Origin of the sequence: Sungkyunkwania multivorans (assembly GCF_042675645.1) — a bacterium.
GTDB classification, from domain to species: domain Bacteria; phylum Bacteroidota; class Bacteroidia; order Flavobacteriales; family Flavobacteriaceae; genus Sungkyunkwania; species Sungkyunkwania multivorans.
This window is the reverse complement of record NZ_JBHTJH010000001.1, coordinates 1-115,343: the sequence shown is the minus strand read 5'-3', so window position 1 is coordinate 115,343 and position 115,343 is coordinate 1. Positions and strand designations below refer to the sequence as shown.

Here is a 115,343-nt window from a genome sequence, read left to right as displayed (position 1 = left end):
GTTGTAAATTTTCCTTTTTAAAGGCGCGCATTACCTTGTCGCGTTCTTTTTGTAAGAGGTCTCCATGAATTGCATCAGCGGCAATATTTTTGGCCTGTAATTGCTTGGCTAGTTTTTTGGTCGCCGCTTTGGTGCGACAAAAGACAATGCCGCGTTTTTCCTTCTGTGTTCGAAGGAACTGCATCAAGATGTGAAATTTATCTTGCTCTTCACAGATCAAATATTGGTGGTCAATGTTCTTGTTCACTACATCGCTACTCACCTGTATTTTGTGAGCCTCAGGAGAGAGATGCTGATTTACTATTTGTTTGATGCCATGTGGCATGGTGGCAGAGAACAGCCATGTATTCTCCGCAGACGTCAAAAAACCAAGGATCTCATCCAACTCTTTCTTAAAACCCATGCTCAACATTTCATCTGCTTCATCTAAAATGATGGTTTTAACATGACTAAGATCGACCGCTTTTCGCTTCACTAGATCGATAAGTCTTCCCGGCGTGGCAACTACAATATGTGTAGGTCTCCTTAGTGCGTTTATTTGACGGTCGATCTGTGGGCCACCAAAGACCGCCTCTGCAAATATTTTTTCCGTGTATTTAGTATACCTAAATAACTGTTTGGCCACCTGCTGACTTAGCTCTCGGGTAGGGCAAAGGATAAGTCCTTGAACAACCTTCTGGCTAGGGTCTATACGATGTAATAATGGCAAACCATATGCGGCAGTCTTTCCTGTGCCGGTCTGTGCTTGCCCAACTAGGTCTGTGTCGGTAGTCAACAGCAAGGGAATCACCTCTTTTTGAATCGCTGTTGGGGTAATGATATTCAATTCTTTTAAACCCTTGACAAGGTCTTTGTGTACGCCTAATTCTTTGAAATTTTCCAAACTTGACATGTATAGATTTCAGGCAAAGGTACTCAATAAAATTCCAGGCCTTCCAAGAAACTGTGAATCTTATCTTTAACTATTTTCAAAAGTGTAAATTGCTTCTAAGAGATTATTTTTTAAATATAATGCTGTATCTCAAAATAATAACACTATCTTCGCAGCCTTATATTAAACAACAATGAGTAAAGGAACAGTAAAATTTTTCAATGAGACCAAAGGATTTGGTTTCATTACAGAAGAAGGTTCTAACCAAGAGCACTTCGTACACGTAACAGGTTTGATCGACCAAATCCAAGAAGGAGATGAGGTTGAATTCGAATTAACTGAAGGAAAAAAAGGATTGAACGCAGTAAACGTTAAAGTTATTTAACGAATATTCACGATATACTTTTTAATGTAAGCCTGTCTGGAGAGACAGGCTTTTTTTTTGTTCTGGTGACTTAACATCTCTAACATAGAAAAGGATCGGTTAACAAAGCCATCTAAAGGTGGCGGGCATCTTGCCTGAGGTGCATACCATGGTGTAGCTTTACGATAAGCTCTAATTCCTTCTTTCAATTCTTCTGGAAGTTTCATTGTCTGGTCGTTTTATGGGTTGGTATCACGAAAATAAATGGAGAGCACTAGTTTTTAGCGGGTGTCTTTCCTTGTTTTATCCGGGGTATGGGCCCATTTGCACCACGTTTTACCATGACCGCATTGAAATGCCAAGAAATTGCCTTTTTAAGGTTTGTGAGGGCGGTCGATCGACATAAATATTCCGCATTTTAATCACTTGATATTCAGCGAGCTGAAAAAGGTAGGTTTTGCCTTAAAATGGACATGTAATTTTGAGCTCAGATTCCTCAAAAAACCGTTAACTAATTGTTGATAACTTGACGCCATTAAAAGCTTCAAAACCCCTTATTTCACTAGGGAATTGTTATATTTGTGGGATTTGCAAAATTTAAAATTTAACCTATCTATATATGAGCGAAGAAGTTAATAAAAATAACTATTCAGCAGATAGTATTCAGGCCCTTGAAGGAATGGAACATGTTCGCATGCGTCCATCGATGTATATTGGCGATGTTGGAACTCGTGGTCTTCACCATTTGGTGTATGAAGTAGTGGATAATTCGATAGATGAGGCCCTAGCGGGGCATTGCGACACTATCAGTGTTATTATCGAAGAAGATAACTCGATCACAGTGCACGATAATGGTCGTGGTATCCCAGTGGACATGCACCAAAAAGAAGGGGTTTCAGCACTAGAGGTGGTAATGACCAAGATCGGTGCAGGGGGTAAATTCGATAAGGATTCTTATAAGGTCTCCGGTGGTCTACACGGTGTGGGGGTTTCTTGTGTGAATGCACTTTCATCTCATCTCAAAGCGACCGTCTACAGAGATGGAAAAGTTTGGGAACAAGAATATGAACGCGGAAAGACCATGTACCCTGTTAAGCCAGTCGGCGAGTCCGACAAAACTGGGACATCCGTCACCTTTACGCCCGACGATCAGATCTTTCAACAGACCCGGGAATATAATTATGATACCCTTGCTAGCCGTATGCGCGAACTTTCGTATCTAAATAAGGGGATAACGATAACGCTTACCGACAAACGTCATAAAGATGACAATGGAGAATTCGTGGAAGACACCTTTCACTCAACAGAGGGTTTAAAGGAATTTGTTCGTTTTTTGGACGGAACACGAAGCGCCATCATCAATGATGTAATTTCCATAGAAGGTGAGAAGAACGATATTCCTGTAGAGGTGGCCATGGTCTACAACGATAGCTATTCTGAAAACTTGCACTCCTATGTGAACAATATCAATACGCATGAAGGAGGGACGCATCTTTCCGGATTTAGAAGAGGTCTAACGGGTTCTTTAAAGAAATATGCCGATGCCTCTGGGATGCTAGATAAGTTGAAGTTCGAGATATCTGGTGATGATTTCCGTGAAGGCCTAACGGCCATAATATCGGTAAAAGTTGCAGAGCCACAATTTGAGGGGCAAACCAAGACCAAATTGGGTAACCGCGAGGTGACAGCTGCCGTATCCCAAGCGGTTTCTGAGATGTTAGAGAACTATCTCGAAGAACATCCCAATGACGCAAAGACCATCGTTCAAAAGGTGATCTTAGCTGCGCAAGCTAGGCATGCCGCTAAGAAGGCACGGGAAATGGTACAGCGTAAGACGGTGATGAGCATTGGTGGTCTTCCTGGGAAGCTTTCAGATTGTTCCGAGACCGATCCTGCATTGTGCGAGGTATTTCTGGTCGAGGGAGATTCTGCAGGCGGAACTGCTAAACAGGGCCGTGACCGTAATTTCCAAGCTATTCTACCGCTTAGAGGTAAGATATTGAATGTGGAGAAGGCCATGCAACACAAGGTCTTTGAAAATGAGGAGATCAAGAATATTTTTACAGCTTTAGGTGTCACCATAGGTACCGAAGAGGATAGCAAAGCACTGAATCTCGAAAAACTTCGATATCATAAGATAGTTATCATGTGTGATGCGGATGTAGATGGTAGTCACATCTCTACGCTTATCCTTACCTTCTTCTTCAGGTATATGAGAGAGCTGATCGAGCATGGTCACGTGTATATAGCGACCCCACCACTGTACTTGGTGAAGAAAGGCACAAAGAAAGAATATGCATGGGATGACAACCAGCGCGATCAATTACTTCAAAAGTTTGGTCAGGGAGCATCCGTGCAGCGTTATAAAGGTCTTGGAGAGATGAACGCAGATCAGCTGTGGGACACGACAATGAATCCAGAGTTTAGAACGCTACGTCAAGTGAATATTGATAATGGTAGCGAGGCCGACCGTATCTTCTCTATGTTAATGGGCGATGAGGTGCCACCACGTAGAGAGTTCATTGAGAAAAATGCGGTTTACGCAAATATAGACGCTTAGAAAGTATTTTCAATGCTTTTAGAATATGGAAGGAAGGAGTTCGTTAGTTACGAGCTCCTTTTTTTTGTTTTCAAAACAAAAGGTTTCTTTAGTATCTCGATAGCTTTTGGACAAAAAAAAAGACAACCGTCACGGTTGTCTTTTTAATTTTAGTGTCAATTTAATTTTCGTCCTATTTCTTCTTGCTAATTTCAGTTTTCACGGCAGATGTTGATCGATCATTTGGTTGGATCATCGCTCTGAGCTGTGCTATTTCTTCCTTGATCGACTTGAGTTCGTTCAGTTCCTTTTTCAAAGCTTCGATCTCTTCTTGTTGTTCTTGCACCGCTTTTACCAATGGTACCACGAATTGCGCATAGGAAAGCGTGTAATTCTGCTTGTCACTGTCCTTTGGGACATCGATAGCGCTAAAATCATAGCCCAATTTCTTGGCCGCTTCTTCCACTTCCTGAGCTATAAATCCTGTTTCTATCTTGCCTGTATTTTGCGCGATGGAAGGTTCATTTCTAAACATGCTCAACTTCTTCAGGTCAAACTTATAAGTGACTGGCCTAAGCGCGTTGATAAAACTAAGACCAGGAACGTTTTCCTCGATATCGTATTTAAATCGTCCGTCTGATGTTACAGAGATGCCTACCTGGGCTTCGATCGTATTTACGGTAGTATTTCCAAATCGCATTCTGTTACTTCCAGTAGCTACGGCGCCATTACCAATAGCGGTAGAGTTAAAGTTTGGTGCAGACGATTGGAATCCCAAAGCTAAAGAGCCCGAGCCTGCTGAGGAGGCTTGTGAACCTATAGCCACGGAATTATTGGCACTTGCAGAAGCACTTATTCCTATGCTTACAGTGTTATTTCCAGCAGAGTCGGTGTCGTATCCCAGAGCGGTAGAATTATTTCCTGTTGCCCTAGCATCGAAGCCCAGCGCAGTAGCATTTACGTTGCTTGCAAAGGTTTGATAGCCTACCGCCGTAGATTGATTGCCTCCCGAACTAGCTTCGTTTCCTAGGGCCGTGCTATTCAATCCAGGTGCTGATGCATCCAAACCTAGGGCTATGGCAAATCGTTCTCCTGTGGATGCACGTCTACCAATGGCAATGGCATCGTCGAAATCTGCGGTCGCCAATTCTCCAATGGCTATTGCAAAGTCCCCAGATGCCGAGGTCGAATTACCGATAAGGGTGCTCGATGTAGCGTTTACAGGGATGATCTGCCCAGCATCGGTGAATGAAAAGCGTTGGTTGTTATTTACATGAATATTCAAAGGGAAATTGTTGGTGGTTCCAATAAAATCCGAGGCCGTCACGGCATTTCCGTCCAGTTCCCATCCAGCCGAGCCATCATTAAAGCGTTGCCAGCTACCATTCCAATAGTAAAAGCCAGGTGTTACGGCAGTGGCTCCTGCTCCAGCTGTTGCGGTATTATAAATCACTAAAGCCGTAGCTGGGGATGTAATTGGGCCAGCGCTCGCTGTTGAGGTAAGCGCAACTCTTGGAATTAACAATCCACTATCTGTCGATGTGATGTCGAGTGCACTAGATGTATCTGGTGTTGTAGTTCCGATACCTACTTGGCCAAAGGAAGTTGCAAAAATCAATAGTGCTATCGCACTGCTAGCAAAGGTTTTTCTCATCATAACTTCGGGGTCTTTTTAAAGGGAGCCAAAATAGATAATAAAGAATGATTTTCAAAGGGTTACGATAAGGTTTGTACAAATTTTAGACAAAATGTGAATTTTTTTCGACAATCGATGAATTCGACTAAGTTTACTTTTCTTACACGTTGACTCCGATAAAAGTCATATTCAATCGATGAAAGGCAATTCTTGTCCTTTTTGAAAGGATTATACCTTATTTCTAGCTTATTTTTAAAGAAGTGCATCGATTTTTACAGGTTTTTATATATTAGAGTGCTCTCAAACCTATTAGTCATGAAAAAAACACTTTTCTCAATTATTCTTTTCACAGTTTTTTGCCAGACAAAGGCGCAAAACATCAATGAACTATTAGCAGCAGGAATTGCAGATGCACAACGATACACCACCGACTATATCGCACCTGCCAATGAAGGGCTTATGTATGGCATGAGTAACGGCTGGTTTAACAGCGCGGAATCAAAGCCATTGGCTGGATTTGAAGTCTCTATTGTTGGGAATTACAGTCCAATCAAGGATGAAAAAAAAGGGTTTGTCCTCAACACCGCGAGCTATCAAAACTTACAATTCGTAGATGGCAGCACTGGCAAGTCGGTCTCTACGGCCCTTGGTGATATCGATGGTATTCGAGTGTTTGCGGAGTCCGAAGTTGCACCGGGTGTCACGGAGCGTGTAGAATTTGACCTCCCTTCTGGGCTGGCCTCCGAAAATATCAATTTTATACCGACAGCATTCCTACAGGTAAGTGTTGGTGTTATCAAAGGGACCGAACTCAAAGCGCGTTTCTTCCCTAAGGTAAATTCAAATGATGTGAAGGTGGGCTTTTATGGTGTTGGGTTACAGCACGAACTTACACAATGGCTGCCGGCCGAGAAGTTGTGGCCTGTAGCTGTTTCGGGATTGATCGGTTATACAAGATTGGATGGTAGCTATGACTTTACTAGCACGAATATTGTCGATGGTGCTAACCAACGTTTTGAGACCACTGCGAGCACATGGTCATTTCAGCTGATCGCATCTACAAAGTTGCCAGTGATCAATTTCTATGGAAGTATTGGATACCTTTCAGGAAAATCTGACACCGATATTTTAGGGACCTATGTTGTTAGACAGGGGCCATTTCAACAGACTTTTGAAGATCCTTTTTCAGTATCTAATGATGCCTCGGGGACACGCCTCACTGTGGGTACCAAATTGAAGCTCGCCTTCTTCAGGTTGAACCTTGATTACACCGTAGCCGAATTCAATAATCTTTCTATTGGTTTGAACTTCGGTTTTAGGTGATTTCATACGATAATTAGTGGCATAATTCTTAAATTTGCACTAGTTTTTAATCAACAAAAATCATCATACATGAAAATTACCGTAGTAGGTGCAGGAGCCGTTGGTGCTAGTTGCGCAGAGTACATTGCAATCAAAGATTTTGCTTCAGAAGTGGTATTGTTAGATATCAAAGAGGGATTTGCCGAAGGGAAGGCGATGGATTTGATGCAAACAGCCTCATTAAATGGTTTCGATACCAAGATCACTGGGACCACCGGTGATTACTCAAAGACCGCCAATAGCGATATTGCCGTGATCACTTCTGGTATTCCACGTAAGCCTGGAATGACCCGCGAAGAGTTGATAGGCATTAACGCTGGAATCGTAAAATCTGTTGCAGGCGAACTGATCAAGCACTCTCCAGATGTAATTCTCATTGTTGTAAGTAACCCTATGGATACCATGACCTATTTGGCGCATAAGGTTACGGGCCTACCAAAACATAGGATCATTGGTATGGGGGGAGCACTGGATAGCGCACGATTCAAGTACCGATTGGCCGAGGCCTTAGGTGCACCTATTTCTGATGTAGACGGTATGGTCATCGGAGGTCACAGTGATAAAGGAATGGTTCCTCTTACGCGTTTGGCTACTAGAAATAGCGTTCCTGTATCTGAGTTTATTTCGGAAGAAAGATTGAACCAAGTGATGGAAGATACCAAAGTGGGAGGTGCTACCTTGACCAAACTACTTGGTACTTCGGCATGGTACGCCCCGGGAGCAGCGGTTTCTGGTCTGGTGCAGGCAATCGCCTGCGACCAAAAGAAGATCTTCCCTTGTTCGACATTGTTGGACGGAGAATATGGGCTAAAGGACCTCTGTATTGGTGTTCCTGTGGTCTTAGGTAAAAATGGAATTGAAAAAGTTGTTGATATCCAGCTGTCCGATGCCGAAAAATCGAAGTTGGCCGAAAGTGCAGAAGGTGTTAAGAAGACCAACGGACTGTTGGATGTATAATGAATGATATACACACATATTATAAAGGTTGCTTCGGCAACCTTTTTTTATTTTTTGAAAATGTTAAACAAACAATTATGAGGGTGTCTTTTATTGAAAGTCTTCTTTTTATACTCGTAGCCTTCTTAGCGAGCTGTAATTCAGAACCTACGCATGGCTTAAAACTTCGCCTTCAAATTGAAGAAGGTCAAGAATTTGATATGAGAGTCACCGAGGAGGTCTTAGCCAAGCGTCTTAAGGATTTTGGAGTTGAGGTACTGAAAATTGACCCGATGAATGGCAATACGATCGATTTAGAGATTGCTGCCTCAAAACCGATTCCTCAAGAGCGATTGGTCGATCTTCTTCAAACCCAAGGCAAATTGGAATTCTATCATACTTTTAATGCAGATAAACTATTTGGTTTCTTATTAGAAGCTAACAATATTTTGAAAGACAGTTTAGCAGATGTCGAACCTATTTCGAGTTTGTTTGTCAAGGATAACTTTAGGGCGCGAAACGTACTTTGTAAGGTCAGGCAAGAAAACAAAGAAAAAATGATGCAATACCTTGAACAAAAACAGGTGAGAGCCCTATTGCCGACAGATCTTCGTTTTGTTAAGTTCTTGTGGGGTACACCTGATGAAAATGGGAATGTTCCCTTATATGCGATAAAAGGGAATAGAGCCAACAGAGCAGTACTTGATGGGAATACGATAATAGAAGCCTCCCAAGACTTTGATATGATGGGGAACCCAACGATCAATTTGCAAATGAATGAACAAGGTGCGATGAAGTGGGAGGATATAACGGGCAGAGCTTCTAGAGAGCAGACAAATATAGCTATGGTCGTTGACCATACAGTATTATCTGCACCAGGGGTACTCAACGGTGCGATTGTGGGTGGCCGCTCACAAATTACGGGAGAATTCACTGTAGAAGAGGCTTATGATCTGGCTGCCATTATTGAGGCTGGTGCTTTGCCAAAATTAAAGGTGTCTTCGATGACGGTAATCAAACTTCAGTAATACGGATGAAAACCTTAAAATATATTGGCATTTCCTTGGCGAAATGATATATTTGCTCGTTTTTAAAATTATCACCTAAATTAATTACAATGCAGAACAAGGGATTAGTAAAATTGTTTGCCTTTTTGTTCGGTTTGGTAAGTATTTACCAACTTTCATTTACATTCTTCACCAATAGTGTAGAAAATGAAGCAGAAGAGTACGCCATCAACAAAGTGGATAACACAGTGGCAAACTACGTGCAAGAGAGGGCAGAGGTAGAGGCTAAGTATTTAGACTCTGTTGCAAATGCAAAGAAATTCATCGGATTTACTTATGCAGAAGCTAAAAAGAAAGAGCTTAACAAAGGGCTCGACTTAAAAGGAGGTATTAACGTAATTCTTCAGATCTCGGTAAAAGATATTTTGAAGGGGTTGGCAGAAAAATCAAAGGATCCCACCTTTAACACTGCATTGGAAAACGCCGACCAATTACAGAAGAATGCCGACGAACCTTACGTAGAATCTTTCTTTGAGGCTTTTGATGCTATCAAGGGAGATAAGAAATTGGCATCACCAGATATTTTTGCCAATCGTACCTTGGATGACGATATAGATATTACCATGGACGATGAGACCGTTAAAAAGGTGATTCGTGAAAAGGTGGATGACGCCATCGTATCGGCTTTTGAAGTATTGCGCAAGCGTATCGATGAGTTCGGAGTTACCCAACCCAATATCCAACGTTTAGGAAACTCTGGAAGGATTCTGGTAGAATTACCAGGTGCCAAAGATGTCCAACGCGCCAGAGAATTGGTCTCTCAAACAGCCCAATTGGAGTTTTGGGAGACATATAATACCGATAAATTGGTCAACTTTTTAACGCAGGCCAACAATCTTATTAGGGAAGAGCAAGCACCAAAGGCCGAGAAGGAAACTACCGAAGCTGTACAAGATACCACGGCCACGGCGGAAGAAGACACTTCTTCAAAGATCGATGCGCTATTGGACACTGTAGATACCGATTCTACAGCCGTTGAAGTGGTCGCTAATCCAATATTTGATCTGGATGTTAGAGAAGCTTCTAGAGGAAGGAATGTATTGGGCGTATACTCTAAGGAAGATGGAGAAAAAGTAGTAGCATATCTCAATCGTCCGGATATAAGAGCATTGCTTCCAGCAGAAATGCGCTATACCAAATTCCTATTGGGAAGAGAAGTGGACCTGAAGGCGTATGAAGGACGAAACGTGCGCTTACTTGGACAAAAAGGAGTAGAGCTATATGCTATCAATGCTAATAGAGATAACACACCGCCTTTAAGTGGAGATGTGATCACAGATGCCCAAGGTTCATTTAGCCAAAATGGAGAACCTTCGGTAGATATGCAAATGAACACAAGAGGGTCTAAGATATGGGAAGATATGACCGGGAAGGCCTCTAAAGAGAACACCAACATCGCCATCGTCTTGGATGATATCGTCTATTCAGCACCAGGAGTCTCAAAAGGAGCTATCGTTGGGGGTCGTTCAGAGATCTCAGGAGATTTCACCATATTAGAGACCAAAGATCTTGCCAACGTATTAAGAGCTGGTAAACTGCCGGCTTCAGCAGATATCATTCAGTCAGAGATCGTGGGTCCATCGTTAGGACAAGAGGCGATCGATAGCGGTATCATGTCATTCCTTATCGCACTTTCTTTAGTGTTGATATGGATGGTCTTCTATTATGGGAAGGCAGGTATTTTTGCCGATATCGCCCTAGCCTTGAATATCCTATTGATCTTTGGGGTATTGGCCGGTCTCGGTGCAGTATTGACACTGCCTGGTATTGCTGGTATCGTATTGACCATTGGTATGTCGGTGGATGCGAACGTACTTATCTTTGAACGTGTAAGAGAGGAGCTTACCAAAGGAAAAGGGATGAAACAAGCCGTTGCCGATGGATTTAATAATGCCTTGTCTTCGATCTTGGATGCGAATATCACTACGGGACTAACCGCCTTGATCCTTTTCATCTTTGGTACAGGTCCAATCAAAGGATTTGCGACCACCTTATTGGTCGGTATCGTTACCTCCTTATTCACGGCTATCTTTATTACTCGCTTATTTGTTGATTGGCAAGTTGAAAAAGGAAACAAATTGGATTTTGCTACCGCGATGACCAAGAATTTGTTCAGAAATATGACGGTCGATTTCTTAGGGAAGCGCAAAGTGGCCTATATCATATCTTTCTTGATCGTTGCAGGAGGCTTGGCTTCTTTAGCAACACAAGGACTAAACCCGGGGGTTGATTTTTCAGGAGGGCGTTCCTATGTGGTTCGTTTCGAGAAGTCGATGAATGCCTCAGAGGTTTCAAACACCTTGGCGGATGTTTTTGTTGAAGATGGGGTAAAGCTCCCTCCAAATGTGAAGACCTTCGGTGAGGATAACCAATTGAAGATCACTACAAAATATAAGATCGATGTTTCTGGTACCGAGGTAGATGAAGAAGTTGAGCAGAAGTTATTCGAAGGTTTAAAATCCTATTTGCCAGCAGACTTTACCTTGGAGCAATTTGTAGATAGTGCAGAGGACAAGGAAATAGGCCGTATGTCTTCGGTAAAGGTTGGGCCAACAATTGCCGATGATATCTTCAAAGCTTCATTGTGGTCGATATTCGGGTCATTGATCGTTGTTTTCCTATATATCCTATTGCGTTTCCGCAGATGGCAATTCTCTTTGGGAGCGGTAGCGGCAGTATTCCACGATGTTCTGATCGTCTTAGGGGTATTCTCTATCTTCTGGAAGATCATGCCTTTTAATATGGAGATCGATCAAGCGTTCATCGCTGCGATACTTACGGTAATTGGATACTCCTTGAACGATACGGTGGTAGTTTTTGACCGTATCCGTGAATTTATGAATGATCATCCAACCTGGGAATTTAGCAAAACAGTAAATAGCGCCTTGAATAGTACGTTGAGTCGTACCTTGAATACCTCGTTGACCACCTTAGTGGTATTATTGGCCATCTTTATTTTTGGTGGAGAATCCATCCGAGGGTTTATGTTCGCGTTGATCGTGGGAGTATTGGTGGGAACCTACTCTTCACTATTCATTGCAACACCGGTAATGTATGATACGACCAAAAAGGCAGATAAAGAGAAAACATAAACGTTTTTCTTAGTTATTTACCTGTTCAATTTATAGAAGAGCCGCCTGTTAAGGGCGGCTTTTTGATTTCAAAGGGCTTCGCGAGTCTCGATATGTCGAGACGAAGCGATCCGTTAGATGGGATCTCCAAGGGCAGACTGCTTCGTCATTCCATTCCTCGCAGTGACGTTTTGGGATGGCGCTGAGAGATACGGTTATTTTTTTTTGATTAGCGTCTTCGCGAGTATCGATATATCGAGACGAAGCGATCCGTCCGATGGGATCTCCAAGGGCAAACTACTTCGTCATTCCATTCCTCGTAGTAAGCTCAATCTGAGAATACATACTTCATCGGTGTATAGATCACTCCATTATTTTGTTGTTGATCTGCCGTTTCTACGAACCCCATTCTTTTATAAATATGTAACGAATTTGGTGAAGCATTGAGCGTTAGTCGCTTCATATCGGGATAGACATTCTTGCACCGCTTTATGGCGCTTTCTAGCAATGAGAAGGCAACTCCTTTTCCTCTATAGTCGTCTTTGACAAATAATAATGTAATATGCGAATGCTGTCTTAACTCTAATACTCCGATGATAACATTATGATGCCTTGCCGTAATGAAAAGGGAGGTGTTTTCTTCCGCTCTTTCCTTCAAATTATCTTCTTGGATCAGTGCTAGAAATGTGTCGATTCCTTCTTTGGAATATTGGGGCGCCACATGCAGCAAAAAGCTTTCCTGCACCAATTGATGCATCTCATCAAAGTTGGTATTATTTTTCTGAACGACAAACATTTATTTCCATAAGGTACAGAAATAAATCCATTAGAATGCTCATGCGGCCATTCTTGTTCCTAGTATTGAAGGGACTATTTAAGAATGGCTTCGAGATCGATAGGTGTTTTGAGAACAGGGATTTCTTTTTCCTTTCCCTTGACCTTTTCGTATTTTGCCAAACCTTCAACGATGACGTCGGCAAACTTCTCTTGTCCTATTGCCAATTCTTCCGGAGTGAAAGTGATGAGTTTGGCGCGCTTCTCAAAATACTTTTTGAAACGTTTCAATTGTCCTTCGGTGAAGTTGGTATCCAGTTCCTCAAGTTTTACACTTGCTCTGAATCCACCCATCTTTGGAATGGCATTGATCACGTAGGTCTTTCCTGCTTCGACCTCGGCTTCGATAAATGACCTATTTTCTGACTTAGACCATATAAGGTGTTTTCCAGGAGTTAAATACACCTTGAAATACTTTCCATAATTACATTTTCCGATATAGGTTTCACCGATAAAATATCGAAAATTGATCAAGGCTCCAAGTTTAGGGGTCCTGATGATATACACCGTTGCTTTTTCTTCGGATTCATTGAAATATTCTTCAGCTTGACCAAAAGAAAAGCTTAGCGAAAAAATGCCTATTGCCAATGTTAATGCGAAAGTTCTAAATTTTGTCATCATCATGTGTACTTTTTGTTAGATTATAATTCTAGTTTTAATCAGCTAAAATATCCTTTTTTTATCAAAGTGCTTTTGAAGTTTTCATACTCATCAAATAAAGGTCCAGATCCTTTGCCCAAAAATCCTTTTCGACCTTTTCCAGTTCGAAACCAAATTTTTCATAGAATTTATAGGTGAGTTGTGAAGTTCTTACTACGATACTGTCAATGCCTTTATTTTTTCTGATCTGCGCTATGCGATGCTCGACCAATTGTTTTCCGATTCCTTTTCCTTGTACATTGGGAGCCACCACATCCCACGAAATTCGTGCTGTCCTTTCTTCAGGGAAATAATTGATGCCACCAGCGCCTAGTATATTCGAGTTTTCTTCATAGACAAAATAGTCTTCAACCTCCGTCTCCAGGTAATTGATGTAATCCTCCTCTTCCGATGGATCAAAAAAGGCTGGGGTATTCGCTCTCAGTAGTTCAACCACTTTTTCTTTATCATTTTTTGTGTAATTTCTGATCATTCTCAATCGCTGATATCAGTCAAAGATATGTGCTTCGTAATTCTTCCACATCAATGGAATATCTATTTTTGGCTTTCTACAAATATAAAGCGGAATACCATTCTCTTCACCAATAGCATATTTATGCACGATGATCTTCACCAATTCCACCTCTTCAAATACATATTCTACGGCGGCTTGTTCATTACCTAAGCTTATCCAAACCGCTGCATCCTCGTTTCCATAGCCCCATGTCCAGAAACTTCCATGTCTGCTGATCGGATTCGGCAACCCATACTTTTTTCCTAATATTTTGAGTGCACCTGCTTCCCCATAATTCTCTGCCCATAGCATGCAATGGTCCTTTTCCTGTGGAGGTAATGAACGATACACACTGTCCACTAATTTCACCTGTTCTTCCCAACCAAACATGTCGGCATAATCTCCTGTCAGTTCAACTCTACCATCCTTTTCTTCTATATCACGGTATTCTACAAACTCCTCAATGGGCAGAAGGGGTGTTGCCTGCGGTATAAAATAGATAGAAGGCAGCAATACAAGACTTGCAACGACATAGACCCAGACAGGTCTTCTATGAAGCAGTGATGTGATCTTTACAGCTCCCGCAGCAAATAAGACAGGATATATGGCGAATAGATAATAGGCCTTCGCGTTGAGCATCCACATCGTAAAGAAGATCACTAATACCGAAACTCCGATAGCTCGATATTTTCTTAAATTGTTTCCGAATAGTAATACCGTAAGTCCAAAAAGGCTGACCATTAGCGTGCCTGGAAAATTCAGCTGTTCTGCCACAAATTCGAAACGGTCGAGATCATTTAACTGATTTTCATTAAGCGCTTGCATATGTCCGAGCAAGGGAAAGTCGTGCTGTATTTGCCAAATGATGTTGGGCAAGAAGATAAATAATGCTACCGCTGCCGACAGGTAGGTCCATTTATTATTGAACAAACTGCCTTTCTGGTAGAAAAATAGTCCGACGAATACTCCAAAGGCCCATACTAGCATGGTGTACTTGTTCATCAAGCCGAGGCCCAAGGTAATTCCCAAAAGAATGAGATATTTTTTATTTTCAGAATTGATAAACTTGATGATGTAATAAAATCCCAATGTCCAAAAAAGTTGATCAAAGGCAACAGGTTGAAACAGCGTGTGATTACGGTAGAATGGAAGAAAAGCCAAGACACAGAAGCCAGCGAGCAGTATCGTAAGGAATTTACCACCAAGTTCTTTGGCCATCAGACAACAGAGTATGAGTATGGCAACACCAGCCATGGTAGGGAAGAGCCGAACACCGAGCAGCGAGTAATCAAATAGCCAATAGGAGATCTTGCCTATAAGAGCGATAAATGGAGGGAATTCCATGTAACCCCAATCCAAATGTTCACTGACAGATAAATGAAGTAGTTCGTCGCGATGGAAACCGTAATTTCGATTCCCAAAACACTGAATGATGAATTTCGCAGCTGCGAGGACTGCAATTAGCAAGATGCTTTTTTTCATTGGCAAATGGACTTATGGTGCCGATTTCATTCGGAATTACCGAATAAATCTTTTGGCTGTATCACATCCACACGTATCACTTTACCATTCTCAAAAGTAAAGATCTCAACGATGTCGCTACCGATGGTATCCGCATTGTTGAGCCACACTTTATCATGAAGGATCACCTTGTTATCGATCTCCACCAGATGCTGTATTTCTGAACGAACGTTGGGATGGTTCTTAAAATGTTCGGCTCTATTGGCCTTTAAGGCACTTTTCCCGTCAACCTTCTTTTCATATTCGACGAAGACCTCGACTCCTTCTGCGAAGCCATTTACATATTTTTGGGCATCCTTTTCGTTGACGGCGGCAATCATATTGATAATTACCTGGCTTTGTTTTCCATTAAAATCCGTGGATGGAGTCTTTTTCTTCTCACATCCAAGCAAGGTGACCAATGCCATTAATGAGCATACGAATGTTTTTTTCATGATGCAGATGTTGATAATATCTTTTTTATGAAGGAGATCTGCCCTAAATGATAATAGCTGTGCTCTATCATTCCCTCAATGTTTCGGCGGTAGGTTCCGTATTTTTTGTCGACAAAAAAATCTTCTAATTTGGATTCAGGAAGATTTTCTATGTGGTCGGCGAATTGTGCTGCATTGCGCCACATAGCTCCCAATAACCTTTGCCATTCCTCTTCCGACTCGATCTGTGGGTGGTCAAAACTATATTTATCCCTAATTTCTAGCGCACCTCCTTCAAAGACGTTCAAGACACCGGCGATATAATAATTGATATGAAAGGTAAGTGCAGCAATCGTATTCAAAGCACCAACTTTGGTCGTCGCCTCCTCCCACGTTAGACCAGCTAACTGATGTTTGAAATTGGTATTGGCGATCCATGTACCATCCAAGATCACTTCTCTAAACCGATTTGCCAATTGTTTCGAACTTTCCATCGTTCACGATTTCTATTAATAGTACTCAGTTTTTGTAAATTTAGAACAAGAAGCCATGCCATTGATGATAGTTAAGGTTCAGAAAGATAGGCCTTGTCAACTCTTTTCAAAATACAGGTCGTTCTAAAGATATAAATATTCATGATAATGGATAGCTTCGAAACATAGTAACAGGAAATAAGACACTTGGCTAAGAGAATAACCCGATGACGATGTTAAGACGATAAGAACAAATATGATACATATCGACAACCATTTTTAACATACTTCTTTCAAAAATTAACGGAAAGGCCAATTCCGTTAGCATTTGCGACAATTTTGAATTCTGGTCTAAAGCTGATGTTGGATGCCGAATCCAAAGACGAATTATACAATTCAACGGCTTGCTTTGCCTTCTTATTACCGCCGGATGCAATTGGGATGGATACAGCCACAAATCCTGCGCCTACGCCTGCTAAGGTCCAGTTGGGGTCGCCACCACCGATAGAAGCTCCTATTGGCCAGCCGATCAGTGCACCTCCCACAAGACTCATAAGCGAGGCCGTAGTTTTCTTGGATTGTGCTTTTTTTATTAGATTATATGCCTCCGGATTAGATTGAACCGCAGCAACAACCTGGCCCATCGTTAAGCGTGTGCCATTTTGAGTGTATTTATATCCACCGAATCCTTTTTCCATTTCAATTTTTTGGGCGTTGCAGAGCGTTATCGTGGCTATGGCAAACGTCAAGGTCATCAATAGTCTTTTCATTTTGATATAGTTATTGAGGTATCGAATGCTAAAGATGGTAAAAAAAAGGCGATTTTCAAATTACTTGATGGTAGCCCAATTTTGCAAGCGCCGCAAATTACTTTGTAAGCGCAATTTTTACGATCTGATAGGTGTGGAGTAATAATTATCTGTTATTTGGAGACTAATTCTAATCCCTAGTAAACAAAATTTTGTCACCAGCCTCTATTCCCCATCGTTCAGACATTCCTGCATTGACCTCTAACACATATTGGGCAGGGCCATTGGATGGGACGGAAGATTCGTCCTGCGGATTGGTATTCTTGGCAATATTCACAACCGTATGGTCTGCTGCGATGTAGATGATGTCCAAAGGGATCTTGGTGTTCTTCATATAAAAGCTGCGTGGCTGTTCATCCTTAAAAACAAATAACATACCGCGGTCTTCACGCATGTTCTTGCGATACATCAATCCGGTTTGGCGTTCATATTCGTTGTCGGCGATCTCAATTTCCAATTGCTTGATGGTGTCACCTGTCGCTTTAAGTAGCGTTAAGCTGCCTTCCTTCTTAAAGACCATCTCTACTTTTTTTACTGGAGCCTTTTTCTTGTCTTTTCCACAGGCCGTCATCAAGATCGCCAGAGAAAGAATTGCTATGGTGAAGTTGTAAACTCTCATTTTTAAGCCGTTGCGGGTTGTTTTCTAAACATTAGATAAAGCCCAATGATGATAAAGGGGATACTCAACCATTGTCCGGTGGTAAAGACACCGAGTGCCGATTCGAATCCGCCTTGACTTCTTTTGAAGAATTCTGCGAAAAAGCGCACGGTCATCAACAGCACAAAGAAAAGCCCAAAAAGATACCACGGCTTTTGCCCTTTATCGGTCTTATAATAGATGAAGTATAGGATGAGAAATACGAAAACGTATCCGATCGCCTCGTACAATTGGGCAGGATGTCTTGGAAAGTTTTCTCCCAATTGCTTAAAGATCACGCCGTAATCGCTGTTGGTGGGTTCGCCAACAATCTCGGAGTTCATAAAGTTGCCAAAACGCACAAAGACCGCACCTAAGGCAGATGGGATCACCAAACGGTCCAGGATCCACGATAGTTTCAGATCTGGATATTTTCTCTTATATAGATACATGCCTATGACTGCACCGATAGCTGCGCCATGACTTGCAAGACCTCTAAATCCTGTAAATCTAAATGGGTTAAGTTTTATGGGTAAAAATACTTCGAGTGGGCTTTGCCAGATAAGTTCTGTCTGATAGAACAGTACATGCCCCAACCGAGCACCGATCATGATCGAAAGCACTGTGTACATAAATAAGGGGTCCAAGCGCTCTAATGGTTGGCCTTCTTTTTTAAAGATGTTTTTTATGATCAAAAAGCCTAATACAAAGGCTAACATCCACATGAGGCCGTAATACTTTATCGGGAAATTTCCAATTTCAAAAAGAGTGTCGTTCGGATCCCAAACGATGCTTAGGAATGTCATATTCGTCAATTTGGTTTGTTTGGGTAAATATAGGTAATGCTATAAAAATAGCTACTAAGGAAATGTGAATTGTTACCAGCGGATGAGTGCAATAGAAATCAAAAATAACACAAAGTGCTATGAAATTAGTATGGTTACCCAAAACCCAAAACCCAAAACCCAACAATCAAGAGCGTCTAGAGAATGTGCAGTGCGCATTTTCAGCAAACTGGCGAGACTGCCGCGCTGGCCTAGTTAGCATCCTTATCAGGTACAGGGTCGTATCCGCTACCGCCCCAAGGCGCAGGAGCGTTTAGAGAATGTGCAGTGCACATTTTCAGCAAACTGGCGAGACTGCCGCGCTGGCCTAGTTGGCATCCTTGTCAGGGACAGGGTCGTAACCACTACCGCCCCAAGGCGCAGGAGCGTTTAGAGAATGTGCAGTGCACATTTTCAGCGAACTGGCGAGACTGCCGCGCTGGCCTAGTTGGCATCCTTGTCAGGAACAGGGTCGTAACCGCTACCGCCCCAAGGATGACAACTACCGATCCTTTTCAAAGCCAACCATCCTCCTCTAAGGAGCCCATGCTTTTGCAGGGCCTCAACCGTATAATGCGAGCATGTGGGCTGGTATCTGCAGGTCGATGGTGTCCAAGAGGAGATATATCGCTGATAGAAGCGAATAAGGAACAAAAAAGGCGCTATAAGCAGTTTTTTCACTCTGAGAAACGTTTTTTACAATTGCTTGGGCGATACCAAGCACTGAGAATGATGATCAAAATACCAAAGCGAGCGATGTGGATAGCTATTAATTTAGTGAAAAGGTTGTTCCGGCCTTGCCATCTTTCAAGACAATGCCTAGAGCAGCCAATTGATCTCTTATCTCGTCAGACTTTGCCCAGTCTTTATTGGCACGAGCCTCGTTTCGCATGCTGATGAGTAGCTCTACCACCCCTGAGAGCTTATCACTATCTGCTTGTACTTCCTGCTGATCCACCAATCCCAATACCTCAAAGACAAAATCTTGTATGGTTCGTTTTAATAGTGATAGATCGTCAGCAACAAGGCTCGCCTTATCATCTTTCATCAGATTGATCTGTTTCACGGCCTCAAACAGTTCTGCGATCAAGATCGGAGTGTTGAAGTCGTCATTCATCGCAGCATAGCATTTGGCTTTCCATGCTTTTACGTCAAAGGAGGAAGCGCTTCCTTCACTGATATCTTCCAGCGAATGTATGGCATCCATGAGTTTGGTGAATCCTTTTTCCGAAGCGACCAAGGCATCATTGCTAAAATCTAGAATACTGCGATAATGCGCTTGCATCATAAAGAAACGCACTACCGAGGGTGAAAAGGCTTTGCTTAGGATATCATTGTTGCCACTAAGGATCTCGCTTGGTAAAATATTGTTGCCAGTAGATTTGGCCATCTTTTTACCATTCAAGGTCAGCATATTGGCGTGCATCCAAAAGTTCACTGGCGAATGACCGTTGCAGGCCTCCGCCTGTGCGATCTCACATTCGTGATGAGGGAATTTGAGGTCCATACCACCACCGTGAATATCAAATTGCTCGCCCAAATACTTGGTGCTCATCGCGGTGCATTCTAAGTGCCATCCCGGAAAACCATCGCTCCAAGGACTCGGCCAACGCATAATATGCTGAGGTTCGGCTTTTTTCCAAAGGGCAAAGTCTTGCGGATTTTTCTTATCGCTTTGCCCATCCAGCTCACGAGTGTTGTGAATAAGGTCCTCAACATTGCGCTTGCTCAACTTTCCATAGTCATTAGTCTCGTTAAATTTGAGTACATCAAAATAGACAGAACCATTGACCTCATAGGCCAACCCTTTTTCCATGATCTCTTTGACGATCTCTATCTGCTCGATGATATGTCCGGTGGCCGTAGGTTCTATACTTGGTGGCAAGAAATTGAATTTATTCAATATATTATGGAAGTCAACTGTATAGCGCTGAACCACTTCCATCGGCTCGATCTGCTCTAAACGTGCCTTTTTTGCGATTCTATCTTCCCCCACGTCTGCATCGTTCTCCAAATGGCCAGCATCGGTAATGTTTCGAACATATCTTACCTTATATCCAAGATGCTTGAAATACCTAAACACCATGTCAAAAGACATAAATGTGCGCACATTTCCCAAGTGAACATTGCTGTAAACGGTAGGGCCGCAGACATACATGCCAATATAGCCTTCGTTGATGGGATTGAACGTTTCTTTTTTTGCAGTGAGTGAGTTGTATATTTTTAATTCGCCGGTTTGCATTGTTTTTTGTTCAGTTGATTGTTGTTAAGTTGTGGTCTTTAGATAGTGGTTGCGAAGCGCATTTAGCTTATTGGTGATTGATTCGATTTCTAACCACAGTTTTGCATATTGTTCTTCATCAATAAATTCGAGATTCTTTGAAATGATCAATTGATTAAGCAACTCCAATGCAGAACTGTACGATATAGTAATAAACTTTGCCTTGTCCTTGTATGTTGATCGAGCAGTGCCTTCTGCTATGTTTGAGGAAACTGAGACCGAAGCCCTGCGCATTTGTGATATAAGTCCAAATTTTTCCGCGGAAGGTAATGCCCCAGTGGTTTGATATGTTGAAACAGCTAGCTGAATAGCTTCTTTCCAGACGTCTAATTTTTCAAAGGAATATACATGCATGATGCGAGCAGTTTTTGTTTCATATCCAAAATAACGAAATTCAGCTTAACAACAATCAACTGAACAACAAACATTAAAACTGCGTATCCATTTTGATATAATCCAGAAATTCTCTTCGGGTCTCCTTTTCCTTGAATTTGCCACCAAACTCGGCCGTGACCGTACTGCTTTCGATATCGCTGATTCCCCTCGAATTAACGCAGAGATGCTTGGCGTCTATGACACAAGCCACATCTTCGGTGCCCAAAACCCTTTGAAGTTCTTGTACGATCTGCATGGTCATACGCTCTTGTACTTGGGGGCGCTTCGCAAAATATTCTACAATACGATTCATCTTGGATAATCCTACGACCGTACCATTAGATATGTAGGCCACATGTGCTCGACCCACGATAGGCAATAAATGATGTTCGCAGGTAGAATAAACGGTAATATTCTTCTCTACGAGCATTTCCCCATATTTATATTTGTTTTCGAAGGTCGATGCTTTTGGTTTTCTATCAGGGTGAAGCCCTCCAAAGATCTCTTTCACATACATTTTGGCAACGCGGTTTGGTGTGCCTCTCAGGCTGTCATCTGTCATGTCGAGACCAAGCGTTTCCATGATGTTGGCCACGTCTTTCTTAATGCGTGCAATCTTTTCATCATCACTTAGATCAAATGCATCATCTCTTAGTGGTGTGCTGGCAGAAGCGCTGATATGATCGTCGCCTAGGGCCTCTAACTGTTCTTCCAATGTCTTATCTATTTTCATATGAATTGCAATAGTTTGCAAAGATAGGTATTTAGCGATAATTAGGTGCCGTAAATACAAGTTGCTGTAATAAGCATTAAATGGTCGCTCAGCGATTATTCCTTTTAAAATGTTAAAATATCCTAAAGTATAATTCCGTTACCGAAAAAAAACAACATCTGAACAAGTATTTAATTTTTTAACAAAGGGATCGTTAAAAAAATACTAATTTTCCGACTCACTTGTTGAAATTATAACCAATAACCATGAAAAGTCTAGTGTCTTTAGGGCTACTCTTTCTGTCCTCAGTGCTTTTTGCACAAAAACAAACTGATTTCCATAAAATTTTCAATCTAGAGTCGAAAAAAGTTCAAAAAACCCTTGTTTATACACTTAAGAAGGAAGTTGCCTTTACATTTAGTATTAAAGATGTCAATGGTGAGGAAATCCTTTCTCGGTTACATCCACTGGGGTCTACCAGATACGTTAAGATAAGTCTTAAAAAGCTTGTTCCAGGAAAGTATTATGTTGTTCTTACCGATGGGGATGGTGCTGAATTGTATAAAGAGAAATTTGAAAAGTTATGATTATGGGGCATCGAATCATCATATGTGCAATCAGCTTTTTTCTGCTTTTTCTCTATCAAAGTTTTGCCCAGGATTGTGAGAACTCTATTCCCTTTTGTGCAAGTTCGATGGCGCCACAACCATTTGCCAATGTTGTCAATACTCCAGGTGAAGGGACAATAGGTTGTTTAAATACTACACCCAACCCAACCTATTATTTTCTTCGAATCGAACAGGCGGGTGATCTGTCCTACAGTATCATACAAAATACCGATATTACAGATGATGGGGTGATTCAAGGAACCGGAATCGATGTAGACTTTATCGCTTGGGGCCCTTTTACAATGCCAGATGGCCAATGCGGTATATTGGCAGATGGATGTGATACCAATGGTGATGGTATTACAAGTCCTGGTGATTGCCCAAACAATGTTGACAATCCCAGATACTATTTAGGGAATCAAGATAATACCAACATCATCGATTGTAGTTATTCTCCCGCACCTGTGGAAACCTTGACAATTCCCAATGCCCAAGTTGGAGAGTACTACTTGGTATTGATCACGAATTTTGATAATCAAATAGGTGAGATCCTTTTACAGCCTACTAACGGAGCGCCAGATACAGATTGTAGTATCGTTGCAGGAAACTTAGGTCAGGATCAAGATGTCTGCGAAGGCGACACCATAACATTAGACGGTACCACCGATAATGCTGTAAATTATACATGGTCCGTTGATGAAGCTCCTCAAGATGGCACTTTTGTAGACTTAGCATCTGGACCGACCTTGACAACATATGATATTACCACCAATGTTTCTGGAACCTATCGCGTATTTGTGGAGGACGGCAGCGGTAATTCTGATGAGGATACCGTAGAGATCACCTTTTTTACTGTACCTACAGCAAACTCGGTAACTAGTATCGTTCTTTGCGATGGCTTTCCAAATAACAATACTGCTGAGTTCGATTCTAGCATGGTCGAATCACAGCTTGTGGGTGCCCAAACCGGTGTTGTGGTCAGCTATTTCGATGGCATGGGAAATCCGCTACCCAGCCCGCTACCCAACCCTTTTACATCCATTACCCAGACTATTACAGCCAGAGTTGCAAATGCTGGCAATTTGAATTGCTTTAATGAGACCACCTTTGATCTTACTGTCGAGCCTTCACCAAATGTGACAACGGTAGCGGATCTACAAGAATGCGATAGCGATAATGATGGCTTTGCCAATACTTTCGATACCTCTAATGTTGAAGCTACGGTTTTGGGAAGTCAGACAGGCCTCACCATAGAATACTTTGACGGTGCCATGAACTCATTGGGCAGTACATTGCCAAATCCAATGACCAATTGGATGTCAGACCCCACAGGTCCAGGTGGTCCTGAAACTATCACCATCGTTTTGACCGACCCTACAACATCTCTGAATTGCAGTACTACAACGAGCTTTCAATTGATTCCAAATCCATATCCTGTGGCCAATGTGCCACCACCGTTCATCCAATGTGACGATACATCAAATGATGGCGAAGCGATCTTTGTGATGAGTGACCATGATCCCTTTGTGCTAGGAACGCAGGACCCGAATGAATTTACAGTGACCTATCACTTGGATGCTACCGATGCGATAAATGACGTCAATCCGTTACCTGACAACTATAATTATACGGGCGGCGGAGATACCTCTCAGACGATATACGTGCGAATGGAGAACACAAATAATCCAACATGTTTTGATGCTTCGGCAAGCTTTACACTACGTTTAACTTCGACGGGAGTAGTGAATGAGCCCGACGATATCGAGCAATGTGACGATGGTTCTTTTAATGGACTGGAAGGGGACGGCATTGGCCAAATAGATTTCTCTACCTTGAATGCGGAAGTGCTCAATGGTTTGGATCCAACGGAATACACCGTGAGTTATCACACTAGCGAGCCAGATGCCGATGACAATATCAATCCGATCATCGGAATCTATAACAATCCAGTGGCTTACCAAACAGAGACCATTTGGGTGCGAGTGCAAAATATAGACGATTTAGATCCTTCCTTGGTCTGTTATGACATTGGCTCCTTTGATTTTAACGTCTATAGGATGCCTGTGGCCAATACCCCTATGACCTATCAATTATGTGATGATGAGGCTTTTCCGGACGGAGATGGTATTGTCACCTTTGAATTGGGTACACGGGAGGCCGAAATCCTACTTGCACAAGACCCTGCCTTTTTTGATATAAGTTTTCATGATTCTCAAGAAGATGCGGATTTGGACAGAGACCCGCTTAATGAGACGGCCTATGATAATACGGTCGCAAACTCTCAAAGGATCTATGTCCGTATAGAGAATGTGAACAATACCAGCTGTTATCGAACCACATCGTTTCTATTACAAGTAGATGTACAACCAACGGCATTCGAAGTTGATGACGTTGATTCTTGTGATGATACTAGTGATGTTTACAGCAATGGTGTGCAAAATGATGGAATAGCTACCTTAGATTTTGGAACGATCACTCCTTTGGTGCTCAATGGGCAATCAGCTACCGATTTTAATGTTAGCTATCACTTGTCTCCAGTGGATGCGCAAATGAATACTGCACCCTTGACGAATCCGTATTCGAATGATGTGGCGACTGCTTCAACTGAAATTTTCGTGCGAATAGAGAATAGTGTGAATACCAATTGTTTCGATATTAATTCTTTCAACTTTACGGTGTATCCCACACCATTAGATCTAAGACCAGAGGATACGGAAGCGCTTTTGGCGTGTGATGCAGATAATCCCAATTGGAATGATGGGTTTGCAGATTTTGATCTGACACAACGAAGGACACAGATACTTTCGGTATATACAGGAGGACCTTTGGATGGAATATTCAGAGTCAACTTTTACCCACGCGAAGACCAGGCGATCGATGGGGACATTTCTTTTGCCTTGCCTGATATTTTTACAAATGGAATGCCTAATGGACAACCTTTATGGGTAAGAGTCGACAATCCAAATTTTCAGGATTGTTTCATCGTAGAACGGATCGAGGCTGTAGTGGTTGAAAGTCCAATAGAACCTGAGGATCTTGGCGTGGAGCAGCAAGCCATATTATGTTTGAATGATGGTACGGTAGAGATTGGTGTGCCAACACTTTTCAATCCAAATTATTCATATACTTGGTTCAATCCTGATGGATCACAAAGACCGGAAACTACTTCTTCCATCACATTGTCGAATACCGATGCGCAGGGCGATTATATTTGGAGAATTACCTACAACGATCCCAGTCTGCCAGCTTCTTTTTCTGGATGCCCAAGGGATTACGTGATCAGCGTTCGCTATTCTAATGCGCCGGTTTTTGTCCCGGGAAATGAGGTGACCATCGCTTTGGAAATTGAGGGAGCGGCCAGCAATACCATTACCGCCAATATTCAAGATGCCGATCTTTACACGTACGAATACCGATTGGACGATGGCCCATGGCAAAGTAGTGCCACTTTTGAGAATGTTCGTGGCGGAGAGCACCTTGTAACGGTAAGAGATGTCGATGGTTGCCTGCCCAATGCCATTTGGGGGAATATATTCATCATTGATTATCCTCGCTATTTTACACCCAATGGTGATGGATATCACGATGTCTGGAATTTCGATGCGATAAGCCAACGACCCACGGCAAAAATATATCTCTTTGATCGTTATGGAAAACTTTTGAAACAATTGAGTCCACTTAGTGGGGGTTGGGACGGAACGATCAATGGGCAGCCTTTACCGGCCAATGATTATTGGTTTAAGGTGATGTACCCAAAAGAAGACGGTACCATTCAAGAGGTGAAAGGGCATTTTACCCTAAAGAGATAAATCAAGACAAATGAAAACCGAGTATGAACGTGCAGAACATACTCGGTTTTGAAGAAAATAATAGTGGTGTCTTCGATACGATACTATAATTTCAAGGTCAAGGTTAATGTGACATTACTGTTGATATTGTCTACAAAGGCAGTATCAGTTAGGCCAACATTGAATAATTGCTGATTTCGTTCTTGTTGCGCCTGATCGTAGGCAAGGTCCAATTTCCAGCCGCCAAAGCTATATCCTGCTCCAACGGAAAACCCTGTTAGATCTCCAATCGTACTGCCATTTTCATAGGGGCTTTCTTCAAATCGATATCCACCGCGCAAACTAAAGGCCTCTATACGATATTCTGCCCCCAATCTATAATTGTTGGTGGCTTTAAGACTATTGGAGATGAGTGTATTTTCGGCATTAAATCCTGTATTTTGTTTAAATTCGGCACTTCCGAAATCCTTTCTTGTATAGTCAAAACTTATCAGGCCTTGCTTTCCGAAGATGTAGGCAAAACTACCTGTGAGCTCTCCCGGAGTTCGCAGACGATAGTCATCGAAAAGAGTGATCACATTGGGTGCTACTACATCTTCAAAATCTAGACTTGGATCATTGATGTCAACTGGGTCTACTGTAAATACTCTTACCGCCTGAGATAGTTCGTCGTTCAATCGATACCAAGTTGGAGATTGATAGGAAACCCCGAGACGTACATCATCGTTTACCTTAGCAATGGCACCCGCCTGAAACGAAAAACCTGTTCCGTAGGTATATAGCTCGTTGGCAAACTCGATCTCTGTGACCGAAAAGTCATTAACTCTATCAAATCCTATCTCAGAAATAAAGGTGCTTCGTCTATAATCAACAACATGCGAGTTAAGATTTAGCCCTAAATATAGATTCTCCTTATACTGTGCTGCTAGGTTGAAGGTAAATTTTCTATTATAATCGCTCGTAGCGTATGAGTATTCTTGATCTACTCCACTGGCATACGATGCATTGGAAATATATTCGTCAATGCCATTACCACTCGGGTCTAGGTCTAGTATGAATGATTCGTAACCTAGAAAGGCCTGTTGATGCCCAAAACCAAATGCACGTCCAATATCGATATATGCCTCTGTGAGTGATTCTCCGGGCTGGGCCGAAATATTGGCAATGTCCAATCCTTGAGCATAGGTCAAAAAGTACTGGTCTACACTCGTCGTGCCGATTCCAGCAACAAAAAGATTGTCATTGAAGTTGTTGACGTTTTGATAGTTGAAACCTAGAGAAAACTTTGTCCAATCAGAGTTTCCAGTATTATCGAATACGAAAACCGCTCCTGCTTGACCAATATCGAAGGCCGAATCACTGGCATTAGTTGCGGTCCCAAAGTAGGACGCATCATTATCATTATTATAGCTTGTTAGAGATATGGCGATTTCACCAGTGCTAAAGACTGCAGACCCTGCTGGATTGGTAGCCATTGCTGAGAGGTCGCCACCGAGCGCTCCGAAGGCGCCGCTCATCGCTCTATAACGAGCTGTTCCCGAAAGTTGATTTGTCGAATATCGCAAGGCGTCCGTTATATCTTGTGCATTCGAAAAGGACACAGCAAGCACCGATAGGATAAATAGACCTATTTTTTTCATAATGTTTTTAATTTAAGGTTGTAGTGTACTTAGGGTGAATGTGTTTTTAGTTTCCTCTACGGCCACCGCCACCTCTAGATCCGCCAGAGCTTCTGCCTCCGCTAGATCCTCGGGAGAAGCTCCCGCTGCTTCTAGAAGACGACGACCTTGGCGAGTAGCTCCTATTGTTTGAGCTACCTCTTCTTGTAGAGCTGCTTCTGGTGCGAGTTCCAGAATTTCCAGAACGCACGCGAGTGCCTGAGTTGCCAGAGCGCACTCTTGTTCCAGAATTTCCAGAGCGCACTCTCGTTCCAGAGTTGCCGCTATCCACTCTAGTTCCCGTGCTGCCGCGTCGGCGAACCGTATTTCCGTTGTTACTATTTCTAATTCTCGTGCGTGTATTATTTCTTACATCGCCATCAACGCCGACACCATTTCTTCTGATCGTTGACCTTCGGCTTACACCCGTTCTTCGACTATTAGAAACATTTCCGCGTCTATTATAATTCGTGTTTCCTCTTCTACTGACATTGCTGTTCCTGGAGGCGACGCCACTTCTTCTTGATCCAATAGTATTGTTAAGGGCATAACCGCCTCGACGACCTCTTGCAAAGGCTACATTGTTATATCTACCATAGAAGCCTCCATAGTAAGGACCGTAGAAGCCACCATAGAAGCCTCCCCAGAAAGGGTCATAAAAGCCTCCGTAGAACGGTCCGCCCCAGGCCCAATTGTTCCAGCCCCAGCCAAAATTCCAGCGGTTCCAGCCCCAACCCCAGTTGTTCCAACCCCAGTTGTTCCAGCCCCAGTTATTCCAGCCCCAACCCCAGTTGTTCCAACCCCAGTTGTTGCTGTATATGTTGATGCTGACATCTGTGGCATTATCGCCCCAAGATCCAAAACCTTGAGAAGTATATTCGCCATCATCGAAATCCTGCGCCATATCATCTTCGTCGATGTCTTCTGTGCTAGAGTAGTCATCAATATCTGTAAATATTTCTCCTTCTTGGATCTGCGCGGCCTGTTCTGCTTTCTTATCGAAGTAATTCTTGTAGACTGAAGAAGACGCTTCCTCTGCTTTTGGAGCTTCAGTTCTATCTTCTCTATCTTCGGTAGTGGTGGTAACTTGGTAATTGTCCACATTATCTCCGTAGATTCCATCATTGTCATAGTAGGACGCCTGCTGGTAGGTACCACAGGATACTAGCAATATCGCCGAGCCCATTATCAAAGTAATGCGCTCCAATTGCTTTTTAAGTTTGTAAAGAGGTTGCATATCGCCTATTTTTTTATTGTTGGACATATCAAAAATAGTTAGTTTTGCCTAAACTATTTTTCTTTAATATAGTCACAATATTTGTGCCAAACTACTGCTGATGAGTAAGAAATTGACTAAAAGAAGTGAAGATTATTCAAAATGGTATAATGAATTGGTCGTAAAGGCTGATCTGGCCGAAAATTCAGCGGTAAGAGGTTGTATGGTAATAAAGCCTTACGGCTATGCGATATGGGAAAAGATGCAGGCCGAATTGGACCGAATGTTCAAGGAAACGGGGCACCAAAACGCCTATTTCCCATTATTTGTTCCTAAAAGTTTGTTTGAGGCCGAAGAGAAAAATGCCGAAGGGTTTGCCAAGGAATGTGCGGTAGTAACACATTATCGACTTCAAAATGACCCCGAAAGACCTGGGAAGTTACGGGTAGACCCGCAGGCCAAGTTGGAGGAGGAGTTGGTGGTGCGACCAACCTCCGAAGCGATCATTTGGAGTACTTATAAGAACTGGATCCAATCTTACAGGGACCTTCCTATACTCGTTAATCAGTGGGCCAATGTAGTTCGTTGGGAAATGCGTACTCGACTTTTCTTGCGCACCGCAGAGTTTCTATGGCAAGAGGGGCATACCGCACATGCGACGAAAGAAGAGGCACTTGCCGAGGCCGAACAGATGAATGATGTGTATGCCGAGTTTGCAGAGAATTTTATGGCGATTCCGGTTGTAAAGGGGGTAAAGACCGAGAGCGAGCGTTTTGCCGGTGCTGAGGAGACCTATTGCATCGAAGCGCTCATGCAAGATGGGAAAGCGCTTCAGGCCGGAACATCGCATTTCCTTGGGCAGAATTTTGCCAAGGCCTTTGATGTGAAATTTGCAACCAAAGAAGGAAAGCAAGAATATGTATGGGCCACTTCTTGGGGTGTTTCTACGCGCCTCATGGGGGCATTGGTCATGACGCATAGCGATGACAACGGATTGGTACTGCCACCAAATCTGGCTCCGATACAAGTGGTCATCGTTCCAATATATAAGGGCGATGAGCAATTGGCGCAGATATCGGAAGTGGCCAATGAGATCGTAAGAGACTTACGGGCTAAAGGAATTTCCGTAAAATTTGACGATAGAGATACTCATAAACCAGGTTTTAAATTCAATGAGTACGAGCTTAAAGGTGTGCCCGTTCGTATCGCCATTGGACCAAAGGACCTTGAGAAGGGTACGGTAGAGATCGCCCGGCGGGATACTTTGGAAAAACAGTTTGTCGCTAAGACAGAAATTGTAGAGACCATAGTGCAGCTGATGTCTGATATCCAATCGAATTTACACAAAAAAGCATTTGACTTTAGAAATGCTCACATCACTGAGGTGAATGACTTCGACGAATTCAAAGAGGTCTTGGAGGCCAAGGGAGGTTTTCTTTTGGCGCATTGGGATGGCACTGTAGAAACCGAAGATAAAATAAAGGAATTGACCAAGGCTACGATACGTTGTATACCCTTAGATGCAAAGGAGGAAGAAGGTGTTTGTGTATATAGTGGTAAGCCTTCCAACAAGCGGGTATTATTCGCAAAGGCATACTAAAGATAAAAAAGCTCAAAAAAGTTTAGAGCACTATTGCAACATTTAAAAATAGTTGTATTTTTGCACCCGCCTGCGATACATAAATTTAATTTTGATGTCTGGCAGGTCCGCAATTAGGCAAAAATGCGGCCCATTCGTCTAGTGGTTAGGACGCCAGGTTTTCATCCTGGAAACAGGAGTTCGATTCTCCTATGGGCTACGATCTTTGAAATTATGAGTTATGAAAGTTTTTAATTATGAATAAGCGTTCATAATTCTAAAAATCGTAATTCGTAATTCATTTGGCCCATTCGTCTAGTGGTTAGGACGCCAGGTTTTCATCCTGGAAACAGGAGTTCGATTCTCCTATGGGCTACGACAAATAATTCAGAATATCTTTATTCTGAATTCTGAATTAGATTGAAAAATATTAATACGAAAGAAGATGGCAAATCACAAGTCGGCATTAAAAAGAATTAGAAGAAACGAGTCAGCTCGTCTCAGAAACAAATATCAGCATAAAACTACGCGTAATGCGATCAAAAAACTACGTGCGTTGACTGATAAGAAAGAGGCGGAAAGCTTATTGCCAACAGTAGCATCGATGCTAGATCGATTGGCAAAGAGAAATATCATTCATAGCAATAAGGCGGCCAATTTAAAGTCTAGCCTTACAAAGCATGTGAATGCACTTTAACTAATGGCTACTTTTTGTGGCATGAAGCTCCCATTTCGGGGGCTTTTTTTGTTTGGTGAAAGTTCTAAAAGAGTGGAGAGGTGCCGATATTCACTCTTTATTGAAGCGAATAGTGTAAAACAAGTTACTTGCTGGATTGGACAATACTTTTTTGAAGGCCTTCTTCTTATTGTAGAGATAAAAAATGAAAACACTTCCTACGTCCTTCTTTTGGAACGTGGTCAGCGTGCAATATTTGTAACCTTCGCCAAATTCACAGTCCAATTTCACCGTTGCGGTAGCTCCCCAGTCTGCACCAATTATATTTTTGCGCCTTTAAAAATAGTAGTAGCTAACATAGTGGCATTAACATTGGGATAAAAGAAATCCCCTCAGATGATAAGCCAAGGGGATCAAATACTATGATTTTTTAAAAGGATCTTATTGATTCATCGTCATCAAGAACTCTTCGTTGCTTCGAGTGCGTTTCATGCGGTCTTCAATGAATTCCATAGCTTCCACTGGATTCATGTCAGCCAAATATTTGCGTAAGATCCAGATGCGTTGAATTTCTTTCTCATCTAACAATAGGTCATCTCTACGTGTACTAGAAGAAATAAGGTCGATGGCAGGGAATATTCGGCGGTTAGAGATACGTCTGTCTAACTGAAGCTCCATATTACCTGTTCCTTTGAATTCTTCAAAGATCACCTCATCCATTTTAGATCCTGTCTCCGTCAATGCCGTTGCAATGATCGATAGCGATCCACCACCTTCAATATTACGGGCAGCACCAAAGAATCGTTTAGGTTTGTGTAATGCATTGGCATCTACACCACCGCTTAAAACTTTACCAGAAGCTGGTTGTACGGTGTTATAAGCACGCGCCAATCGCGTTATAGAATCGAGTAAGATGACGACATCATGCCCGCATTCTACCAAACGCTTTGCCTTCTCTAATACAATATTGGCTACTCTAACATGTTCAGAGGCTTCTTTGTCAAAAGTGGAAGCGATCACCTCACCGCGAACGTTTCGTTGCATGTCTGTGACTTCCTCTGGTCGCTCGTCTATTAATAGGATGATCTGGTATACTTCTGGATGGCTTGCTGCAATCGCGTTGGCAATATCCTTTAGCAACATTGTCTTACCGGTCTTTGGTTGCGAAACGATCATTCCGCGTTGCCCTTTTCCGATAGGGGCGAATAAGTCTAAGATTCTGGTTGAGAGCGTGCTGCGCTTATCTGCCAGATTGAATTTTTCTTCTGGGAATAAAGGCGTCAAATGCTCAAATGATACACGGTCCCTTACTACTTGGGGATCCATACCGTTGATCTTGCTTACCTTGATCAGTGGAAAGTATTTTTCACCTTCTTTAGGCGGACGTACATGGCCCAGTACCGTGTCTCCTGTCTTTAATCCAAATAATCGAATTTGCGACTGCGATACATAAATGTCATCTGGTGAGGAAAGGTAGTTATAGTCGCTAGAGCGCAAGAAACCATATCCGTCCTGCATGATATCCAGTACACCCTCGCTTTCGATGATGCCATCAAATTCATAATCTGGCTCTCTATAGCGATTGCGCTTGTCCTTATTGAAGTTTTGATCCTTCTGTTGATCTCTGTTCTGCTGTTGATTGCGATGTTTGTTGTGACCATCTTTTTTGTGGTCGCGTTGTTTGTTTTGACGCTGCTGATTCTGTCCTTGATGCTTGTTGTCTTGAGGCTTGCTTTCGCGCTTATGACTTTTCTGCTCATTGCTTTTTTGATGCGCAGGCTCAGGCTTTTTCTCAGGAGATTTATCCTGTTGTGCGGCGGTGCCGCCAGCCTTGTCGTCTAAAGGTAGTTTTTCTTGAGTGCTCGCTTTTCTAGGCTTGCGCTCTTTTCTTGGAGGATTTGCTCGCTTCGGAGCTTCCTCTTTGGTATCTGTTTTCTCAATAGGATTGGCTGCTATGTGATCGATGATCTTATAGACAAGATCGAGCTTTTTGAGTCCGGTGATTCTTTTAACACCAATTTCTTTGGCTATTTCCTGTAACTCAGGAAGCTTTTTTTCTTTTAGTTCTGAAATCTCAAACATGAAATGAGGTTAATTGTGAATTCTATTTAAAATAGAAAATGTGGTGAATATTACGAATAAATAGAAAAGTGTCTTTTGTGGGGAATGCAAATGAAGATAAACAACTTGCGCATTCTCCTTGCAATAATACAAATTAATTTTAACAAACAAATGGTATTTTAACAAAAGAACTGCTATTTTTGCCATTCGACAATAAAAATAATGCTACAACGTATTCAAACATTATATTTGTTGCTGGCGGCCAATGTAAATAGTACGCTGGTTTTCTTGCTTTCTTTTGGAGTGTATGCCAATGGAAAGGTGTTCATCATCAAAGAAGAGAACTTGCTTCTAGGGGTCTTTCTGATGTCGGCATTTTTGGCTGTAGTGGCCATATTTATGTATAAGAATAGAAAAAATCAATTTGTGATCAACAGATTGAATATGATATTAAATCTTTTTTTACTAGGAGTTTTCGTGTATCGTTCCCTAAGTGTATCCGGAGAGGCTCATGTCTCGGAGAAGGGTGTTGGGATGCTTCTTCCTGTGATTTCTATCGTTTTATTAGTGTTGGCCAATAAGGCTATTAAAAAGGATGAAGAGCTCGTAAAATCTGTGGACCGATTGCGTTAAAACCTATCATCTTAGTAGTATTAGTGCGAGAAAGGCCCGACTGTAAAGTTGGGCCTTTTGTTTTTGACAGGACGTCTATAGGTTCCGACCTCAATACCATGCCATCATTCTTAGGTAACGATTCACTTTTTTTGGAAGATTCCAAATAATTCATTCCTGGATCGCTCTGGAATCGAATTATAGCACCTTTCAAAGGAATTAACCTTAAAATAAGGGGAGAGGTATTTTAGATATAACGCCCTATGACCACCGAATGGTCGTTTTTTCATATCGTTCGTAAGGGGAATGTCGAACCATAGCCCTACCAATTTTCCTTTGTCTTTGAGTAGGGCATGCATTTTTTGAGCATAACGATTTCGATTCTCATCGGTGGGAACGAAAGAACAGAAGAAGGTTTGTTCTATGATCAGATCGTATGCTCCTTCATGAGAAAAGAAATCCTTATGGATCAGCTGCTCATTAGCCATGTTCGGATTTCTGTCTTTGAAATCCTTTAGCGGCACTTCGGAAATGTCCAGGATATGTATATTCTTAAAACCTTGTTGAAGTAGGTATTCTGCTTCATAAGCGTTGCCAGCTCCGGGAATTAATATGCTGATATCCTTATTGGTAAGTTGATCGATATATCTTTTTATCGGGGTGGAGGGATAACCTATATCCCAACCCATACGTGATTCCTTATATCGGTCGGTCCAATATTGCTCTTCTTTGGAGTGCTTCATGATGTAAAAATAGCGCAACTTGTCCTCATGGCAGCAATATAACGTGCCAACAAAACTTTATTTTTCCACTGGTCTTTTAAAAATGTATCGGGTGATGAATATTCCTTGACCATCGGTCTCGCCGGCATCACTTTCAACAGCACTGACCACAAATATCAGGTCCCAGCCTTCTGCGAGCATGGCCGTAAGTTTTGAGGAGATCACTGCGTCATTGGCAGCGATGTTCTGAAAACGAATTCCAGCCACATTGTAAAAGTTAAGCAACTTGGTCTCTTCGAAGTCTTTTACACGAATCTTTTTTCGTTTTGACTTGTTTCGCGTGTTGTCTTCCTCGGTCTGCTGAGAAGAGAACTCTTCATAGTCACGAACCGCATCTGTAGAGATGAGTCTAGAACGCCCTAGGCCTAGCGGAACGATGGATTCTACGCTGGTAATGACTTTGACCTCATATTTAGGGCTTTGGTCTACAGTAGCATTTTGCGCGGAGGAGCAAAAGATAGTACCGATAATAGTAATCGTAATTAGTATATGCTTTTTCATTTCAACATATTTAGATGGTAAGTAAAATAGTAAAGGTTGTATTCTCGGCGTCAAAAGTAGTCTTGGATATGCACTAAAACCATGATATTTGTCAAATGGATGAACACAGTGCGCATAAAAAACTCCAAGCTTCTATAGCATGGAGTATGTAGATTTTGTCAGGTATTATATAAATGTTTTCTTCCTTATAAATAGAAAGATACTTACTTCTAAAAATATTCGAAATAGATGCCTGTAGCGATGACTGTAATGATCAAAAATATCAATGCGGCAGTAATGAATCTAGCACCAAAAATAGTCTTGGTGTTCTTTTGAAAAATATAATCTCTTCGTTCATTTTCAGGATCTTTAACAAGTTTCATGTTTTACTAGTTTATATTATTTTGTTAGTTAATAATTAGATAAATAAGGTTGTAATGATCATGGATAACTTCACGGCCTTCCTTTGTTGGAACTACTGTAAAATTCTTTTAGTGCATGCGTAATCTTTTTATTTTCATGCTGATTGCGTGACATCATTAATAATCGTTAAGATAACTATATGAGTTTAGATAATTTGACCGAAATGAATTAGGTATTGACTGATATCATGTAGCTATTTATTTATTAGGTTCAGTAATGTAAGCTAATTTCTTATAGTAGAGGCGAAGACCTGCATATTAGAACACTGCTACCATGGCGGACTGCATTTTAGGGACACCATTCTTTTGAGAAATTCTTAATAACGATTCTTTACGCTGTTTCTGATAATCGCTTGGACTGATATTATATTTTTCCTTAAAGATCTTAGAGAAATAACTTCGACTGCTGAAACCTATAGAATACACAATTTGTGAGATATTGAGTTCAGTGGTGTTGATCAAATCTCTTGCGGCCTCCAAGCGGACATGTCGTATGTATTCGGTCACGGTCTTTGCATACAACAGCTTAAATCCCTCTTGAAGTTTTGCCTGTGAAAGACCGGACTGTAAGGAAAGCTCTTCGAGGGAGTATTCCTTAGAAACATGCTCTACAATTTGTTTTGCTAGGTTGCGAATAATTCTAAGTTCGTTTTTCAATAGACTCGTTGGTATTACTTCGCTCTTTTGGGCCTTGTCGTGCTCTTGAATATGCCCAGACAATATTTGATATACCAGGCCTTCAATTTGAAGCACCCGTATCATACCATCACCTTCGATCTCTCTCAAACCGGCAATCTTTTCGCCTAGTTTCAGATTATAAGTTCCGAAATAAGCGAAATGATCATGATGGTCGGTGTCGACAAAGACCTCATATAATTTCTTGTTCAGTGAGGACAAATGATTGGTTCGTTTGTTCATGAACTGCTTTCTAACTATTTGGATGACATTGATCTCCAATTTTTCTCCTTTGGGAAAATATCCATAATTGTAGCCACCGTCTTTGCTGGTGATGATCACCGACTGAAATTGCTCTAGTCGCTTCGACTCGTTCTGAAACCCAAATCGATGGGCACAATGGCCTTTAAGACAATACGCGAAATGGATAGGATTGAATTTAGATGCATCCATCTTAAGTTCTACCTCATCATGGAAAATGATATCATATTCTAGCATATTCACTCCCCAATCGAAATTTATAAAGCGTATAGCTCCCTTTGCGAACTTGGAGTCGACCTCGAGGGTATACTCCCCCCATTCCTCAATGATTTTCCCTCCTATTACTTCTTGGATCTGTCTTACGGTGCCTTCGGTATTTTCTGAGGTAATATTAATGTGTAGCATGGTGGTGGTTATTATTTTGTTTAACGCAAGATATAAAAAGCTAAACAAAATAATGTTAAGGAAAAGACAAAAAGCTTCGACCTAAGCCAAAGCTTTCCTTTACTCACCTCGTAATTCTTTTAAATTATTGCTTGTAGTCTGTGTTGTGATCACAACATCGTCTGCAATAGTTTTTCAATGTTCAAGAAACATTATAAAGTATTCTTTATAACCTCCGTTTTTAACTGGTCTTGTGTGTTTTTACTCCAAGCATCCAGCATCCAGCTTGATTTTTCCAATTGAGCAATGTAACTTCCCATCATATCAATGGAACCCTCATCCCCAGCTTTTTCTGCATGTGAGATCACAATGCGCATTTGCATGAGGATCTGCTTATGATCCTTCAATATTTCTGAGACCATTTCCCTATCGGTAATTAAACCAGACGTCTCTTTGAGGCTTGAAATATTGAGATATTCGGCAAATCGACTTACTGGGTGAAAACGCAACGTTAAAATACGTTCTGCTATTTCATCTATCTTCATCTTTGCATCGTCATAGAGTGCTTCGAACTGATTATGAAGGTCGAAAAAGTTTTTGCCCAAAATATTCCAATGAAAGTTACGCAGCTTTTGATAATAGATATGATAGTCGGCCAAGAGCGTATTCAATTCTGTGGCGACCGGTAATAATTTTTGATCATTCATGTTTAAGTAATCCATATTCCAATTTTTTTAATGTTAGCAATTTTTTTGTAGGTCAATCTGACCATTTTGACAAAAGTAGTATCGTAAATCACGGATCCTTTGCTCGTTTACCATAATTCTTAATGCGAATTATAAGTGTTGTGATTTGCAATATTTCTGCTGGCTATTCTAAGATTCTTTGTACTTTGTTGGCTAGTTGCGATTTGACCTTTTAAGTCAATCAAACTGTCAAATGGGCACGACTTTGCCTGCCTCAGAAAGTACATTTGTGGTGATTGGAATAAATTTTTTTGTCATGATGAATCATTGAACGGATGCGTTCATGATCAATGATCAAACTAAATCGAAAAATATGAGTATACAGTTAGCTGAAAAAGCGAAAAATGCTTGGGACAAAATGATCACGCGATTAGAAGGTTGGTTGGACGCATTGATAGTCAATCTCCCCAATCTTATCATTGCAATTGTGGTCTTCAGCCTGTCCTTGATACTTTCAAAATACATAAGCAGATTGGTTCTGAAGGTGCTGAAGAAAAGCAAATTGCAGCCATCGATGCGAAATCTGATCAGCAAGATCGTATCCATCATGATCGTACTTCTTGGTTTGTTTCTCATTTTAGGGATACTTAATCTAAGCAAGACCTTGAACACCGTTCTTGCTGGTGCGGGAGTAGCTGGTCTGGCAGTAGGTCTGGCCTTACAAGGAGCGCTGGCCAACACCTATTCGGGAATCGTGCTATCGTACATTAAAAATATAAAATTTGGCGATTGGGTAACTACAAATGGCTATGAAGGCGAGGTTGTGGATATCGACCTGCGCGCTGTTACCCTGAAGGAGGTCGATAATAACTTGGTGTATATACCTAACAAATTGGTTGTTGAAAAACCTATTAAAAACCATTCCATTACCGATCAGTCGAGAGTTATTGTAAATTGCGGCGTGGGTTATGGTTCGGATCTTAGGAAAGTAAGAGATATTGTAGTGCAAGTCATTGTGGACAACTTTGATTATGTAAATAAGGCCGAAGATGTCATTTTCTTGTACAGAGAATTTGGAGATAGTTCTATAAACTTTGAAACGCGCTTTTGGATCAATTCTAAATCAGGTTTAGAGGTAGCCAAAGCGAAGACCGAAGCGATCATACTTATCAAAGACGCGTTTGATGAGAATGGCATCAATATCCCATTCCCGATACGCACGATGAACTTTCCAGAAGTGCTGAAGATCGAGCAAAAGTGAAATTAGATGGCCAAAGTAGCGGTGCCCATTCCGTCTCCCACCTCGGCATTATGACGTTGTCGATACTCTCTGGGAGAATAGGCATATCGTTTTTTGAAGATCTTACAGAAATAACTTCTACTCGTTAAGCCTACGGTGTAGACAATTTCGGAAATGGTGAGGTCGGTGGTTTTGATCAGCTGCTCTGCTTTTTCTACCCGTACATTTCTTACATAATCCGAAAGCGTTCTATTGTGCAAAGATTTCAGACCTTCCTGTAATTTGGATGGTGCAATCCCGAAAGCGCGACAAAGAAAATTAACAGAGTAGGGCGTTTCAGGTGCTTTTAGAATTTGCTTGCTGATCGCGCTAACCTGTTCCAACTCTCTCTCTGTAAGGCTAGTTTGATTATTTTTCTTATTCAATTTATCGTTGATATTACCAATAATTCCAGCCAACATCAATTGCCCGAAACCATGAATCTTTATCGTATTCAACGTTCTAAGGTCATTATGTATTTCTACAAGTGTCTGGGCAAGCGCCATCAATTTAAGGTCCATACTACCTACAAAAAATCGATAAGGAAGCTGTTGCGAGAACCCTACTTTTTCTTTGGCAGGGGATAGTACAAAAATAAAGAACTGATAATGCACTTCACGGAAAAGGGATAAGACCGCTTGGTTCTTTTGGTCGCACAGATACACCCCAGGGCGATGTTTTTGTAGATCAAAGTGCTTTTCTTGCCTTATCTCAACATGAAGAGGGTTGCTGATGGCGTATAGAAAGAAGGTACTTCCTTTGATTGCCGTGTTCAAGCTATAGCAGAAATCTTTTGTGGTCTTAAAATCGAAAAAATAAAGCTCGAGTGATTCGTTGATCCTGCTCTTTTCAATTTTTCCGACCGCTTGATGCATCGGCAATTCCTTCTGTTCTCTGTAATAGCAATTAGCATTTACACGATCTTCCTCAAAGAGGTCAATGAACGAATTGATGTTTTGAGGTGGTTGCATGGCTAAAGTTATTGGTGGAAGATAAAAGTAAAAGGTTTCGATAAAATTGTTTGATGTTTTAAGATAAATAGTTAACAAAATAAGGCTAAGCTAAACTTTCTAAGCATGTATGATGCATTCGAGTCACAATTACGAGTATTCCAGATAAAGCAACATGCCTTTTTTTATTTACTTGCATGTGGAAAATCATGCTAAGGAAAATTTCAAATACGACAAGGAAGGAACAAATTGAGGACGGTCTAGGGGTCAGATTTAAATATCCAAACCTATATCAGCCAAAGCTGATGATAGATGGGAGCAATGAGGAGAATATTCATATTATTACCTCAGAAGATCCATTTTCCGTAGATAACGCTATTTGGGGACTCTTGCCAGCACGATTCGAGGATGATTGGCAAGTCTTTCAACAAGCGCATCAGACATTGACGGTAAATGTAAATCAGTCCCATCCCAATGTGCTCTTTAAAAATGCGTTGGACCATAGGCGCTGTCTAATTTTGGTCTCAGGATTTTTTTCGAAGCGATTACACGAGGATAATCTTTATCCGTTTTTTGCAAGCAATGGCAGTAATATGCCGCTCCTCTTGGCTGGGGTATATAACCGACTCGACGATGGTTTTATCACCGCCACGATTCTAATGGTAGATGCTGTAGACCCCCTAAAAAAAGTGCAGAACCTAAGTGCCGACATGCCTTTGGTCATCGACCCGAAGGACAAAGATGCTTGGTTAAGTCAAGACTTGATCAGAGAGGATGTAGAACATCTATTAAATAACAATGATTTGCAGATCAACGTACATCCCATTGCCAAGGAGTTCTACAATCAGAACATCATGTTCCACTCTATGTTAGAGCCTGTGAGCTATAATGGCATTTTTGATAATCTAATTAGCTAGGTGATTTCTTTTTTCTAAAGGAGGTGGGCAGCATTGAATATCTTTCAAAAAAGATCCTCGAAAAATAACTTCGGCTCTTCAGCCCTATTTGATATACGATCTCTGAAACGGTCAAGTCGGTATTTTGAAGAAGGTCCCTTGCTTGTTCAAGCCGTATTTGACGAATATATTCGTTTACCGTCTGGTCAAATAACATTTTGAACGCCAGCTGTAGTTTTTTAGGGCTAAGACCGGACCGCATCGAAAGCGTTTTGATCGTAGTATGTTCGGCCAAATGATTTTTTATGTAATTGGTGAGTTCATGGATTTTTTCGATATCTGCGGCCGTCAGCGATTCGGGAATATCTATCTTATTTTCAAAGTTGTGATGCTCTAGGATCTGCAACGCAAGTATCATATTCAATCTTCCTTCAATCGATAACATTTTGACCATTCCCTTTGGGTGGGAATCCTTCAATAGCTTGATCTGGTCTGCAATCCTAAGATTATAATTTCCCAAATGCTTATAATTTTCATTTTGGGCAGCAGCTTCAAAAACCTTGTTCAAGGTGTTGGACAAGTATCCAAGGTCATACCCTTTTTTATTTTTGAACTTATTTCTATCTATTACAATGAGATTCACTTTCAGTGATTCGCCTTTTGGAAATGCAAAGTGGGTCTTGGTATCATTGTTTGTCGCTATGATGATGTTTTGGAAACGTTCAAGTTTTGTGCTCATCTCAGATTGCACACACGAATGATAACTGAGGGATCCTTCAGTAATAAAAATGAACCAAATGGGGCTTTGATCCACTTGTTGAAATATAAATTCGACATCTTCTTCGAGCGCTAACTCCAGGTCCAACAAGGTCAGGCCCCAATCAAAATCAATGGTTCTGATCTTACCCTTTCCCAACGCGTTGTCCAATGAGATGACACATTCTCCATCGTCGGCAGTAAGATTTCCTTGTAGCTGTTCATTGATTTGATTAGAGATATGCTTTGGGCTAATATCAGTTACGGTTATTGTTTGCATAGATCACTAAACTCCTTGAAGCACAAAGAAACTTGATATTGAAAAAACCGTTTAACAATTTTGAAACATAAATTGACACTTTTGAACTCCTTAGCGTCTGTTTTTAAGAAATTATTTGGTTAAATACTAAAAGAAATTCTAAAAAGAATCAAGATACTTGGCGATTGTTCTTGATCTGCTCCTTATAAAGTTTAGGGCTAACTCCATACTTTTGCTTGAAGATCTTGGAAAAGTAACTTCTCGAATTGATACCTATCTTATAAGTGATCTCGGTGATGTTCAGTGAAGTGGTCTCCATAAGTTGTCGTGCCTTTTCTATTCGGTAGTTTCGAATATATTCCTTCACCGATACAGCATATAAAAGTTTAAAACCTTTTTGAAGATTGTTTTGGTTGAGTCCGACGCGTTTGGCCAGCTGGCTCACGCTATCCATGCTGTCTATTTCCTGTTCGATGATCTCCACGGCCTTTTCGATCTTCTCGATGGTCGCTTTCCTTAAGATCTTTCGTTTTTCAGGTTCAAACAGATCGTCGAGGTATTGCTTTAACTGATTTACGATGATCTCATAGACTTTGGCCTCTAAGAACACCCACCGCATAAATCCCTCATGCTCACTATCCATAAAGTCTTCGATGAGTCGTTCGATCTCATAACTGTAAAGGCCCTTGTAGAAAAAGGGATTTACCCCATTGGCATCTCGAAATAGATCAATAAGATCATCGTTCATTTCCAAAATAAAGTCCGCGATCTTATCCTCGAAAAGTTTTCGATTTATTTCAACGCTAAACATATTGATAGGCTCATTGGCCGGAATTTTGAAAATATGATTTTTTTGCGGCGTACTCGCTATAATGGCACCTTCCAAACGATCGATAGTGATATCATCGGTACTGTTCGTAAGATGATAGGTGAAGCTGTTGCCACGGTTGAATAGAATTTTAAGCGGATGCACTTGACTTCTCTTGAATTTTAGATCCAAATGCTGGCTCAATATAAAATCGGACTCTAAGACACTGATACCAAAATCAAAACAATAGGCTTTTATATAACCCGAACCTGTCTGCTTAGGAATACGTACACATGACTCACGGTTGTCTATTTCGCGCTTTAGGTCAAAATGATGGGCAATATCCTTTAAAATATTGGAGGCGTCATCATCTTGTATCTCGATCATTGAATTCATAAATTAAGGTCGTTAGGTTAAAGGTACAACAATCTTAAATAAAAGGATTTGAAATGATATCCGTATGGGTCAATATTTAAACCATGAAAGCAAGTCTAATCTATTTTGTTTGAGCATCTTAGCGCATATAACCATTTAAAACTACTCATTATGTTACGTTGGAGTATTACATTTATCATTTTAGCCATAGTTGCGGCAATCTTTGGATTTGGTGGAATAGCTGCTGGCGCAGCCACTATTGCCAAGGTTCTCTTTTTTATCTTTTTAGTACTATTCCTTATTAGTTTGATCACAGGGAAAAGAAAAAGTGTTTAGATGATAAAGTGTACCTCATAAGGATTTCTGAAAAGATGGCCGTAGCTCATGACGTAACCTTTCTTATAGAGTAAACACCTATAATGCTACGTGAGATATTTTGGGGCTGTCAAAAGACTGTGGCCATTCCTTTTCATGGTCCAGCGACTTGCGTAAAAAGAGAAATCTTTGAAACAGGTGAATACTGCGATAGAAAGTTTGGGGAGTTACGTATAAAGTCTGTTATCCATCGGTTTAAAAACTAATATGGCTCAATACCTGCACTGTCAGATTTAAAAAAGTTCATGAGCTCGTTGGGTGATGATAATTGATAAAACGTCCCTTCAAATAATAAGATAGATTCACTTACAACTTCAGGGTGTTCACGTAAGATCTTGATCCATCCCTCGGTCTCCATTTTCAAGTCCGAACTATAATTTTGCGCATAGGATGGATGCTCTTTATTGATGAGGTCTTCCACCTTGATATCGAGTTCGTCGGCAATTTCGACCCACTGTGTATCGCTTACAGGAGTTTTGCTAATATCGATAAGTAAAAGCGAGCGGTCGAGGGATTCGGCAAATGCAGCTGCTTGTTTCCCCGTGGAAAGCGTACTATTGTAAAATAGTTTTACTTCTTTATTCTTTTTGTTAATTATAGTCATATCTTTTTCTTTAAAATTATTTATAACCGCAAAAAGATGATTGCTCATACCCGAATACTTTTAATGCATTTAAAACAAGCAGCTACGATATGGGGCTAACATTTTTATTGTTATACATTATACTTAGCACGATTGCCTTTTTGTCGGTCGTTCTCTATGGGGCACGGCCTGCGCGTTCCCTAAGTTGGACCATCGTTATCTTTGCGCTTCCGTTTTTGGGAATATTACTCTATCTCATACTAGGTGTCAATCGGCGGAAACTGAAATTGCTTACCCTAAAGCAAAATTCTCGTCGGCAATTATATGACAAGATCTACGACCCAGAATTTGAGCCTCGAGAGAAGAAGTTCCACCAGTCTAATAAATTAGCGCAACTTCAAAAGTTGATCTATGAAAACAGCGGTTTTCGCGTAGCCCATAATAACAAAGTGAAGGTGTTGAGCAGTGGGGAGGGAACGTTTGGGGCAATTTTCGAGGCGATGGAAAATGCGAAGAAGTTCATACATCTTCAATACTATATCATCGAGGAGGGCGAGATCATGGATCGTCTTTACCAGGTGTGTAAAAAGAAAACCGAGGAGGGAGTTGAGATCCGCATATTGTATGATACCTTGGGAAGTTTTTCATGGTCGTCCAAATCCATAAAGAAATTTAAGCAACTGGGCGTAAAAATGTTTCCCATCTTGCCTTTCGAATTTGGCAGCATCATCTTTTCGATAAATCATCGCAATCATAGAAAAATAGTGGTGATTGACGGAAAGATCGGCTTTACAGGCGGATTCAATGTCTCAGACAAGTATATCAAGGCCGATTCTGAACTAGGCGTCTGGGACGATACACATTTAGAATTAAGAGGACCCGTGGTGCAAGATCTTCACCGCATATTTATAAAGGATTATTATTTTTCGAGCAAAGGGGAGCAGTTGGTCAACGACCGCTATCTTCCTAAGATCGAAACGGCTGGGGATACGCAGGTTCAGGTGATTGCCGACGGACCCGATACAGACCAGGCATCTATTCTGCAGCAATATTTAAAACTCATCAGTCTGGCCCAAAGGAGTATCTGTATATCCAACCCCTATTTCATACCAGACAGTTCTCTTTTTGAAACGTTGAAGATCGCAGCACTTTCGGGGGTTGAAATCGACATATTGGTTCCAGCTAAATCAGATTCTAAATTGGCAAAGTTCAGTATGTTCAGCTATTTTGAGGATTTGCTGCGGGTCGGTATTTCTATCTATACGCAGCACGATAATTTTCTTCATAGTAAGGTAATGGTAGTCGATGGAGAGGTTGTATCCGTAGGTTCGGGTAATTTTGATGTTCGTAGTTTTGAACATAATTTCGAAACGAACGTTATTGTTTATGACCAGGATATTGCGTCAAACTTGTTCGATCAATTTAAGGAAGACTGCAGCCGATGTGAAAAGTTATCCCTCGAAAACTTTAGTGAGCGTTCCATCTGGCAAAAATTTGCCGAAGGTTTCGCGCGTTTTTTCAGTCCTATTCTCTAATCACGACTTCTTTGATTTTCTGGATGATATGCTATTGCATTAATATTTTCTTCAACACCGTCAAGTATATTTGGCCAATTATCACATCTTGATACATATTTAAATCAATAAATGATGTGCTTTAAACAATATATACTCATCTTAGGATGCTTAGGTTTGATACAATGTACCTCAAAGACCAAAAGCGAGTCTTCGAACCCCGAACAGAAAGCCACCTATGAAGTGGATAATACCGAGGTAAGGCCTGATTTTCCTAGAGGGAAATGGCGAGTTTTAGAAGCGGTACATCCCGATGGGAATTTGATGCAAAATGATTCTACCTATATTTTAGTTATTCAAGACCAGAATCAAAAAGAATTGAATCTCGATAGCTTAATGCGAGCCTATCATACGTTCATCGATGCAAGTAAAGGTCGTGGGTCGCTTGATAGCATTCCCAGCATCATTCTACAAGATTCTCTATTTTATAAAAGATGGGTAAAAGATGAAACACTAAGAACCATTTGGCAGGAACAATTTTACGCAATGCAAAAGGCAATGGCCACTATGGATTCTCTGAGATTTGAGTTCCTCAAAAAATCTAGTGGCCAATAAAATTTAAAGGTCGAGAATCAAGGTGAGGCCATCGCTTTATACGAATAGAGTGGCAAACATGTTATTCATTGGTGTTTCCAACAACGATGGCCACTGGCTGAATTTCCTTTTTGACTCTTTTGTACGCCTTATGTTGAAACCTTGTGAGAATATCATCCATTTCGCGCGTTTCTATCTTAGAAAGTGCCTTCAACATCGATAATTTCTTTTTTATCGGTGCGTCCATCTTTCTAACGTTCTCTCTTCGAATTTCAAACTCCATCAATTTTTTCTTGAAAAGTACATATTGCTCTGCCGACATCACCAATCGTGGATTATATAGTTGAGCGATAGAGTCTACTACCGGTTCTAAATACTCCATATCTTTTTGAAGATAAGGGTCTTGGGCGTTAACCGTAAAAGCAAGCGTTAGAAAGAATAGGAAAGATGTGATTTGTGTCTTCATAAATTTTCATTTTATTTTTTATTAAAGTAGTATTATTTCTTTATGATTTTTGACTTGAACAAAATTGATGTTGACTTAAATCAATGTGGCCTTGAGATCCATGCTAGAGTAGCATTTGCATCAAATATTCTTTCAGAAGGATCAACGAACGGGAGCTAGATCTTTCATCTTTACAGAAATTATAAAAAAATGTTCATTAACTATACGTATAAGAATACCGATCAAGACGATCAATTAGAGGATGTTGCAAGCAAAGAGCTTTCAAGGCTTTCGCACCAATTCGAGTTTATAACGAAGGCGACGGTATTATTTGAAGAGATAGATGCAGATGGGAAAGACAAAATATGTAAGGTTACCTTGGCATCTCCTGGCGACCCTATAGAGATCTCAGAGACCGCCAATGCCTTTAGACATGCCATCGTTGCCGTCGCTCACAAATTGATGGACATTCTGAAAGAACGAAATGATGCCATAGAAGGTGAAGCGTAAGCGACAAAATAGCATGCAAACCATATGACAATTTCTTAGGTTTCAAATTTATATCAACTAATCCAAGCAATGAAAAAAACTGCCGAAAGACGAGTAATCGCTTTCGGCAGTTTGATTGTGACCTTATGTGATCAATCGAAATATGCTTCGATCTGTTGTTTGATATTTTCCCATTGCGCCTTATCACCTTGGATTGCCCTATACAATTCTTTGATCTTACTCATCCCATAATTCTTGGCATGATGGAATTTTATTTCGGGTGGAAGCGATATGGCGCCGCTGGTGACGATCGCATCGATAAGGAAAGGAACCTGCGAATGCTTTGCAGCTTGGATCACCGAGGCAATGGCTGAAGCCTCTTCTACTTTCTTTCCGCGACCACCGCAGAGCTCAGAAAAGCGCTCGAAATCGATATTGTTCACCTGAAGTGCATCCAGGTTTGGTGCCAACCCAGCTTCTTCCATCTCGATCTTCACAAAACTCAATTCAGAATTATTAAGGACCAATATTTTTATCGGCAGACCAAGTTCTACAGCCGTGGTATAGTCTTGCAGGCACATATTAAAAGCGCCATCGCCCATAAGCACCCAAACTTCTCTATCTGGATATTGCAATTGCGCCCCAATGGCTGCTGGAAGACCGACCGCCATAGAACCATGGTTAAAGGCACCTATGATTCTTCTTTCCTTATGAAAACTCATAATGTTTGAGGCCCAAATGGCAGATGTACCTGTATCGATGACAAAAATAGCGTCGTCAGAGGCCATATCAGAAATTGTTTTTGCAAATATTTCTGGATGCAGCGGTTGCATAGCTCTCGAAGCCGCTCCTTTCTTTAGTTGGTCATCCTTCCAACTCTTAAACAACTCTCGAAGATCGGTGAGAAAGGCGTTGTCTTTTTTGGGAGCTACCTTTTCGGTCAGCATCGCAGCAAAGGGTTGAATATGTGATTGAACTCCCACGTCCACAGGAATACGATTGCCGATATTTTCGGCCCGGATATCCACTTGGATGATCTTTGTTTTGGTAGGAAGATAATCGGTATAGGGAAAATCTGTTCCTAACATCAACAACAGATCACAGTCCATCACAGCTTTGTATCCCGAGGGGTTTCCGATAAGACCGGTAAGACCAACAACATGGTCAGTTTGATGATCGAACACATCGGAGGCCCTTAGGGTATGTGTAATTGGAGCCTTCAATTTAGATGCTAACGCCAATACCTCGTCCTTTGCTTCACGGCAGCCTGCACCGGCCAAAATACCGATGGTGCTGGCACTGTCGATAAGAGAAACGACCTTTTCTAGCGTTTCTTGACTCGGAATCAAATGACTCGAAGAACGAAACACCTGATGGACAAAATCTTCGTTGGCGGCTTCCATCTCAGCAATATCGGCAGGTAGTTCTATACGACAAACACATTTTTTATTGACGGCTATTCTAATTGCCCGCATAATTACCCTTGGCGCTTCCTCTGGAGAGCGTATCACCGCCTGGTACCCACAAACATCGTCATATATCTTTGTTAGGTCTGCTTCTTGGTGATAGGCGGTTCCGAGATGCTCTACCGGTATCTGACCGGTAATGGCAATAACGGGACTTCGTTCTTTTTTGGCGTTGTACAACCCATTGATCAAGTGCAGGGCACCTGGTCCAACAGTACTGGCACATACACCAAAATTAGCACCTAGTTCACCTTGAGCAAAGGCCGCGAAGGCCGCATTGCCCTCGTGTTTTACCTTGACCCATTTTATAGCCTCTTGTCTTCCAATGGCATCTACCAATGGATTTAAGGCGTCACCTGCGACCCCAAAAATATGCTTGACCCCTTCATTTTGAAGGATTTGAAGTAATTGTTCTGATACATTCATAGTACTTATTATTGAATGCTCCCTTAAGAGCGATTGCCCAAGAAGTTAGGCCTTTTTATTTTATTGAAAAAAGAAAAGCCAAGGCAGTTGGCTTTTCTAAGAGCTTGATGTCATTTACTCATCAAGAAATATTTTTTTCTTTTTCACATATATTCTATTGTAGATCCTCTAAACGCTTGATCGTACTGAGGTCACTTTGAATTTGTGCCTGTTGTTTTTCCAATATATTTTTTGTGGAAATCGGAAGATTCGTTTCTTCAAGGACGCTGCGATATTCAGAGACTGCAGCTTCTTCACCCTTTAAGGCTTCTTCTAACATGGTCTCTTCCGAGTCCGTACCAAGAATATTCTTAATATCCATCCATGCTCTATGTGCTGCTCCCGTCAAACTTCCGCCTTTGTCTACTTGCTGTCCAAATGACTTGATCTCTGTTTTTAATTCATGGCCAAAATCATAACGCTCTTGAGCTTTTCTTTTAAAGAATGATTTTAGCGCGACATTCTTTACATTTTCTGCCGCCTTTTTATATCCTTTTTCAGCATCATACGATTTCTCTAAAAGGTCATTTAGTTTTGAACCTACTTTTTCCGAGTATGTTTTCATAATATTTTTATGTTTTAGTTAAACTTCATTTTCTTTTCAAAGATAGCGGTCAAGCTACTGAATGCTTTGTTCTAATAACAAAATCCTTGACTCGTTCAAAAGGGTGGATAGGAATAGAAGTAAGACGTCATCATTTGTATTAACATTCTGCTTGGATGCGTTGATCTGGGTCGATGAAAAACATGTACTTGCAGTAATAAAATCGATATGAATATGATACGAGTTGGAACACAGGTAAAATGGAAATGGGGCAATGGAGTTGCTCAAGGAGAAGTTGTAGAAACCTATACTAAAAAGATAAGCAAGACCATCGATGGTACCGAAGTGGTGAGAGATGGTGAGGAGGGTAACAAAGCACTCTACATCAAACAAGAAGATGGACAACATGTGCTTAAAAGCGAAAGTGAAGTAGAGCGGGTAGAATCTTAAGAACTTACCCCTATTTTCCGGGTTGATAATTCTTTATGGCTTCTAACATTGCTTTTTCACTAGCTGTAAGGAATTCGTCATCCTGCTGCTTATCGATATCCAGTAAATATGGGAGAAGTTTCCCCGACGTGTAGGATGTAATAAGGTGTGGATGCACATAATATTTCCGACAAACGTTGCGGGTGTTTCCCAATGCCGCCGCCGCCGCGTCTAACGCTGCCAATACGGTCTTATCCTTTTGTTTTTCACTTTGAGCAGGCTCACTTTCAGCGAGGAATTCAAAAAATAGGATGCTCGCTGCCCATGTTCGAAAATCTTTGGCCGTAAAGTTGGAGGTACTTATGTCATAGATGTATTCATTCACCATCTCGCTTTCTACTTTCTGTTTGTCCCCATTTTTGTCATAGAAGTGAAAGAGCTCCCATCCTGGGATCTCTTCGCATCGATTTACCAAACGGATAAGACGCTTGTTCTTCAAAGTGATGGAATGTTCCTTTCCACGTTTTCCAGTAAAATGAAATTTCAATTTATCATCGAATATCTTCAGATGTCTTTTGCGTAATGTCGATAGACCGTATGTTTTATTGCGCTTTGCATATTGTTCGTTGCCAATGCGGATATGCGTTTCTTCCATGAGTCGTATAATAAGCGCCATGACCTTGTTCTTAGGCCAACCTTCTAGGTCAAGGTCGGCATCGACCCTTCTTCGAATTGAAGGTAGTAATTTCCCAAAATCATACATCTTGGAAAATTTGGTTTGATTTCTAATTTTACTCCAAAGTGGATGGTAGCGATACTGCTTTCTTTTCTTGGCATCACGTCCAGTCGCTTGAAGATGCCCATTCTCTAAGGACGTAATTTTCACTCCTTGCCAGGCAGGTGGGATGGCCAATGTCTTTATGCGCTCTATATGTTCTTTTTGTGTAAGTTTCTTGTCTCGAATTTGATAGACGAAATCTTTCCCGAGCTTTCGCCGTTCAATATCGAGTTTTTCGTCTGTTACGTAGACAAGCTTATACTTTTCCAGTAAGGATTCGGTTGTGTTTTCGGTATATCTCATCTTCTTGTGATTTCCATAAGCTAGTTGTTGGCATTTAAGTTGATCAGATCGCTAAAGGTCGTCTTGTCGATTTCAGAAAGATTTCCCGTAGCAACATCTCTGGCCAAATTTTCTATCGCGTTCGCAATTACGTGTTTGGTGATATGCTCCTTTTGTGATTGCGCTGAAAGGAAGTCGAACAAATTTGCCAACGAGATACATACCGACAGATCATTTCTACCATAATGCCGTATCGGCTGAATAATTTCTGAAAACAAGTCGTTCACATCGATTAGAGTACTAACGATGGCCGCCTCTTTGTCTTCAAATTTCTTTATGCGGGTAGGTAGTTTTAGGCGCATATGGATAAGCTGACCTAGTTTGTTGATAATGTCTACGGCCGTACGTGGGTCGTTGATTCCAGGCGACAGGCTTTTTACAGCGACTTCCATCAATTTTGAAAGCCCTCCAAAATAACTCATGCCATGATGTCTATCTGGGCTGATGGTCATACAACGTGAAACTTTCTCGAGTTGATCCGTATCCAATGGATCACGTGTTTTTGCTAAAAGCGATCCTTCCCATATTTGCTTGTCCTCATAAATAGTGATCTCTATGGCATTTTCATTTTTCTGCATCAACTCCCGAAGTGCCTTTTCATCGTATCCTCGGTAGTATCCGGTATCTTTTGCAAAAACGGGGTGCCAGTCTTCATTGTCATCCAAATGCGCAATGTGGTGCTTTTTTATATTTTCGAAGATGCGCTTTGTTTCTAAGAAGACGGTGTCGACTATATTATCAATTTGGATGGTGGTCGAGATCATATGAATGAAATAAACAAAGGTGATGACACAAATGATACCTAGAATGGCCGATATCATGGTAGCAAAACCCACATATGACATGGTCGCGTTCTTACCTCCAACCGCAATTAATACCAGTACACAGTACAAGAGTGTGCCACTGTATAATCCCAATATGAGCTGATGCTTTTTATCTGAGATCAGACCTGGCAACAATCTTGGCGAAAAATTGGAGGATGCTTGATTGAGTACCAGCATCACCATGGAGAAACTAAATACCATCAACGAAAGTATGCCGCCTATGAGGGTCGAAAGAATGGTCCTTGCTGTTTCAAAATCCTTTACGATAAGAAAATCCAAACGGTCGCTGATAAATTGGAACACGGCCCATTGCTGAATTCCTAAGAGCAAAAATGATAAGATAACAAACCCGATGCAAATGAGCACCGGGTAGAAGGCTATACTGGTAACGATTTTGAAATATATTCTATTTACCGATTTGGAAAACATATAGTATAGGATAGATAATTGGTTTTATGAAATGAGTTTCTGATAATCATATCCGTCTCTTTTACTTAGAATTTGTGCCACATTACCTAACATTACCCCGTATATCACCTTAGAACAGATATCTGCAATGGTATAGGTTATTTGTCTACCTACCACGCCCGATTCGTTAAAGAATCCTCCTTCAATACCTAACAGATGCGGCATCAAATAGGCACCTGGATATAAGAACCAACTGATCAAAAATAAGATCCAAATACCACTTAGCGTTTTCTGTGCACTAGTTGGAATTCCTTCTTTTCCTTCTTTGATCACTTTGTTCATCAAATATAGGATATGGAAGAAAAATACCGTCGATATGGCTCCCCAAATAAAGAATTGCGTCGTATCGGTAACTTCATAGAACTGACCTACGTATCCAGTGAGTATCATTAAGGCCCCAGAGAACCAGAATTGATTTCTGATCGATTTGAAATTGCTTTTGGTCAATGTGACCACAAATAATATTTGGAATAAAAGCATGGGCACATCGATCAGCCAGTTCAAATATCGATATCCGTTGTTAAAGAGGTCTCCTTTTTCTGTTAGAAAATATCGTCCAAGCTCTTTGTTGAATTCAAATGAGGTCGTCCAATTATTTGCTTGAGCGAAGAGCAGAAGAAATGCAGAAACCATAACGACTCCCGAAAGTATGTTGGACATTCTAAATTTAGGGGATACGGTTCGTAACGTTAAAATAAAATAAAGTAGCCCTGCCAACATCACAGCATATCCCAAAGTGAGCACGTGTGATACCATCTGATAGGCCATTTCCGAATAACCATCGGTCATTCCGATGTAATTTTCAAAATTTGCGTTTCCTAATTTTTCCATTGAATTGTTTTTCTTTAAAATTAGAAATAGCCTCATTTGTACGTTAATGCAAACAATGCAATTATTGACGCTAAACGATGAGCCTCTTCTACAGATCTTATCAAATCATTTGTCGTAAAAAAAAAGAGATAGCTCAATTTTCCGAAGATGGGGTGATGAGGTTGGTCAGATCGATATAGCGATAATCGACATTCCCCAGATGGTCGTATCGATCGCTGCCTTTTTTCAATTGATCCCAAGAAAGTCTTTCTTCAATACCTTCTTCATTGTAATCGGAAAGTAATTTTTCTGAAAGCAGTAAATATTCGTCAATTTGAATACTGTTCTTCAATAGGCGGTGAGCGGTGATAACATCTTCCCCGATCAATTTTATCCGTTTTCCTATCGGTACCAAACTAACGTCTTTGCCGTAATGCATTATGATTTTAAGCCCGAGCATTTTGGGGATTCTTTTGCTTTCTTCATGATGGTCAAATTTTACCAAGAGCGTTTCCATTCTGTGATAGAATTGCGTGTAGAAATGTTTAGATTGGTCGATAAGCGACTTAAGGGTTGGTAATGATCCCGAACGATAAAATAAGACCGCGTCACCCTCTATCTCCGATACTTTTAACCCGATTTCATTAGAGTAGATGATGTTGTTTAAGAGTGCCGGGATGACCTTTGAGGATAGCTCAAGGTCGATCTCACTCATAAAACGTGTAAAGCCACTGATGTCTGGCAAGCAAATTAAAGTCCCTTGGTCTTCCATAATTGTTTTGATTAACGATACTCTGGGTTCTCAAAATTCCAACGGGTGCCGTCATCCCATTCTTTTCTAGAATTCCCGTAGGAGGGAAGCCCGTCGCTCTTTTTGAGCATACTTGCCAGATGAAGAAGGTTATAGGTCATGAAAGTGGTGTTGCGATTTGTAAATTGATTGTCTTTGGCACCCGACTCCTCATCCATGTAGCTAGGACCTGGACCAGCCTCTCCGATCCAACCGCAATCGGCTTGTGGAGGAATGCTATAGCCCAAATGCTGCAGCGCATACAAAATACCCATCGCGCAATGTTTGATGCCGTCTTCATTGCCGGTAATCACAGTGCCACCGACTTTTCCATAGTAGATGTATTGTCCTTTGTCATTTGTTTTACCACTCATCCCGTAGAGACGTTCGATCAACAGCGTGGCTATTGATGATTTTTCTCCCAACCAAATAGGGGTTCCAATGATAAGGATGTCAGCATCCATCACTTTCTCGTAGATTACTGGCCAATCGTCTTTTTCTGCGCCATCTTCCTTCATATCGGGCAGCAAACCATATGCAATATTGTAATCGACCAACCTTAAATAATCGACTTGCACCTTTTCGGCTTTCATGATATTCATAGATACCTGTATAAGGCCTTCGGTATGGCTCAATTTCCCCGACGGTTTCAGAGTGCAATTGATATAAAGTGCCTTCAAATGGTCAAATGTTGGTTGGTTTTCGGTTTTCATGATATCTGGTTTTGTTCTTCTACAAATGCTTCCCACTCGGCAAATTTATCTTCAGACATCACCAGTTCCATCTTCACCTGACCGCCTTTTTTCTTTTGCTTGCCACTCCATTCAGCAAAGATCTTGGGGTCTACCGTAGATACTTTTATTCCCTTCAAGGCCTTGGACCTCGCCACCTTGTAATTTTTGTTGGCGTCTTTAAGAATTTCGTCTAACGTACTGGCCAATGCTTCATTGTCCATATCCGCGTCTGTACCTAAGTACCAGTGATGGTGAAATTCGTCGTTTATTCTTGTTGCTGATAGGGTGAACTCAGGAATTTCGATATCGAACTTCTTTTCCATTTCCTTTAAAGCAGCGTTCATTTTTTGTACCGATAGTTGTGAGCCTACAACATTCAAGAAAAACTTTGTTCTTCCGGTGATTCGAATTTCTGCACGCTCTACATCCGAGAATTCTATGGTATCGCCAATAAGATAGCGCCATGCACCAGCGTTGGTAGAGATGATGAGAATATAGTCCGTATCGGTGGTCACTTGGTCGATCGTCAATGACGGGGCATCTTGTGCGATCGATCCGTCTTGGTTTACATATTCTGGTTGGAATGGGATAAATTCGAAAAAGATACCATTGTCCGTTATCAGCTTCATAGCATCGGTCTCTGGTCGTTCTTGATAAGCAATAAACCCCTCAGAAGCGAGATAGGTATCGATGATATGGACATGCTTGCCAAATAGCTTTTCAAAACTTTTAGCGTAAGGCTGAAAGGCCACACCGCCCGAAGTATAGACTTGTAAGTTTGGCCAAATGTCGTGAATGGTCTTTAGCTTGTTGTACTCGATCACCTTTTCGAGCATCAATTCGATCCAAGAGGGGATTCCGCTGAGCGCGCCAATATCCCAATCCTTTGCTCTTTTGGCAATGGCCAAGACCCGTTCGTCCCAAGAGTCTATCTGGGCGATCTCTTCGCCGGGCTTATAGTAAGTTTGAAACCAATAAGGAATATTGCTCGCGCTGATACCGCTTATTTCACCTTCTAGAAATTCTTCATTTTCTTCGAGATTGGTAGAACTTCCTAACATCAAAATTCCTTTTTCGAAAAAGGAAGCTGGCAAGTCAAAATTCGAGATAGCGGTCACTTGCTTTATTCCAGCAGCTTTTATTGAGGTCAGCATAGCATCCGTCACAGGTATCCTCTTGCTTTCCTTGCCCGTTGTTCCAGAGCTCAGTGCCAAATACGATGGAGCACCTGGCCAAGTGACATTTTCCGAGCCATCGATGATCTTGTGCCACCAGCTGTCATGTAATTGATGATAGTCGAAATAAGGAACCACCCTACGGAAGGTGTCCAGAATATCATCCGAGGCCAATATGGCTTCAAAATCGTACTGCTTACCAAAATCGGTATGTTTAGCAGTTTCTAAGAGCTGGACAAGAACATCCTTTTGTTCTTCGATCGCTTCACCCGAACTTTCAATGGTGTTTTTTAGATCGATGGCACTTTTTAAAATAGATCCTAATATTGGCATGTTTCTAAAATATTATAGTTGACTAAAGGCAATGATAAAAGCAATGACAGAGCAAATGATCCCGACCATAAAGACCATGTAGGTGATCTTTAAAAGTCGATATTTCTTTTTGAGTACCACACCTAGAGAATGTAGGTCTTTGGTTAGCGAATGGTATACATAGCTCTTATCATCTATTATTTGATCGATGGCCCATTCGTATTTTTTGTAGTCCATCTTATGGAAGTTACCAAAGAATAGTAGATTCACGCGACGCTTTTTAACGTCCTCTTCTGTGAACTCTCCTTTATCTACCTTCGGACTGGTCGATAGGATAGACATTATGATCGATGCAACACTAAAGAGTACCAAGATAAGCGAGGGTATCAATAGATGCTTATTGTTGGGAGAATCTAATTTTGGAATGAGGTTTGCCAAGGCTAAAGAAATGATGATGGCGTTCACGGAGAGAAGTATGTTGGCCTTGGTGTCCGCAATATCACTTAGCTTTATATGGTTTCTAAGCGCCACTCTGAACATCGTTTGAATACCGCGTTCTGGACTTTCGTTCTTAAATTTGGCTTTGATCTTGGCCTCATTCTTTTTGCGTTTTACCTTTTTGTCCTTTTTGAACAATTTCAGTAGATTCTTATGCTTTCTTTGTTTCCAATTCTTGATGGCATAGTCGGTATAATATCGGTGCTTTTCTGTGAAAAGTTCGATCGTCGCTGCTCGCCACTGAGAGGCACTTAGGTCGGAGACCCCCAGTAATTTTTCTTCTTGCCGAAGCAGTTCGCTGGCTTCTTCAAAATATTTTTTTGCCACATGCACATTATCGGCATCTTTGATGATCTCCTGTAGTAATGTTTTTGGCTGTTGCTGGGGCTTGGTCGCCGTGATAATGTCTTCGACAAGTTCTATCGTCTTTGCCGGGACCTCTTCTTCCGTCAGAAAGGTTCTCGCTAAGGAACAACTCTTCTCTTCATGCCCGTCTGGTCCATCGATAAAACCACTATCGTGAAACCATGCCGCTAGCAATAACGCCTCCATATCATCATTATCGAGTTTGTAATATTCACCTATTTTCATACATGCCTCAACCACTCTAGACGTATGTAGATAGTTGTGATATAGATTGCTTTCAGGAAGATCGTGTTTAAATAATTCCAGAATTTGTTTTTCCGCTTTTTTAATCAAATCAGTTTTCATTGGTGCTTTCTTAAGATTGTTGTTTGACCAAATGCATTATCTCTTCTGGTGAGAGATAGAATTTTTTTATTCGTGCCTTATATTTATCAGATAGCGAAGAATGATTCAGAATAAAATTTTTAGTTGCCAAAATATAATCCTGCATACCCGCTTTCACAGCGAAAACATCCGCTTCGCGCTCTGCATTTTTGATGTGTTTTCCAGAGATGAGGTAGGCCAATCCAAAGATGATCAAGTTAATGGTCGATCGGCAGCGATAGTCCATCACATGGCCCAATTCATGGCCAAGCCATCCTATTAACACTTCTTTTGGTATTTCATGTATATCAAACTTCTGACCATCGATCTGTAAATTACGACTTATAAGGATAATGTAGGCTCTTTTTTTCTTTCCGTTGAATAGGGTCGCCCACGTTGGCTGTGCTTTCATCACAGAAGTGCTGAGCTTATCTTTGAATTTGAATGTGATCGAAACATCCTGTAAATCGGGATAGTAGGAAAGTGCCTTTTGCACTTCCGAGATAATGGTGATTGGAGCACTATGTCTTTCGGTTATTTTTTGCATGAATCAGATTAAGTATGAAAGGTACGTTCATTTTTGCAATTCAGTGAATGCAAACGCAATAGATGATTGCTCATTTGGCCTTTCGCTGTCTAGAAGTCAAATCCGAATCCGACGGTCAACATATTATCTTCAGACGAATTGAAGAAGCCAATATTGAAGGCCAATTTTTTTAGAGCACTGACCCAAAGTCCACCGCCCTGTGAAGTATGCCACGTATTTGAACTTTCCCCGTCCAGCCAAACTCGCCCATAGTCAAAACCACCATAAATACCAAAGGTGATCGGAACGGCAGGAGTGATGTAACGTTTCAGCCGTAAACGAAGGTCAGAGGATTGAAAGAAATAGGAATCGCCAGAGAATCGTTCATTCCTATAACCGCGAAGACCGTTATCACCTCCGATAGAAGGCGCATGATAAAAGAAATAGTCGTCTCCGATGAGTGTCTTGTATTTTGCGGTCGTGCCCAGCACCAAGTCTCCAGATTTGATAAGTTTATGATTGAATCCGACAGTAAAGGCCATGTGGGCAAATTTGTTTTCCGAGATCTGGGTGTTGGCCTTGAAGCCGCCCGCAAATCCAAAATAGATCCCTTTGGTGGGAAAATCATCTGCATCATTGTTCTTGTAATACAGCGATGTCTCAAGGCCCACATAAGTTTGATTGTCGAATGCGTTGGCATCGATATTGGAAGGAACAAAGAAACGTCCAGGAGTATTTTCGATCTTTATGTTCTCAAAAGCAGCCTTTATTTGTAAGGTTTTGAAAACAATTCCTGCCTTGAGACGAAATTGCTCCATCCGTGCCCTATTGAATTCTCTGCCCAATGCTTCATCAAAGTTGAGCGTCTCGTTCCCGAATCCAAAGAAATTATTGATGAACTTGTCGTTGGTGAAATAGCCTTCCACCTGAAAATTCCATGAAGGGATCACGTTTGCCCATTGGCCCAGATAGCTGAGCTCGACGCCTTGAAAGTTAAAATAGTAATTTGCCGAAATTGCATGTTTGTATCGAAATGGATCCGAATTGAAACCGTTATTGGTATAGCTATATCTTCCACCCAAGAAGAGTCCATCATCTGTCCTGAATCCGATATTTGGAAGAATGATATGGTGGTTCTCCCTAAAATAGCGCCAGTGAAATGTATTGGCCCGATAGGTGTTGGTCAATGATTTTCGCGGCTTCTGGTCTTCGAAAGTGATTGCCTCATGGCTCCAGTCATAGACCTTGACTTTCCGGTCATTCTTAATATTGAAAACATCCTCGCCATAACCCCCGATCAATCGAATCATTGTGTTTGATCTTTCAGTGCCAGTCACTTCAAAAATGTCGTTGTCGCCTAGGCCAAAGACCCAGATCTCTCGTGTCTCGTTCTCATCAAAGCTGCGCTCGTAGAAGATCTCATTGGGTTCATCAGAGAAAATTCGTCTTAAAGTGATCCTGGTCTTCCCATTATTCAGTCGTTCGATGATGATCTTATCATCTTTTTCCGTGGCGTGAATGCTAACCACCTCATTTAAATAGCTGCCATAGGATCTTGCATAGGAAGGCAGGTCTTTCAATCTGGCTTTAAGAACGGTCTTAAATCTTGAAGCTGTGCTGTCCTGCACCTCTTTGGGAAGTCTTTCAAAAGCCTGCTCGATATCTTTATCGGTGATATGGTCTTGGATGAATTTGGCTTCTTCGATCCATACGTCCACTCCGTATTGATTGAGTAGGGCCCGATCGAGATTGTTTCCTTCTGCATTGAACCATTTGGTATCCTTGATCTCCTTCCTGTAAGATTGCCAAAAACGTGTATCTGGAACAAAGAGCTGTATGAGCGGAATCGCCGTGCCATCGAAACGGCTAAATGCCGCATCTCGATCTCTTGGTATTGGCATAAAGATCTTCTTGCTACTATCTTTTACGTTGTATTCGGCCCAACGCCATTGGTCTTCGTGACGGTCCCAATCACCTATGAGCATATCAAATATTCGTGCTCGGATAAAACTTTTCTGGTCGATCATATATGATTCGTCCCCTTTGATCTTTTCTAGCATGTCGGTGGTGCTCTCAAAATCTGGAATCTTGCCTGGTACCGCCGGTAATGTTCTGCGATAACCATCAAATCGATATTGCTCATCAGATGGCCGTTGTTCTATAAAATAGAGGTCATCACCATATTCTTCTGCATATGCTCCCAAGGCCTTTTGTTTGGGGACATAGAACAGTTGCGTTTCAGCATGGTTCACAGCTGCTTTTTCGGCCAAGGGATCGATCACCAGTTGCATATATGGATGGCTTGTGGTAAAAAAATCTGACACCACCTTTTGTATCCACGTTCCTTTATAGTCATCTTCACTGTACGCAATCCCTTTCACCTTAAATTTCAGAAATTTTAACGCATTCTTTTGAAGGGAGCGCATGGCGTATTCCTTCCCATCATCCGTGATGAGACGTAATGTTTGGGATTGATGCCCTCCGCCTTCCTTTGCTATTTTGAGTCCTCCAAAAAGACTATCTAGATCAGCTACGGGCGCCGTCACTTTTTTTCCGTAATACGAGCGGAAACGTTCTCCCCACCAGAATTTATAAAAACCACTTTTTTTCAGTTTGGTCGAATCTTGAAATATGGAAGTTTTGTAGGTGGAGGGGAGTTCGGCATAATTGGTTTGGCGTTGTTCTTTCTTTCCAAAAGGAGGAAGAATATCAAAGCTTTTGGTGATTCCTTCGTTGATGTGGAAAGTGACCTTGGAGGCGCCATCGTCGAAGTAGGTCAATTTTGCAAATCCCTTGGCGGGGTTTGTATAAATCCCTTCATATCGTAATCCGCCACCTACCGCCACTATCTCATCCTTAGAGCGGTAGGTGGGAGCAATTGTATTGAGGCTTCCGCTGATCACCTGATGAAGGTTTTTAGATTTCAAATATTGCAAGCTTTCTTCATGTCCAGACAGGAAGGTAATTCTATCTGATTTTTGCGCAAGAGCACTTAATAGGATCCTGAAATATTTATATCTACGATTGCCCAAATTGTTGGGTGAGAATGCAGCCAATTCCTCGATTTTCCTGTACAATGATGCAACGCCAGGTAAAGGCAGAAGATGCTGTTTAAGAGTGTGGTTGCCTGCATAGCTGCCGTTGCTAAAAACTGGGTGATGCATGGCGATGACCAAATTTTTGTCTTGAGCATCATTGATATAGCCTTCTAACTCTTCGGCAAACCTTCGACGTGTTAGGATATCGGTACATTTTCTATTGATGTTGTCAACGCGATTCCAATCTGCGGTGAACCATCGACTATCGATAAGGATCAGGTCCAATTCTTCACTGATGATGACCTGTTCGACCGGACAGGCGTTTTCTGGTAAAACTTTTACATGCTGTAAATCTTTATCTTTCAAGTATTTCTCTGTCAATTCCACAAGTCGAGTATCCCAACTGGCCCATTCGTTGCTACCAGGAAGAAAGATCACCGAACCCTTGTAGTCTTTAAGAATATCTAGTTGTCTTTTTAGGTAAGCTTCGTCAAAGGTCTGTTTGTTTTTTACGGCAGGCACATTATCGCCAGTAAAGATGAGCGTGCTGTTCGCAGAGGCACTCAAAAGTTGTTTCCGTAGTTGATGAAGGGCGAGAGTGTCTTGAAGACTCCCCGAGCCGAAGCCACCGGCAAGGAAGATCTCGTAATTGCTACTCGAGTTTGATGTTGAATCTGCCGATGCGGTCCTTAGCGATTGTTCTTTAAATGAAGCACAGGAGGATACTAGAAAAAGAACACCAGCAATAAAGGGATAGACCCATGGTAATTTTAGCGAATTGTCTTTCATAATTGAGAGCATCATTATAAAGATGCGAGCACGTTTATAATGATGCCTGTGTAGTTTGTTGGTCGAATAAAAATTCGATTTTCCGTTTGTTATACTTCAAGATGACCTTTTTTTCCTAGGTCTGCTTTTGTGCCAGTGATGGCTGCCCAACTCTTTTTGAAGAAGGAAACAAATTTATTGGTTTTATTATCCCAATAGTAGGCCTCCGACGGTGTAATTCTGATTGCGGAAAGCAGTGGGTCTGTAGGTCCATCAAACCATTTCCCATCGATATTGTCATCATACAATTGATGGATCATATCTGCATTGGTGACGATGGCTCCTTTACCATATACGCTTATGTATTGATCGTTTTTAGTGTCGTTATAAAGCAATTGTACATCATTGCCATTTTTCAGGTCAAGATTATGTTCACTACTTATGTGGCTTAAAAACCATATATCTCCTTTTTTGTCCACTTGTTTGGTGTACATGGGAACTGCATTAAGTGGTCTTTTTGATAGATCTGTGATCATCATCGCCACTTCGATGGTATTCACAAGTTGTTCAAGTTTATCTTGGGCTTTATCATCTGTAAGGTCTTTTACACTCATTATTTCATTTTTTTAATTAATAATTTGATTCATAAGCTAATTTTTCAACTGAACGTTGAATGCTCTCTTAAAAATAGTCTAACGTCTGAAGAGCATTTTGCTCGTTAGCCTTAAATTGTAGCTCGTTTCAAAAAGCTGGAAACTACTTGGCGGATGATAGATCATTTTGTGTCTCCTCAAGAAATTCTGAAACATCGAATTTTCTCTTCATTCCTTTCAGGGTCATGGTCCTTACTTTACCGAAGACCTCTCGCTCTTTCCAAGCGCGATCATGCAGACCAAATATCCAACCGATATTTGCATAGGAGTTGGCATCTCGACCATCTAAAAAATATTTATTGTTGAGGTAGAGTGCTGTCTTGTAAGCATAGGACGAGGAGCTGCTCCAGTGTAATATTTTTTTGCCCCAATACATTCGCAGATAATTATGTAAATATCCTTTTTGCTTCATTAGCTCCATGCAGCTGTTCCAGAGATCATCATGCGTTTGTGCTGCCTCCAGCTCATTTCTGGTATAAGAATAAGGACGGTCGTCCTCATCATGCTTTTCCAACGATTCTCGTGCCCAGTCTGGTAAACATTGAAAAGAATCGTAGTCTTTTTGATAATAGACAAAATTGATCGCCAATTCTCGCCTTACCAATAATTCTTCAATATAACTTTTAGTGTTCTCAGAGGTATTCTTATTTGTTATTTTATTGAGGATCCAGATAGGCGAAATTTGACCAAAGTGAAGATAAGGACTCATCTTGGAGACAGCTTCTTTCAGTGGTTTATTTCGTAATGAGTCATAATTCTTTAATGAGGAGGATAAGAAATTATCGAAGATTCGTTTTGCTTCATCAGTGCCTCCTTTGAAGGATGATACGGGTGCTACCTCTTTATCGACTTCAATCTTTTCTATAAGTTCCTTTACCGTTTTCCAATCTTCGCCATCGATCTTTAGACGGAGAGAACTTTTCTTTGGGGTTTTTGATCGTATGGGATGGAGATAGTTTTCCCACTGGCTCATCAATTTTTTTCTTATGGTCCTAGCAGCATATTCTTGTTTGTCAGAAACTTCTTCGACGGGCACAACGACATCAGACTCAATTTCAAAGGCCGCCACCTTTAACTTGCTGCTTATCTCCTTTCGCCATTGTCTTTGGTGTCTTAAATAGCCTTTATCCATTATCACCGCCGCACTATTTTCACATAAGGAAATAACTTCCTTTATGGGTTCCCCAATTTTCGTAACGAATTTGATATTGCGATCATCTAATTCTTGTCTTACCTTTTGGATACCTTCCAGCATGAATTGATAATGCCGCAAATTGGCATCCGGATAATCTGGGTCAATCACAAATACGACAACCACACGCTTATCCAGATCGTCTGCCAAGTCGATTGCATATTCTAGGGCATGATTATAAAAACTACGCTGTGATTGTTGCATCCAATAGAGTACGTATGTTCCATTATTGTTAAGTTCGCCCTTATTGAGCTTCCTAGTTCGGTCTTCGTTAATTCTATTGGTCATTCCTGCGATGCTTCAATACTTGTTTTAAAAATCGGGATATCCTAAAGATGCATCGACTTTTAATGATATAATTCTACTTTGCGCTTTTCAAGTTGTTTGTCGAGATCTCTCACAGTCTCGGCGATGGCACTCAGATAGCTGTCTGCATTGGTGGATGCGAATATTCTTGGTCCTGGAGCGCTTAATCGGATATCGCATATTTTCCCAAGGTCATCACTGGTATTTTCGTTTTTAAAAAATATGTCTGCACGATGCACAAAATCATACTTTTCCCCTAGACGGGCCATTTTTTCTTTTACAGCTTCCTCTAATCTGTCACTTGCTGTCACGTCGTGATATTCAAATACTAATTGCATAATATGTTTTTGTGTTTAATGATTATTTTAAATTTTTCCATTCATTTTCAAAAGCAAATTCCACCACCGGTCTTCTATCTCTTGAAGCCTTTTCTTCTTTTTTCAGGTCCTCGCTGAGTGTGTTGGGATCTCCTCCATAGTAACCAGCGGCAACGACCGAGTTAATGTGAAACCCTTCTGGAATTTGAAAGGCGTCCTTCACCTTTTCGATATCGACACCTGCCATATGATGCAAAGCGATATTCGCTGATTGCGCTTGGATGGTCATATTTCCCATGGCCAGACCTAAGTCGTGCAAGGCATGAAAATTATCTTTCCCATCAGCTGTCTTTTCTTTGAAGATCGTAATGATAAGCAAAGGAGCATTCGAAGCCCACGCCTGATTAAACGTGCTTAAGCAATCGAGAAGTGTAGCATATGCTGATGATTTGCGTTGGCAATAGACAAATCGCCACGGTTGTCTATTATAGGAGCTGGCAGCCCATCTGGCTGCTTCAAATAGCTTCATTATTTCTACTTCGGGCAGTAGCGCATCTGAAAATATTCGAGGACTATATCTTGTTTTGAGCAGTGGAAAGATCTCATATTCCACATCGGCTAAATTGTTCAGTTCTAATTGTTCTGCTGTTGTCATTGTTTTTCTATTTTCTGCCTACAAAGGTCTTTGAATAACGATGAAAAACGGTGCGGTTTCAGTATGATGTTTGATTCATTTGCATTTGAGCAACAGTCGCTTCGAATTGAGACAAGCTTTTGTACGTACTTTAAATACATTTGAGAAAAAAAGATGGGACGACCAAGTATAAAGAATGAAGAGCAGTATGAAGCGCTACGAGACAAAGGATACAGTAAAGAAAAAGCAGCGAGGATAGCCAACACTGATAATAGTGGAAAAAAGGGTGGGAAGGCATCCAATTATGAAGATAGAACGAAAGAAGAACTCTATCAACAAGCTCAGGAATTAGAGATCGAAGGCCGTTCTACGATGAATAAGGAAGAATTGATTGAAGCATTGAGAAACAATTAATGTCCAATACACTTTAGGAATTGATAATCAAAAGTAAAAAATATATAAAATGACAAAATATAAAAATCTCTTAAGTCCATACAGTAGAAATTTAGAACTAAAAAATAAAGTGGTCATGGCCCCGATGACCCGAAGTCGCGCAACCGATGATCATATACCAACAGAGATTATGGCAACCTATTACGGGCAAAGAAGTGGTGCTGGTCTAATTATCACCGAAGGAACGGCTCCATCACCTAATGGAGTAGGATATCCCAGAATACCAGGAATTTATAATCCAGAACAAACCACAGCTTGGAAAAAGGTAACAGATGCGGTTCACGACAACGGAGGAAAGATCTTTATTCAACTGATGCATACGGGACGAATTAGTCATCCAGAAAACATGCCTGCCGGGGCCCAAGTATTATCCTCGTCGGCACTGGCCGCTCATACTACCAAAATGTACGTTGATGGTAAAGGAGAACAACCATTGCCAACCCCAAAGGCAATGACCCAAAGAGATATCGAGTTGGTAATTGAAGAATATGTAGAAGCTGCAAACAATGCGATTAAGGCTGGTTTTGATGGGGTTGAGGTGCACGCGGCAAATGGCTATTTGATAGAACAGTTTTTAAATCCAGTGGCTAATGAACGAGACGACAGTTATGGAGGAAGCATGGAGAACAGAAACCGTTTAGCCATTGAAATCGTAAAGCGTGTTGCAGACCAGATTGGAAAGGAAAAGACTGGAATTAGATTATCACCCAATGGTGTGATGAATGATATTAAAGGTTTTGATGGACAACATGAGCAATATGATATGTTGGCTGAAAATTTAAATGAAATTGGCATTGCCTATATCCATCTGGTGAATCATGAGTCTATGGGAGCAGCACCACTTCCTGAGGAAATCAGAAGGTCAATCAGAAAAAAATTCAATGGTACTTTGATACTTTCGGGAGGCTATGACCCCGAAACTGCGGAGCGCCATTTACAAGCCAATTTTGGCGACCTTGTAGCCTTCGGGCGACCGTTCATTGCCAATCCTGACCTTATCGAACGTTGGAAAGAGGATGCTCAACTGAACGAACCAAAGCAAGATCTGTTTTACACTCCTGGTCGTGAAGGATATATCGATTATCCAGCGATGCAATCCGTTTAAACGATGATCTCTTAATAGCTCGATAATCATTTGGACCATGCTTTACTAATATGGCTTAGAAATTATACGAGTTAATATTTATCGCCATTGCATCATTCCAAAGAAAAGAAGATCAGTAATTTAAAAGAAAAAAGATATGATGAAAAAGATAAAATTTGAAATCCTATTATTGACCATTGCCGCAATACTGATGATCGCTTGTGGTGGAGAAAAGAAGAAAGAAATTTCACCGACACTCGATAATCAAACACCGGTGGCCAGCAAGGATTTGAGAGACCTGGCACCCGATACTACGTTTGATGAAGTCCGTCCGCTAGTTGAGATCATCAACGACAATGCCGAGTTTAACACGTTGAACAAATTGCTAAGAGCTAGTGGGGTGTACGAAAAGGTGGAGACCGCGGACGACATCACCATATTTGCACCCATCAATAATGCATTCAGTCGTTTGACCGATGCCAAACTGGCCCATCTGAAAACGCCGCAGGGCATGGAAGAGACCATCAATATTTTACAATACCATATCGTAAAAGATGAGTTCGATCATGCAACGCTAGAATCGGCAATAGAAGCAAATCGAAACGCATTGCGTCTAAAGACATTGAATGGTGGCTATATTTCGCTCTCACTAATCGATGGGGAAATGTACATCACTGATGAAAATGCCCTTCAATCAAAGATAGTGATGCCCGACGAAGAAGCGTCGAATGGAGTTCTTCATGGAATCGATGGAATTCTTTTACCGCAACAACAACAATAAAATTATTTGATAACATTTAAAATATACGACATGGGAATTTTTGAAGATAAAAGAAAATTTAAAAGAAAAGTGGAACAAGAGAATCCTACAAATCCAACAGGCAATACGAACGTTGAAACAAACGATTTTGATATCGATTCAACTACCATCAAAGAGCAACAAAAAAAGAAATAAAGCATCGCTATTGTGAAAAGGAAAAAGCCTTTCGTCAAAACCGAAAGGCTTTTTTTAATGCTTATAAGTGTATATTTTGGTCAATTTCTATTTCGTTCCAACATTTACACAGAGAACTATGGGGAAATTTGTATCAGATATAAATAGATAGGCATACCAAGTGTAATATTGAACGGGAATGTGATGGCAAGGGCCATGGGCAAATATAAACTAGGGTTGGCCTTTGGGACAGCGATTCGCATGGCGGCGGGTACGGCTATGTATGAGGCACTGGCCGCCAAGATCGCAAGCAAGAAGCGGTCTCCGGTATTACTTAAGAAAAATTGTGAGCACAAGGCAATGATAATACCGTTCACCAAGGGTATCACGATTGCAAAGAGTAGTGCAAACCATCCCTTTTTAACAAATGTTCCGATTTTCTTTCCACTGGTAATTCCCATATCTAAAAGAAATACAGCTAAAAAGCCTTTAAAGATATCTGTGGTAAATGGTTTAATACCTGCTGCTTGTGCTTCGCTTGCCATAAAACCAATGACGAGGCTTCCAATGATCAGTAGGACACTTCCATTAGTGACCGCATGCTTTAGGATACCTTTAAATTCTTGGGAGGTCTTTTTACCATTGCTGAACATTCTTATGAGCAGCACTCCGATGATGATCGATGGTGCTTCCATGAGCGCCATAACAGCCACCATATGGCCTCCAAAATTGATTTGCTCTATTTCTAGGAAACTCACCGCTGTTACAAAGGTAACCGCACTTACCGATCCGTAAGCTGCTGCAATAGCACCTGCATTTTCCACACTAAATTTAAAACGTAGTATGAAAAAAGTATATATGGGGACCAGCAAGGCAAGCGCAACACCAGTGATGATAGACCATCCTATGTCACTCGTATAGCTACTATGTGCTAACTCTTGCCCACCTTTGAAACCGATGGCGAGCAAGAGATATAGAGAAATGAATTTGGATGAATTTTTTGGAATTTCTAGATCACTTTTGATCTGCGAAGCGAGTAGACCGAGAATAAAGAACAGTAGCGCCGGATTTGTAAGATTGTCAGCCAGAAGATGTAAATCCATTGAATTTAATGATCGCTGATTTCTACATTAATGATTCCATTGATACGTACCGTTTTTCCAGAAAGTTTGGCCTCGCGATAGACTGCTTTGAATTCTTCTTTTTCTGCAAGTAGCTGAGAAAGACGACCATCGTCATAGCTCGTGTTGCAATGTTCATCTCCTTCACGCATGGATAGTCTATGTAGCTTGTGGAAGTTGATCTTTACATCGATAAGGTTGTTGATAACATCTGATGCTTCCGAAGGCGTAAACATGCCATCTACCAGTTGAACTTTGTGAAGTACTTTAGTTGTTTCCATAATTTCTTAGTTTATTGTTTTGTCTAATAGGACATAAATGAGTAATAATGCTAAAACAGTTCCCGCTTTCACAAGGGGCCAAAAGGTCTCCGAGTTGGAGGAATAGCTAATCCAAACGACCAATAGATAGGATAGCGCGACAGCTAGCGATACTAACCTTCTCGTGATATTTAATAGCCATTTCTTATGAATTCTGAACGAAAGTGTTTCTGCACTACTAAAAATCATAATTGGTCTTTTTAGAGATCTTTTGTCTTGTAGAAGCGGGATAGTTTTTGACATTTCTTTTCGTTTTCTATGCAAATGTCAGAGGAAAAATTCATATATTTTTATTTATTTTTATTATTTTAAACATAAACACTATTTATGAATTACACCTTGCACCAACTTCAGATTTTTCTCGAGATCGTAGAGAAACGAAGTATTACCAAAGCTTCCGAAGCATTATTCCTAACCCAGCCTGCCGTTTCGATTCAGTTGAAGAAATTCCAGGATCAATTTCCGTTACCTCTTACAGAAGTCATAGGAAGACAACTATATGTCACAGCTTTCGGAGAGGATATTGCGAAGGCTGCCAGAAGGATTCTGGACGAGGTGGCCACCATCGATTATAGAACCAAGGAGTATCAAGGAAAGCTGGCGGGGAAATTATCTATCTCCGTAGTTTCTACAGGTAAGTATGTGATGCCCTATTATTTATCAGGTTTTGTTAACATGCATCCAGGGATTGATTTTAATATGGATGTGACCAATAAGCAAAAGGTAGTACGTGACTTAGAGGAAAATCGTGTGGATTTCGCTTTGGTATCGGTATTGCCAGAAAATCTTTCGCTTCAGCAATTGCCATTGCTAAAGAACAGCCTGTATTTGGTCGGTGGCTCGGAACGTGAGCGAAACAGAAAGGGCAAGAAAGAAACTATTTTCAAAGAACAGCCACTCCTCTTCAGAGAAAAGGGTTCTGCCACGCGCAATGCTATGGAAGCATTCATCTATGAGAAGAATTTTCCTGTAGCAAAGAAAATTGAGCTAACGTCCAATGAGGCCTTAAAGCAGGCGGTCATCGCGGGTTTGGGATATTCGATAATGCCGATGATCGGTATACGAAATGCTGTAGAACAAGGGGATATTACCGTTATTCCATATAAAGGATTGCCGATTCATACCCAATGGAACATCGTTTGGTTAACAAACAAGAAACTATCTCCCGCTGCCAAGGCCTTTATCGCTTACCTAGAGGAAAATGAACAAGCCATTAAAAAGAAATATTTTTCATGGGTATAGCACAAAGTGAAAGTAGCAGCTTGTACTTCAGCTCAAATGTTGGCCATCGATCTACGTGCGGTTGGCAAAGGACAAATATGCGTAAATTTGAACGTAACTATTACCTTATCATCCTGTGATCATGCCAAGACGGTATCCTTTATTTCTTTTGTTGACCTTCATGCTTTTCAGTCGTGACGCACGTTCACAAATCGGGAAAGAGATCGTACCAACTCAGCATAGTTTTGGTATTGACACTGCACACAAATTGATCATCTGGAACATTGAGATCACGGATTCTTTAAAACAGGCTCATTCCAGTTTTTCAATACGTTTTGGAGATACATATAAGTTCAATATTCCCTCTGATAGTCTAAGCTATTCGCAAAGATTTCAAAATGAAGAGGGCTATGCGCTCTACATCACCCAATTACCGGTGATCTCCATCACCATCAAAGATGCCATCGTCAATGAACCAAAAAAAATGGCGCAGTTCTATTTCGCCGACCAAAAGCAAACGATTGAACAAATTGTGGGAATCGAATTGCGTGGGAATATCTCTTTGGGCTTTCCAAAGAAGAACTACGACCTCGAGTTCTGGAAGGATAAATGGGGTAAGGAAAATGTCGACCTCCAATTTAAAAAGCTGCGAAGCGATGACGATTGGATCTTGGACGGACTCTATGACGAACCTCTGAGACTGCGTTCTTATCTCGCCTCCAAATTATGGCTATCGATACATGAACCTTACTACATACAGCAGGAACCTGAAGCAAAGAGCGGTATCGATATGCGCTTCGTTGAGGTATTTTTGAATAATGAATATCAAGGCCTCTTTACTTTGACAGAAGATGTTGACAGGAAGCTTCTCCAACTAAAGGAGCCAGAGAACGATCAACCAAGAGGAGAACTTTTTAAAGCCGTGCGATATGGAGGTGCTCCCGAATTCAAAAAAGCACCTGATTTTGACAACAGATCTCCCTATTGGGGCGGTTATGAAATGAGTTATCCGCTGGTCAATTATAAATACTATTGGAATAATTTACATGCCTTTACCGATTTTGTGGTCAATTCAGAATCTGATGTATTTGCTGCGCGAATCGATCAGTACGTTCACTTAGATAATGTGATCGATTACTTCCTTTTTGTCAATATGCTGCGTGCAACGGATAATTTGGGTAAAAATCTGTTTGTGGCCAGATATGATATAAGTGGTCCTTATTTTATCGTGCCATGGGATTTAGATGGTGTTTTGGGTACTATTATAGACGGGCGTCGCATTTCCACAACGGATGATGTATTGAGCAACGGATTATTTGATAGGCTCATCAAGGAAAACCCGAACGATTATAAATATAGATTGGTAAGTAGGTGGAAAGCGCTACGAGCGACTGTTTTTAGCAATGAATCCTTGCTTGGAGAGATCGACAAACTGTACCAAACCTTCGAGAGCAATAAGGTATATGAAAGAGAAGGTTTGATTTGGCCTTCTGATCAGTCAAACGAAGCGCATTTGACCTATCTGAAAGATTGGTTAAAAAAAAGACTGTCGTACCTCGATGGGTATTTTGAGAAGTTGGAGCAGGAGTGACCTCTATATCTAGACGATCATGTTCACGCAGTTTACAGCTTCTTATTTGCCCAACGCCTCTTGAAGATAGGAATTGAAAGGTCTCATCTTCAAATGGGCTTCTTCAACGATATCTATAAAATGGTCTCCGGTAACCTCTTCCTCTGTCAATTGTTTCATCACCGTAAAGTCCTTCCGTCGCAACAATTCGATATGCTCATGGTCTTGATCGTAGCCTCGTGGAGCGGTTTTGAGCTTTTGATCATCTTCTGTAAGGCCACCAAAATAATCTTGAATATCTTTTGAGTCAATGATCTTGCGCAGCTCTTCGCCATTGTAGTCAATGGCCTCTCTAAGGTTATCAAGGTCTTCTTTAGATGGGTTGTGAATGCCGCCACCAACGAATGACCTTGAGGGTCCGATTGAAATGTATAGGGTACCATTTCCCTTCTTTCCAAGAGCCTCACATCCAAAATGATGTTTGTAGGTTGGTTTATTTGGATGATATAACAAATTGTTATTGATTCGCTCGATCGTCTTTTTTGGGTCTACGCGATCAAACTCTGCGTTATGCCTTGAGAGCCGCTCTAGGATATTGCTTACTTCTTCGATCCATCGTTCCTTTGCGGTCTCATAGCGGTCGCGATGTTCGTCCATCCAGTCTTTGCTATTGTTCTTTCTTAGATCCCTTAAAAACCGAAAAATATATTCTTTGCTTACCATGATATTTTTTTCAACTTCAATTAAATGATATACAAGCAATAGTGCTAGCTCATTCGGTGGAAATATTGACCTTTTCGTGAGATAAAGGTGAAGTTCTCGGAAAAGGAGCTCAAAGGTGCATTAGCTATGGTATCGTGGCGGAAGTCTAAGGTCTGTTCAGTGTCAAATAAAGTCGCCTTGAAGGAGAAGAGATGCCAAATGCCTTTATTGTTTATAGTAATGACAAAGTTGTCGTAAAGACACCAGTAGAATCAAAGGATTCAGTATCACCAGATAATTATTGGTGATACATGCAACATTTCATCTAGCTTTTACATCATTCTTGTCGCTCGCTTGAGACTCGTTTTAGCTAATTTTGAAATAAAACTGTTTGAAAATGAAGTGTTTTACCAGTGTTTATATATTATTGATCCTTATTATTTCCTGTAGTTCAGATCAGGTAAATGTAACGATGATACCCAATGAAGGGAATGTGATTGTGAGTACGTTCGATGATGGTGCTATGCGCGAGATCTCTCCCATAGAAATGGTTTCTGAAATGAAGATGGGATGGAATTTGGGGAACAGCTTGGATGTGGAAGGCGAGAACGAAACTGTTTGGGGAAATCCTGTTACAACGAGGCAAATGATCGATAAGGTTGCCGAAAGAGGATTCAACACCATTCGCGTTCCAGTGACCTGGCGTTTTCATCAGGGTCCTGCCCCCAATTACATCATAGAGAAGTCCTGGTTGGATCGTGTGGAGGAGGTCGTCAACTACGGGAGAGCCAATAATATGTATGTGATCATCAATGTGCATCATGATGATCCTTGGATCATTCCAACCTATCCTAAAGGGGACGAGGTGAAAGCCCGACTTTCCAAATTATGGACACAGGTCGCAAACAGATTTAAGAACTACAGTGACTATGTTATTTTTGAGACCTTGAACGAACCTCGCTATGAAGATAGCCCCGAGGAGTGGACAGGAGGAACCGCGGAGGGAAGAGACATGGTCAATCAATATCATAAGACAGCACTCGATGCGATAAGAGCGACCGGAGGTAACAATAGTTTGCGAAAGCTCATGATCTCTACCTACGCAGCAAGCACCTTACCAATTGCCATGAATGCTTTGGTAATACCTAATAACGATCAAAATACAATTGTTTCGCTGCACTCATACTTTCCATTTCCGTTTACGCTAGAGGGCACTGATGCGACTTGGGGCACTGATGAGGACAAGGCTCAATTAACTGCCGAAATGGACCGGATCAAGTCAAAATTTGTCGATAATGGAAAGGCTGTGGTATTGGGCGAGTGGAGTTCTGGAAATCAGAATAATTTTGAAGATCGCCTAGCGCATGCGACTTTCTACGCTAATAGTGCCGCTAACAGGGGTATTTCAAGCGTGTGGTGGGACAATGGCAATAGCGGTGTTTCTAACGATGGGCTCGCCATATTTGACCGACGAACTTTGAGTTGGCCATTTGTTGAAATCGCCGATGTGATCGTTGCGGCCTATGAATAGTAAGACGCACAAGCGCTGCTAACTTCAAAAATCTCTGGTCCGATCGTGTTTGTAAATAGAAGACCTTCCGAGAATCTTGTGTCAGACTTATTAGTGAGTTTTCTCTAAAAGGTTACGTTATTGGTAATTGCGATAAATTTTAAGAAATCGTTGTTCTGCGCCACTAGGATGTAAGGTTTGCCTTTGATGGTAATTGTAGCTAGGTCTTTCACATCCCCGTCCATAAAGAGTCCCGTTTCTTTAACCGGAGGTACCACAAATAGGTTGTCGTTGGTCCCTTTTAAAAATACGCCATGACCCGCATCAGCCCTCGGTGTTTCTACCTCAGAGGCATATAGATTGCCACCAAATATCATATCTTTCTTGCCGTCGAGGTCAAAATCCGCGACCAGGATTTGATTTGTCGGAGCCATCTGTGCTTTTATTGGCAGGTCCTTTCTTATAAATTTTCCATTTTCATTGTAAAAGACCGCACTTTTGAATGATGATATTTGATAGTGGATACTGTTTTCCAGCTTATCCTCGTCATAGACATCCACTAAAGTGGCTTTAGAAAAGGCATCATAATTCTTGAACTTCTTCTTTATGTTGGGCATTTGCTGTGAAGAACATTCTCTACCTCTCACCGGATATTGTTCACCCTCGTTATAATAGCTCAATACAATATCATTGGAGTTATTTCCATCAAAATCATTCAAATAGACATCAAAGGTCTCGCTACCATTTGCCTTGTACTTATAGTTATCCCCAAGATTTCCAGCGATGAGGTCAATATCACCATCCTGGTCGATGTCGTTTGCCTTTAAACTGAACCACCAACCAGCAGTCTGCTCTAAACCAACCTTTTTTGTGACCTCTTTAAGCTCCTTGCCAGTATTTTTGAAAAGCCTGATGTTCATCCATTCCCCGGCGATCGCCAGATCTTTCCAACCGTCGTTGTCATAGTCCATCCATTGTGCTGAGGTCACCAAACCTAGTTTGTTCAAACCAGGTGCGATCGTTTGTGTGACATTGATGAATCGCGGCTTACCTGGGGTGCTCACATTCTCTAGAATGTAACTATTGGCTGGATAGGGGTAGTTCCCTGGGATCAGTCTGCTACCGACAAATAGGTCTTGGTCACCATCTTTATCAAAATCGCAGGCATACACTCTGCCACCACTTTCGAAAATAGGAGGTAAGGCATTGTTGCTTTTCACAAAGTTACCATCCCCTTGATTAACATAAAGTCTATCCTGGAGCAACTTTGCTCTTGGACCAAACTCGTTGCCGCCGCTTACGATATAAAGGTCGTTGTCTCCGTCGTTATCAGCATCAAAAATAAGGGACCCTATGTCTTCATGCATTCTATCTTTTAGTAAGATCTTTAGCTTTTGTTGTTCGAATGAACCCTCTTTTGTTTGGAAGAACAGCCCGCCTGGATATTTAGACGCCGCGCCGATATAAAAATCGTCCAAGCCATCACCGTTTAGATCACCCACCGAAATGCCTGGGCCAAATCTGGAGGTCTTATGCGGTAAGAGAATTTCATTTTTAAAGTCATCGTAGGTGTTCTCTTTGTGTTTATAGAGCGCCAAGGTATCCGAATCACTCTGAAAAAGCTGGGCTACGATTTTTGGTGTATCTATTTTCTTTTCTCCGGCGAGTTGCGCATCGAGCATTAAATCGCTGTTCGCGGCAATCTTTGTCAATCGCTGTATCTTTTGATTAGGCCATAGGACGACAAGACTATCTACCATTTCATCTTTGCCAAGGCCAAAGTGAAGCTGTGGTGCTACCGAAGATTGGAAGCCTCGGCTTAAAGAAACTTCTTGTACCTGTTGCTCATCGCCATGGTATATTCGAACTTTTGCACCTATCCCATATGTGTTTTTTGAATCGCCCTTAAGCGCTATTTTAAGATGGTTGTTAAAGGTGGCGCTCTGATTTTGAAAAATGGATGCCTGTTTGTCGATATTGTTAATGATGAGTTCTAGGTCGCCGTCATTATCTAGATCTGCATAGGTGGCACCATTGGAAAAGCCTTTGTCTTCAATACCCCATTCAGCGTTGCTTTTTGTAAATGTGAGGTCACCATTGTTTTTGAACATATAGTTATCAATAGGCTCTGAAGGGATCCTAAGGCTTTTGATCAGCAAGCTATCTTTATGCTTTTTCTCTCCTTTAAGGCTTTCGAAATAATCCTTGTTATTGATCTCTCTGCGCGTACCATTGGAAACGAACAGGTCTTTATGGCCATCATTGTCAAAATCTGCCAACAGCGGTGCCCAGCTCCAATCTGTGGACGAAATACCCGCCAATCGAGAAATGTCCTTCAGTTTTGGAACACCCTGTTGAGAATATCCCGTATTTAGTTGCAAGGTGTTTTGCATGTATTGGTAATGGAATCCGACTCTTTCAATATTTTCGAATAGCTCGGGATTCATGCTGGCCATGTTGGCCTTTGATCGTCTATTGGAGGCGGCATCCATGTCCATTTGAACAATATCTAGGAGTCCATCATTATTGAAATCGGCGATATCCACTCCCATTCCATAGAAAGACGTATGTGCAGTGGCATTCTTGATCTCATTTTTAAAGGTTCCATCTTTTTGATTGATGTACAAGCAATCTGGAGTACCGAAATCATTAGATATGTAAAGGTCGGTCCAACCATCGTCATTAAGGTCGGATGCTGTAACACTCAATGACAGGCTATACAATTTTACTCCTGCATCTTCGGTGATCTTGGTAAAACGCTCCCCATCATTCCTATATAGATTATCCGTCTCTAAATCGGTCACCCGATCCATTCTCATTTTGTAATGGAAGCTGTTGTATTCGAAAGGGGTAACTGGGTAGTTGGCCACGTATACATCCAAGTCCCCGTCATTGTCGAAATCAAAAAAAGTGGCATCTACGCTATTTCCAGCATCATTCAAGCCAAAATCGGCTGCTCGCTCCTCAAAGGTATTATCACCATTATTTATGAAAAGTTGATTTTGTTTGTTTCCAGACTGGCCAGCTACAAGGCAATATATATCCAAAAGCCCGTCTCCATTTACATCGGCCATCGTTGTTCCCGTGTACCATCGATGGTCGCCGCCAAGCCCAGCGGCTGTGGTGATGTCCTCAAAGGTCAAGTTGCCCTTATTGAGGTACAACCTATTGGAAACCATATTTCCTGTAAAAAAAATATCGGTAAGGCCGTCATTATTGATATCCCCAGCAGCGACGCCTCCTCCCATATAAATATAGGGGTAGGTAAAGTAATTGAGTGTATCTGTTTCGCTTAGGGTATTTTCGAAAGTTATACCTGTATTCTCTGCAACGAGTTTGGCGAAGATCTTTACTTCCTCGGTTTTTTTAGACGGATTTTTCTCATCCTTTTCACTAGTTTGGCAACCGATCATGATAAGAACGAGCAATGCCTTGGTGAGCCTCAACGCTATTCTTATTTGTTTATGCATTTTATTGGTCATTCTTTATAGATAATGAAGATAAAGAAAAAATGAGCGAAAAGAAATTTCCGCTCATTTAGACAATTGCTAATTCAAAGCTTAATAACCAGGATTCTGGTCACCTGCTCCAATTTGTGTATTTGCATCAATTTCGTTCTGTGGGATTGGCATGACGCGATGAACGCTTGGATCGTAAGCTCTTACTGTTTGAAGCGCGGGGTTGTCAAAATTCTCATCAGGGAAAATAGAAAGTTCCTGGTCGTCCAAATCCCACCGCACCAAGTCGTCGAAGCGTTGTTGTTCGCCGCAGAGCTCTACAAACCGTTCATGTACGATCGCTCTAAAGATCTGTTCGGGTGTATTTACAGGGAAACCTCGGGCATCCATAATGGCCGTACCATATCGAGGCATTTCTGCACGATCTCTGATCTCATTCAATAGGTCGATCGCATCTTGATCATTTCCTAGGTTCAGCTCTACTTCGGCCTTCATCAAAACGACATCGGCATATCTCATGATACGTACATTAACGCCGCTATTTTGCGAAACATCTTGGTTGTCATATAGCTGTGAGAACTTGTACCAAACAGGCCCTCCTACGCAACCCGGGCAAGGAAACTGATAGACGCCTTCTGGGCCATAGGTGTTATCGCTGTCTTCTAGGATAGCAAGTTCCAACCTTGGATCGTTATCTTCGAATTCTGCGATCACTTTTGCAGACGGTCTTGCGTTTGCCCATCCTGTGTAATCTTGAGAGCGAAAGGTGACCTCAGAAGTACCGATACCTGTTTGTGCCCAGCGCTCTTGTTCGGTACCAACCTCTCCATTATATCCGATCTCAAACATCGACTCGTCATTATGTTCTCCAGACTCATTAAAATTATCCTGATACTCTTCTAATGGCAATAGGCTATGATTATCAACATTACTAAATGCATCTTGGGCGTCAGCATAACGTTCCCTATGCAAATAGACCTTCCCTAAAAATGCGTAAGCCGCTTGTTTGGTAACTCTCCCCGTTTCTGTTATTCCTTTTGGTTGTGTAAGCTGTACGGATAAGAGAAGGTCAGCGATTATTTGTTCGTAGACCTCATCGGCTGTAGATCTTGGGGTGTCTTCCAGGGCCCTGGAAATATCGAGCTTTAGTGGAACTCCACCGAATCGCTTCACCAAATGATAATAATATAGCGCACGTAAAAAATAAGCTTGCCCTAAGGCATTATCGACATCTGCATTGGTAAAATCGCTAGAAGCCGCATTATTCCGCATTCTTGCTTCATTGCCAATTACAAAATTACAGGCGCCAACGCCATTGAAGCATGCTGTCCAATATTGCGCGATATTACCTAAGGTCGCGTTGAACTCAAATCGATTGTATGGCGCAAAGTTGGGGTCACCACTCGACACCACCTCGTCGGACATCGCATCGGGGAAAATATAACCATTCCGCTGATAGACGATCTGAAATTGGTTATAGCTGGCATTGACGGCTGCCTCTACTTGACTTAGCGACTCGAAGAATATCTCTGGGTTAAGAGCGTTCCTATTTTCGACCGGCACATCTTCATCGCAAGCAGCTGCGCACAGAATTAAAAGGAATGTCAAACCTTTTATGAAGTGATTACTAATTCTTTTCATCTGAATATTTTTTAACAATTAAAATTCTAATTGAATTCCGCTCAAGACGGTTATTGGTCTCGGTTGTGCACTTCGATCGATACCAAGGCCATCGACCAAACCTTGTGCATTATAAAAAGGTGCAATTTCCGGATCTAGACCGGTGTATTTGGTAAAGGTCAACAAGTTTTGGCCCTGAACATAGAACCGTAATTTTTTTAGAATACCCTTTCCAGACTTGTTGATCATCGTGGTTGGAAATGTATAGCCTATGGTAACATTACGTAATCTAAGATACGAACCATCCTCGATATATCTGGTTGAAATTTCATTGTTTATGTTTGAACCGAATCTAAATCTCGGAACATCGGTGATGTCCCCAGGATTTTGCCATCTGCGCAATATTTGGGTCCCATAGTTGAGTCCATTGTCCAGACCTTCTAGATAATAGATATTGCTATTGAAGACATCGACACCTTGGACGCCATTGAAAAGGACGTCGAAATCCCATCCATTGTACTCAGCTCTGAGATTGATGGCATAGGTAAAATCAGGGTTTGGATTTCCGATGACCTGTCTGTCTTCTAGCGTTATTTGTCCATCGCCATTGATATCCAAGAATCGGACATCTCCAGGTTGCACTGGTGTTGCGGCACTACTATTGTTAGGTAGTTCGCTATCGATCTGTGCTTGGGTAGAAAAAACACCGTCTGCCACTAGTCCGAAGAAATGGAAAGGAGCCTCTCCAACGGCCAGTCTGTTAAGGGCAGAATCAAAAGGTGGATTTAGCCTAGCTCTTTCAATCGGTTCCCCAGATATTCCCAAGCTTTCAACAAGACTTTCGGATCGGGTGAGATTCGCCCAAAAATTCCATTTAAAATCACCTATATAGTCATTATAACCCAGCGTAAACTCTAAACCTTTTACGTCAACGATACCTACATTTCGAATGACAGTCGACCCTGTTTGCGAGTTGCCCGGAACACCCGCTGATGAAGGTAACTCTACAGGAATCAATAGGTCTTCACTTCGGTTTTTAAAGTAGTCCACGCTAAACTGGATCCTGTCATTCAAGATACCCATGCTCAACCCATAATTTTGTTTGATCTGGGTCTCCCATCGAAGATCGGGATTCGCTGCGTTATTGGGGCTGATACCCGGTGCTGTTTCGTCATCGAGAGAGATGGGTAAATTGAGTCCTAATGTGGGTAGGAATTGATTTACCGCATTACCGGTTCTATTGTTACCTGTTTCACCGTAGCTCGCCCTAAATTTTAAACTATTGATCGCTTCTACATCGAAAAAGGATTCATTGGAGATATCCCATCCTAAAGCTCCTGAGAAGAACCATTGCGATGCATTTTCGGGAGCAAATCTCGAAGAGGTATCTCGTCTTCCCGAGGCGCTTATCGAGTAACGGTTATCAAATCTATATCCTGCCAGGAATAGTATGGAGTTTAAATTTTCTGGCACGGAAAATGAGAGGGCTCTTGCATTTGGAGAAAAAGCTTCAGGAATATTTGAGGATAATTCGTTGTTATCCGAGATAGAAGCAGATTCGAATCGTATCCTTGTTTGTTCCAAAACGGCCGATGCGTTTACCGAATGTTTTCCAAAGGTTCGATCATATCCCAAGGTATTGGTAAAAACGGTCTGAGATACCGTTTGACGCGTTTTATCGATAAAGTTGATAGGATTTATAAATCTTCCGCCATCTTCCTCATAAGCTCTTCTGTGATTGTCCAAAAGTAATAGATTGGCATTGAGTCCGAATTGGGATCTGAGCGAGAGCCCTTTTGCCAAATTGATCTTTGTGTATACACTACCTATCACGGACGAGAATCTTGCCAAGTTGTCTTGGGTAGACTGAATTCTTATTTGATTTCTCGAATCATTTAGGTCATCAGAATTGGTTCCTCCAAAGAGACCACTTGGAGCTACGACAGGAATGTATGGCGCTTGCCCAATGATATTCTGTAAAGGATCGCGACCTCCCTCAAATTCTGGTGCAACCGTCCGGTTGTGGCCAAGTGAAAGGGTTTGACCTACCTCTAACCAATCACCAATATTGGCATCCGTATTTAGATTTAGCGTGGTTCGTGAAAATCGTGTGTCGACATAAACACCTTCTTGTTCCAATCTGGAAATACCAAGATTGAATCGGGCCTTTTCACTTCCTCCATTGACGCTGGCGTTAATATTATAGATTGGCGCCTGTTGGAAATAGGCGTCTTGCCAATTGGTGTCAACCCCATTACCATCAAAGAGCGGATCGTCGTTTACCCTTGCTATGGGAAAGTCCGGGCCACCGGGTTGCCCTGCCAGGGCATTGATCTCTCTGAGGAATTGGATGTATTGTTCTGTGTTGAGAACGTCATATCTTCTGTTGAATTCTTGTATTCCAGCGGAAGTTTCTATGCTAAAAGTGGCCTTGCCTGCTTTACCTTTCTTGGTGGTGATCAAAACCACCCCATTGGTACCTCTAGAGCCATAAACTGCCAAGGAGGCAGCATCCTTTAGAACATCCACTTTTTCGATACTCGAAAGGTCGATACTGTTAATACTATTGGTGAAAACACCATCGACAACGAATAAAGGTGTTCCGTCCCCAAAAGTATTTACCCCTCTAATTTGGATCAATGTTTGTGAACCAGGGGAGCCGCCATTAACGACGGTTACGCCTGCTGCTCTACCTTGTAAGGCTTGACCAAGATCGGTGGTGGGGAATTCGCTTAGGGCATCAGAACGGACTACCGAAACAGGCGTATTGCGTTGGGTACCATAGGTGACGATGACCACTTCATCGAGGCTTACCGCATCCTCTTCGAGCGACACGTTAATTTCCGCTTGGCCATTATAGGTGATCTCTTCGGGCTTGTAGCCTACGAAAGAAAAGACCAAAACATCCCCATTGTTTACCTTGTCTAAGGAATAATTGCCATCAAAATCAGTATTGGTTCCGGTTGAGGTGCCTTTGATAAGCACGGTGGCCCCCGGTAGCGGACCATCATTACTAGAAACTGTACCTTTTAATTGCTGCCCCATTATTTGTGACACGGAGGTCAATAAAAGAAGGAGACATAGGTTTCTTACATTCATCTTACAAGTTGGTTTAATTGATTTTCAGCTCAGCCATTGATCTTCTGGAAAATAAGCGAAGCGCATGTCGACTGTTGTTAAGATGGCAAGTTATGCGTAAGGAAGAAGTGGTGTTAATTTATTTGATGCAATAAATATTTCAAATGTTGCAATTGAGGTAAACGGCCAATGACAGCAACTTTTCTGTGCACGAGTTATCACTTCAGACCATGATCAGGAGATTGAGCTTTTGCCGTTCACCTTCTTTTTTTGGGCAGCTCGCCATATTGCTTTTTGTAACAAACGGTAAAATAGGATGCGGACAGAAAACCAACCTTATGGGCTACTTCACTTACGTTTAGATTTTTGTCATTCTGAAACAACGTTCGAGACCTTTCTAGGCGTACTCTCCTTATAAATTCAATGGGGGATAAGTTGGTAAGTAGCTTTATTTTGCGATATACTTGGCTTCGACTCAAACAGAGATGTGATGATAATTTCTCTACATTGAGCGATGGGTTTTCGATGTTATCTTGTATATAGTGCACCACCTTTTGTATGAATTCATTGTCCAGGTCAAGGTCCTTTTCGACAGTCTCAACCACCGTTCTGTTCGCCGCAGGATCTTTGAGACCTCCCGATTTTTTGATCAACTGATCTAAGACCAGCTTAAGTTCTTTTGTAGAAAAAGGTTTTGTTAGGTATGCTTCAGCACCTGCTTCGCGTGCACTGATTCGATCTTCGGCAAGGTCCTTGGCTGAGAGCATCACAACGGGAATATGGCTTAGGCTAGGATCGCCTTTCAGTTTTTTGCAAAAGTCTACACCGTCCATTATTGGCATGATGATGTCACTGATGATGATGTCTGGTCGTTGCTCCATGGTTTTTAACCAGCCTTCTTGGCCATCGGAGGCAACGATCAGCTCATATTCATCTTCTAGTATTGAGGTCAGGTAGTCTTGCAGGTCGAGATTGTCCTCGACCACCAATAATTTTTTCTTAAGTTGTTTTTTGGAAAGAATATCTTCAATGGTGTAAACCTTTGAGGGTGTTGTTTCACTGTTGTTTACGACCATTAGTTCATCCTTTTTCACTTGCGATGGGGAAACAGAATCCGTAAAAAATTCTTTCCCGTTTGGAATGATCACCTTAAATACAGAGCCTTTTCCCAATTCGCTTTCCACTTCCACCGCTCCTTTGTGAAGTTCGACAAAGCTTTTCACCATTTCTAGACCGACACCGGTGCTTCCATAGTAGGACTTGTTCAGCTCACTTATCAAATAAAAGCGTTTAAATATCTTTTTATAATCCTTTTGGTCGATGCCAGGACCATTATCTCTAAAGTGTACTTCAATTACTGGTATGGGCTTTTCTGGGTCTATAAGCGGAAGTACTTTTTCTTCTCCCGATTTGATATCTACGCGTATTCTTCCCGCATTGGGTGTCACTTTGAACGCGTTGGACAATAGATTGAAAAATATCTTATCGAGCATGCCGCTGTCCGCCCATACATGTAAATTCTTATTTTGGTATTTGAGGTCTAGATTGATGGCTCTTCGTTTTGCTTCCTCATTAAAAAAGCTCAAAATGTTCTTGGTTCTGTCGATCAAGTTGAAATTACTTATTCTTAGCCGCAGTTTATTAGATTGAAGTTTTCTAAAATCCATTAGTTCGTTGATCAATCGTGAAAGGCGCTCGGCATTTTTATAGATGATCTGATGTTTTCGGCGAACGGATTCATTGATATTGGCTTCCCTCGAGTTCAGTAATTCTTGAATAGGATTGATTATCAAGGTAAGTGGTGTTCTGAACTCATGGGAAATATTGGTGAAAAACTGAAGCTTCTGTTGTTGCAGTTCCTCTTTTTGCACTCTGCGTTCGCGCTCAAGCCTGTAGGTATTAAGTTCATGAAGTCTACGTCTATAGATATACATGATGGATAAAATACCCAGTATCAATAAAATGGCATAGGATATATATGCCCATATGGTTTGCCACCATGGCGGTAAGACGGTGATCTTTAAGATGACCGAGGCATCATTCCATTTGCCGTCGTTATTGGCCGCTTTCAGACGAAAGGTATAGTCGCCGGAAGAAAGGTTGGTATAGGTAGCGCTGGTCTTTGAACCGACATAATTCCAAGTCTTCTCAAAGCCTTCGAGAAAATAGGCATATTGGTTTTTTTCAGGTCTCGTGTAGCTGATGGCCTCGTAATCGATGGTAAGTACATTTTGATTGTGTTTGAGGGTGATCATCTTGCCTTCTTGCGAGATATCTAGTGGACTGTCCTCATCTCTACGATCTATTTTTTTGTTGAATAGTTTTACATCCTTCAGGTAAGGTTTGGCCAGATAAGGATTATAAACGATATTCTGAGGTTCGATCACATTGATGCCATTCTTGGTACCCAGATACATCCTGTTATGATCGTCCATTATGATGGCCCTATCGATCAAGAAATTTTCGAGAAGCCCATCATTGGTCGTGAAGCGTTCTACTTCATTGGAGTTGCGATCTATCTTTAAAACGCCTTGCTTGCTACTCAACCAAAGTTCGTTTTTTGTTGGCTCAAATATAGCGTTTACAAATGTGAGGTCATGGTCTTTGAGCACAAGCCGTTCAAAACCTTGCTCTTCTCTCTTATAGGAAAAGAGCCCCCCGCCATTGGTGCCACACCACAACGTTCCGTCTTGAGTTTCAAAAATATCCAAGATACGATTCGAGCTCGGATGACCACCAAATTTTGAGGAAATAGCATTGCTATGTGCGATGACGCTATAGCCATTATCTTGTTGTCGCTCTAGATGGTACAGCCCCGACGAGGTCCCAACCCAAAGCTGGCCATTACTGTCGTGATAGAGCACCTTGACATCCTTCGTGGTTAACTCCGATTTGGCATATGAGCTTCCTTTGGGCATTTCTATTCGCTGCATTTTTGGGTCATAATAGTAGACCCCCTCCAAAAAAGAGCCCATCCAAACGTTTCCTGACCCATCTTCGGCAAAACAGCGAATCTTGTTCGTAAGAAGTACTCCATTTGTATTCGTAGTGGTCAAATTCAAAAAGGTCTTGCTCCCTTTTTTCAAGAGAAAAACACCATTTCCCCAAGTCGCGATCCATGTATTGCCACTGCTGTCAACAAAAATATCTTCTATATAGATGCCTTTTGGAAGTCCACTATAGGCGGAATTCGATTTCCCGAATACATTCGTGATCTTCCCGGTGGTGGTGTTCAGAATGTCGATGCCATTGACCTGGGCGATCCAGATGTCCCCCTCTTCGGTCTTTGCGAATGCCTTTACAGCATTTGTTTGAATACTGTTTTTTGCATTGTTGCTTCGAATGATACCGAACTTATTATGATGACTGTCAAAAAAGCCTAAGCCATTTTCATAATAACCCAACCACAGTCTATTCTCCTTGTCGAATAGAATAGACCAGACCGAGTCCGAGCCAATGCTTTGGGGGTCTTTATTGCTATATCTATAATTTTTTACAATATTGCCGTTGGAGTCTAGAATGATCAACCCCTCATTTTCTACAGCCACCAGTATATGGTCCATGCCACTGGCGATTGCCATCACCGCTTGTTCGACCACATTTAATTTTAAAAGCGCCCCGCCTGCCTTTTTGAGGTCTCCTTTGAAGAGTCCGCTGGTTAAGGTTCCCACCCAAAGATTTTCTCTTTCATCTACATGCAGTTTAGTTACTTCTGGAGCCTCCTTGGTTCCTTCCAGTGTCATGTCTTCAATGACACCGCGCTTGTGATATTGCTCAGACTTCAAACCTTGGTTGGTGGCGATATAAAGGTTTCCTTTGGTTGAAAATTGAAGGTCGAGAACCGTACTTCCTTTAAGCAAATGATCCTTAAGTACGTTTTCTTTGGTATCTATTTCCTTCACGCCGTCGTAGGTGCCTACAAGAAATCGATCTTCATATTCGGCAAAACACAAGATGCTGGTATAGTTATATTGTGGGGCATTATCGGCATTACCATTCAATCGCTTAAACGTGTTCTGCCAGTCGTTATACATACATAGGCCCGCGTCAGTACCTACCCAAACACGCCCAGAACGATCAACGAACAGGGAGCGTATAGAATTGCTGTTCAAACTATTCTCGTCCTTTAAACTATGGCTGTAATAGGTGTACGAAAAACCGTTATATTTATAGAGCCCTGCACCGTCGGTACCGATCCAAATGAAGCCGTGTTTGTCCATCACCATCGCGGTGATAGGTCTTTGGAAAATATTTTTCTCTACAGCATGAAATTCTAGAGAATTAAAGTCTATTTGCGATCGTATTGCTGTTGAAACTAAAAAAAAGATAAGAAGAACTGGTAGTCTTTTGACATATCCAAAATGACCCTGAAAGTTTACCATTGATCGTTGAATTGAACTTCGAATAAAAGGCATTTTATTTCCAATGAAAATAAAATTTGTAGCATTTTAAGCATCAAATGTTGCAAACAGCATTCAAAGGATCTTCATCCTATGACAAAACGAAGTATCTATATTATATTGTCTCTGTAAAATTAAACAAAAATGATTATGCGACAATTTATTCTCGGAATGGCATTGCTCATGTTGGTCTCTTGTGATAGAGAACGCGATTTTGATGCGATTTTGATGGAAGGTCCAGCGCCTACCGAAATTCAGGCCAATATAGCGTTTAACAATGATGTAGCACCTTTTTCGGTGACCATAAGTCCTACCGCAATTGGAGCAACGGCATTCGAAGTGCTTTCGGGCTTGCCTGGCGATACGCCAAGACTTATCGGCATACAAAAGTCACTTACATTTGAATATCCCGAAGCAGATGAGAACTTTTTCGCGACCATTAGGGCCATAGCTCCGAATGGGTTGGTGACTGAGGAACAGTTTGAGGTCATACCTCCTGCTGATCCATGTACACAGATCGCCAGTGCGCCTATAACGTGGGACAATGGCAACGATCCGGCGTTCTCTTTTGGATTTAATGGGGTAGATCTGCAAGTGGTGACCAATCCCGACCCATCAGGTGCCAATCCGGAAGTCTCTAATGTCCTAGAAATAGTTCAAGATGGTGGTGGTAATTTTGATGGCTATGGAATTCAAGCGACCGCACCAATAGATTTTAGTGCAGAAGATAAGGTGGTTCGATTGAGTTTTTGGTCCAATGTGGAAGTGCCTGTAAGGCTAACCGTGCAGCAAGACCCAAATAACGATACCGAGCGTGAGGCTGAGGTGAATCTTATTCACACAGGTTCTGGCTGGGAAGAGCTCCGATTTGACTTTGCTACAGCCACTGCTGGTTTTACAGGGAACGCCAATGGAGCGCTTGGAATTCCTGATTTTGCCGCTTTCGTGCCGACTGGACAATACATTCGATTTCAGATGTTCATAAGTCCAGGGGATGATGTGGCAGGCACCTTTTATCTGGACAATCTCGGATCTTGTCCTTGATCAAAGAAAGAATAGTTTTGTGCCTATGCGGGTATCTTGAAAATGGATGACTCTTCTTTTTAAGATGATTTCCCACTAGGAAGACATTTACAACAGATCATCGTACTCGATGAGCATGGTTTCATAATCATCCTGTTGACTTTTGAAACCATATAGCATTAATCAATTCGAATGATTTTCTATAAATAATGAAACCTTGCAAATTCAATGATTTGCAAGGTTTTTTGTTGTGGTGTAAGCTACTAATAACTTAAGGGGAAAGTGTATTCATCATGTTGGTAGTGTGTTCTTCGAATAGGTGGACCAATAGCCTACCACTCATCGTTTACAATCAGAAAACTTTGTTTTCGGGTTGTATTCGAGGATCTGCTATGTTCTCTTTGATGTGGTGTCACATTATAAAAATGGACGACATGGTTAATATCATGACCACAATTTATTTTTGTACAACAAATTTCTTGACCGAATTCATCCCTGCAGACCTTAAAGCGATGAAGTAGATGCCCTGAGATAAATTGCTCACGTCTAATGTCTCGCTCGCTGCGCCATCCGAACCATACCTCTTCGAAAAAGACCTGATCGGTCTTCCTTCAGAACTCAAGAGGTCAAATTCAACCTCGCCTTGTTTTTTAACATAAAAATCAAGTTGCAGATGTCGGGACGTAGGATTGGGGCTTACTATAAAATCAAAAGAGGTGTCTGTATTTTCAGCGATGGGTTGCTCTAGTGTAATGTCATCCTGCAGAGCTCTGTTGCTCGCATTAGATCTTGCATATACCTTCATTTCTGCAATATTTCCATATCCGTTGTTAGGAGAAAGATATCTAATGTATCTGGCATAAATTTCTGAAGAACCACCACTTGAAAGATAATAGTTTCGAAATCCTAAATTGGCATTCGTAGGAACGGTATAGATCGTTCTTGGATTATCAAAATTTGCATTGTGGCTTATTTGAAATTGACCTCCTCTCATACGGCGACCATGGTATCTTCTAGGTCGAAATAAAATACAACTAATGTTTTGATAACTACCTAGATCCAGGCCAACCCATTGATCATTGGCCGATGGACCATAAAAATAGGTACGATTTCTATTATCAAAAGCTTTATCCCTAGTAGAAACACCGTCCCAAGAGCCTTCTGAGCCCAATACCGTCCCATTGACTTGATAAGCGCTTCCTGTACATGACCCTGAAGAATTTAAACTTTCAACTGGGAAATCATAATCATTATTATTTGAAAAAAATGAAATGCCAAATTGGTCCGCTGCTAGACCATACAGCATGGTCGAATAATCTATGCCCTGGATCTGATCTGAATTCCAGGTGGGCTCGTCTAAGCTATAACGCCATAAGAGTTGTTGCCCGGTATTTAAATTATAGATACCCTTGTTACTTGAAAGCATTTGTTGTAAATCGGTTTTTGCACTTGGTCTTATAGGGATATAGCCCGCAACAATATGCGGTGAGACCACATGGGCGGCGTGTTCGTTTATTCTATCGGCATTATAGCCATAGAGTGTATAGGTAATTCCATTGAAGGTTCCTGGCGAATTGCCAGCACCGAGTCCCCATTCGTAACCATTTAGACCTGGGTAGTTTCCAGAAATATTCTGATAATAAAGCTTGTCTGCCGAAGCCATATTACCCATATAATTTACATAAGAAGGGCTATTGTGTGCCCATGAAATGAGGTAATAAGGGAATTGGATCGTAAAGTCTGAAAGAAAGGCATTTCCGCTGGCGTCATCCGTTAATAGCTCATAACCCCAATAGTTGGAATTTGCAAAATTTCCCAGTTGCTGCCAAACATTCCAAGCTGCCGTTCCGGCACCTCCAGAACCTCCTTCCGACTTCATTGCCAAATAAGCGACAATGATATATTCGTTGAACGGAAGCGTTGACGTTCCTGACAATCCATTACCACCACTATCCAGTTCTCTCCAGATCGCCCCTGTAGAAGGATTTGCAATGGCAGCTTCCCAATCCACCGATAAGAATAGTTCATCTGCGTAGGCTGAAATTTCATTATCGTTAAAATATTTTTTGGCAAATAAAGCACCGATGGCCAAAAGCGCCGTATCTATCGAGCTATACTCCGAGTTCCACGCCTGGTTTCCTGTATCAACATCTATGAAGTGTCTGTAAAAACCGCTGCCGTTTCTATCGGGGTCAAAGTCGGGTGTATAACCGAGCATCGTTCTTAAGGTCTGTCTTGCGAGATCCCTTGCGTATGTTATATAACCAGCTCTATCGGCAACACAGAGTGAAATAAGACCAACTCCGGTATTCGCTACGGAACAGGGGTGATAATCGGTCCCGTTGATGATTTTCGAGTCGAGATACACCCCGTTATACTGTCTCTGTAAATCATAGAGTTCGTAAGTGTCTTGAAGTAGGTCATTTGTGCTGATCTGTCCAAAAACATTGTTTGTACAGATAACAAACATTACTGCCATAATGCCTTTAAAAAAACATTTCTTTTTCATGGTTAATGGTTTTTTAGCCGAATTTTTATTCAGCTTGGTTTAATAATTTATCATAAGCTTTAGTTATGGAGCTTCAAATCTTAAATCATCTATATAGTAGATATCCTGAAGTGTTCCGTTGGTTTCGGCGGCATTGAAAAACAGGACAAGCGTCGTATTTCCATTTCCTTGGGCGACACTAAAATCATAACTTATCTCGGTCCATTCACCCACTACTGCAATGTCTTGATAGATCTCAACGGGAGTTGTTCCTCCCTCTAATTTGGCCAGCAGCGGTGCGGCCATAGATGATAAGACCTTTATTTTGAATTGGTTGTTGACAGACAGATCGATCGCTTGTCCGAAACTAATGATCAAGGCATCAAAAGGATCTGTGCCGTTATCGGTATATTGTCCAACATTAGAACTACGGTTCTCGCAACTGATATTTGGATTTTGGACTATAAAGCCTGCTCCGAATGCGCCATAATTCTGTTGGCAATCAAAATCATTGACAATGGACAGATCTGGTTGTACACCAGTACAGTCTTCAACAATTTCAGAACAATCAACAGTTGTAAAACGAATGTCGTCAATATAATAGATGTCTTGGATAGAACCATCTGTTTGCCCAGAATTGAAGAATATTACCAATCTGGTATTATCACTACCAATTGCTGAGGTAAAGTCGAACTTATAATTTTTCCATTCATCGACCACATCGATATTCGCTGTTATCTCTAAGGGTGTCGTACCGCCTTCTAATTTTGCTGTTAATGGCACGGCGCTACTTGACAGAACTTTGATGTTTAATTCAGGACGCCCTGAAAGATCGAAAGGTTGCCCAAAATCCACCAATAAAAAATCGAATGGTTCTGTACCATCGTCAGTATAGGAACCTACTAGGTCACTATCGTTAACGTCGTTAGGATTTGGATTGTCTACAACCGGAATTCCATTCGCATTCGCGAGCGTGTAGTTTTGCTGACACTCAAAGTCACTTATAATGCTCAAATCGGTTACAACTCCTGCACAAACATCCACAAAAGGAACAAATCTTAAATCATCGATATAATAAATATCATCTTCCGTACCGTTATTATTTCCTGCATTAAAAAATAGGATCAGCCTTGTATTTCCGGCACCTTGTGCCTCGGTAAAATCAAATGTCAATTCGACCCATTGATTGGCCTCCTGTATCGTTGCTGTACGCTCAACATCTGCCGAACCGCCTTCCAGCTTCGCTATCACTGGTGCTTGAATCGAGGAAAAGACTTTGATGCTAAACTGTGCGTTTGCAGAAAGATCTATCGGTTCACCGAAATCTATTAACAGGTTGTCAAATGGTTCGGTACCGTTGTCGGTATATTGCCCGACCGACTCACTGGTATTAATTCCGCTAATACTTGGATTGTCAACGATCGGAACCACCGTATCCCCTTGATTTGGGTCACCAAGAAAATAGTTTTGTTGGCATTCAAAATCATTGATCACACTTAGATCGACCTCAATATCCTCGCAAGGATCTATAGTCGGGTCAAATCGCAAGTCGTCGATGTAATATATATCCTCACCATTGGTTTCGACACCGGCATTAAAAACAATGATAATTTTGTTGAAAGAAAAACCTTCAAACTCATTGAATTCAAATTCTTGCTGTTGCCAACCATCTCCACCAAAAACGGTGCTAGAAAGGGCTACCTCCCCAGAACTATCATTTTGAAGTTTAACTTGAAGCTCTCCAGTTATTTGGGACCTAAGCTTGAATCTGAACACACCATTTTCAGATAGGTTTATTGAACTTCCATAGTTGATCGTCAAGCCATCATTTGCACTGCTTCCATCTGTATACTCACCTACGAAGAGGGAAGTGTTTATGCCGGTTTCTGTTGGGTTTCGAACAATGGATAGATCTTCGATGGTCACGTTATTTTGGCACTCAAAATCTGAAATGATGAAGGGGTTCTCAATAACATTCGTATCGGTACATGGTACAATGCTGATAAGATCGAATTCTTGTAAACTTTCTTCACATGATATGGCTGCGAGAAAAATGAATACAACGTATTTTTTGAGTGATTTGAAGATGTTCATCGCTTTTATTTTTAGCTATTATTGCTTGACAAGCTTTACTGTATGTGTAATTGAAGGGGTTCTAAGGATCAAAAAATAGACTCCCTTAAGAAGTGACTCTGTATTTATGCTTTCAATATCGTTTGATGTTCTATCGCTTTTTAAAACGACTTTGCCAGACAGGTCCATAATTTGAAAAGACCGTATTTCAACTCCTGGTTTTATGTTTACAGTATCCAATGCTGGATTTGGATATATCAATAAGTTTTCGACACGCTGATCGATATCCGTCAATGACAAGGTAGAATCAAAAAATAGGTCATCTATATAGTATATATCGGTAGGTGTCCCTGTAGTGACGGTAGGATTAAAAAACAATACGACTCTAGTGTTTCCATTACCTGCAGAGGCACTAAAATCAAAAGTGAATTCCTGCCATGTATTGACCAAGCTAAAATCTGAATATATTTCCTGAGGTGTGCCACCCTCCAACTTTGCAAGAATTTGTACCGAACTAGGTGAATAGAACTTAAGTTTTAGAATGCTTTCAGTAGAAAGATCGATCGCTGTCCCATAATCTATGATCATGGCATCAAAGCCCTGTGTTCCATCATCTGTATATTGCCCTACATTGGCACTAAAGTTAATACCGCCTACCGCTGGATTTGCGACGGTTACCAGGGCACCCGTGATCGGTTGTGAAGGAGCAGAACATTCAAAGTCCGTGATCACTGGTTCTGTACATGGCGGTAAAATTGGCGCATCAAATAATAGGTCATCTATATAATAGATATCTGTAGGTGTTGAAGTCGTAACGCCTGGATTAAAAAACAGTACTACTCTTGTATTGCCATCACCTAACGATGAACTAAAGTCAAAAGAAAATTCTTGCCACGTATTTACTGCGCTGAAGTTAGAAAAGATTTCTATAGGTGTTCCTCCTTCTAGTTTTGCCAGAATTTGTACTGAGCTCGGAGAATAGAATTTTAACTTCAAAACACTGTTGGTAGATAAGTCGATCGGTGTTCCATAATCAATGACCAGCGCATCAAAACCGTCTGTTCCGTTGTCCGTGTATTCGCCAACATTCGCGCTGTTGTTTATCCCACTCGGGAAAGGATTGGCGATGTTCACCAGCGCACCTGTAATAGGATGCGATGGTGAAGAACACTCAAAATCTGTTATTACCGGGTCGGTGCATTGGGCAATGCCCACGTAAGCCACTAAATTGAATATAAAAAGTAATATGTTCTTCATAATTAATGGATAATAATTACTGATTGGTTTTTATTTTTTGGATCATTTCAATACTAATGAAAAGCTATTGGTAAATTCGTGATCAGAACTTCCTGCGACGAAAAGATCATATTCACCTGCCTCATTTACAAAATCAAGATGGTCATCAAAAAATTTCAAATCATCAACACTTAGGGTAAAGGTCACAACCTTTGACTCCCCTTTTTCGAGTGTTATTTTCTGAAATCCTTTTAACTCCTTCACAGGTCGTGTTATACTGCCAAAACGATCTCTTACATATAGTTGCACAACTTCTTCGCCCATTCTTTCACCTATGTTTGTAATTTTTGTTTTTATGGAAATAGGTTGGTCAGCAGTGAGTTCGTTATTGGATAATTCGGGCTTCCCATATTCAAATTTTGTATAACTTAAACCATAGCCAAATGGAAACAAGGGTGAGTTTGGGGCATCGATATATTTTGAGGTATAGCGTTCGTTTGCACCTTCGATATCGGCCGGCCGTCCGGTATTTTTCATATTGTAATGAATCGGTATCTGACCTATAGTTCTCGGAAATGTTACCGTAAGTTTTCCAGAAGGATTATAATCTCCAAACAAGACATCGGCGATCGCATGACCTCCACTGGTACCGGGGAACCATGTTTCTAAAATGGCATCGACTTGCCGAACCTCATCTGATAGATCTAGGGGCCTACCATTCATAAGTACTAGAACCAAAGGCTTGTTTAGTTTGTTTATTTCATTGATAAAACTCCTTTGGATCGCCGGTAGTTTTATACTTGTTCTGCTGGCCGCTTCACCGCTCATTCGCTCTGACTCTCCCATGACCATCACAACGACATCTGCTTCTTTTGCAATTGAGATTGCTTTGGAAAAATCAACTAGTTCATTTTCAATATTACATCCTTTGGCATAGTTAAAATCGATACTTTTTTCTTTGAATCCTTCAACTACGCTAACCGCTGTTCCGTTTCTATCTCCCTGTGCCACCCAATTTCCTATGATATGATATTCATCATTGGCCAATGGTCCAACAAGAGCTATTTTTTGTTCTTTATTTAGGGGTAGGATGGCGTTATCGTTTTTTAAGAGCACCATTGACTTTCTTGCCACATCCCTGGCAGCTTCAAGATGTTCTTGGTTCAAGATCACCGCCTTTTCCTTTTCCTCTTGGCAGTATTTGTAGGGGTCATCGAACAAACCAAGCTTAAATTTCATTTTTAAGATGGCTTTTACTGCCTCATCCAGCCGTTCTTCCGAAATCTTTCCTTCACGAATAGACGCTTCCATATGTTCCAAGTAGACCCCACCCTGCAAATCCATATCTACGCCAGCGTTCATCGCCAACTCTCCGGCGTGCTTCAAATTTTCGGCATAGCCATGATGTACCATTTCGTTGATGGAGGTATAATCTGTAACAACAAAACCATCAAAATTCCATTGCTCCCTTAAGATATCTCTCAATAGATAGTGATTTCCTGTAGCAGGTATGCCGTTTATCTCATTAAATGAAGTCATCATGGTGGCCACACCTGCTTTTGCCAAGGCTTCAAATGGCGGCAAGTACACATTATGTAAGGTGTTTTTCGAGATATCCACCGTATGATAGTCTCTTCCAGCTTGGGCAGCGCCATAGGCCGCATAGTGTTTTGCACACGCTAATATCGTTTCTTGGTTATTTAAGCTTTCCCCTTGAAATCCTTTTACTCTAGCCTCTGATACTCTTGTACATAAGTAGGTGTCTTCACCGGCTCCTTCGGCTATTCTGCCCCATCTAGGGTCTCTCGCTATATCTACCATAGGAGCAAAAGTCCAATGTAGCCCCTCAACGGAGGCTTCTAATGCAGCTATCCGTGCACTTTCTTGTATCAGATCTAGATCCCAACTTGAGGCTTCGCCCATCGGTATTGGGAAAATGGTTTTATAACCATGGATCACGTCATATCCAAAAATCAATGGAATTCCCAATCTTGTTTCCTCTACAGCTATCTTTTGTAATTTTCTTGTAAAGGCAGATCCAGTGGCGTTGAATAACGCTCCAACGCCGCCAGACTTTAGGTAATTCAAATAATTTTTATCGATAACGGGACCGGTTACATCGTGTTCGGTCGTATAAAGGACTGTTTGACCGATTTTTTCTTTGAGCGTCATTAATTTCATTATTGAATCTACACGACGCTCGATATCCGCAACACTATCTTTTTTTTCGGGTTTCTGCTGTTCGTTACAGGAATACTGTGAAAAGGTAAAAAAACCTATGATCAACGATAAAAAAGTCGTCTCTATTTTCTTTTTAAAGGACATTAGCATTTTTAATAATTAAATTCTAACAAATTCAAGCCATTTTGAATATCTGTATCTTGCATAAATAGGTTCCATAACAATTGCGTTCTGTAGTTTTCTATCATGGCTATAATAGGACCTTGGTCGATGGCCAAATACCCATCTGCCACCCAATTGAATTCTTCTGAAAAAGCGTCGTAGAAACCATAGGGGCCCCAAAGTTCATCGTTCTTATCATAATAAAAATGCTCTAAAGCTCTAGTAGATTCAACTGGGGTAAAGGGAAATGAGGATAATGCGGCGGTTGGTGTGATCACCCCAAGATCGTTCGTTGGACTATGGGCCGAATAACCCTGATAATTGTCACTCGCAGTCAATCCCCAAGATTCTTCACTGTATCCTCTGTAATCATTAGGATTGTTTTTGCAGTATTCATAGTTGATCAGTGAATGTGCTCTATTTTGTTCATAGTAGTTGGCATATTGATCACTTAGGTTTGTGGGATCTAACCCTATGAATGAATAGTGTGCAAAAAATAGTGGACCGCCAAACGGTTCTCCTAGCGGCAATTGAGTGCCCACATAGGTATTGCCATTCACAAAATCTCCATTGCGAGCATAGCCGTTATCATATACCGTCTTCGCAATGCCATGTGTTGGTGATGAAGCTGCCAACACATAGACGATCAAAGCTTCATTCCAACCCTGAATTTTCAGGTCTATCGCAAATTCGTTTTCTGGCGACCAATGCCAGGTTAAGACATTTTGTCCTCGTTCAAAAAAATCCCATTCTACAGCTTCCCAAATGGCAGTAATTCTGTCACGGATACCAGCCTCAACTGCATCTGAGGCAGAAAAGTATTGTCTATTAATTAAAAGTCCCTGAATTAAGAAAGCTGTTTCAACGATATCACCACCATCATCCAGATCGCTAAATGGTCGGGTAATCCCTGAATCACCGTAATACCAATGTGAAAATGTGCCGTGATATTTTTCGGCATTCTCTAAGAATGTAAGTATTTTATCTAGTCTTTGTATGGCATCTTCCCTTGATATCCATCCACGCTCTACGGCAGCAGGAAAACATGAAATACCAAATCCAGAGCCACCAATGGTAACGATATTTGGTGCTTCACCACCGATACCATCCGCCTGTGAGCGCTCTCTGGCCAAACCACTATTGGGTTCTGCGAATTCCCAGAAATAACCAAAGGTCGTACGCTGAACAGTTTCTAAAAGCACCTCAAAAGGCAATGTCTCAACATTTGATTCCTCAATAAAACCTACATCGGGTGGTGGCGGATCTATATCGTTATTATTGCAACCACTTACGAAAAAAGCCACTAAGAAAAATGTTGTATATATTGTATTCATTTTCATCCCCTCGTTAATTGATAATTTCATTCTTTTTAGGTATTAATATCCTGGATTTTGTTGTAGCGCTCCACCACTTAGATCTATTTGTTCTTGAGGTATAGGAAAAACTTCGTGTTTTCCGGTTTCAAAAGGAATTCCTTTAGCATTGAGAACTTCGCTTGCACGCCCTTGTCTTATAAGGTCGAAGTAGCGATCATGCTCAAAGGCCAATTCGAATCTGCGCTCTTCCCATACGTCCATTTGAGTTGCATTGGTTAGCGGTGCGAGTCCGGCACGAACGCGAACTTGATTTAAGGGTGTAAGAACATCTCCACCTATGACAGCAGCAGCCTCGGCATTCATTAACAAGACTTCTGCGTATCGGAAGAGACGGACATTTTTTCCTGTGATCTCGGCCTCGGTGAGTTCGCTGGCATAGGCCTTTTGATTATAGCGTGGATTTGGCGCATCTATATTGATCTCTCTACCATCAAATAAAGTTTCGCCAGCATAAATGATAGTTGCATCTCTTCTTAGATCCCCAGCTTCGTAAGAGCTATTTAGATCTTCGGATGGAGTATTGAAACCCCAGCCCCATCCACCAGGACCTCTCACACCTTGAATGGTGCTATATTTATCCACACCTGCGGCGGGATCTTCTCCTCTAGATTGAATCTCAAAGATAGATTCTATGTTATTCTCGTTGCTTTCTTTCCAAATATCTTCATAGTTGGGGGTTAATCCGTATTCGCCAGAAGCTATTATTTCGTTTGTAAGATCTTGAACTTCTGCCCAGTTGTTCTGGTACATTTGTACCTTGGCAAGAAGTGTCTTGGCAGCACCTTTGGTGGCTCTTCCCAATTCTGAAATTGGGTATTCACTTTTTTCGGGAAGCGCATCGATGGCATCGCGTAGATCTTGTGCTATAAAGGCATAGCACTCTTCTTTGGTGGCTCTTTGTAATAGATCGGCCGTTATATCATCTAGACTATTTATCGACGTAATAATGGGCACCCCACCGTAGGTTTGTACGAGCCTAAAATAAAATAGTGCTCTAAGGAATTTGGCTTCTCCAATAAGGCGGTCCTTTAAATCAGCGTCTATATCTTCAAAACGCTCGATTCTGTTGATTGCTTGGTTCGCTCTTTGGATACCATCAAAATGTCCCCTCCAGACATCGCCGATAGAGATCAATGTTGGAGAAATATTTAGCGCATCTAGGAGTTGTTTATCGCCACCAGTATCACTTGGGATACTTCCTTTGTCGGCATCATCGGACGCTATGCTTGTAATGCCCGTCCAGCTAAAAGAGCTGACTTCCCAAGTTAAAAGACTATTATAAACTGCGTTTACAAGTTCTGGTGCACGATCGGCACTTATTGCCGATTCTGTCTCCTGATTAGATTCTACGGCTAAAAAGTCCTCCGTACAAGAGGTGTTCACGACTGTTGCAAGAGCCAATAGGGCGCAAAAGGCAAAAATTATTTTATTCTTCATGGCTTTTTCATTTTTAAAATGATGTATTCAATCCTATATAAAAAGAACGAAGGGTAGGGTAGGCGTTGAGCTCAATACCTGCTAACCCAAGTGGTGCACCTGGAAGTTCTGGTGTGAAGCCTGAGAATCTTTTCCAAATGAATGGATTACGGGCTGAGGCGTAGATCCGTGCTTTTTCTAAGAACTTTATAGCGTTCTCGGGCAATGTATAGCCTATTGTGATGTTATTTACCCTGATGAAATCACCAGATTCCAAATAGTAATTCGATGATAACGGAACATCATTGAACGCTCTAGGCGTCGTGTTGCTAGGCCTCCCAGATGTAAACCTATTATTGAATGTGGCTAATTCAATATTTTCGTTTCCGAATCGCTGGGCTTTTTTTCCGTTGTACACGCTGTTTCCAAAACTCCCGAACAGATTAGTACTAAAATCGAAGTTTTTATAATTCAGTCCAAGATTTAAACTTCCATAGAATTTTGGTAAATATGAATCATAGAATCTTCTATCGCCCTCATCCACAATACCGTTATTGTTATTGTCTTTGTAAACAAGCTCGCCATCCTCATTGATGCCTTCTACCTCATACAGGAAGAAACTTCCGAGCGGCCTTCCAACAGCAATTTTCTTAGTGTATTGACCATTATCGATGAAACCTCCAATTTGCTCATCAAAAAATGGGTTGGTCACCTTCGTGATCTCGTTTTCATTATAAGTAAAGTTACCTCCGATAAAATATGAAAAGTCTTTGCCAATTTTATCCGACCATTCTATTGAAAATTCAATACCTCGGTTCTCTACTTCGCCTACGGCCGAATTAAAAGGGTCAAAACCAATAACGTCTGGCAATTCGATCTGAAGGATGGCATTTGTGTTCACCCTTTTGTAAAAATCGATCTCGCCTGTAAGTCTATTGTCCAACATGGCATACTCTAACCCAACGTTCGTCTCTTCGGTAACCTCCCAAGACAAGTCTTCTTCAACTGTCCCCGTTATGGTGATCCCTTGCTGTAGATCCTGATTTGGTCCGAAAGCATAGAAACCGCCGCTTCCGGTAGTGGCTGTGAGTACATTGAAAGGAACATTCTGGTTACCGAGTTGACCAAAACTTGCCCGTAGTTTTAAGATATCAAAAATTTCGCTTTTGAAGAATTCTTCTTTGGTCAAGACCCATCCGGCGCTCAAAGCATAAAAATTCCCAAAACGACTTCCTTCTTGAAACCTGCTCGACCCATCACGTCTAAAAGAGGCGCCAAATAAATATTTACCATCGTAATCGTAGTTCAATCTAGCTAGATAAGAATACAATCTATCTTTAACACTTATTGCGCCTGTATTTGACTGAGTGTCATCTTCATCGCCCGTATTCAGATTGAAGTTTAAATTTGTGTCTAAGGGTACATTATTTCTCGTCGCTGATAATAATTCATTTTGGTTCTCTTCTGCGGTGATACCCAACGTGAGATTGATGTCGTGCTTTTCAAAGAAGGTTTTATCGTAGGTAAAATAATTATCAATAAACCATCGATACGTATTGGTATGAGTTACCGTTAGACGCGTTCTGGCAGGATTTTCGACTCCACCCTCGAAACTACTCTCGGTGTTAGAGGGATTGTCTGCGAGAAACCTTCCTAATCTGTTTCTAAAACTATAAAACCTACCATATTCCGTCTCAATGGAAAAACGAGAGGTATACGTTAAGTTGTCCAACAATTTATAATCTAGTTTGAATGCTCCTTGAACCTTAAAGAATTTATTCTTTTCTCTCTTGAATTCATTGCTTGCATCGATCAAAGGGTTTGCTACGTTATTGATCTCTATAGAGGAACCAAATGTCCCATCTTCCAGTCTGGCTGGAATAATGGGAGATTGCTTGTATGCCGACGTGAACAAACCAAAGCTTTGAGGTGAACCGCTAGCGAGTTGTACACCGAATTTGTGTGAAAAATCTAATTTTTCGCTTATTTGATAATCTACGTTACTCCTTAAGGTCAGCCGATTAAAATCATTGTTTAAAAGTATACCTTGTTCATCGTTAAAACCAGCGCTAAAAAAAGCATTGATCTTTTCTGACCCTCCAGAAAGAGACAAATAATAATCTCTTATTGTTCCTGTTTGCGTGATCACATCGAGCCAGTTCGTATTGAACTGCTGATTCGTCGGAATGAAATCGCTAAAATCATCATCGTTCGAGGGATCGTTATCATTTAATAGATCTCTTAAAGCCGCCTCGTTACTGTATATGACAAATTGTGCAGCATTGGCCATCTTGACCCTGCTTAGAATATTCCTTAAACCGGTGTATGAATTGAAGTTGACCTGCATCTTTCCAGGTTTACCATCTTTAGTTGTAACAATTACGACCCCGTTGGCTCCTCTGTTTCCATAGATGGCTAAGGAAGCAGCATCTTTTAATACATTTATAGACTTGATGTCGGCGGTATTGATATTATTGATGTTATCGGTGAGGACTCCGTCCACCACATAAAGAGGGTCACGACCACCTTGCACCGTTCCAAGACCTCGAATGACCACTGTTGAGGCTTGACCTGGAGCATCAGAGGCAATGATCTGTACTCCCGACGCCTTACCTTGTAATGCTTGGGTGGCATTTAAGACGGATTCTTCTGCTAATTCCTCTCCACCGATTTGGGACACCGAACTCGTAAGCACTTCTTTTTTCTGCGTACCATAACCTATTACGACAACTTCATCCAATTCACTTACATCATCCGCTAAGGTTATATCATAGGTTGCTTTACCTTCAATGATGGTAACCTCTTGTGTTTGGAAACCTATATATGAAAAAACCAGAACGTCACCAGCAGAAGCTTCTAGATAATAGTTTCCATCAAAATCCGTCTGTGTACCCCGTGTGGTATTTTTTATGACGATATTGACACCGGGTATTGGCGTACCCTCGTTAGATGTTACCAAACCAGAAATTAATTCTTGAGAAAAGACGGTGTTTATTGCAAGAGACGCTAGCAAAAAAACGAGCGTATATTTTTTGTTCATATCGGTTATTGATAAAGTATATTGGCCTGATTTCATTGTAGACTATGTAACAAAGACAAAGCTATGCACGAAAACGATATTGTGAAAGCGCAAATTTTTTTTTAAAAAACTAAATAGTTGATAATCAATATCTTTTAGTCTTAAATGACGAATAAAATTAACAGTTTGATGTATTAATGATGAGTTGTTTTAACTGTTAATAAATAAAAAAAGTAACAGTTATTTTGGGATATCGTTAAAAATTTTTGAGAAAATCATTGAAATTCTCACTCTTGTCAACGTTTAGTTTTTTTCTAACGCGATAGCGGTGTAATTCTACTCCTCTTTTAGAGATGCCCATCAAAGGAGCGATTTCTTTTGATGTTAAGCCAGTTTTTATATACGCACAGAGCTTCAAATCTCTCGTGGTCATTTTAGGGTGGCGTTTAACTAAATTCGCAAAGAAGTCCTTATTGATCGATTTAAAGTTCTTTTCAAATTGTTGCCAGTCATTCTTGATATTTATATACTCTTTAGAAGACCTCAATACTTTATTGGTCCTGTTGTTATCGGGAGAATGCTCTCTCAATCGGCTTAATTCATTCCTCAATAAGATGATCGCTTCATTTTTTTTGATGACGGACCTTGCAGAATTGGTAAGTTCTTTGGTTTTATCCTCTATTTGGTTCTTTAGATTTGCTTTTTCGAGTGTGTGAATTTTTTCTTTTACTTCACGAGCATACTTTTGCTTTAATAACATTTGCTCTTTTTGAAGTTTTAATCGATTTCTCCGATAAACAAGATAGACCATCAACAGGATGAGCAAAAAGTACGTTACATACGCTAGCTTTGAATAATACCAAGGCGGTAAAACTTCAAAGGACAGACTGGTTTTACCAGAACCATTTTCATTGTTTAGATCGGCCTTGTTAGAGGACCCATTGTATATATCTAAGTTGTAATTACCGTGATCGAGATTTTGTAAAGTGAATTGACCATTTTCAATGGCCTGATTCTGATACGTCTCGCCAGACAAGACATACTCCATTTTGTTTTCGAGCAGGTAAGGTGTATAAACCTCGAAAGTCAAGTATCTACTCTTTTCATAGGGGATTTTAAGTTTGGAGAAGTTAAGGGTTGAAAAACTATTTTTCGAAGAATAGATCTTATCTATGAACGGTTCAGAAACCGTTTCCTTAACGATTGAGTTCACATTGAACTTTGCGAATCCCTCGTTGAGATTCAGTAGCCTTATCGAATCATTTTCAACAATGATCTTTTCATAGTTTGAGACAAAATACTTTGAGATCTCAAAATCTACTAGTTTCGTCCGTAGTTCAAATGAATTGTTCAAGAATAACAAGGTGCTTTTTTCTTTACTATCAAGAAACCAAGCACCATCCTCTTCAACACCGATACAACTCAGGCCTCTAAGTTTTTTAATTTCGATGAATCTGCTGCCTGAAGTATTTGGGTCACCAAGTTTGAACCATTTGTTTGAGTTATAAAAAAGGAGTTCATCGCCAATTTTATATATCCCAGTTTTATACTCATCAATATTAATATCGCTGGTAAATGTTTCAATATCGGTTATCCTCTGATAATTTTCATCTAATGTTAACCTAAAGAGACCCTTGTATTGGTGGGTGGCCCAAATTTTTCTATCGCTTTCAAAAATGATCTTGTTTATTGGAACGTCTATGCCCTGAATTTTTGAAACAATTATTTCTCCATTCTTAAAATTCATTAAGCTTATGCCGGAATAAGTGCCTTGCAAATAACTATTATCTTGGTAGGGTATTTTAGTAAAACCATAGACACCGCCATAAGTTAGTGCCACTGGCGCCATTTTGTTATTTTCAATCCGGTATATGCCTTCATTATGCCCACAGTATATTTTATTGTCAATGATTGAAAGATTCCACGTATGGCCCTCGGAATTTTCGATAAGAACCAGTTGATCATCATTGAAGGTATAAATGCCGGTATTGCTCGCTAAATAATAATTTCCATTAAAATATTGTATATCGTAAACGGTACCTAAGTCGCCATTAAGGTCAAAATAATACCTGTAAGAGCTTTTTAGATTGATCTTGCTAATACCATTGTCGAGTGCTGCCCATAGATTCCCGTTGTCATGATCCAGTCCTAAGACGGTATTGTTGTTGAGCCCTATTTTTTTATTTAGACTGGACAATGTCTTTTCCTTAATGTCATAAATTAAAATGCCGTTTTTTATACTTCCTAGCGCAAGCTTCTCTTTGTTTACGAAAACCGCATTATTGATAACATTTTCCTTTAAGGTACTATTTATGCCTTCTTCAATTTTCGAAAATATTCTTCCATCGAAAAGGAAACCACCTTTGACATTGTCATATAAAAAAAGCCTACCTCTATATGAGGCCAAACACTTTATGTTTTTGTAGGTACTTGCTCTTATCCTATAAAATGAAACCAAATGGTCATTTTTCAACATTTGCATACCATTAGTGGGTGTTGCGACAAGCAGTTCATTATTATAGAAGGTCATGGCAGAAACACCTTCGCTGTTGTCTATTTTTGAGATAGTTTCTCCATCATATTTATACAAACCACCAAAGGATCGGAAAAAGATATTACCTTGAAACTTTAGAATCTGCCAAAATTCCTCACTATCAATATTTTCCGAGTTCTTAAAGAGTGCGCTAAGAGAGTAATATTTGAAGTTACCTTTTGAGTCTTTCTCCCAGTAACCAAACTCTTCATAGGACCCTGTATATATCCTTTCATTATCTACAAAAACGGATCTCGTAATAGTTTTCTTTGGCAATTCGAATAAATCCCATTTTTGGCCATTATATACTGTGAGCCCCTTATTATTAGCGAGAAATAGCAGTCCATTGTGTCCTACATCTACACCCCAATTTTGATTTTCACCAAAATCAAAATTATCGATCTGTGGAATGAATTTTTGCCCAAGACACAATGCAAAAGACAGTATAAAAAAGAGTGTGATCTTGAATTTCATTAAAGATTGATTTTGTGAATCTTTAATATTTAGATTTATTAAAAGACCTTGTTAAGTTAAAACAAAAATTAGCAAGATCGGGAAGATAAAAAGTGCTTTTATGAATTTTTGATGCCAGTATGGCTTCTTTATGTCGAAACTAATCTAAAATGAATAAATTTTTACTTGCAAAGGGCAAATTATGGTATGAGCTTTGTGGTCCAAATGAAAAGCTCCAAATCTTTGATTTGGCGGCTTCTTTGTTTTTACTTCGATTCCAGGCAAGCAGTGATATTGTTCAAACAAACAAGCCCGCCTTGTGGCGAGCTTTTCATTCTTAAGTGACCTCGGCAGGCCTGCCTGCCATAGCCAGGATTACCTTCGGTTTTCCTTTGAGCTCCTTTCTGAAAATGCAAACTTGTACCGCTAAGGCGCTACAGTTTTGTATTCCCTGCTCACTTATGAAAGCAAAGCTTTCAACGCTCGCAGAAAATACAAAACCCTGCATTTTCATACAGGGTTTGCGCTTTAAGTGACCTCGGCAGGATTCAAACCTGCAACCTTCTGAGCCGTAATCTAACGTGTTATAGACCTGTGATATCCGTGTTAGAAGGGATTTATATAATTCATTTAGTTAGCTTCGTACAATTTTCGTACAATTATTGGTTTTCTAACACGCCGATTGAAGCACATGTGAGGGCTTCACTGCCTATGACCATTTTTAAGCAAGCCTAAAATTCAAGTAGCAAAAGCGCATTTGACATACTAAATACCTTTAAAGCTCACTAAATGGCTTGGGTTTTTCATCGTTTAGAGGCTTGTGCAACAGTTACCGTTGTTGCCATTGGTACTTTTTATTTCCATTTCCAGTTTAGTTCGTCAACATATTGAGCTCCTAGTTCGGTCACTCGTTTTTTAAATTCCAATTGATTTCCAATTGAGTGTTTTGGGACAATCAGAGATAAATCAGTTGTTAGTTTTATAAAGAAATGGTCTTTAGTTTCTATCAGTTCTTTGAGTTCAGTTCCGTTTATTTTGCTTTCAGATGTAAAATCTTTGGCATTCACAGAATTTTCGTCAAAGTGAATTTCCACAGGTTTATTTATCCGATTCTTATAATTTTCCTCAACGTGTTTCTTAAAATGGTTTTTGTATCTCCATTTGGAATACAATGGATAGAATACAAACCAAAAAATTCCAAATACTAGGAATGCGATTCCAATTCCGAATTTTCCGCTTTGGTTTGCGAAAAATAGTCCGAGTACCAAGTAAATTATCGGAATAATTATTCGAGAGCGAAATCGTCTCTTTTTATCTAATTTAGATTTTGAAGAAGTATAAAGCTGATATTCTAAAAAATCCGAATCTGTAAGTTGATAGTTTATAGTCATTTCCTATTAATGGCAACGTATTTGTGTATGATTTCGTTGCGTTGTTTCAGCAACTCATTTAGCAAATACAAACCGAATAGAAAATCCGCGAGGATTTTCAGAAGTAGGCGAGAACAAGCAATTACTTATAGCCATTGTTGTGCGTTCGTACTTTTTTATTTCCAAACCTCATTTAATGTTTCTCTAAATAGCTTGTCAAGCTTTTCAGTTTCTGGTTTGAAATTTTTATTATAATCTTTTACTTTATTTTCAAAATGTCCAATTTGCTTTTCAACAAATTCATTAATTATCTCAATTCGAGGTTCTTTGTCAAGTTCCTCTCCTGATTTTTTTCGCTCCAATAAATTCTCAATTTCTTTTTTCAATTCAGGATTCTCAACTTGAGTATTTACAAGTTTTTCAAACTCCATTGGTGCCATTGTTCCCATAGATTCAATCCATTTACAAGCTAATATTGGTCTCAAAACATAAAAGTATTTTTTAACTCTTACTAAATCAGTTTGTAAATAGTCTCGATAATTTCCCTTTGCCATATGCAAATAGTGATAAGTACAAGACTTTGGATTAAAATAATATTTGGTCAATTCACGCATTTTTTCCGCTGTCGAATATTGTTCTAAATAGATAAAAGGACTTCGCAACCATTCTAACAAAGGTGGATTTGACTTTCTAAATAATTTTAAAGTTTTTCTTAATTCCCAACCTGCAAAATCTAAATCATTTGGCAACATTACTTCCATATTATCCTTTTTGTCATCAATGGATAAATACCAATTCGGATTTTCGATATATAAGAATCTCACATCCCAATCACTGTCAGTAGAGGCAAATCCCCAAGCTCTACTTCCAGATTCAACTGCATAGAGAATTTGAATTTCCTTTTCTTTTTCAATTCGTTTTAACTCTGTTTTTATTTCTTCAGTCAACTTTTTTGGTTTTTTTGGGTATGACGCACAACGGCCGCGTGTATGATCCTGTTGCGGCGATTCGGCATTCAATTTAGCAAACAATCGTGAACCTGTGAAAATTCCGCAGGAATTTTCAGGAAAGGAACAGGCTATAGCCAATGGATCATACACCTTGTTAGGTGCTGTGCGGTCCAAGCCATGGCAAGTGAGCGGCGGCCAAACTCCCAGCCATTTTTTTCATCGCTGAGGGTCGCGCAAGGCTTCGTCCATCAGACCGCGAGAGGGCCAGTGCCCATCGTGCGGCGACCAAAAAATGACGCCTTCAGATAGGAGGGAGGGACCTAAGCCCTATCCGCAAGGCTGCTCTCCGTAAGGGTAAGGCCTTGGCAAAAGGGCAAAGACCATCAAACCATTTTTTGCGAGCTGCGACCCAAAAAAATGGCCCAGGGCGAGGGACGGCAAAGAGGCCCACAAAATTGGGGCGGGTAGGAGAGAAGATCATTGAAAATGCACAATGGGCCTGCCCGAAAGAATTATAAGTTAATGCATTGCACGTAACGGTTTCGTATAACCGTCAGTTACGGGTTAATATGCGTTAATTTTCGGTTTGGCACTGATGCTCGCAATTCCGAGTGGATTCGGACGTAGTCGAATCCGCCGTAATTGCGGTTATACATTGTTACAAGCTGGCCTTTCTCCATTTGAATAGTAAATCTTTCTTTCTATCGTCCCAATCGTGTAATCTAAATTCAGTCACATTCTCTATACGATAGATAACATTACCTTCGTCTTCGCCCATCTTACCGACACAGTTCATTTCGAAGTCAGTTTCAGTTGCTTTTTTTATATATCCTGAAAAATATCCGCCATTAATTTCCAAACTCACGAGAGTTTCGCTATTCTCCGCTAATTGATTTATTAATTCAGACTGCCATTCTTCTGTCGAGTTCAGTTGCGGTTTAAATTCAGATTCTTTTTCCAAAATTGCAGAGTATTCTATCAGACATTCCATTGCTTTTGCATAATCATCTTTAACATCAATACTCTGTATTCCAGCAACCTGTAAAGTAATAATTCCGTCTGTTTTTCCGTATTTGGTGAAGTGTTGAAAAACAACTAAATCCTCATTGAAATCAACAACATAACCAGATAAAAATCCGTTGTCATCTCCATACTGCCAAATTCCAATAATTTCTTTTTCTGCTTTAGATTTAGCTAATATTTCGTGAAATAATGTTCCTTCCATAATGTTTTTCTCGGCTTGCTTGTAACGGTCTAGTGTAAAATGCGTTCACAATGCATTTTTACACCTTGTTATGTGCTGGCTTTTATTTCCGCTTATAGTCTTCAAAACATTGCATTCCGATTGCACCCCCAGCATACGATAGGACTATATTGTCTTTGTAATATATATCGTTGCAACCATCATTATATTTTTCGATTAGTTCTCCATTCAGTTTTTCGTTGAATATTTTATAAGAATAAACTCCAAGTCCGTTATACCCATATTCAATTTCGACGGGTTCCCAATTTGATATTCCTATACAATCTGCGATTTCCAGTTTATCGTATAATTCTTCAATGGTTTCATTCGTCCAATTCAGTTTAGTTTTGGTAAGTTCGAAAGAGTTTGTCTTTCCGTGATATTTTTTGTCATAATCGCTTTGAGGTTCTTCTATGTAGTTATCAATATCGATATTCCATTTTCGAAATAGCAATTCTTTGTCTGTTGAATCATTGAGTCGTTCATATACAATCAAATCTATTTCGTCCGAAGACTCATAACGGATTCTGACATTGAAATTTTCTGGCACTATTTGTTCAAAATAGTTTTTGACGTTCATTATTTCCGTTGAATGCTCCTCATAATTTGCTATCAAATCAGATTTTCGTTTCGAATGTCCACAACTGAACAAGAAGAATGAAACGATTCCAAGAAATACATATCTAAATTTCATTGATTACAGTCAGTTTTTTCAGCTTGCACATAACGGTTTTGTATATGAAAAGTAGCGGTTTTTTCACACTAACTTTTCGAATTATCACTGACCTTTAATTTATTCATTTTCTTTCGATTAAGCGATTAAACCGCTATTTTTTATATACGTTGTTGTACACTGGCTTTTTTCCGTTCAGATTGGCATTCAGCATTGGCAAAGACATACTCTTTTGCAATTTTTGGCTTTAGCATTGGTTGGTGCGAATTGCAAATGTGTATGGCTTTAAGTGTTGGCATATTCACGTAATCTTTTCTTCTTTAATTTATTTCTTATTTCCGTCAGTTTTTTTAGATTATCATAGTTCATTCCCAAAGCTGAGTTAAGTATATTAAAGTCATTTTGATTTAATATTTGCTCAATATTAGACTTGTTTTTATAATCAGCTGTGAATTTTTCAAACTGATTTTGCTCAATCTCAAAGTATGGAATTGGTAACTTTTTAAATTCACTTGGAATTAATTCTAAAACTCCACCACCATAATATCTGCCATCTAATTCGGAAAGAAGTAAGGTTAGCGTATTGTAGAATGAATAAATGAAACTGTTCAAATCAAATCCACTTTTCATACTGACTTTATAAGCAGAATCTGTCACAAAAGCATTTGAATTATTCTTTAAAAGTTTTGGATATAAATGACTTCTTTTAAAAAAGAAAGCATCTGGTCTTTCTGAAATATTTGGAATTACATACCAATTTTTTCGGATTCGACATTTATATCTGTCTGGAATCTCCTCTAATTCACCTATCTTTAAATACTCGCATAGTTTTTTTGAAATCTTGTCATTATCGTTAAGCTGTAGAAGCCTTGTCGGACGATTACTTTCTTCAAGCTCTTTAAAATCATTTTCATCAAATACAACACTACCATTTACATAAAGGCCTTTTTGGATAATTGGCTTTGTATATTGTGATAAATTGAATTTGCCTTCAGTTTCTCTATCAATTATGAAATAATTATTTGCACCTGTTACTATTCCAGGCTTAGAATCTGAATAGTCATTTACCGTTTTAAGTTCTCCCTTTAGATTGTCAATAAATGTTAGTTCATCAGTAGTTAAAAAATGATGTGTCCATTTAACCTTTGAAGAAACCAATAGTTGGTTATTTCTTAAAACGAAGCTATTATTTTCTAATGATTCTTTTGAAGTAATGTTGGTAAAAAATTCTCCTTTGTTTTCCGATTTTTTATATGCGAAAAGTACTATTGTATCTTGCCCTTTGCATTCGAACATTAAATCGTTGAATGTAAAGATTTCTATTCTTTCGAACTGATTTTTTAGATATTCTCTAACTTCTTCTGCAAATTTAACCTGTAATAATTCTGATGGTAAGACAAATGCTATGACTCCATTTTTTGCAAGTAATGTGTTAGATTTTACTAAAAATGTAGTCCAAATATTTTTAACTGATGCTTCCGTCAAGTCTTCTTCAGAATGTATTTTTTTACTAAGATGAATTTGTTTTGAAGTAAGTATGTTCTTTTTCACATATGGCGGATTACCAACTATCGCTGAATAATTTTTAGTGGTTGAAAACTCTAAGAAATCCGTTTCTTCAAATGAAGCAGATTTTCCATTCCATTTATCCGAAGCCGTTTTCAATTCAATTCCGTTAATATCTAATGCAGTTAAATTGATATTAACATTTCTCTCTTTCGCTAATTCAGTCACGAAAGCCCCATCGCCAACACTGGGCTCCAATATTGAAACACGCTTTCTCCCTTCAAAATAAGACAATACTCTTTTTGAAATAAAGCTTGCTAAATATGCAGGCGTGTAATAAGAACCTGTATGTTTTTTAGAGTCCTTCATTGCTTAACTTTTTAGAGTACGCCATAAATTCTCGGTAGCAGTCCAAAAGTTTATCTTTTAATTGATTATTCGGTTTAGTTTTGAGAATGTCCTCGATTTCTTGTATTAATTTGTCTAATTCATCTAAAGACCAGATTATTTCGTGTTGTGGTTTATATAGTTTTAAAGCTTTATACATCCAATGTCCAATATTAGTTGTTGGAAGAATTCTTCCATTACCAGTCCTGTCAAATTGATTTGCATATTCATCATCACAAGGGTCTATGAAACCTTCATCATTTTCATTGTGCTTTTTCTCATCTTTTGTTGGCCATTTTGCTCTTTTAGAATTATTACAAGACCTACAAGCATAAACTAAATTTATGTAATCTGTGTCCTTTATAGTTTTTAAATATTTCTGAGGGACAAAATGGTCAATTTCAAACCAAACAAAACGCCAAGTATCTATACTATTACAATAACCACATCTATCTAAATAATCTATTTTCAGATTATCCTTATGCTTACGATAATTAGAGACAGTCGTAGTTATATTACGTCTTTTAGGCGTTTTAGCACGAAATTCACTCATTACTCCTTAGTCTTTTTTAATTCATCAAGAATCTCTCTTGTTTGCGAAACAAACTCGTTTAATTTCGTTATAGCCTCATCTTTAATTAGGTTAGCTGGCATATCTTTTCCTTCTGGTTCTAGTTCATCAAAAAGAATAAAAAGTTTAGTTAGCTCTTCTTCTTCGAATGGCTCTAATTCATTATTGTTTCTTTTTTCTACTAATTCTTCAATACGAGATTCTGTATTTTGAATAAGTGAATAATATCTATCAATATTGGATTTAATTTTAATTCGAAGTATTTCTAGTCTTTCCTTATTTTCTCCATCCAATATATCCTTACCATTTATAATATTTACATCTTCAGTTTGACTAATTGCTTGAGGTTCGTACGAAGTCAACATTATTGCAGGGAAATACGGTTTATAACTTCTTACTGCATCAACAATATTGTTACCATTAAAATCAACTTCACCTGTTTCGTCAAGTAAATAATCTGTTACTAAGCCATCAACTTCGTTTTCGAAAATTGTATTGACAATACCATCTAACGTTGTCGTAGAATCAGCTTTTATTCTCAAGATATCAAAATCGCCTTTGAATGTTTGATAAAATGTATTTAACCAACCATCATCTTCATCTACATATACTAATTTATATTTCATACTAATTATCTTTTCTAACTTGGAATTCTAATTTTAAGGTTAAACCATCTTCGATTTTCATTATGCTAATTGAAGCATTATTATATTCCTCGACAATCGATTGAACAATATATAAACCAAGTCCTGTTCCTATTTTTTCTCCTTTTTTATTGGTTTTTGACGACTCTAATAATTTAAAAATGTCTTCTGGATTATCTTTGTATTGAGCATCTAGACCCTTACCGTTATCAGAGAATAATATTTCAATTTTATCGTCAATCCTTTTCCAACTTATTTCAATTTGTTTTTTCTCTCTTTTTACACCTTTTAAAGCATTAAGAGAGTTAGAAAGAAGGTTGTTGAAAATGGAATCCATATCAACTTCAAATGCTCTAATCGTATATGAATCTTCGTTAGTACCATTTAGAACAATAGTTGCATTTCTTTGCTCAATTGCCTTTTGCCAATTTGATTTAAAACCTTCAAAATATCTCCCAAAGCTTAAGTTTTTACGCTCTCTTTTATCTCTTGTAATTGAATTAAGTGAGTATTCTAACCAATGCTTTAATTTTGTGTCTTCTTCTTGAATAAGCTTAATCATATAAAAAGGATTATCATCCTTGTCCAGACTTTTTAAATCTTTTTCATTTATGTGATTTTTAAGCTCTCTAAGTAGAAATGAGGTACGCGGAATTAACCTAGACCTAAGACTCTTTACTTCGTGTGCAAAAGATGATATTATCAGGCCAGTGCTCGCAAAGGTTCTAAGTAATCGAATCTCTTCATCTTTATTTTCTATCTCTTGGGATAGAATTTTTATACCTTTTGCTAGGGACTTTTCAGTCTCTGTTGTTCCTCCAGATTCAGTATCGCTACCTTCATCTTTTTTTGCTTCTTCATCTGTGGGTTCTCCAGCTTGTTCCTTTTCTTCCTCTTCTTTATTTATTCTATCTGCCTCTTCCTGAGCTTTTCTTTTTTCTTCCTCTTCCTTGTTACGTTTTTTATATAGTTCAGATAAATGATACATTATGACATTTCTGTCATTTTCAAATAATCCGATTATTTCGATTAATAGATTTTTAAATAAATCAAAAACATCATTTTCTCGAATTCCTTCTCGACCTGATTTATCTTGAAAACTGTCATTATGAATTCTAGAAATATTTACGGTACCTGCAATTTGGTTAGGTCTAATTCTGTAACCACCTAGTTTTTGACCTGCACCACCAGGACTTTGACTCTGTCGTTCTCCAAGCTTTAGCCAATCTTCACCTTTTTCACCATAAGGTCTAATTCTAAAATCATCTCTAAAAATTTTTACACCTCCAAATTTTTTTAGCCAGTTTTTTCTATTGGTACTGTTAAACTGTTTATACGGATATTTTTTGATATCGCCATCTTGCTTATCATCAGATATAGTATTTTTTAAAAAGTAAAAGGTGAAACCGAACTTGCCTATTTTAGAAATTAAACTATCATCCACTTCGGATGAAAAAATATCATTAAGGCTAGTGTTTATTATTATTGGCCTTTTTTTGAAATCTTCCAGTTGATAAGGGAATTTTTTCATTGGGTCAAAATCAAATACTTCCTTGTAACGATTTTCTATAACATCAATATCAAATTCATTTCTAGTTATTTCAACTATAAGAGTTCTGTTTTCATCTCCTTTATATTCGGCTTTTATTTTATAGTCAAAATCATCATAGTAAGCACTTTTAACTTTGCCAAACTCGTTCTGATTTGGTAGACTAAAAAAATAGATTTCAAAATCAGCCTGCTCTTTTGGCGGTAAGAGAATTTCTAAATTGTCATATAACTTTTTAAGTTGCTCAAATTCCCAATTATCATTTAAGTTAGAGATTTTGATAATTGTTCCATTTTCGAAAGACTTTTCATTTATAACATCAATTATTGTTTTATTGTCTTTAAATTTTTCCTCTAATAGAGACTTTAGATTTAAATTGGGTTCATCTTCTAAGTCCGCATTTACTTGAGAAACAACTGCTCCTTTGGCATCAAAATCACTCCAATTAACTTCCCAATAATTTCCAATTTCCTTTTTTGTCTTTGAAATTGTATGCATTTCCGTAGAAAGTCCTAAACGGTTTAATGCAAACCTTCCAATACCTTTAGCTCCTGTTTTAACTCTTCCTCCTTCTGATGTATGGGAATATAATTTCTCATCTGTACCAATAGTCATCCATTGATTGGAAATCACACCTTTAGTCATTCCAACTCCATTGTCGATGATGTAAATACTGCTATTCTTTAAATCGGGAATTAATTTTTTTACAGTTTCGCCGTCCTCTGATACCTCTTCTATTTCAATGTAACGTAAATCAAATACTGTAACGCAAATTTCTGAGTCAGCATCATATGTGTTTTTAATAAGCTCAATGATAGCACCTTCGGCATTAGAAAAGTTTTCTAATCCTATCAGTTTTGCAGTTCGTGCAGATACTTTAAATGGTACTTTTGCCATTATTTATTTTCAATTTTGAGATGCTTGCAAACTTCTTCTAAAACATCGGCAGGCTCACTGTCGATGGCTAATGCAATTAAATACAGTTCTTCAGCTGTTAAACGAGTAGAGTTTTTCAGGCTTAATTCGCTTAGTCGAGAAGCACTAATTCCTGTTCTTCTTGATATTTCAGCCTTGTTGACTGATTTTTTATCTAAGAGCTTTCCTATTTCTGTCATTATTTAGAAATGTTTGAAACAAATATATAAAAACGGGATGATTATTTAGATTTTCGGGATATTTAATTCACCCGTTATCGTTGGGAAAAGGCAAGCTCTTTTTATTTTGTGAGGCACGAGCAAAATGAAATGTGCTTGACTGTGCGGTGGTTTTTCAGAGCTTGTGTACAACGTTCTGGTGTAAAATGCGTTTTAATGCGTTTTTACACAGTGTTGTAGCCAGTTTTACTTTTCATTATCAAATACCGTTGGGTTCAGAACATCTTCTAAATTTCCTTTTTGCAATAAGTCAGCAATCGTTTTTTCAATACAATCTCTAGTGAGTTCCTTTACAAACAAATCTGGGGGAGTTTGATATAACCCGTTCAAATTCTCTCCGCTTTCTTCGTCCTTTTTGATTGAAGTCTCCAAGAATTTGAAAGTCCAAATGTTTATTCCATAATGCCTGCCATCATCAAGGTTAACATGAATGTTAGCAAATTCGTTTTCTACATCCCAATTATTAGGATCAACTTCTTCAAATTCCAGCCACAACTTAAAATCCATTTCTAATCCATTTCAAAATTTGCCCACACTATTACATTGAACTCTTGTTTTCTAAAATTAGAGAATTCAGTTTTAGTGAATAAAAGGGCAATTTCATTTTCTTTTCTTTTAAATTCTACCGACCAAGAATTGACAATTCTATCGGTTAATTCAATTGATTCGCTTATTGAATTCTCCAAATTTTTTATTTGTCCTGAAAACTCAATCTTGTATGAGTTTTCGAACTTGTCATATTTTGTAGCTTCAAACGTTTCCCTTGTATTCAAAGTGTTACAAATTAAACTACCAAGCATATTTGCCTTTTCTAGAGATTTTTGGTTTTCAGTTATAATTGTTAATCTGTAATCCTTCATTATTTAATTGGCTACAACGGCCGGGTGTATGATCCGTTGCGTTGTTTGGCACCCAATTTAGCAAACAATCGCGAACCTGTGAAAATTCCGCTGGAATTTTCAGAAAAGTGACAGGCCA

At 40.4% G+C, this 115,343-nt stretch carries 97 protein-coding genes and 2 tRNA genes (1 of these 99 running past the window's edge); 29 read left to right on the top strand and 70 right to left on the bottom strand.

Annotated elements, in window-relative coordinates; genetic code table 11:
* On the bottom strand, positions 1-892 hold the 5' portion of the coding sequence (locus tag ACFQ1M_RS00495; RefSeq protein ID WP_386402333.1) for a DEAD/DEAH box helicase. The gene continues 233 nt to the left of window position 1, outside the view; the window shows 892 of its 1,125 coding nt (coding positions 1-892); the start codon lies at positions 890-892; the stop codon falls past the left edge of the window.
* A gap of 172 nt (positions 893-1,064) precedes the next feature.
* Between ACFQ1M_RS00495 and ACFQ1M_RS00490 the strand changes: the two genes are divergently transcribed.
* The gene (locus tag ACFQ1M_RS00490) at positions 1,065-1,256 is read left to right on the top strand and encodes a cold-shock protein (RefSeq protein WP_386402330.1); all 192 of its coding nucleotides are present in this window, start codon (positions 1,065-1,067) and stop codon (positions 1,254-1,256) included.
* Here ACFQ1M_RS00490 and ACFQ1M_RS00485 read toward each other — a convergent pair.
* Entirely contained in the window at positions 1,253-1,462 is a 210-nt protein-coding gene (locus ACFQ1M_RS00485) for a hypothetical protein (RefSeq protein WP_386402327.1), read from the bottom strand. The genes ACFQ1M_RS00490 and ACFQ1M_RS00485 overlap by 4 nt on opposite strands.
* Before the next feature lie 392 nt (positions 1,463-1,854).
* Between ACFQ1M_RS00485 and gyrB the strand changes: the two genes are divergently transcribed.
* On the top strand, positions 1,855-3,795 hold the full coding sequence (gene gyrB, locus ACFQ1M_RS00480) for a DNA topoisomerase (ATP-hydrolyzing) subunit B (RefSeq protein ID WP_386402324.1): 1,941 nt from the start codon (positions 1,855-1,857) through the stop codon (positions 3,793-3,795).
* 172 nt (positions 3,796-3,967) lie between these two features.
* Here gyrB and ACFQ1M_RS00475 read toward each other — a convergent pair whose 3' ends face one another.
* The gene (locus ACFQ1M_RS00475; RefSeq protein ID WP_386402321.1) at positions 3,968-5,431 is read right to left on the bottom strand and encodes a tail fiber domain-containing protein; all 1,464 of its coding nucleotides are present in this window, start codon (positions 5,429-5,431) and stop codon (positions 3,968-3,970) included.
* Between the two features lie 294 nt (positions 5,432-5,725).
* On the opposite strand from ACFQ1M_RS00475, the gene ACFQ1M_RS00470 reads away from it, so the two are divergent.
* From ACFQ1M_RS00470 to secDF, 4 genes are all read left to right on the top strand, one after another.
* Entirely contained in the window at positions 5,726-6,733 is a 1,008-nt protein-coding gene (locus ACFQ1M_RS00470; protein ID WP_386402318.1) for a DUF6588 family protein, read from the top strand.
* A 69-nt stretch (positions 6,734-6,802) separates the two neighbouring features.
* Complete coding sequence (mdh, locus tag ACFQ1M_RS00465; RefSeq protein WP_386402315.1) at positions 6,803-7,729, top strand: malate dehydrogenase; 927 nt, start codon at positions 6,803-6,805, stop codon at positions 7,727-7,729.
* Between the two features lie 77 nt (positions 7,730-7,806).
* Positions 7,807-8,736, top strand: coding sequence for a SecDF P1 head subdomain-containing protein (locus ACFQ1M_RS00460; RefSeq protein ID WP_386402312.1), 930 nt, complete (start codon positions 7,807-7,809; stop codon positions 8,734-8,736).
* Positions 8,737-8,825: 89 nt separating this feature from the next.
* Positions 8,826-11,867, top strand: a complete 3,042-nt coding sequence (gene secDF / locus ACFQ1M_RS00455) for a protein translocase subunit SecDF (RefSeq protein ID WP_386402309.1) — start codon at positions 8,826-8,828, stop codon at positions 11,865-11,867.
* Between the two features lie 307 nt (positions 11,868-12,174).
* Here secDF and ACFQ1M_RS00450 read toward each other — a convergent pair whose 3' ends face one another.
* From ACFQ1M_RS00450 to folE, 13 genes are all read right to left on the bottom strand, one after another.
* Entirely contained in the window at positions 12,175-12,642 is a 468-nt protein-coding gene (locus ACFQ1M_RS00450) for a GNAT family N-acetyltransferase (protein ID WP_386402306.1), read from the bottom strand.
* Between the two features lie 74 nt (positions 12,643-12,716).
* Positions 12,717-13,304, bottom strand: coding sequence for a hypothetical protein (locus tag ACFQ1M_RS00445; protein ID WP_386402303.1), 588 nt, complete (start codon positions 13,302-13,304; stop codon positions 12,717-12,719).
* Positions 13,305-13,362: 58 nt separating this feature from the next.
* Positions 13,363-13,812, bottom strand: a complete 450-nt coding sequence (locus ACFQ1M_RS00440; RefSeq protein ID WP_386402300.1) for a GNAT family N-acetyltransferase — start codon at positions 13,810-13,812, stop codon at positions 13,363-13,365.
* Between the two features lie 15 nt (positions 13,813-13,827).
* Positions 13,828-15,315: an ArnT family glycosyltransferase gene (locus tag ACFQ1M_RS00435; protein ID WP_386402297.1), complete on the bottom strand. Its 1,488-nt coding sequence runs from the start codon at positions 15,313-15,315 to the stop codon at positions 13,828-13,830.
* A gap of 26 nt (positions 15,316-15,341) precedes the next feature.
* On the bottom strand, positions 15,342-15,788 hold the full coding sequence (locus tag ACFQ1M_RS00430; protein ID WP_386402294.1) for a nuclear transport factor 2 family protein: 447 nt from the start codon (positions 15,786-15,788) through the stop codon (positions 15,342-15,344).
* On the bottom strand, positions 15,785-16,261 hold the full coding sequence (locus tag ACFQ1M_RS00425) for a DinB family protein (protein ID WP_386402291.1): 477 nt from the start codon (positions 16,259-16,261) through the stop codon (positions 15,785-15,787). Before ACFQ1M_RS00425 ends, ACFQ1M_RS00430 begins: the two co-directional genes overlap by 4 nt.
* 272 nt (positions 16,262-16,533) lie before the next feature.
* A complete protein-coding gene (locus ACFQ1M_RS00420) occupies positions 16,534-17,010 on the bottom strand; it encodes a hypothetical protein (protein ID WP_386402288.1) in 477 nt (158 codons plus the stop codon).
* 169 nt (positions 17,011-17,179) lie between these two features.
* Positions 17,180-17,668 (bottom strand): DUF192 domain-containing protein, encoded by a 489-nt coding sequence (locus tag ACFQ1M_RS00415; RefSeq protein WP_386402285.1) that lies wholly within the window; start codon positions 17,666-17,668, stop codon positions 17,180-17,182.
* A 2-nt stretch (positions 17,669-17,670) separates the two neighbouring features.
* Positions 17,671-18,492: a prolipoprotein diacylglyceryl transferase gene (gene lgt, locus ACFQ1M_RS00410; RefSeq protein WP_386402282.1), complete on the bottom strand. Its 822-nt coding sequence runs from the start codon at positions 18,490-18,492 to the stop codon at positions 17,671-17,673.
* Between the two features lie 462 nt (positions 18,493-18,954).
* Positions 18,955-19,191 (bottom strand): membrane protein insertion efficiency factor YidD, encoded by a 237-nt coding sequence (gene yidD, locus ACFQ1M_RS00405; RefSeq protein ID WP_386402279.1) that lies wholly within the window; start codon positions 19,189-19,191, stop codon positions 18,955-18,957.
* Between the two features lie 88 nt (positions 19,192-19,279).
* Positions 19,280-20,752, bottom strand: a complete 1,473-nt coding sequence (gene cysS, locus ACFQ1M_RS00400; protein WP_386402276.1) for a cysteine--tRNA ligase — start codon at positions 20,750-20,752, stop codon at positions 19,280-19,282.
* A 24-nt stretch (positions 20,753-20,776) separates the two neighbouring features.
* Positions 20,777-21,145, bottom strand: a complete 369-nt coding sequence (locus ACFQ1M_RS00395) for a four helix bundle protein (protein WP_386402273.1) — start codon at positions 21,143-21,145, stop codon at positions 20,777-20,779.
* A gap of 73 nt (positions 21,146-21,218) precedes the next feature.
* Positions 21,219-21,899 carry a GTP cyclohydrolase I FolE gene (gene folE / locus ACFQ1M_RS00390; RefSeq protein WP_386402270.1) on the bottom strand — a complete coding sequence of 227 codons (681 nt, stop codon included), beginning with the start codon at positions 21,897-21,899 and terminating at the stop codon, positions 21,219-21,221.
* 245 nt (positions 21,900-22,144) lie between these two features.
* Here folE and ACFQ1M_RS00385 point away from each other — a divergent pair, with 245 nt between their 5' ends.
* Both ACFQ1M_RS00385 and ACFQ1M_RS00380 read left to right on the top strand, forming a co-directional pair.
* Entirely contained in the window at positions 22,145-22,465 is a 321-nt protein-coding gene (locus ACFQ1M_RS00385; protein WP_386402267.1) for a hypothetical protein, read from the top strand.
* Positions 22,466-22,467: 2 nt separating this feature from the next.
* Positions 22,468-26,295 (top strand): T9SS type B sorting domain-containing protein, encoded by a 3,828-nt coding sequence (locus ACFQ1M_RS00380; protein ID WP_386402264.1) that lies wholly within the window; start codon positions 22,468-22,470, stop codon positions 26,293-26,295.
* 83 nt (positions 26,296-26,378) lie between these two features.
* Here the strand turns inward: ACFQ1M_RS00380 and ACFQ1M_RS00375 are convergent, their stop codons facing one another.
* Positions 26,379-27,914 (bottom strand): OmpP1/FadL family transporter, encoded by a 1,536-nt coding sequence (locus ACFQ1M_RS00375; RefSeq protein ID WP_386402261.1) that lies wholly within the window; start codon positions 27,912-27,914, stop codon positions 26,379-26,381.
* A gap of 46 nt (positions 27,915-27,960) precedes the next feature.
* Positions 27,961-29,196 carry a hypothetical protein gene (locus ACFQ1M_RS00370; RefSeq protein WP_386402258.1) on the bottom strand — a complete coding sequence of 412 codons (1,236 nt, stop codon included), beginning with the start codon at positions 29,194-29,196 and terminating at the stop codon, positions 27,961-27,963.
* 73 nt (positions 29,197-29,269) lie between these two features.
* On the opposite strand from ACFQ1M_RS00370, the gene proS reads away from it, so the two are divergent.
* The 4 genes from proS (at position 29,270) to rpsT (ending at position 31,424) form a co-directional block, all read left to right on the top strand.
* The gene (gene proS / locus ACFQ1M_RS00365; RefSeq protein ID WP_386402255.1) at positions 29,270-30,748 is read left to right on the top strand and encodes a proline--tRNA ligase; all 1,479 of its coding nucleotides are present in this window, start codon (positions 29,270-29,272) and stop codon (positions 30,746-30,748) included.
* Between the two features lie 127 nt (positions 30,749-30,875).
* Positions 30,876-30,947: transfer RNA gene (locus ACFQ1M_RS00360), tRNA-Glu, on the top strand.
* An 84-nt stretch (positions 30,948-31,031) separates the two neighbouring features.
* Positions 31,032-31,103 (top strand) — tRNA-Glu (locus tag ACFQ1M_RS00355).
* Between the two features lie 69 nt (positions 31,104-31,172).
* Positions 31,173-31,424, top strand: coding sequence for a 30S ribosomal protein S20 (rpsT, locus tag ACFQ1M_RS00350; RefSeq protein ID WP_386402252.1), 252 nt, complete (start codon positions 31,173-31,175; stop codon positions 31,422-31,424).
* Positions 31,425-31,844: 420 nt separating this feature from the next.
* Here rpsT and rho read toward each other — a convergent pair whose 3' ends face one another.
* A complete protein-coding gene (rho, locus tag ACFQ1M_RS00345; protein WP_386402249.1) occupies positions 31,845-33,485 on the bottom strand; it encodes a transcription termination factor Rho in 1,641 nt (546 codons plus the stop codon).
* Positions 33,486-33,686: 201 nt separating this feature from the next.
* Here rho and ACFQ1M_RS00340 point away from each other — a divergent pair, with 201 nt between their 5' ends.
* Positions 33,687-34,097, top strand: coding sequence for a DUF4293 domain-containing protein (locus ACFQ1M_RS00340; protein ID WP_386402246.1), 411 nt, complete (start codon positions 33,687-33,689; stop codon positions 34,095-34,097).
* Between the two features lie 122 nt (positions 34,098-34,219).
* Here ACFQ1M_RS00340 and ACFQ1M_RS00335 read toward each other — a convergent pair whose 3' ends face one another.
* From ACFQ1M_RS00335 to ACFQ1M_RS00315, 5 genes are all read right to left on the bottom strand, one after another.
* Complete coding sequence (locus ACFQ1M_RS00335; RefSeq protein WP_386402243.1) at positions 34,220-34,819, bottom strand: methyltransferase domain-containing protein; 600 nt, start codon at positions 34,817-34,819, stop codon at positions 34,220-34,222.
* Between the two features lie 57 nt (positions 34,820-34,876).
* Positions 34,877-35,359, bottom strand: coding sequence for a hypothetical protein (locus ACFQ1M_RS00330; RefSeq protein ID WP_386402240.1), 483 nt, complete (start codon positions 35,357-35,359; stop codon positions 34,877-34,879).
* 209 nt (positions 35,360-35,568) lie between these two features.
* Entirely contained in the window at positions 35,569-35,721 is a 153-nt protein-coding gene (locus ACFQ1M_RS00325; RefSeq protein ID WP_386402237.1) for a hypothetical protein, read from the bottom strand.
* 297 nt (positions 35,722-36,018) lie between these two features.
* Positions 36,019-37,101, bottom strand: coding sequence for a helix-turn-helix domain-containing protein (locus tag ACFQ1M_RS00320; protein ID WP_386402234.1), 1,083 nt, complete (start codon positions 37,099-37,101; stop codon positions 36,019-36,021).
* A 191-nt stretch (positions 37,102-37,292) separates the two neighbouring features.
* Positions 37,293-37,802 (bottom strand): Dps family protein, encoded by a 510-nt coding sequence (locus ACFQ1M_RS00315; RefSeq protein ID WP_386402231.1) that lies wholly within the window; start codon positions 37,800-37,802, stop codon positions 37,293-37,295.
* Positions 37,803-38,139: 337 nt separating this feature from the next.
* On the opposite strand from ACFQ1M_RS00315, the gene ACFQ1M_RS00310 reads away from it, so the two are divergent.
* A complete protein-coding gene (locus tag ACFQ1M_RS00310) occupies positions 38,140-39,027 on the top strand; it encodes a mechanosensitive ion channel family protein (RefSeq protein ID WP_386402228.1) in 888 nt (295 codons plus the stop codon).
* Between the two features lie 2 nt (positions 39,028-39,029).
* Here ACFQ1M_RS00310 and ACFQ1M_RS00305 read toward each other — a convergent pair whose 3' ends face one another.
* Positions 39,030-40,016: a helix-turn-helix domain-containing protein gene (locus tag ACFQ1M_RS00305; protein WP_386402225.1), complete on the bottom strand. Its 987-nt coding sequence runs from the start codon at positions 40,014-40,016 to the stop codon at positions 39,030-39,032.
* Between the two features lie 188 nt (positions 40,017-40,204).
* On the opposite strand from ACFQ1M_RS00305, the gene ACFQ1M_RS00300 reads away from it, so the two are divergent.
* On the top strand, positions 40,205-40,912 hold the full coding sequence (locus ACFQ1M_RS00300; RefSeq protein WP_386402223.1) for an SOS response-associated peptidase family protein: 708 nt from the start codon (positions 40,205-40,207) through the stop codon (positions 40,910-40,912).
* On the opposite strand, the gene ACFQ1M_RS00295 is transcribed toward ACFQ1M_RS00300, so the two are convergent.
* Both ACFQ1M_RS00295 and ACFQ1M_RS00290 read right to left on the bottom strand, forming a co-directional pair.
* Complete coding sequence (locus ACFQ1M_RS00295; protein ID WP_386402221.1) at positions 40,905-41,927, bottom strand: helix-turn-helix domain-containing protein; 1,023 nt, start codon at positions 41,925-41,927, stop codon at positions 40,905-40,907. The genes ACFQ1M_RS00300 and ACFQ1M_RS00295 overlap by 8 nt on opposite strands.
* 148 nt (positions 41,928-42,075) lie before the next feature.
* Entirely contained in the window at positions 42,076-43,110 is a 1,035-nt protein-coding gene (locus ACFQ1M_RS00290) for a helix-turn-helix domain-containing protein (RefSeq protein ID WP_386402218.1), read from the bottom strand.
* Between the two features lie 150 nt (positions 43,111-43,260).
* Here ACFQ1M_RS00290 and ACFQ1M_RS00285 point away from each other — a divergent pair, with 150 nt between their 5' ends.
* On the top strand, positions 43,261-43,425 hold the full coding sequence (locus tag ACFQ1M_RS00285) for a DUF1328 family protein (RefSeq protein ID WP_386402215.1): 165 nt from the start codon (positions 43,261-43,263) through the stop codon (positions 43,423-43,425).
* Positions 43,426-43,666: 241 nt separating this feature from the next.
* On the opposite strand, the gene ACFQ1M_RS00280 is transcribed toward ACFQ1M_RS00285, so the two are convergent.
* On the bottom strand, positions 43,667-44,068 hold the full coding sequence (locus tag ACFQ1M_RS00280) for an arsenate reductase family protein (RefSeq protein WP_386402212.1): 402 nt from the start codon (positions 44,066-44,068) through the stop codon (positions 43,667-43,669).
* A gap of 89 nt (positions 44,069-44,157) precedes the next feature.
* Here ACFQ1M_RS00280 and cls point away from each other — a divergent pair, with 89 nt between their 5' ends.
* Together cls and ACFQ1M_RS00270 are read left to right on the top strand one after the other, a co-directional pair.
* Positions 44,158-45,582, top strand: a complete 1,425-nt coding sequence (gene cls / locus ACFQ1M_RS00275; RefSeq protein WP_386402209.1) for a cardiolipin synthase — start codon at positions 44,158-44,160, stop codon at positions 45,580-45,582.
* 111 nt (positions 45,583-45,693) lie between these two features.
* Positions 45,694-46,176, top strand: coding sequence for a hypothetical protein (locus ACFQ1M_RS00270; protein ID WP_386402207.1), 483 nt, complete (start codon positions 45,694-45,696; stop codon positions 46,174-46,176).
* 61 nt (positions 46,177-46,237) lie between these two features.
* Here ACFQ1M_RS00270 and ACFQ1M_RS00265 read toward each other — a convergent pair whose 3' ends face one another.
* Positions 46,238-46,621, bottom strand: a complete 384-nt coding sequence (locus ACFQ1M_RS00265; RefSeq protein WP_386402204.1) for a hypothetical protein — start codon at positions 46,619-46,621, stop codon at positions 46,238-46,240.
* A gap of 189 nt (positions 46,622-46,810) precedes the next feature.
* Here ACFQ1M_RS00265 and ACFQ1M_RS00260 point away from each other — a divergent pair, with 189 nt between their 5' ends.
* Positions 46,811-47,110, top strand: a complete 300-nt coding sequence (locus ACFQ1M_RS00260) for an HPF/RaiA family ribosome-associated protein (RefSeq protein WP_386402201.1) — start codon at positions 46,811-46,813, stop codon at positions 47,108-47,110.
* A 131-nt stretch (positions 47,111-47,241) separates the two neighbouring features.
* On the opposite strand, the gene ACFQ1M_RS00255 is transcribed toward ACFQ1M_RS00260, so the two are convergent.
* Positions 47,242-48,981: a thiamine pyrophosphate-binding protein gene (locus ACFQ1M_RS00255; RefSeq protein ID WP_386402198.1), complete on the bottom strand. Its 1,740-nt coding sequence runs from the start codon at positions 48,979-48,981 to the stop codon at positions 47,242-47,244.
* A gap of 154 nt (positions 48,982-49,135) precedes the next feature.
* Positions 49,136-49,585 (bottom strand): ferritin-like domain-containing protein, encoded by a 450-nt coding sequence (locus ACFQ1M_RS00250; RefSeq protein WP_386402195.1) that lies wholly within the window; start codon positions 49,583-49,585, stop codon positions 49,136-49,138.
* Positions 49,586-49,798: 213 nt separating this feature from the next.
* On the opposite strand from ACFQ1M_RS00250, the gene ACFQ1M_RS00245 reads away from it, so the two are divergent.
* On the top strand, positions 49,799-50,014 hold the full coding sequence (locus tag ACFQ1M_RS00245; protein ID WP_386402192.1) for a hypervirulence associated TUDOR domain-containing protein: 216 nt from the start codon (positions 49,799-49,801) through the stop codon (positions 50,012-50,014).
* Positions 50,015-50,024: 10 nt separating this feature from the next.
* Here the strand turns inward: ACFQ1M_RS00245 and ACFQ1M_RS00240 are convergent, their stop codons facing one another.
* From ACFQ1M_RS00240 to ACFQ1M_RS00180, 13 genes are all read right to left on the bottom strand, one after another.
* Positions 50,025-51,074: a DNA topoisomerase IB gene (locus ACFQ1M_RS00240; RefSeq protein ID WP_386402189.1), complete on the bottom strand. Its 1,050-nt coding sequence runs from the start codon at positions 51,072-51,074 to the stop codon at positions 50,025-50,027.
* Positions 51,075-51,094: 20 nt separating this feature from the next.
* The gene (locus ACFQ1M_RS00235; protein WP_386402186.1) at positions 51,095-52,366 is read right to left on the bottom strand and encodes a DUF2254 domain-containing protein; all 1,272 of its coding nucleotides are present in this window, start codon (positions 52,364-52,366) and stop codon (positions 51,095-51,097) included.
* A 24-nt stretch (positions 52,367-52,390) separates the two neighbouring features.
* The gene (locus ACFQ1M_RS00230; RefSeq protein WP_386402183.1) at positions 52,391-53,236 is read right to left on the bottom strand and encodes a bacteriorhodopsin; all 846 of its coding nucleotides are present in this window, start codon (positions 53,234-53,236) and stop codon (positions 52,391-52,393) included.
* Positions 53,237-53,369: 133 nt separating this feature from the next.
* The gene (locus ACFQ1M_RS00225) at positions 53,370-53,987 is read right to left on the bottom strand and encodes a DUF2652 domain-containing protein (protein WP_386402180.1); all 618 of its coding nucleotides are present in this window, start codon (positions 53,985-53,987) and stop codon (positions 53,370-53,372) included.
* A gap of 11 nt (positions 53,988-53,998) precedes the next feature.
* Positions 53,999-54,718 (bottom strand): flavodoxin family protein, encoded by a 720-nt coding sequence (locus ACFQ1M_RS00220; protein ID WP_386402177.1) that lies wholly within the window; start codon positions 54,716-54,718, stop codon positions 53,999-54,001.
* Positions 54,715-56,247 carry a GH3 family domain-containing protein gene (locus tag ACFQ1M_RS00215; RefSeq protein ID WP_386402174.1) on the bottom strand — a complete coding sequence of 511 codons (1,533 nt, stop codon included), beginning with the start codon at positions 56,245-56,247 and terminating at the stop codon, positions 54,715-54,717. The genes ACFQ1M_RS00220 and ACFQ1M_RS00215 overlap by 4 nt, the downstream gene beginning before the upstream one ends.
* Before the next feature lie 12 nt (positions 56,248-56,259).
* Positions 56,260-57,435, bottom strand: a complete 1,176-nt coding sequence (locus tag ACFQ1M_RS00210) for a Pycsar system effector family protein (RefSeq protein ID WP_386402171.1) — start codon at positions 57,433-57,435, stop codon at positions 56,260-56,262.
* Between the two features lie 10 nt (positions 57,436-57,445).
* Positions 57,446-58,000 (bottom strand): hypothetical protein, encoded by a 555-nt coding sequence (locus tag ACFQ1M_RS00205; RefSeq protein WP_386402168.1) that lies wholly within the window; start codon positions 57,998-58,000, stop codon positions 57,446-57,448.
* 89 nt (positions 58,001-58,089) lie between these two features.
* On the bottom strand, positions 58,090-61,806 hold the full coding sequence (locus ACFQ1M_RS00200; protein ID WP_386402165.1) for a hypothetical protein: 3,717 nt from the start codon (positions 61,804-61,806) through the stop codon (positions 58,090-58,092).
* Between the two features lie 89 nt (positions 61,807-61,895).
* Positions 61,896-62,399, bottom strand: coding sequence for a pyridoxamine 5'-phosphate oxidase family protein (locus tag ACFQ1M_RS00195; protein ID WP_386402162.1), 504 nt, complete (start codon positions 62,397-62,399; stop codon positions 61,896-61,898).
* Positions 62,400-62,541: 142 nt separating this feature from the next.
* Complete coding sequence (locus ACFQ1M_RS00190) at positions 62,542-63,918, bottom strand: deoxyribodipyrimidine photo-lyase (RefSeq protein ID WP_386402159.1); 1,377 nt, start codon at positions 63,916-63,918, stop codon at positions 62,542-62,544.
* A 59-nt stretch (positions 63,919-63,977) separates the two neighbouring features.
* Complete coding sequence (locus tag ACFQ1M_RS00185; protein ID WP_386402156.1) at positions 63,978-64,274, bottom strand: HPF/RaiA family ribosome-associated protein; 297 nt, start codon at positions 64,272-64,274, stop codon at positions 63,978-63,980.
* A gap of 22 nt (positions 64,275-64,296) precedes the next feature.
* Entirely contained in the window at positions 64,297-64,908 is a 612-nt protein-coding gene (locus ACFQ1M_RS00180) for a nitroreductase family protein (protein WP_386402154.1), read from the bottom strand.
* A gap of 153 nt (positions 64,909-65,061) precedes the next feature.
* On the opposite strand from ACFQ1M_RS00180, the gene ACFQ1M_RS00175 reads away from it, so the two are divergent.
* The 4 genes from ACFQ1M_RS00175 (at position 65,062) to ACFQ1M_RS00160 (ending at position 67,379) form a co-directional block, all read left to right on the top strand.
* Positions 65,062-65,301 (top strand): DUF7218 family protein, encoded by a 240-nt coding sequence (locus tag ACFQ1M_RS00175; RefSeq protein WP_386402151.1) that lies wholly within the window; start codon positions 65,062-65,064, stop codon positions 65,299-65,301.
* A gap of 49 nt (positions 65,302-65,350) precedes the next feature.
* On the top strand, positions 65,351-66,445 hold the full coding sequence (locus tag ACFQ1M_RS00170; protein ID WP_386402148.1) for an alkene reductase: 1,095 nt from the start codon (positions 65,351-65,353) through the stop codon (positions 66,443-66,445).
* Positions 66,446-66,581: 136 nt separating this feature from the next.
* Entirely contained in the window at positions 66,582-67,205 is a 624-nt protein-coding gene (locus ACFQ1M_RS00165; protein WP_386402145.1) for a fasciclin domain-containing protein, read from the top strand.
* A 30-nt stretch (positions 67,206-67,235) separates the two neighbouring features.
* Positions 67,236-67,379, top strand: coding sequence for a hypothetical protein (locus ACFQ1M_RS00160; RefSeq protein WP_386402142.1), 144 nt, complete (start codon positions 67,236-67,238; stop codon positions 67,377-67,379).
* A 116-nt stretch (positions 67,380-67,495) separates the two neighbouring features.
* Here the strand turns inward: ACFQ1M_RS00160 and ACFQ1M_RS00155 are convergent, their stop codons facing one another.
* A complete protein-coding gene (locus ACFQ1M_RS00155; RefSeq protein ID WP_386402139.1) occupies positions 67,496-68,461 on the bottom strand; it encodes a sodium-dependent bicarbonate transport family permease in 966 nt (321 codons plus the stop codon).
* Positions 68,462-68,466: 5 nt separating this feature from the next.
* Positions 68,467-68,760 carry a hypothetical protein gene (locus ACFQ1M_RS00150; protein WP_386402136.1) on the bottom strand — a complete coding sequence of 98 codons (294 nt, stop codon included), beginning with the start codon at positions 68,758-68,760 and terminating at the stop codon, positions 68,467-68,469.
* Positions 68,761-69,126: 366 nt separating this feature from the next.
* Here ACFQ1M_RS00150 and ACFQ1M_RS00145 point away from each other — a divergent pair, with 366 nt between their 5' ends.
* Positions 69,127-70,041 (top strand): LysR family transcriptional regulator, encoded by a 915-nt coding sequence (locus ACFQ1M_RS00145; protein WP_386402133.1) that lies wholly within the window; start codon positions 69,127-69,129, stop codon positions 70,039-70,041.
* Positions 70,042-70,162: 121 nt separating this feature from the next.
* Positions 70,163-71,611, top strand: coding sequence for a CotH kinase family protein (locus ACFQ1M_RS00140; protein WP_386402130.1), 1,449 nt, complete (start codon positions 70,163-70,165; stop codon positions 71,609-71,611).
* Between the two features lie 42 nt (positions 71,612-71,653).
* On the opposite strand, the gene ACFQ1M_RS00135 is transcribed toward ACFQ1M_RS00140, so the two are convergent.
* On the bottom strand, positions 71,654-72,313 hold the full coding sequence (locus ACFQ1M_RS00135) for a DUF2461 domain-containing protein (protein WP_386402127.1): 660 nt from the start codon (positions 72,311-72,313) through the stop codon (positions 71,654-71,656).
* A gap of 376 nt (positions 72,314-72,689) precedes the next feature.
* On the opposite strand from ACFQ1M_RS00135, the gene ACFQ1M_RS00130 reads away from it, so the two are divergent.
* On the top strand, positions 72,690-73,823 hold the full coding sequence (locus ACFQ1M_RS00130) for a glycoside hydrolase family 5 protein (protein ID WP_386402124.1): 1,134 nt from the start codon (positions 72,690-72,692) through the stop codon (positions 73,821-73,823).
* A 104-nt stretch (positions 73,824-73,927) separates the two neighbouring features.
* On the opposite strand, the gene ACFQ1M_RS00125 is transcribed toward ACFQ1M_RS00130, so the two are convergent.
* From ACFQ1M_RS00125 to ACFQ1M_RS00110, 4 genes are all read right to left on the bottom strand, one after another.
* Positions 73,928-77,284, bottom strand: a complete 3,357-nt coding sequence (locus ACFQ1M_RS00125) for an FG-GAP-like repeat-containing protein (protein WP_386402121.1) — start codon at positions 77,282-77,284, stop codon at positions 73,928-73,930.
* Positions 77,285-77,362: 78 nt separating this feature from the next.
* Positions 77,363-78,901 (bottom strand): RagB/SusD family nutrient uptake outer membrane protein, encoded by a 1,539-nt coding sequence (locus ACFQ1M_RS00120; RefSeq protein WP_386402118.1) that lies wholly within the window; start codon positions 78,899-78,901, stop codon positions 77,363-77,365.
* Between the two features lie 18 nt (positions 78,902-78,919).
* Positions 78,920-81,979 carry a SusC/RagA family TonB-linked outer membrane protein gene (locus ACFQ1M_RS00115; protein ID WP_386402115.1) on the bottom strand — a complete coding sequence of 1,020 codons (3,060 nt, stop codon included), beginning with the start codon at positions 81,977-81,979 and terminating at the stop codon, positions 78,920-78,922.
* Between the two features lie 236 nt (positions 81,980-82,215).
* A complete protein-coding gene (locus tag ACFQ1M_RS00110; protein ID WP_386402112.1) occupies positions 82,216-86,340 on the bottom strand; it encodes a hybrid sensor histidine kinase/response regulator transcription factor in 4,125 nt (1,374 codons plus the stop codon).
* Between the two features lie 168 nt (positions 86,341-86,508).
* Between ACFQ1M_RS00110 and ACFQ1M_RS00105 the strand changes: the two genes are divergently transcribed.
* Positions 86,509-87,402 carry a hypothetical protein gene (locus tag ACFQ1M_RS00105; RefSeq protein ID WP_386402109.1) on the top strand — a complete coding sequence of 298 codons (894 nt, stop codon included), beginning with the start codon at positions 86,509-86,511 and terminating at the stop codon, positions 87,400-87,402.
* Between the two features lie 436 nt (positions 87,403-87,838).
* On the opposite strand, the gene ACFQ1M_RS00100 is transcribed toward ACFQ1M_RS00105, so the two are convergent.
* From ACFQ1M_RS00100 to ACFQ1M_RS00065, 8 genes are all read right to left on the bottom strand, one after another.
* Complete coding sequence (locus ACFQ1M_RS00100; RefSeq protein WP_386402106.1) at positions 87,839-89,890, bottom strand: T9SS type A sorting domain-containing protein; 2,052 nt, start codon at positions 89,888-89,890, stop codon at positions 87,839-87,841.
* A 63-nt stretch (positions 89,891-89,953) separates the two neighbouring features.
* Positions 89,954-91,963: a hypothetical protein gene (locus tag ACFQ1M_RS00095; protein WP_386402104.1), complete on the bottom strand. Its 2,010-nt coding sequence runs from the start codon at positions 91,961-91,963 to the stop codon at positions 89,954-89,956.
* 18 nt (positions 91,964-91,981) lie between these two features.
* Complete coding sequence (locus ACFQ1M_RS00090; RefSeq protein WP_386402102.1) at positions 91,982-93,199, bottom strand: T9SS type A sorting domain-containing protein; 1,218 nt, start codon at positions 93,197-93,199, stop codon at positions 91,982-91,984.
* A 42-nt stretch (positions 93,200-93,241) separates the two neighbouring features.
* The gene (gene bglX, locus ACFQ1M_RS00085; protein WP_386402099.1) at positions 93,242-95,503 is read right to left on the bottom strand and encodes a beta-glucosidase BglX; all 2,262 of its coding nucleotides are present in this window, start codon (positions 95,501-95,503) and stop codon (positions 93,242-93,244) included.
* 8 nt (positions 95,504-95,511) lie between these two features.
* Positions 95,512-96,885, bottom strand: coding sequence for a glucoamylase family protein (locus ACFQ1M_RS00080; RefSeq protein ID WP_386402096.1), 1,374 nt, complete (start codon positions 96,883-96,885; stop codon positions 95,512-95,514).
* 12 nt (positions 96,886-96,897) lie between these two features.
* Positions 96,898-98,334, bottom strand: a complete 1,437-nt coding sequence (locus ACFQ1M_RS00075; protein ID WP_386402093.1) for a RagB/SusD family nutrient uptake outer membrane protein — start codon at positions 98,332-98,334, stop codon at positions 96,898-96,900.
* Positions 98,335-98,347: 13 nt separating this feature from the next.
* The gene (locus ACFQ1M_RS00070) at positions 98,348-101,353 is read right to left on the bottom strand and encodes a SusC/RagA family TonB-linked outer membrane protein (RefSeq protein WP_386402090.1); all 3,006 of its coding nucleotides are present in this window, start codon (positions 101,351-101,353) and stop codon (positions 98,348-98,350) included.
* A gap of 235 nt (positions 101,354-101,588) precedes the next feature.
* Entirely contained in the window at positions 101,589-104,339 is a 2,751-nt protein-coding gene (locus tag ACFQ1M_RS00065) for a helix-turn-helix and ligand-binding sensor domain-containing protein (RefSeq protein ID WP_386402087.1), read from the bottom strand.
* Positions 104,340-104,488: 149 nt separating this feature from the next.
* On the opposite strand from ACFQ1M_RS00065, the gene ACFQ1M_RS00060 reads away from it, so the two are divergent.
* The gene (locus tag ACFQ1M_RS00060) at positions 104,489-104,659 is read left to right on the top strand and encodes a hypothetical protein (protein WP_386402084.1); all 171 of its coding nucleotides are present in this window, start codon (positions 104,489-104,491) and stop codon (positions 104,657-104,659) included.
* Between the two features lie 513 nt (positions 104,660-105,172).
* Here ACFQ1M_RS00060 and ACFQ1M_RS00055 read toward each other — a convergent pair.
* The 11 genes from ACFQ1M_RS00055 to ACFQ1M_RS00005 all read right to left on the bottom strand — a co-directional run bounded on the left by ACFQ1M_RS00055 (position 105,173) and on the right by ACFQ1M_RS00005 (position 115,225).
* Complete coding sequence (locus ACFQ1M_RS00055) at positions 105,173-105,709, bottom strand: YcxB family protein (protein WP_386402081.1); 537 nt, start codon at positions 105,707-105,709, stop codon at positions 105,173-105,175.
* Between the two features lie 155 nt (positions 105,710-105,864).
* Positions 105,865-106,635 carry a nucleotidyltransferase domain-containing protein gene (locus tag ACFQ1M_RS00050; protein ID WP_386402078.1) on the bottom strand — a complete coding sequence of 257 codons (771 nt, stop codon included), beginning with the start codon at positions 106,633-106,635 and terminating at the stop codon, positions 105,865-105,867.
* Between the two features lie 661 nt (positions 106,636-107,296).
* Complete coding sequence (locus ACFQ1M_RS00045) at positions 107,297-107,863, bottom strand: hypothetical protein (protein WP_386402075.1); 567 nt, start codon at positions 107,861-107,863, stop codon at positions 107,297-107,299.
* An 82-nt stretch (positions 107,864-107,945) separates the two neighbouring features.
* Complete coding sequence (locus ACFQ1M_RS00040) at positions 107,946-108,575, bottom strand: hypothetical protein (protein WP_386402072.1); 630 nt, start codon at positions 108,573-108,575, stop codon at positions 107,946-107,948.
* Between the two features lie 264 nt (positions 108,576-108,839).
* The gene (locus tag ACFQ1M_RS00035; protein ID WP_386402069.1) at positions 108,840-110,429 is read right to left on the bottom strand and encodes an Eco57I restriction-modification methylase domain-containing protein; all 1,590 of its coding nucleotides are present in this window, start codon (positions 110,427-110,429) and stop codon (positions 108,840-108,842) included.
* Positions 110,416-111,000, bottom strand: coding sequence for an HNH endonuclease (locus tag ACFQ1M_RS00030; protein WP_386402066.1), 585 nt, complete (start codon positions 110,998-111,000; stop codon positions 110,416-110,418). The genes ACFQ1M_RS00035 and ACFQ1M_RS00030 overlap by 14 nt, the downstream gene beginning before the upstream one ends.
* Positions 111,000-111,644 carry a hypothetical protein gene (locus tag ACFQ1M_RS00025; protein ID WP_386402063.1) on the bottom strand — a complete coding sequence of 215 codons (645 nt, stop codon included), beginning with the start codon at positions 111,642-111,644 and terminating at the stop codon, positions 111,000-111,002. The genes ACFQ1M_RS00030 and ACFQ1M_RS00025 overlap by 1 nt, the downstream gene beginning before the upstream one ends.
* Before the next feature lies 1 nt (position 111,645).
* On the bottom strand, positions 111,646-114,108 hold the full coding sequence (locus ACFQ1M_RS00020; RefSeq protein ID WP_386402060.1) for an ATP-binding protein: 2,463 nt from the start codon (positions 114,106-114,108) through the stop codon (positions 111,646-111,648).
* Positions 114,108-114,326 carry a helix-turn-helix domain-containing protein gene (locus tag ACFQ1M_RS00015; RefSeq protein ID WP_386402057.1) on the bottom strand — a complete coding sequence of 73 codons (219 nt, stop codon included), beginning with the start codon at positions 114,324-114,326 and terminating at the stop codon, positions 114,108-114,110. Before ACFQ1M_RS00015 ends, ACFQ1M_RS00020 begins: the two co-directional genes overlap by 1 nt.
* Before the next feature lie 225 nt (positions 114,327-114,551).
* Positions 114,552-114,872, bottom strand: coding sequence for a hypothetical protein (locus ACFQ1M_RS00010; protein WP_386402054.1), 321 nt, complete (start codon positions 114,870-114,872; stop codon positions 114,552-114,554).
* 2 nt (positions 114,873-114,874) lie between these two features.
* The gene (locus ACFQ1M_RS00005; protein ID WP_386402051.1) at positions 114,875-115,225 is read right to left on the bottom strand and encodes a hypothetical protein; all 351 of its coding nucleotides are present in this window, start codon (positions 115,223-115,225) and stop codon (positions 114,875-114,877) included.
* Between the last annotated feature and the right edge of the window lie 118 nt (positions 115,226-115,343).

Bases quoted from the DNA above. Each gene is read 5' to 3' on its own strand.
- ACFQ1M_RS00265 (WP_386402204.1), bottom strand. From the start codon at position 46,621: ATGAAGACACAAATCACATCTTTCCTATTCTTTCTAACGCTTGCTTTT.
- ACFQ1M_RS00230 (WP_386402183.1), bottom strand. From the start codon at position 53,236: ATGGAAAAATTAGGAAACGCAAATTTTGAAAATTACATCGGAATGACC.
- ACFQ1M_RS00190 (WP_386402159.1), bottom strand. From the start codon at position 63,918: ATGACCAATAGAATTAACGAAGACCGAACTAGGAAGCTCAATAAGGGC.
- ACFQ1M_RS00010 (WP_386402054.1), bottom strand. From the start codon at position 114,872: ATGGATTTTAAGTTGTGGCTGGAATTTGAAGAAGTTGATCCTAATAAT.
- ACFQ1M_RS00300 (WP_386402223.1), top strand. From the start codon at position 40,205: ATGCTAAGGAAAATTTCAAATACGACAAGGAAGGAACAAATTGAGGAC.
- ACFQ1M_RS00335 (WP_386402243.1), bottom strand. From the start codon at position 34,819: ATGAAGCACTCCAAAGAAGAGCAATATTGGACCGACCGATATAAGGAA.
- ACFQ1M_RS00250 (WP_386402195.1), bottom strand. From the start codon at position 49,585: ATGAAAACATACTCGGAAAAAGTAGGTTCAAAACTAAATGACCTTTTA.
- ACFQ1M_RS00290 (WP_386402218.1), bottom strand. From the start codon at position 43,110: ATGAATTCAATGATCGAGATACAAGATGATGACGCCTCCAATATTTTA.
- bglX (WP_386402099.1), bottom strand. From the start codon at position 95,503: ATGTCCTTTAAAAAGAAAATAGAGACGACTTTTTTATCGTTGATCATA.
- ACFQ1M_RS00310 (WP_386402228.1), top strand. From the start codon at position 38,140: ATGAGTATACAGTTAGCTGAAAAAGCGAAAAATGCTTGGGACAAAATG.
- lgt (WP_386402282.1), bottom strand. From the start codon at position 18,492: ATGACATTCCTAAGCATCGTTTGGGATCCGAACGACACTCTTTTTGAA.
- rho (WP_386402249.1), bottom strand. From the start codon at position 33,485: ATGTTTGAGATTTCAGAACTAAAAGAAAAAAAGCTTCCTGAGTTACAG.
- ACFQ1M_RS00195 (WP_386402162.1), bottom strand. From the start codon at position 62,399: ATGAGTGTAAAAGACCTTACAGATGATAAAGCCCAAGATAAACTTGAA.
- ACFQ1M_RS00375 (WP_386402261.1), bottom strand. From the start codon at position 27,914: ATGAAAAAAATAGGTCTATTTATCCTATCGGTGCTTGCTGTGTCCTTT.
- cls (WP_386402209.1), top strand. From the start codon at position 44,158: ATGGGGCTAACATTTTTATTGTTATACATTATACTTAGCACGATTGCC.
- ACFQ1M_RS00490 (WP_386402330.1), top strand. From the start codon at position 1,065: ATGAGTAAAGGAACAGTAAAATTTTTCAATGAGACCAAAGGATTTGGT.
- ACFQ1M_RS00260 (WP_386402201.1), top strand. From the start codon at position 46,811: ATGTTCATTAACTATACGTATAAGAATACCGATCAAGACGATCAATTA.
- ACFQ1M_RS00060 (WP_386402084.1), top strand. From the start codon at position 104,489: ATGAATAAATTTTTACTTGCAAAGGGCAAATTATGGTATGAGCTTTGT.
- ACFQ1M_RS00170 (WP_386402148.1), top strand. From the start codon at position 65,351: ATGACAAAATATAAAAATCTCTTAAGTCCATACAGTAGAAATTTAGAA.
- ACFQ1M_RS00445 (WP_386402303.1), bottom strand. From the start codon at position 13,304: ATGATGATGACAAAATTTAGAACTTTCGCATTAACATTGGCAATAGGC.
- rpsT (WP_386402252.1), top strand. From the start codon at position 31,173: ATGGCAAATCACAAGTCGGCATTAAAAAGAATTAGAAGAAACGAGTCA.
- ACFQ1M_RS00270 (WP_386402207.1), top strand. From the start codon at position 45,694: ATGATGTGCTTTAAACAATATATACTCATCTTAGGATGCTTAGGTTTG.
- ACFQ1M_RS00165 (WP_386402145.1), top strand. From the start codon at position 66,582: ATGATGAAAAAGATAAAATTTGAAATCCTATTATTGACCATTGCCGCA.
- ACFQ1M_RS00315 (WP_386402231.1), bottom strand. From the start codon at position 37,802: ATGGATTACTTAAACATGAATGATCAAAAATTATTACCGGTCGCCACA.
- ACFQ1M_RS00460 (WP_386402312.1), top strand. From the start codon at position 7,807: ATGAGGGTGTCTTTTATTGAAAGTCTTCTTTTTATACTCGTAGCCTTC.
- ACFQ1M_RS00030 (WP_386402066.1), bottom strand. From the start codon at position 111,000: ATGAGTGAATTTCGTGCTAAAACGCCTAAAAGACGTAATATAACTACG.
- ACFQ1M_RS00280 (WP_386402212.1), bottom strand. From the start codon at position 44,068: ATGACTATAATTAACAAAAAGAATAAAGAAGTAAAACTATTTTACAAT.
- ACFQ1M_RS00415 (WP_386402285.1), bottom strand. From the start codon at position 17,668: ATGAGAGTTTACAACTTCACCATAGCAATTCTTTCTCTGGCGATCTTG.
- ACFQ1M_RS00485 (WP_386402327.1), bottom strand. From the start codon at position 1,462: ATGAAACTTCCAGAAGAATTGAAAGAAGGAATTAGAGCTTATCGTAAA.
- ACFQ1M_RS00035 (WP_386402069.1), bottom strand. From the start codon at position 110,429: ATGAAGGACTCTAAAAAACATACAGGTTCTTATTACACGCCTGCATAT.
- ACFQ1M_RS00435 (WP_386402297.1), bottom strand. From the start codon at position 15,315: ATGAAAAAAAGCATCTTGCTAATTGCAGTCCTCGCAGCTGCGAAATTC.
- folE (WP_386402270.1), bottom strand. From the start codon at position 21,899: ATGAAAATAGATAAGACATTGGAAGAACAGTTAGAGGCCCTAGGCGAC.
- proS (WP_386402255.1), top strand. From the start codon at position 29,270: ATGAGTAAGAAATTGACTAAAAGAAGTGAAGATTATTCAAAATGGTAT.
- ACFQ1M_RS00210 (WP_386402171.1), bottom strand. From the start codon at position 57,435: ATGAAAACTGATTTGATTAAAAAAGCGGAAAAACAAATTCTGGAATTA.
- ACFQ1M_RS00015 (WP_386402057.1), bottom strand. From the start codon at position 114,326: ATGACAGAAATAGGAAAGCTCTTAGATAAAAAATCAGTCAACAAGGCT.
- ACFQ1M_RS00065 (WP_386402087.1), bottom strand. From the start codon at position 104,339: ATGAAATTCAAGATCACACTCTTTTTTATACTGTCTTTTGCATTGTGT.
- ACFQ1M_RS00155 (WP_386402139.1), bottom strand. From the start codon at position 68,461: ATGGATTTACATCTTCTGGCTGACAATCTTACAAATCCGGCGCTACTG.
- ACFQ1M_RS00430 (WP_386402294.1), bottom strand. From the start codon at position 15,788: ATGAAAAAAACATTCGTATGCTCATTAATGGCATTGGTCACCTTGCTT.
- ACFQ1M_RS00200 (WP_386402165.1), bottom strand. From the start codon at position 61,806: ATGAAAGACAATTCGCTAAAATTACCATGGGTCTATCCCTTTATTGCT.
- ACFQ1M_RS00425 (WP_386402291.1), bottom strand. From the start codon at position 16,261: ATGGAAAGTTCGAAACAATTGGCAAATCGGTTTAGAGAAGTGATCTTG.
- secDF (WP_386402309.1), top strand. From the start codon at position 8,826: ATGCAGAACAAGGGATTAGTAAAATTGTTTGCCTTTTTGTTCGGTTTG.
- ACFQ1M_RS00395 (WP_386402273.1), bottom strand. From the start codon at position 21,145: ATGCATGTATATTCCTTTGAAAAATTAGACGTCTGGAAAGAAGCTATT.
- ACFQ1M_RS00005 (WP_386402051.1), bottom strand. From the start codon at position 115,225: ATGAAGGATTACAGATTAACAATTATAACTGAAAACCAAAAATCTCTA.
- ACFQ1M_RS00145 (WP_386402133.1), top strand. From the start codon at position 69,127: ATGAATTACACCTTGCACCAACTTCAGATTTTTCTCGAGATCGTAGAG.
- ACFQ1M_RS00095 (WP_386402104.1), bottom strand. From the start codon at position 91,963: ATGAACATCTTCAAATCACTCAAAAAATACGTTGTATTCATTTTTCTC.
- ACFQ1M_RS00125 (WP_386402121.1), bottom strand. From the start codon at position 77,284: ATGACCAATAAAATGCATAAACAAATAAGAATAGCGTTGAGGCTCACC.
- ACFQ1M_RS00240 (WP_386402189.1), bottom strand. From the start codon at position 51,074: ATGAGATATACCGAAAACACAACCGAATCCTTACTGGAAAAGTATAAG.
- ACFQ1M_RS00090 (WP_386402102.1), bottom strand. From the start codon at position 93,199: ATGAAGAACATATTACTTTTTATATTCAATTTAGTGGCTTACGTGGGC.
- ACFQ1M_RS00070 (WP_386402090.1), bottom strand. From the start codon at position 101,353: ATGAACAAAAAATATACGCTCGTTTTTTTGCTAGCGTCTCTTGCAATA.
- ACFQ1M_RS00105 (WP_386402109.1), top strand. From the start codon at position 86,509: ATGCGACAATTTATTCTCGGAATGGCATTGCTCATGTTGGTCTCTTGT.
- ACFQ1M_RS00180 (WP_386402154.1), bottom strand. From the start codon at position 64,908: ATGACAACAGCAGAACAATTAGAACTGAACAATTTAGCCGATGTGGAA.
- ACFQ1M_RS00385 (WP_386402267.1), top strand. From the start codon at position 22,145: ATGAAAAGTCTAGTGTCTTTAGGGCTACTCTTTCTGTCCTCAGTGCTT.
- ACFQ1M_RS00080 (WP_386402096.1), bottom strand. From the start codon at position 96,885: ATGAAATTATCAATTAACGAGGGGATGAAAATGAATACAATATATACA.
- ACFQ1M_RS00055 (WP_386402081.1), bottom strand. From the start codon at position 105,709: ATGACTATAAACTATCAACTTACAGATTCGGATTTTTTAGAATATCAG.
- ACFQ1M_RS00185 (WP_386402156.1), bottom strand. From the start codon at position 64,274: ATGCAATTAGTATTTGAATATCACGACGTGACAGCAAGTGACAGATTA.
- ACFQ1M_RS00020 (WP_386402060.1), bottom strand. From the start codon at position 114,108: ATGGCAAAAGTACCATTTAAAGTATCTGCACGAACTGCAAAACTGATA.
- ACFQ1M_RS00110 (WP_386402112.1), bottom strand. From the start codon at position 86,340: ATGGTAAACTTTCAGGGTCATTTTGGATATGTCAAAAGACTACCAGTT.
- ACFQ1M_RS00420 (WP_386402288.1), bottom strand. From the start codon at position 17,010: ATGAAAAGACTATTGATGACCTTGACGTTTGCCATAGCCACGATAACG.
- ACFQ1M_RS00160 (WP_386402142.1), top strand. From the start codon at position 67,236: ATGGGAATTTTTGAAGATAAAAGAAAATTTAAAAGAAAAGTGGAACAA.
- ACFQ1M_RS00330 (WP_386402240.1), bottom strand. From the start codon at position 35,359: ATGAAAAAGCATATACTAATTACGATTACTATTATCGGTACTATCTTT.
- ACFQ1M_RS00025 (WP_386402063.1), bottom strand. From the start codon at position 111,644: ATGAAATATAAATTAGTATATGTAGATGAAGATGATGGTTGGTTAAAT.
- ACFQ1M_RS00325 (WP_386402237.1), bottom strand. From the start codon at position 35,721: ATGAAACTTGTTAAAGATCCTGAAAATGAACGAAGAGATTATATTTTT.
- ACFQ1M_RS00130 (WP_386402124.1), top strand. From the start codon at position 72,690: ATGAAGTGTTTTACCAGTGTTTATATATTATTGATCCTTATTATTTCC.
- ACFQ1M_RS00220 (WP_386402177.1), bottom strand. From the start codon at position 54,718: ATGAAAACCGAAAACCAACCAACATTTGACCATTTGAAGGCACTTTAT.
- ACFQ1M_RS00115 (WP_386402115.1), bottom strand. From the start codon at position 81,979: ATGAATGTAAGAAACCTATGTCTCCTTCTTTTATTGACCTCCGTGTCA.
- ACFQ1M_RS00470 (WP_386402318.1), top strand. From the start codon at position 5,726: ATGAAAAAAACACTTTTCTCAATTATTCTTTTCACAGTTTTTTGCCAG.
- ACFQ1M_RS00450 (WP_386402306.1), bottom strand. From the start codon at position 12,642: ATGTTTGTCGTTCAGAAAAATAATACCAACTTTGATGAGATGCATCAA.
- ACFQ1M_RS00380 (WP_386402264.1), top strand. From the start codon at position 22,468: ATGGGGCATCGAATCATCATATGTGCAATCAGCTTTTTTCTGCTTTTT.
- ACFQ1M_RS00225 (WP_386402180.1), bottom strand. From the start codon at position 53,987: ATGGAAGACCAAGGGACTTTAATTTGCTTGCCAGACATCAGTGGCTTT.
- ACFQ1M_RS00215 (WP_386402174.1), bottom strand. From the start codon at position 56,247: ATGCCAATATTAGGATCTATTTTAAAAAGTGCCATCGATCTAAAAAAC.
- ACFQ1M_RS00140 (WP_386402130.1), top strand. From the start codon at position 70,163: ATGCCAAGACGGTATCCTTTATTTCTTTTGTTGACCTTCATGCTTTTC.
- ACFQ1M_RS00100 (WP_386402106.1), bottom strand. From the start codon at position 89,890: ATGAAAAAGAAATGTTTTTTTAAAGGCATTATGGCAGTAATGTTTGTT.
- ACFQ1M_RS00120 (WP_386402118.1), bottom strand. From the start codon at position 78,901: ATGAAAAGAATTAGTAATCACTTCATAAAAGGTTTGACATTCCTTTTA.
- ACFQ1M_RS00150 (WP_386402136.1), bottom strand. From the start codon at position 68,760: ATGGAAACAACTAAAGTACTTCACAAAGTTCAACTGGTAGATGGCATG.
- ACFQ1M_RS00040 (WP_386402072.1), bottom strand. From the start codon at position 108,575: ATGAAATTTAGATATGTATTTCTTGGAATCGTTTCATTCTTCTTGTTC.
- mdh (WP_386402315.1), top strand. From the start codon at position 6,803: ATGAAAATTACCGTAGTAGGTGCAGGAGCCGTTGGTGCTAGTTGCGCA.
- cysS (WP_386402276.1), bottom strand. From the start codon at position 20,752: ATGCAAACCGGCGAATTAAAAATATACAACTCACTCACTGCAAAAAAA.
- ACFQ1M_RS00305 (WP_386402225.1), bottom strand. From the start codon at position 40,016: ATGCAACCACCTCAAAACATCAATTCGTTCATTGACCTCTTTGAGGAA.
- ACFQ1M_RS00340 (WP_386402246.1), top strand. From the start codon at position 33,687: ATGCTACAACGTATTCAAACATTATATTTGTTGCTGGCGGCCAATGTA.
- ACFQ1M_RS00045 (WP_386402075.1), bottom strand. From the start codon at position 107,863: ATGGAAGGAACATTATTTCACGAAATATTAGCTAAATCTAAAGCAGAA.
- ACFQ1M_RS00475 (WP_386402321.1), bottom strand. From the start codon at position 5,431: ATGATGAGAAAAACCTTTGCTAGCAGTGCGATAGCACTATTGATTTTT.
- ACFQ1M_RS00075 (WP_386402093.1), bottom strand. From the start codon at position 98,334: ATGAAGAATAAAATAATTTTTGCCTTTTGCGCCCTATTGGCTCTTGCA.
- ACFQ1M_RS00440 (WP_386402300.1), bottom strand. From the start codon at position 13,812: ATGATCAGAAATTACACAAAAAATGATAAAGAAAAAGTGGTTGAACTA.
- ACFQ1M_RS00205 (WP_386402168.1), bottom strand. From the start codon at position 58,000: ATGCAAAAAATAACCGAAAGACATAGTGCTCCAATCACCATTATCTCG.
- ACFQ1M_RS00285 (WP_386402215.1), top strand. From the start codon at position 43,261: ATGTTACGTTGGAGTATTACATTTATCATTTTAGCCATAGTTGCGGCA.
- ACFQ1M_RS00245 (WP_386402192.1), top strand. From the start codon at position 49,799: ATGATACGAGTTGGAACACAGGTAAAATGGAAATGGGGCAATGGAGTT.
- ACFQ1M_RS00370 (WP_386402258.1), bottom strand. From the start codon at position 29,196: ATGTCCAACAATAAAAAAATAGGCGATATGCAACCTCTTTACAAACTT.
- gyrB (WP_386402324.1), top strand. From the start codon at position 1,855: ATGAGCGAAGAAGTTAATAAAAATAACTATTCAGCAGATAGTATTCAG.
- ACFQ1M_RS00320 (WP_386402234.1), bottom strand. From the start codon at position 37,101: ATGCTACACATTAATATTACCTCAGAAAATACCGAAGGCACCGTAAGA.
- ACFQ1M_RS00135 (WP_386402127.1), bottom strand. From the start codon at position 72,313: ATGGTAAGCAAAGAATATATTTTTCGGTTTTTAAGGGATCTAAGAAAG.
- ACFQ1M_RS00295 (WP_386402221.1), bottom strand. From the start codon at position 41,927: ATGCAAACAATAACCGTAACTGATATTAGCCCAAAGCATATCTCTAAT.
- ACFQ1M_RS00235 (WP_386402186.1), bottom strand. From the start codon at position 52,366: ATGTTTTCCAAATCGGTAAATAGAATATATTTCAAAATCGTTACCAGT.
- ACFQ1M_RS00255 (WP_386402198.1), bottom strand. From the start codon at position 48,981: ATGAATGTATCAGAACAATTACTTCAAATCCTTCAAAATGAAGGGGTC.
- ACFQ1M_RS00175 (WP_386402151.1), top strand. From the start codon at position 65,062: ATGGGACGACCAAGTATAAAGAATGAAGAGCAGTATGAAGCGCTACGA.